101 protein-coding genes and 3 tRNA genes are annotated in these 94778 nt (G+C 28.7%); 28 read left to right on the top strand and 76 right to left on the bottom strand.

What is annotated here, in order from left to right; translation table 11 throughout:
* Both AMN70_RS03095 and AMN70_RS03090 read left to right on the top strand, forming a co-directional pair.
* Positions 1–312, top strand: a 312-nt coding sequence (locus AMN70_RS03095) for a phosphatidylglycerophosphatase A family protein (protein ID WP_143323407.1), incomplete at its 5' end; no start/stop codon positions are given.
* Positions 312–773 (top strand): CinA family protein, encoded by a 462-nt coding sequence (locus AMN70_RS03090; RefSeq protein ID WP_075501678.1) that lies wholly within the window; start codon positions 312–314, stop codon positions 771–773. The genes AMN70_RS03095 and AMN70_RS03090, both read left to right, overlap by 1 nt.
* On the opposite strand, the gene AMN70_RS03085 is transcribed toward AMN70_RS03090, so the two are convergent.
* Genes AMN70_RS03085 through AMN70_RS03050 form a run of 8 tightly spaced genes read right to left on the bottom strand, consistent with a single transcriptional unit; the run spans position 750 to position 7209 of the window.
* Positions 750–1208, bottom strand: a complete 459-nt coding sequence (locus tag AMN70_RS03085) for a type II toxin-antitoxin system RatA family toxin (protein ID WP_075501676.1) — start codon at positions 1206–1208, stop codon at positions 750–752. The two genes, AMN70_RS03090 and AMN70_RS03085, sit on opposite strands and share 24 nt — an antisense overlap.
* Complete coding sequence (gene lipA / locus AMN70_RS03080) at positions 1208–2140, bottom strand: lipoyl synthase (protein WP_075501674.1); 933 nt, start codon at positions 2138–2140, stop codon at positions 1208–1210. The genes AMN70_RS03085 and lipA overlap by 1 nt, the downstream gene beginning before the upstream one ends.
* Positions 2124–2432: an FtsB family cell division protein gene (locus AMN70_RS03075; protein ID WP_075501672.1), complete on the bottom strand. Its 309-nt coding sequence runs from the start codon at positions 2430–2432 to the stop codon at positions 2124–2126. Before AMN70_RS03075 ends, lipA begins: the two co-directional genes overlap by 17 nt.
* A complete protein-coding gene (gene eno / locus AMN70_RS03070) occupies positions 2432–3688 on the bottom strand; it encodes a phosphopyruvate hydratase (protein WP_075501670.1) in 1257 nt (418 codons plus the stop codon). Before eno ends, AMN70_RS03075 begins: the two co-directional genes overlap by 1 nt.
* Positions 3688–4512, bottom strand: a complete 825-nt coding sequence (kdsA, locus tag AMN70_RS03065; protein ID WP_075501667.1) for a 3-deoxy-8-phosphooctulonate synthase — start codon at positions 4510–4512, stop codon at positions 3688–3690. Before kdsA ends, eno begins: the two co-directional genes overlap by 1 nt.
* Positions 4509–6125, bottom strand: a complete 1617-nt coding sequence (locus AMN70_RS03060; protein ID WP_075501665.1) for a CTP synthase — start codon at positions 6123–6125, stop codon at positions 4509–4511. The genes kdsA and AMN70_RS03060 overlap by 4 nt, the downstream gene beginning before the upstream one ends.
* A gap of 44 nt (positions 6126–6169) precedes the next feature.
* Positions 6170–6469 carry a preprotein translocase subunit SecG gene (gene secG / locus AMN70_RS03055; protein ID WP_075501662.1) on the bottom strand — a complete coding sequence of 100 codons (300 nt, stop codon included), beginning with the start codon at positions 6467–6469 and terminating at the stop codon, positions 6170–6172.
* A 5-nt stretch (positions 6470–6474) separates the two neighbouring features.
* The gene (locus AMN70_RS03050; protein WP_075501659.1) at positions 6475–7209 is read right to left on the bottom strand and encodes a triose-phosphate isomerase; all 735 of its coding nucleotides are present in this window, start codon (positions 7207–7209) and stop codon (positions 6475–6477) included.
* A gap of 58 nt (positions 7210–7267) precedes the next feature.
* On the opposite strand from AMN70_RS03050, the gene AMN70_RS03045 reads away from it, so the two are divergent.
* From AMN70_RS03045 to gltX, 7 genes are all read left to right on the top strand, one after another.
* Positions 7268–8686, top strand: a complete 1419-nt coding sequence (locus tag AMN70_RS03045; protein ID WP_075501657.1) for a SurA N-terminal domain-containing protein — start codon at positions 7268–7270, stop codon at positions 8684–8686.
* Positions 8686–10143, top strand: coding sequence for an anthranilate synthase component I (trpE, locus tag AMN70_RS03040; protein ID WP_082255064.1), 1458 nt, complete (start codon positions 8686–8688; stop codon positions 10141–10143). The genes AMN70_RS03045 and trpE overlap by 1 nt, the downstream gene beginning before the upstream one ends.
* On the top strand, positions 10140–10709 hold the full coding sequence (locus AMN70_RS03035) for an anthranilate synthase component II (RefSeq protein ID WP_075501653.1): 570 nt from the start codon (positions 10140–10142) through the stop codon (positions 10707–10709). The genes trpE and AMN70_RS03035 overlap by 4 nt, the downstream gene beginning before the upstream one ends.
* 5 nt (positions 10710–10714) lie before the next feature.
* Positions 10715–11707 carry an anthranilate phosphoribosyltransferase gene (gene trpD, locus AMN70_RS03030; protein WP_075501651.1) on the top strand — a complete coding sequence of 331 codons (993 nt, stop codon included), beginning with the start codon at positions 10715–10717 and terminating at the stop codon, positions 11705–11707.
* Complete coding sequence (locus AMN70_RS03025; protein WP_075501649.1) at positions 11700–12491, top strand: indole-3-glycerol phosphate synthase TrpC; 792 nt, start codon at positions 11700–11702, stop codon at positions 12489–12491. Before trpD ends, AMN70_RS03025 begins: the two co-directional genes overlap by 8 nt.
* Positions 12492–12579: 88 nt before the next feature.
* The gene (lexA, locus tag AMN70_RS03020) at positions 12580–13257 is read left to right on the top strand and encodes a transcriptional repressor LexA (protein WP_075501647.1); all 678 of its coding nucleotides are present in this window, start codon (positions 12580–12582) and stop codon (positions 13255–13257) included.
* 22 nt (positions 13258–13279) lie between these two features.
* The gene (gltX, locus tag AMN70_RS03015; protein WP_075501645.1) at positions 13280–14680 is read left to right on the top strand and encodes a glutamate--tRNA ligase; all 1401 of its coding nucleotides are present in this window, start codon (positions 13280–13282) and stop codon (positions 14678–14680) included.
* On the opposite strand, the gene lpxB is transcribed toward gltX, so the two are convergent.
* The 41 genes from lpxB to AMN70_RS02810 all read right to left on the bottom strand — a co-directional run bounded on the left by lpxB (position 14657) and on the right by AMN70_RS02810 (position 56101).
* Complete coding sequence (lpxB, locus tag AMN70_RS03010) at positions 14657–15793, bottom strand: lipid-A-disaccharide synthase (RefSeq protein WP_075501644.1); 1137 nt, start codon at positions 15791–15793, stop codon at positions 14657–14659. The genes gltX and lpxB overlap by 24 nt on opposite strands.
* Entirely contained in the window at positions 15790–16584 is a 795-nt protein-coding gene (locus tag AMN70_RS03005; RefSeq protein ID WP_075501642.1) for an LpxI family protein, read from the bottom strand. Before AMN70_RS03005 ends, lpxB begins: the two co-directional genes overlap by 4 nt.
* A 1-nt stretch (position 16585) precedes the next feature.
* Positions 16586–17362, bottom strand: coding sequence for an acyl-ACP--UDP-N-acetylglucosamine O-acyltransferase (gene lpxA / locus AMN70_RS03000; protein WP_075501640.1), 777 nt, complete (start codon positions 17360–17362; stop codon positions 16586–16588).
* Entirely contained in the window at positions 17359–18339 is a 981-nt protein-coding gene (gene lpxD / locus AMN70_RS02995) for a UDP-3-O-(3-hydroxymyristoyl)glucosamine N-acyltransferase (protein WP_075501638.1), read from the bottom strand. Before lpxD ends, lpxA begins: the two co-directional genes overlap by 4 nt.
* 48 nt (positions 18340–18387) lie before the next feature.
* Positions 18388–18834 carry a 3-hydroxyacyl-ACP dehydratase FabZ gene (gene fabZ, locus AMN70_RS02990; protein ID WP_082255061.1) on the bottom strand — a complete coding sequence of 149 codons (447 nt, stop codon included), beginning with the start codon at positions 18832–18834 and terminating at the stop codon, positions 18388–18390.
* A 29-nt stretch (positions 18835–18863) separates the two neighbouring features.
* The gene (bamA, locus tag AMN70_RS02985) at positions 18864–21116 is read right to left on the bottom strand and encodes an outer membrane protein assembly factor BamA (protein WP_075501634.1); all 2253 of its coding nucleotides are present in this window, start codon (positions 21114–21116) and stop codon (positions 18864–18866) included.
* A gap of 7 nt (positions 21117–21123) precedes the next feature.
* Positions 21124–22290 (bottom strand): 1-deoxy-D-xylulose 5-phosphate reductoisomerase, encoded by a 1167-nt coding sequence (locus tag AMN70_RS02980; RefSeq protein WP_075501632.1) that lies wholly within the window; start codon positions 22288–22290, stop codon positions 21124–21126.
* A complete protein-coding gene (locus AMN70_RS02975; protein WP_179850376.1) occupies positions 22290–22799 on the bottom strand; it encodes a phosphatidate cytidylyltransferase in 510 nt (169 codons plus the stop codon). Before AMN70_RS02975 ends, AMN70_RS02980 begins: the two co-directional genes overlap by 1 nt.
* A 140-nt stretch (positions 22800–22939) precedes the next feature.
* Complete coding sequence (uppS, locus tag AMN70_RS02970; protein WP_075501628.1) at positions 22940–23614, bottom strand: polyprenyl diphosphate synthase; 675 nt, start codon at positions 23612–23614, stop codon at positions 22940–22942.
* A complete protein-coding gene (gene frr / locus AMN70_RS02965; protein WP_075501626.1) occupies positions 23611–24162 on the bottom strand; it encodes a ribosome recycling factor in 552 nt (183 codons plus the stop codon). The genes uppS and frr overlap by 4 nt, the downstream gene beginning before the upstream one ends.
* Entirely contained in the window at positions 24163–25014 is an 852-nt protein-coding gene (tsf, locus tag AMN70_RS02960; RefSeq protein ID WP_075501624.1) for a translation elongation factor Ts, read from the bottom strand.
* 2 nt (positions 25015–25016) lie between these two features.
* The gene (gene rpsB / locus AMN70_RS02955) at positions 25017–25826 is read right to left on the bottom strand and encodes a 30S ribosomal protein S2 (protein WP_075501622.1); all 810 of its coding nucleotides are present in this window, start codon (positions 25824–25826) and stop codon (positions 25017–25019) included.
* Positions 25827–25956: 130 nt separating this feature from the next.
* Positions 25957–29376 carry a DNA polymerase III subunit alpha gene (gene dnaE, locus AMN70_RS02950; RefSeq protein WP_075501620.1) on the bottom strand — a complete coding sequence of 1140 codons (3420 nt, stop codon included), beginning with the start codon at positions 29374–29376 and terminating at the stop codon, positions 25957–25959.
* Positions 29369–30046, bottom strand: coding sequence for an ABC transporter ATP-binding protein (locus tag AMN70_RS02945; RefSeq protein WP_075501618.1), 678 nt, complete (start codon positions 30044–30046; stop codon positions 29369–29371). Before AMN70_RS02945 ends, dnaE begins: the two co-directional genes overlap by 8 nt.
* The gene (locus AMN70_RS02940) at positions 30039–31268 is read right to left on the bottom strand and encodes an FtsX-like permease family protein (protein WP_075501616.1); all 1230 of its coding nucleotides are present in this window, start codon (positions 31266–31268) and stop codon (positions 30039–30041) included. Before AMN70_RS02940 ends, AMN70_RS02945 begins: the two co-directional genes overlap by 8 nt.
* A complete protein-coding gene (gene proS / locus AMN70_RS02935; protein ID WP_075501614.1) occupies positions 31265–32599 on the bottom strand; it encodes a proline--tRNA ligase in 1335 nt (444 codons plus the stop codon). Before proS ends, AMN70_RS02940 begins: the two co-directional genes overlap by 4 nt.
* A gap of 1 nt (position 32600) precedes the next feature.
* The gene (locus AMN70_RS02930) at positions 32601–32846 is read right to left on the bottom strand and encodes a DUF1467 family protein (RefSeq protein ID WP_075501612.1); all 246 of its coding nucleotides are present in this window, start codon (positions 32844–32846) and stop codon (positions 32601–32603) included.
* On the bottom strand, positions 32846–34504 hold the full coding sequence (locus AMN70_RS02925) for a ribonuclease J (protein WP_075501610.1): 1659 nt from the start codon (positions 34502–34504) through the stop codon (positions 32846–32848). The genes AMN70_RS02930 and AMN70_RS02925 overlap by 1 nt, the downstream gene beginning before the upstream one ends.
* A gap of 1 nt (position 34505) precedes the next feature.
* Positions 34506–35252, bottom strand: coding sequence for a type III pantothenate kinase (locus AMN70_RS02920; RefSeq protein ID WP_075501608.1), 747 nt, complete (start codon positions 35250–35252; stop codon positions 34506–34508).
* Positions 35252–35788: a biotin--[acetyl-CoA-carboxylase] ligase gene (locus AMN70_RS02915; RefSeq protein ID WP_075501606.1), complete on the bottom strand. Its 537-nt coding sequence runs from the start codon at positions 35786–35788 to the stop codon at positions 35252–35254. The genes AMN70_RS02920 and AMN70_RS02915 overlap by 1 nt, the downstream gene beginning before the upstream one ends.
* Complete coding sequence (gene nuoN, locus AMN70_RS02910; RefSeq protein ID WP_075501605.1) at positions 35788–37206, bottom strand: NADH-quinone oxidoreductase subunit NuoN; 1419 nt, start codon at positions 37204–37206, stop codon at positions 35788–35790. Before nuoN ends, AMN70_RS02915 begins: the two co-directional genes overlap by 1 nt.
* 1 nt (position 37207) lies before the next feature.
* Positions 37208–38689, bottom strand: a complete 1482-nt coding sequence (locus tag AMN70_RS02905) for an NADH-quinone oxidoreductase subunit M (RefSeq protein WP_075501603.1) — start codon at positions 38687–38689, stop codon at positions 37208–37210.
* Positions 38689–40599 (bottom strand): NADH-quinone oxidoreductase subunit L, encoded by a 1911-nt coding sequence (gene nuoL, locus AMN70_RS02900; RefSeq protein ID WP_075501601.1) that lies wholly within the window; start codon positions 40597–40599, stop codon positions 38689–38691. Before nuoL ends, AMN70_RS02905 begins: the two co-directional genes overlap by 1 nt.
* Positions 40600–40601: 2 nt before the next feature.
* Positions 40602–40913 carry an NADH-quinone oxidoreductase subunit NuoK gene (gene nuoK, locus AMN70_RS02895; RefSeq protein ID WP_075501599.1) on the bottom strand — a complete coding sequence of 104 codons (312 nt, stop codon included), beginning with the start codon at positions 40911–40913 and terminating at the stop codon, positions 40602–40604.
* Positions 40906–41535 carry an NADH-quinone oxidoreductase subunit J gene (locus AMN70_RS02890; RefSeq protein ID WP_075501596.1) on the bottom strand — a complete coding sequence of 210 codons (630 nt, stop codon included), beginning with the start codon at positions 41533–41535 and terminating at the stop codon, positions 40906–40908. Before AMN70_RS02890 ends, nuoK begins: the two co-directional genes overlap by 8 nt.
* A 5-nt stretch (positions 41536–41540) precedes the next feature.
* Positions 41541–42026, bottom strand: a complete 486-nt coding sequence (gene nuoI, locus AMN70_RS02885; RefSeq protein ID WP_075501594.1) for an NADH-quinone oxidoreductase subunit NuoI — start codon at positions 42024–42026, stop codon at positions 41541–41543.
* On the bottom strand, positions 42027–43025 hold the full coding sequence (gene nuoH, locus AMN70_RS02880; RefSeq protein ID WP_075501592.1) for an NADH-quinone oxidoreductase subunit NuoH: 999 nt from the start codon (positions 43023–43025) through the stop codon (positions 42027–42029).
* 1 nt (position 43026) lies between these two features.
* Positions 43027–45060, bottom strand: coding sequence for an NADH-quinone oxidoreductase subunit NuoG (gene nuoG, locus AMN70_RS02875; protein WP_075501688.1), 2034 nt, complete (start codon positions 45058–45060; stop codon positions 43027–43029).
* The gene (gene nuoF / locus AMN70_RS02870; protein ID WP_075501589.1) at positions 45053–46381 is read right to left on the bottom strand and encodes an NADH-quinone oxidoreductase subunit NuoF; all 1329 of its coding nucleotides are present in this window, start codon (positions 46379–46381) and stop codon (positions 45053–45055) included. Before nuoF ends, nuoG begins: the two co-directional genes overlap by 8 nt.
* Positions 46374–46982 carry an NADH-quinone oxidoreductase subunit NuoE gene (gene nuoE / locus AMN70_RS02865; protein WP_075501586.1) on the bottom strand — a complete coding sequence of 203 codons (609 nt, stop codon included), beginning with the start codon at positions 46980–46982 and terminating at the stop codon, positions 46374–46376. Before nuoE ends, nuoF begins: the two co-directional genes overlap by 8 nt.
* Complete coding sequence (locus AMN70_RS02860; RefSeq protein ID WP_075501584.1) at positions 46979–48154, bottom strand: NADH-quinone oxidoreductase subunit D; 1176 nt, start codon at positions 48152–48154, stop codon at positions 46979–46981. Before AMN70_RS02860 ends, nuoE begins: the two co-directional genes overlap by 4 nt.
* The gene (locus tag AMN70_RS02855) at positions 48138–48743 is read right to left on the bottom strand and encodes an NADH-quinone oxidoreductase subunit C (RefSeq protein WP_075501582.1); all 606 of its coding nucleotides are present in this window, start codon (positions 48741–48743) and stop codon (positions 48138–48140) included. Before AMN70_RS02855 ends, AMN70_RS02860 begins: the two co-directional genes overlap by 17 nt.
* A gap of 2 nt (positions 48744–48745) precedes the next feature.
* Positions 48746–49261, bottom strand: a complete 516-nt coding sequence (locus AMN70_RS02850) for a NuoB/complex I 20 kDa subunit family protein (RefSeq protein ID WP_075501580.1) — start codon at positions 49259–49261, stop codon at positions 48746–48748.
* Positions 49262–49271: 10 nt separating this feature from the next.
* On the bottom strand, positions 49272–49640 hold the full coding sequence (locus AMN70_RS02845; protein WP_075501577.1) for an NADH-quinone oxidoreductase subunit A: 369 nt from the start codon (positions 49638–49640) through the stop codon (positions 49272–49274).
* Positions 49641–49764: 124 nt separating this feature from the next.
* A tRNA-Asp gene (locus AMN70_RS02840) sits at positions 49765–49841 on the bottom strand.
* Between the two features lie 16 nt (positions 49842–49857).
* Positions 49858–49933: transfer RNA gene (locus AMN70_RS02835), tRNA-Val, on the bottom strand.
* A gap of 211 nt (positions 49934–50144) precedes the next feature.
* Positions 50145–52523 carry an endopeptidase La gene (lon, locus tag AMN70_RS02830; RefSeq protein WP_075501575.1) on the bottom strand — a complete coding sequence of 793 codons (2379 nt, stop codon included), beginning with the start codon at positions 52521–52523 and terminating at the stop codon, positions 50145–50147.
* Positions 52524–52583: 60 nt separating this feature from the next.
* On the bottom strand, positions 52584–53855 hold the full coding sequence (gene clpX, locus AMN70_RS02825) for an ATP-dependent Clp protease ATP-binding subunit ClpX (protein WP_075501573.1): 1272 nt from the start codon (positions 53853–53855) through the stop codon (positions 52584–52586).
* Between the two features lie 90 nt (positions 53856–53945).
* Positions 53946–54554: an ATP-dependent Clp endopeptidase proteolytic subunit ClpP gene (gene clpP, locus AMN70_RS02820; protein WP_075501571.1), complete on the bottom strand. Its 609-nt coding sequence runs from the start codon at positions 54552–54554 to the stop codon at positions 53946–53948.
* A 34-nt stretch (positions 54555–54588) separates the two neighbouring features.
* A complete protein-coding gene (tig, locus tag AMN70_RS02815) occupies positions 54589–56004 on the bottom strand; it encodes a trigger factor (RefSeq protein ID WP_075501569.1) in 1416 nt (471 codons plus the stop codon).
* Between the two features lie 12 nt (positions 56005–56016).
* Positions 56017–56101, bottom strand: a tRNA-Leu gene (locus AMN70_RS02810).
* A gap of 88 nt (positions 56102–56189) precedes the next feature.
* On the opposite strand from AMN70_RS02810, the gene AMN70_RS02805 reads away from it, so the two are divergent.
* Genes AMN70_RS02805 through AMN70_RS02800 form a run of 3 tightly spaced genes read left to right on the top strand, consistent with a single transcriptional unit; the run spans position 56190 to position 57016 of the window.
* Positions 56190–56441, top strand: a complete 252-nt coding sequence (locus AMN70_RS02805) for a DUF1289 domain-containing protein (RefSeq protein WP_075501567.1) — start codon at positions 56190–56192, stop codon at positions 56439–56441.
* On the top strand, positions 56434–56607 hold the full coding sequence (locus AMN70_RS05665; RefSeq protein WP_179850375.1) for a hypothetical protein: 174 nt from the start codon (positions 56434–56436) through the stop codon (positions 56605–56607). Before AMN70_RS02805 ends, AMN70_RS05665 begins: the two co-directional genes overlap by 8 nt.
* On the top strand, positions 56594–57016 hold the full coding sequence (locus AMN70_RS02800) for a hypothetical protein (RefSeq protein ID WP_179850374.1): 423 nt from the start codon (positions 56594–56596) through the stop codon (positions 57014–57016). The genes AMN70_RS05665 and AMN70_RS02800 overlap by 14 nt, the downstream gene beginning before the upstream one ends.
* Before the next feature lie 128 nt (positions 57017–57144).
* Here AMN70_RS02800 and AMN70_RS02795 read toward each other — a convergent pair whose 3' ends face one another.
* A complete protein-coding gene (locus tag AMN70_RS02795) occupies positions 57145–57699 on the bottom strand; it encodes a histidine phosphatase family protein (RefSeq protein WP_075501565.1) in 555 nt (184 codons plus the stop codon).
* 2 nt (positions 57700–57701) lie between these two features.
* On the opposite strand from AMN70_RS02795, the gene AMN70_RS02790 reads away from it, so the two are divergent.
* Positions 57702–58382, top strand: a complete 681-nt coding sequence (locus AMN70_RS02790) for a uracil-DNA glycosylase (protein ID WP_075501564.1) — start codon at positions 57702–57704, stop codon at positions 58380–58382.
* Here the strand turns inward: AMN70_RS02790 and AMN70_RS02785 are convergent.
* On the bottom strand, positions 58372–58794 hold the full coding sequence (locus AMN70_RS02785) for a YbgC/FadM family acyl-CoA thioesterase (protein ID WP_075501562.1): 423 nt from the start codon (positions 58792–58794) through the stop codon (positions 58372–58374). The two genes, AMN70_RS02790 and AMN70_RS02785, sit on opposite strands and share 11 nt — an antisense overlap.
* A 57-nt stretch (positions 58795–58851) precedes the next feature.
* Here AMN70_RS02785 and AMN70_RS05660 point away from each other — a divergent pair, with 57 nt between their 5' ends.
* Entirely contained in the window at positions 58852–58992 is a 141-nt protein-coding gene (locus AMN70_RS05660; protein ID WP_179850373.1) for a hypothetical protein, read from the top strand.
* Here the strand turns inward: AMN70_RS05660 and AMN70_RS02780 are convergent, their stop codons facing one another.
* The 6 genes from AMN70_RS02780 to AMN70_RS02755 all read right to left on the bottom strand — a co-directional run bounded on the left by AMN70_RS02780 (position 58993) and on the right by AMN70_RS02755 (position 65214).
* The gene (locus AMN70_RS02780; RefSeq protein ID WP_102133138.1) at positions 58993–59643 is read right to left on the bottom strand and encodes a DUF3047 domain-containing protein; all 651 of its coding nucleotides are present in this window, start codon (positions 59641–59643) and stop codon (positions 58993–58995) included.
* Positions 59644–59863: 220 nt separating this feature from the next.
* Entirely contained in the window at positions 59864–60616 is a 753-nt protein-coding gene (locus AMN70_RS02775) for an SDR family NAD(P)-dependent oxidoreductase (RefSeq protein ID WP_075501560.1), read from the bottom strand.
* A gap of 4 nt (positions 60617–60620) precedes the next feature.
* The gene (locus tag AMN70_RS02770; protein WP_075501559.1) at positions 60621–62078 is read right to left on the bottom strand and encodes a cytosine permease; all 1458 of its coding nucleotides are present in this window, start codon (positions 62076–62078) and stop codon (positions 60621–60623) included.
* A 25-nt stretch (positions 62079–62103) separates the two neighbouring features.
* Positions 62104–63438 (bottom strand): TRAP transporter large permease, encoded by a 1335-nt coding sequence (locus AMN70_RS02765; RefSeq protein ID WP_082255060.1) that lies wholly within the window; start codon positions 63436–63438, stop codon positions 62104–62106.
* Entirely contained in the window at positions 63435–64049 is a 615-nt protein-coding gene (locus AMN70_RS02760) for a TRAP transporter small permease subunit (protein ID WP_075501557.1), read from the bottom strand. The genes AMN70_RS02765 and AMN70_RS02760 overlap by 4 nt, the downstream gene beginning before the upstream one ends.
* A 70-nt stretch (positions 64050–64119) precedes the next feature.
* On the bottom strand, positions 64120–65214 hold the full coding sequence (locus tag AMN70_RS02755; protein WP_075501555.1) for a TRAP transporter substrate-binding protein: 1095 nt from the start codon (positions 65212–65214) through the stop codon (positions 64120–64122).
* A 130-nt stretch (positions 65215–65344) separates the two neighbouring features.
* Here AMN70_RS02755 and AMN70_RS02750 point away from each other — a divergent pair, with 130 nt between their 5' ends.
* The 5 genes from AMN70_RS02750 to AMN70_RS02730 are packed head-to-tail and all read left to right on the top strand — an operon-like array spanning position 65345 to position 69873.
* Entirely contained in the window at positions 65345–66940 is a 1596-nt protein-coding gene (locus AMN70_RS02750) for a GMC family oxidoreductase (RefSeq protein WP_075501552.1), read from the top strand.
* The gene (locus AMN70_RS02745; RefSeq protein ID WP_075501549.1) at positions 66940–67539 is read left to right on the top strand and encodes a TerC family protein; all 600 of its coding nucleotides are present in this window, start codon (positions 66940–66942) and stop codon (positions 67537–67539) included. The genes AMN70_RS02750 and AMN70_RS02745 overlap by 1 nt, the downstream gene beginning before the upstream one ends.
* Complete coding sequence (locus AMN70_RS02740; protein ID WP_075501547.1) at positions 67539–68306, top strand: SDR family NAD(P)-dependent oxidoreductase; 768 nt, start codon at positions 67539–67541, stop codon at positions 68304–68306. Before AMN70_RS02745 ends, AMN70_RS02740 begins: the two co-directional genes overlap by 1 nt.
* Positions 68291–69094, top strand: a complete 804-nt coding sequence (locus tag AMN70_RS02735; protein WP_075501545.1) for a M23 family metallopeptidase — start codon at positions 68291–68293, stop codon at positions 69092–69094. The genes AMN70_RS02740 and AMN70_RS02735 overlap by 16 nt, the downstream gene beginning before the upstream one ends.
* Before the next feature lie 5 nt (positions 69095–69099).
* Positions 69100–69873, top strand: a complete 774-nt coding sequence (locus AMN70_RS02730) for a fumarylacetoacetate hydrolase (protein ID WP_075501543.1) — start codon at positions 69100–69102, stop codon at positions 69871–69873.
* A gap of 150 nt (positions 69874–70023) precedes the next feature.
* Here AMN70_RS02730 and AMN70_RS02725 read toward each other — a convergent pair whose 3' ends face one another.
* Positions 70024–71328: an NAD(P)/FAD-dependent oxidoreductase gene (locus AMN70_RS02725; protein ID WP_075501541.1), complete on the bottom strand. Its 1305-nt coding sequence runs from the start codon at positions 71326–71328 to the stop codon at positions 70024–70026.
* 39 nt (positions 71329–71367) lie between these two features.
* Complete coding sequence (gene xsc / locus AMN70_RS02720; protein WP_075501539.1) at positions 71368–73152, bottom strand: sulfoacetaldehyde acetyltransferase; 1785 nt, start codon at positions 73150–73152, stop codon at positions 71368–71370.
* Positions 73153–73268: 116 nt separating this feature from the next.
* Here xsc and AMN70_RS02715 point away from each other — a divergent pair, with 116 nt between their 5' ends.
* From AMN70_RS02715 to AMN70_RS02705, 3 genes are read left to right on the top strand one after another with little or no spacing between them, the layout of a single operon-like run.
* Entirely contained in the window at positions 73269–73553 is a 285-nt protein-coding gene (locus AMN70_RS02715; RefSeq protein ID WP_075501537.1) for a UxaA family hydrolase, read from the top strand.
* Positions 73554–73557: 4 nt separating this feature from the next.
* Positions 73558–74724: a UxaA family hydrolase gene (locus AMN70_RS02710; RefSeq protein ID WP_075501535.1), complete on the top strand. Its 1167-nt coding sequence runs from the start codon at positions 73558–73560 to the stop codon at positions 74722–74724.
* A 14-nt stretch (positions 74725–74738) separates the two neighbouring features.
* Entirely contained in the window at positions 74739–75806 is a 1068-nt protein-coding gene (locus AMN70_RS02705) for a YeiH family protein (RefSeq protein ID WP_075501533.1), read from the top strand.
* Here AMN70_RS02705 and AMN70_RS02700 read toward each other — a convergent pair.
* The 11 genes from AMN70_RS02700 to AMN70_RS02650 all read right to left on the bottom strand — a co-directional run bounded on the left by AMN70_RS02700 (position 75799) and on the right by AMN70_RS02650 (position 85986).
* Positions 75799–76884: a sulfite exporter TauE/SafE family protein gene (locus AMN70_RS02700; protein WP_075501531.1), complete on the bottom strand. Its 1086-nt coding sequence runs from the start codon at positions 76882–76884 to the stop codon at positions 75799–75801. The genes AMN70_RS02705 and AMN70_RS02700 overlap by 8 nt on opposite strands.
* A gap of 231 nt (positions 76885–77115) precedes the next feature.
* Positions 77116–77466, bottom strand: a complete 351-nt coding sequence (locus AMN70_RS02695; protein ID WP_075501529.1) for a hypothetical protein — start codon at positions 77464–77466, stop codon at positions 77116–77118.
* Positions 77467–77488: 22 nt separating this feature from the next.
* Positions 77489–79348, bottom strand: a complete 1860-nt coding sequence (gene aprA, locus AMN70_RS02690; RefSeq protein ID WP_075501526.1) for an adenylyl-sulfate reductase subunit alpha — start codon at positions 79346–79348, stop codon at positions 77489–77491.
* Positions 79348–79818 carry an adenylyl-sulfate reductase subunit beta gene (gene aprB / locus AMN70_RS02685; protein ID WP_075501524.1) on the bottom strand — a complete coding sequence of 157 codons (471 nt, stop codon included), beginning with the start codon at positions 79816–79818 and terminating at the stop codon, positions 79348–79350. The genes aprA and aprB overlap by 1 nt, the downstream gene beginning before the upstream one ends.
* Positions 79819–79850: 32 nt before the next feature.
* Positions 79851–80645: an adenylyl-sulfate reductase gene (locus AMN70_RS02680; protein ID WP_075501680.1), complete on the bottom strand. Its 795-nt coding sequence runs from the start codon at positions 80643–80645 to the stop codon at positions 79851–79853.
* Positions 80646–80744: 99 nt separating this feature from the next.
* Entirely contained in the window at positions 80745–81143 is a 399-nt protein-coding gene (locus tag AMN70_RS02675) for an HIT family protein (RefSeq protein WP_075501522.1), read from the bottom strand.
* Positions 81144–81147: 4 nt separating this feature from the next.
* Positions 81148–81921, bottom strand: a complete 774-nt coding sequence (locus AMN70_RS02670) for an aminotransferase class IV (protein ID WP_075501520.1) — start codon at positions 81919–81921, stop codon at positions 81148–81150.
* On the bottom strand, positions 81884–82441 hold the full coding sequence (locus AMN70_RS02665) for an aminodeoxychorismate/anthranilate synthase component II (protein ID WP_075501517.1): 558 nt from the start codon (positions 82439–82441) through the stop codon (positions 81884–81886). Before AMN70_RS02665 ends, AMN70_RS02670 begins: the two co-directional genes overlap by 38 nt.
* Positions 82438–83592 (bottom strand): chorismate-binding protein, encoded by a 1155-nt coding sequence (locus AMN70_RS02660; RefSeq protein ID WP_075501514.1) that lies wholly within the window; start codon positions 83590–83592, stop codon positions 82438–82440. Before AMN70_RS02660 ends, AMN70_RS02665 begins: the two co-directional genes overlap by 4 nt.
* 1 nt (position 83593) lies before the next feature.
* Positions 83594–84814 (bottom strand): MFS transporter, encoded by a 1221-nt coding sequence (locus tag AMN70_RS02655; protein WP_075501512.1) that lies wholly within the window; start codon positions 84812–84814, stop codon positions 83594–83596.
* Positions 84811–85986 (bottom strand): trans-sulfuration enzyme family protein, encoded by a 1176-nt coding sequence (locus AMN70_RS02650; protein WP_075501509.1) that lies wholly within the window; start codon positions 85984–85986, stop codon positions 84811–84813. Before AMN70_RS02650 ends, AMN70_RS02655 begins: the two co-directional genes overlap by 4 nt.
* Positions 85987–86149: 163 nt before the next feature.
* On the opposite strand from AMN70_RS02650, the gene AMN70_RS02645 reads away from it, so the two are divergent.
* Positions 86150–86860: a hypothetical protein gene (locus tag AMN70_RS02645; RefSeq protein WP_075501506.1), complete on the top strand. Its 711-nt coding sequence runs from the start codon at positions 86150–86152 to the stop codon at positions 86858–86860.
* Here the strand turns inward: AMN70_RS02645 and mnmA are convergent.
* Positions 86857–87975, bottom strand: coding sequence for a tRNA 2-thiouridine(34) synthase MnmA (gene mnmA / locus AMN70_RS02640; RefSeq protein WP_075501503.1), 1119 nt, complete (start codon positions 87973–87975; stop codon positions 86857–86859). The genes AMN70_RS02645 and mnmA overlap by 4 nt on opposite strands.
* A 40-nt stretch (positions 87976–88015) precedes the next feature.
* Between mnmA and AMN70_RS02635 the strand changes: the two genes are divergently transcribed.
* The 3 genes from AMN70_RS02635 to AMN70_RS05655 are packed head-to-tail and all read left to right on the top strand — an operon-like array spanning position 88016 to position 89089.
* Positions 88016–88192 carry a DUF3553 domain-containing protein gene (locus tag AMN70_RS02635; RefSeq protein ID WP_075501501.1) on the top strand — a complete coding sequence of 59 codons (177 nt, stop codon included), beginning with the start codon at positions 88016–88018 and terminating at the stop codon, positions 88190–88192.
* Entirely contained in the window at positions 88179–88952 is a 774-nt protein-coding gene (locus AMN70_RS02630; RefSeq protein WP_075501499.1) for a 3'(2'),5'-bisphosphate nucleotidase CysQ family protein, read from the top strand. Before AMN70_RS02635 ends, AMN70_RS02630 begins: the two co-directional genes overlap by 14 nt.
* Entirely contained in the window at positions 88952–89089 is a 138-nt protein-coding gene (locus AMN70_RS05655) for a hypothetical protein (RefSeq protein ID WP_179850372.1), read from the top strand. Before AMN70_RS02630 ends, AMN70_RS05655 begins: the two co-directional genes overlap by 1 nt.
* On the opposite strand, the gene AMN70_RS02625 is transcribed toward AMN70_RS05655, so the two are convergent.
* Positions 89081–89644, bottom strand: a complete 564-nt coding sequence (locus AMN70_RS02625; RefSeq protein ID WP_075501497.1) for a regulatory protein RecX — start codon at positions 89642–89644, stop codon at positions 89081–89083. The genes AMN70_RS05655 and AMN70_RS02625 overlap by 9 nt on opposite strands.
* Before the next feature lie 28 nt (positions 89645–89672).
* Between AMN70_RS02625 and AMN70_RS02620 the strand changes: the two genes are divergently transcribed.
* Positions 89673–90146: an ABA4-like family protein gene (locus AMN70_RS02620; protein ID WP_075501495.1), complete on the top strand. Its 474-nt coding sequence runs from the start codon at positions 89673–89675 to the stop codon at positions 90144–90146.
* A 13-nt stretch (positions 90147–90159) separates the two neighbouring features.
* Entirely contained in the window at positions 90160–91125 is a 966-nt protein-coding gene (locus AMN70_RS02615; RefSeq protein WP_075501493.1) for a glycosyltransferase group 2, read from the top strand.
* Between the two features lie 120 nt (positions 91126–91245).
* On the opposite strand, the gene AMN70_RS02610 is transcribed toward AMN70_RS02615, so the two are convergent.
* The 4 genes from AMN70_RS02610 to AMN70_RS02595 form a co-directional block, all read right to left on the bottom strand.
* The gene (locus tag AMN70_RS02610) at positions 91246–92547 is read right to left on the bottom strand and encodes an ammonium transporter family protein (protein ID WP_075501491.1); all 1302 of its coding nucleotides are present in this window, start codon (positions 92545–92547) and stop codon (positions 91246–91248) included.
* Between the two features lie 142 nt (positions 92548–92689).
* Positions 92690–92965 (bottom strand): HU family DNA-binding protein, encoded by a 276-nt coding sequence (locus AMN70_RS02605; protein ID WP_075501489.1) that lies wholly within the window; start codon positions 92963–92965, stop codon positions 92690–92692.
* A gap of 153 nt (positions 92966–93118) precedes the next feature.
* Entirely contained in the window at positions 93119–94231 is a 1113-nt protein-coding gene (gene rseP / locus AMN70_RS02600) for an RIP metalloprotease RseP (RefSeq protein ID WP_075501485.1), read from the bottom strand.
* Between the two features lie 41 nt (positions 94232–94272).
* A partial coding sequence (locus tag AMN70_RS02595; RefSeq protein WP_075501484.1) for an SOS response-associated peptidase occupies positions 94273–94778 on the bottom strand: 506 nt, incomplete at its 5' end.

The raw sequence follows: 94778 nt of genomic DNA, 5'->3' as shown, positions 1-94778 counted from the left end.
ACTCATATCAAAGATAGCGAAAACAAAGACCCGAAAGAAGTAATTATAGACGAATTTATTGGTCAATCTATTCCAATTTATCTTTATGAAATTTCACATGGAACAGATAAGTCAGCTGATGAAGCTATAATCTTTTATTGTATTTGCTTTATATTATTTAGATTTTTTGACATAGTAAAACCATTTCCAGTAAATTATTTTGATAAAAATTTTAAAAATAGTTTTGGAGTAATTATGGATGATGTTTGTGCTGGTTTCTATGTTGTTTTATCCTTAATTTGTTTTATGGTTTTAAGTAGTTATTTTATCTAATGAAATCTTTAATAAAACTATTAACTAAAAAAAAACTTAAAATTTCATTTGTAGAATCTTGCACAGGAGGCTTGTTAGCTAGCACTATTACTTCAATTAGTGGAGCATCAAAAGTATTTAATTTAGGTCTTGTCACCTACTCTAACCAAGCAAAAATTAAAATTTTAAAAGTAAATAAAAATATCATTAAGAAATATGGTGCTGTAAGTCATGAATGCTGTTCGGCAATGGTTGAAAATTTAACTAGAATATCTAAAGCTAATATCAATGTTTCAATAACTGGTATTGCAGGCCCTAAAGGTGGCACTAAACAAAAACCTGTAGGTTTAGTTTATATTGGGGTTAAAAAAGGTAACAAAATACTTATTAATAGGTGTTTATTTAAAAGTAAAAAAAGATCATCTATACAAAAAGCTACTGTTAAAAAAGCTTTAGATTTAGTTCTTAGAGTCGCCAAATAACTCTTCAGCTCTTTTCTGAAAAGCATCAGCAATTTTTTCTAAGCCAAATTGAAAAGAGACTACCATTAAGGAATTTAAAAATTTATTCTTTATTTCAAAATCAATATCAAAAATAACCTCTGTAATTCCATTTTTTTTGTCTGAAAATGTCCAATTATTTGAAAGATGATTTAAAGGCCCATCTATATTTTTAACAAATATTGAGTCTTCCTTTTTATGAAAGACCACATCACTTTTATAAGTATCTTTAAAAGGTCCTTTTCCAATTGTTAAGTCTGCTATTATTTTTGTTAAATCACCTTCATCTTTATTTTCATATACTTTTGCATCAAAACAAAATGGAACAAATTCAGGATATTTTTCAATATCTAAAACTAAACTAATTAAATCTTTTTTTTTACATTCAATTAATCGCTTAACTGAAGCCTTTGGCATTAATGATTTTTTATTCTACTTTGTTGAAGTTTAGCAAAATCTTCATCTGCGTGATAAGAAGATCTTGTCAATGGTGTTGATGAAACCAACAAGAAACCTTTAGCTTTAGCTATATCTCCTAATTCTTTAAATTCATTTGGTGTATAATATCTATCTAAAGGAAAATGTTTTACAGAAGGTTGTAGATATTGTCCTATCGTCAAAAAATCTACATCAGCAGATTTTAAGTCATCCATTACTTGTAAAATTTCATCTCTAGTTTCACCCAAACCAACCATTATTCCTGATTTAGTAAAAACTTTTTTATTCATTTTTTTTGCATTTTTTAAAAGTTCGAGAGAAGCAAAATATCTAGATCCGGGCCTTACTTTTAAATAAAGACTAGGTACAGTTTCAATGTTATGATTAAAAACATCAGGATTAGCATCTAATACTTTTTTATAAGCATCCCCTTTCCTTAAAAAATCAGGTGTTAAAACTTCTATAGTTGTATTAGGGTTAGTTTTTCTAGTTTGATTTATTACATTATAAAAATGATTTGAGCCCCCATCATCCAAATCATCTCTATCTACTGAAGTGATTACAACATGTTTTAATTCTAGTTTTTTAACGGCTTGAGAAATCTTAATTGGCTCAAGCTCATCTAATTTTCCTGGTTTGCCAGTTTTAACATCACAAAAAGCACATGCTCTTGTACATGTGTCTCCCATTATCATAAATGTTGCGTGTCTTTTACTCCAACATTCAGTTATATTTGGACAATTTGCTTCCTGGCATACTGTTACAAGATTATTCTTATTAACAATTGTTTTTGTTAAAAAAAATTCTTTACTATTGCTAAGTTTAGATCTGATCCAATCAGGTTTTTTTTTAATTGGATTAACTGGATTTTTTACTTTTTCTGGATGTCGAGGTTTAATTTCCTGTGTCATTATTTTTAATTATATAAATTGTTTCATTTTTTTTTCCAAATAAAAATCTTTCTCTAATCAAAATTTCTATATAATCAAGATCAAGATTGTCACTTAGTAAAGAATTTTTAAAATCTAATTCTTCAATATTTTTGGTCAATTTTATCTCTTTAATTTCTAAATTTTTAAGGATTTCTTTTTTTTCATAGTATGAGATCAAACCTCTCTCCCCTGACATTAAATTAAAGAAAAAATACAATATTAAGAAAGTTGAAATCAATAAAAGGTAATTTTTTCTTAAATTTTTGAGCATTAACGAATCTTATTCATTCTAGCTTTTTTTCCAAGATGTTCTTCAATACGTAAAAGTTGATTATATTTTGCTACCCGTTCAGATCTTGCTAAAGAACCTGTTTTAATTTGATTGGAATTAGTTCCAACTGCTAAATCTGCAATAAAAGTATCCTCGCTATCCCCAGATCTATGTGAAATTATGGTTTTAAAACCTATTTTTTGGGCAAAATTAATGACATCTAATGTTTCTGAAACTGTTCCAATTTGATTCAATTTAATCAAAATCGCATTTGAAGAAATGTTTAAAAAACCTTTTTTCAATCTTTCTAAATTGGTGACGTACAGATCGTCTCCAACAATTTGAATTTTATTATTTGATCTCATAAGTTTGTTCCAAGCTATCCAATCATTTTCTGCAAAGGGATCTTCTATTGATTTAATCTTATATTTATTAACCATTTGTTTGTATTCAAAAATTGATTTATCTACTGAAATATATTTTTTTGAATGAATTGAATACTTATTTTTTTTAAATAACTCGTTGGCTGCAACATCTAAACAAATTGAAACGTCTTTTCCATTTACCAAGCTGGATTTTCTAATTGCGGTAACAATTAAATCTAATGCTTGACTATTACTGTTTATCATTGGTGCAAAACCTCCTTCATCACCTACCGAAGTTGAAAGACCTTTGCTTTTTATCAATTTATTTAAATTTTTAATAACTACAAAACATATTCTCATTGCCTCAGAAAAACTTTTTGCTTTATCTGGTCTGATCATAAATTCTTGAATTCTTAATCCATTATTTGCGTGAGCACCTCCATTAATTATATTCATTAAAGGATAAGGTAATTGAAAATTCTTTTTTATTAAAAAATTTTTATATAAAGGTATTTTTTTTAATTTAGCAGATAACTTTTTTACTGCCATTGAAACAGCTAAGATTGCATTTGCTCCTATTTTTGTTTTTTGTCTTGTGCCATCTAAGTTAATCATAATAGCATCAATTCTTTCTTGATCGTGAATATTTAATCCTTTTAATTTTTTTGAAATTTTATCATTAATCACATTAACAGCACCTAACACACTTTTACCTAAATACTTTTTATTTTTTTTGTCTCTTTTTTCAAAAGCTTCGTAGGTTCCAGTAGATGCACCCGAAGGACAAATAGCTGATGCACTAAATTTTGATGAAAAAACTTCTGCTTCAACAGTAGGATTTCCTCTACTGTCATAAATTTGACGAGCTTTGACTTTTTTAATTTTGCTCACTAATTTTTTATTAAATTATCTATATCGTTAAGTTGTTTTAATAAATTCTCTAATTTATTCAGTGGAACCATATTAGGACCATCTGATGGCGCATTATCAGGATCTTGATGAGTTTCTATAAAAACTCCTGCAACACCAACAGCAACTGCAGCTCGAGCTAAGTACTCGACAAATTCTCTTTGTCCACCTGATGACTCACCTTGACCTCCTGGTTGTTGAACTGAATGTGTTGCATCAAATATTACTGGATAACCGTTCTTTGCCATAATAGGTATAGATCTCATATCTGAAACTAAAGTATTATATCCAAAACTAGCTCCTCTCTCTGTTACTAAAATATTATTGTTACCAGAATCTGAAATTTTTTTAGTTACGTTTACCATGTCCCAAGGAGCTAAAAATTGACCCTTTTTAACATTTATAATTTTATTTGTTTTAGCAGCAGCAATTAAAAGATCTGTTTGTCTGCACAAAAAAGCAGGTATTTGTAATATATCAACGTGACTAGAAACTATAGAACATTGGTCAGCGTTATGAATATCTGTCAAAATTGGTACATTTAACTCTTTTTTTATTTTATCGAAAACTGGTAAAGAAGCTTCTAAACCTGCGCCCCTTTCTCCTTTTAAACTTGTTCGATTAGCTTTATCGAATGAAGTTTTATATATAAATCCAAGACCAAATTTTTGTGTGATTTCTTGTATTTTACCAGCCATATCCATTGCATGCTGCTCAGTTTCAAGTTGACAAGGGCCGGCAATAATACAAATTTTATTATTATTTGAAATTTCTATTTTTCCACAATTTACTATTTTATTTGTCATTTATGATTTTTTGCAGCTTTGATAAAAGATGAGAATAATGGATGTGGCGCTAAAGGTCTAGATTTAAATTCTGGATGAAATTGAACTCCAATAAACCAAGGGTGATTTCTTAGTTCAATTATCTCTGGTAAATTCTTGTCTGGAGACATTCCTGAAAATATCAATCCTTTTCTTTCAAACTCATTTTTAAGATTATTATTAACTTCATATCTATGTCTATGCCTTTCATTAATAGAGCTTGATTTATAAATTTTTTTTATGGCAGAATTATTTCTTAATCTAGCCTCATATAAGCCTAATCTCATTGTTCCTCCTAATTTCTTGTCAGTTCCTTTAATAATTTTTCCATTTTTATTCCATTCATCAATTAATCCTATAACTGGAAAACAATTTTTATCTAATTCGCTTGAGCCTGCTTTTTTTATTTTTAGTTCATTTCTTGCAAACTCAATAGTTGCCATTTGCATCCCAAAACAAATACCTAGAAATGGTATTTTGTTCTCTCTAGCAAATTTAATTGCATAAATTTTACCCTCTGTTCCTCTTTTTCCAAATCCTCCAGGTATCAATAAACCGGAAATATTCTTAAGTTTATCTTTAATTTGATTTGTTTTTAATTTATCTGACTCTATTCTTATTAAATTAACTTTGACTTTATTAGCAATACCTCCGTGAATCAAAGCTTCATCTAAAGATTTATAAGCATCTTTTAAATTTACATATTTACCAATTATCGCAATATCAATTGATTTTTTTGTATTTAAAGTAATATTAGTAATTTTCTTCCATGGGGTTAAATCAGGTTTTTTTCTTGATTTTATTTTGAAATATTTAAGAACTTGCTTATCAAGTTTTTGGTTATAAAAACTAATAGGTGCTTCATAAATCGTTCTTACATCAACTGTTTCGATTACATTGTCTATTGGAACATTACAAAATAAAGATATCTTTTTTTTTTGATCTAAAGGTATCGACTGCTGAGATCTACATATAATTATATCTGGTTGAATACCAATACTTCTTAATTCTTTAACTGAATGTTGTGTAGGTTTCGTTTTAATTTCATCCGAAGATTTTAAAAAAGGAACAAACGTTAAATGAATAAATAATGTTTTTGACTTACCTTGTTCATTTGCAAATTGTCTAATAGCTTCAACAAAAGGTAAACTTTCTATGTCACCAACTGTACCTCCAATCTCACATATTACAAAATCTTCATTAGTAATGTCTTTTTTAATAAACTCTTTAATTCGATCAGTTATATGAGGAATTACTTGTACAGTTTTTCCAAGATATCCCCCTTGTCTTTCTTTTTTAATTACATCACTATATATACGACCAGTTGTAATATTGTCAGATTTTTTTGAAGATATATTTGTAAATCTTTCATAGTGACCGAGGTCTAAATCTGTTTCGGCACCATCGTCAGTCACAAAAACTTCTCCATGTTGAAATGGACTCATTGTTCCAGGATCAACATTAAGATAAGGATCCATTTTCCTTATTCTAACTTTATAGCCTTGAGATTTTAATAAATATGCTAATGAAGCAGATGATAAACCTTTACCTAATGATGAAACCACGCCGCCCGTGACAAATATGTATCGCGCCATGGAAGTATCTTATAGCGAATAAAAAAAGAAATGGAAAGTATTAATTAATCATTTTCTGGAATTGATGGGGTATCTTCGGTTTTTTCTTCCACAGCGTCTAAAACTGAACTTGTTGGTGTAAGTTCACCTCTGGATACAATCGTTAAAGCAAGACTACAAATAATAAATAACGTTGCTATAATTGCTGTAGTTTTGGTCATTAAATTTCCAGCTGTTTTAGAAAACATCAAATTTTCCTGAGAAACTCCAATGCCAAGAGCTCCACCCTCTGATTTTTGCATTAAAACTAGTAAAACAAGAATAATTGCAAATACGATGTTTAATACTAATAAAATATTCTCCATGCGAATTAATTATATGTTTTTTTTATTATATCAATGAAATTTTTAGAAACTTGAGATGCACCACCAATTAAAAAACCATCTACATTATTGATCTTTTTCAAATTTTTTATACTTTTTGAATTAACAGATCCCCCGTATAAAACTTTAACTCCTCTAACTTTATTTTTTATATATTTGATTATTTCGAATAATTCATACTCTCTTGGAATCATGCCACTTCCAATAGACCAAACGGGTTCATAAGCAATTATTATATTTTTCTTATTTCTAATTTTTTTTAAACCTTTGCTTATTTGACTAAATAAAACTCTTTTTGTTATTTTTTTCTTCTTTTGCTTTAAAGTTTCACCAATACAAAAAATTACTTTTAATCCTGATTTAATTGAACTTTGAATTTTTGAATTAATCAATTTATCGCTTTCACCTAATTGTCTATTTTCAGAATGACCTAAGATTACATATTTAGCGCCTACATCCTTTAACATTTTAGAATTTATATAACCTGTGTTTGCTCCAAAATTTTGACTCTCATGACAATTTTGACCACCTATATCAATTGATGTTGCTTGAAGTTTTTTGGATAGTGGAAATAACAAAGATGCAGGTGGACAATAAACCAGTTTGAATTTATTTTTTTTGTTTTTTTTAGTGAAAGAAATAACCTTATTTATAGAATTTAATGTTTTTAAATTCCCGAACATTTTCCAATTAGCGATAAAATACATATATTTATTTGTCATTATAAGAATTTTAATCTATAGATTTGAATTTACAGATCAATACATAAATAAAGCTTAAATGAGTATCGGAAAATATCTAAATAAAAATAAAATTGGCGCTCTTATATTAATAATAGTAATTATCATTGCCTTTGGTTTTGGAGGATTTGGTGGTGGATTCTTATCAAACAATCAAAACAATATAGCAAAAATAAATAAAACAAATGTAACTACCAAGGATCTTATAAATTATATTAATGGAAGTGGTATAAGCCAAAAGGCAATTCAAGAAAATCTAGATGATAATATAATTGAGGAACTATTATCAAGTTTGGTTTCAACAACATTATTAAATTTAGAAATAAAAGATTTTGGTATCCAATTTTCAGAAAATTCTTTATCTCAAAAAATTAAACTTAATAAGAATTTTATTAATGAAAATGGTATATTTCAAAGAATTAAATACGAAAAATTTTTATTAGAAAATAATATTTCAGCTCCCTTTTTTGAAAAAAGATTAAAAGATAGAGAGCTGCAAAAAAAGTTATTTGATTATATTGGTGCCGGAACAGTATCTCCAAAATTTTTAGTCACCAAACTTTTTAAAAATGAAAATAGAAAATTGGAGATAAATTTTATTGACTTAGAGACTTTTTATAAAAATGATAATAAAATTAATGATAAAGATCTTTTACAATTCATTGATGAAAACCAAGAAATATTAATGATTGAATACATAAATTTTAGATATTCAAAAATCAATCCTTTGAGCCTAATAGGCATTAATGAATTTAATCAAGAGTTTTTTGATAAAATAGATGAAATCGAAAATGACATATTAAATGGCATTGATTTTGATTCAATAATTTCAAAATTTGATTTAAAGATTAAAGCGATTGATAATTATAGTCATTCTGGAGAAGATAATTCAATTGAAAATAAAGTTTACAAAAAAAGAAATACAAAGACTGATATTTTTGAAAGTGGCGAAAATTTCATTATATACAATATAGAAGATATTCAAAATAAAAAACCTGATATCAAAAATTTACAGACAAAAAATGAGATTTTAAAACTTGTTAATCAAAAAAACAAATTTGATTACAATAGAAAATTACTCGAAAAAATTAGAAATGAAAAATTCACTGAAAAAGATTTTTTAGAATTAGGAAAAAATAAAATACAATCTTTAATTTTAAATTCAGTCAAAGATAATAAAAAATTTGAAATAAATTCAGTTCAAATGCTTTATTCGCTTCCGATTAATACATTAACACTTATCAATGATGAGCAGGATAAAATTTATTTGGCACAAGTTAAAAGTTATAAAGATATTGAATTAGATAAAAATAATGACAATTATAAATCGTTCATCAATAAAGAAAATACTAGAATAAAAAACAGTATTTTAAAATCATATGATTTATTTCTAAATTTAAAATATAATGTTAATATTAATCAAGTTGCAATAAATAACGTTAAAAATCTTTTTCAATGATAATTAATCGAAGCTTCAAAGATTTTAAGTTTCGACATAGAAGCAAAAAAAATCAAATTATATATACATCAAAAAAAGTACAAAATGATGAAGAGGTATTAAATTTAATTGATACTTTTTTAGAGGAAAAAAATAGTTTTATATTTGAATCTGTTGAAAAAGGTAAAATTAAAGGTAGGTATACAATATTTGGAAAAAATCCTGATAAAATCTGGGAATTTAATAACAATAATTCTTATCTAATTGAGAATGATAAAAAAATAATACTTAAAGAAAAACCTGAAAAATTAATAGAAAAAATTATTGAAGATTTTAAATTTAGAACTCCTAAAAATCTACCAAATATATGTTCTCTTATATCCGGTTATTTTTCTTACGACTCTATAAGATATATTGAAAAAATACCTAACAGTTGCAAGAATGATCTGAATTTACCAGATGTGAGACTTTTACGTCCAAGATCACTCATTATTCATGATAATCTAAAAAAAGAAATTTTTTATATAATCAACATTTTCAAAGACGAAAAAATAAAAAACTACCAAATAAAGTATGATCAAATTAAATCTGATCTTTTTAAATTATTAATACAATCCTCAATCAAAATTTTTAAAAAAGGTTCTAAAGATAAATTAAAAAATTTTAAAATTAGATCAAACACACCTAAAAAGCGATTTTTGACAATGGTAAAAAAAGCAAAAGAATACATTAAATTAGGTGATATTTTTCAAGTTGTTTTAAGTCAAAGATTTGAGACAAAATTGACAAAAAAACCTTTGGAAATTTACAAAAAACTTAGAGTTACAAATCCCTCCCCATTCATGTTTTTTTTTAATTTTAAAGATTTTCAAATAATAGGTGCTAGTCCTGAAATATTAGTAAGATTAAGAAATAATCAGATCACTGTAAGACCCATAGCTGGAACTAGACCTCGTGGTAAAACATTAAGCGAAGACCGTTTTTATGAAAAGGATCTTCTAAAAGACAAAAAAGAACTTTCTGAACATTTAATGCTATTGGATCTTGGTAGAAATGATGCTGGTAAAGTATCTAAAATTGATACAGTGAAAGTAACTGAAAGCTTTCTAATTGAGCGATACTCACATGTTATGCATATAGTTTCTAATGTGGTTGGCGTATATAATAAAAAATTTTCAAAATTTAAGTCTTTATTAGCTGGTTTTCCTGCTGGCACAGTTTCTGGTGCCCCTAAAATTAGAGCTATGGAAATCATTGATGAACTAGAAAAAACTAAAAGAAAAGTTTATGCAGGTGGTATAGGATATTTTTCTGCAAATGGTGAATTTGATACTTGTATAGCTTTAAGAACAGCTATTGTAAGAAAAAATAAATTTTATGTTCAAGCGGGTGCTGGAATTGTTGCTGATAGCAAACCTTTGAATGAATATAAAGAGACAGTTAACAAAGCCAAAGCTTTAATTAGTGCATTAAAATGAAAAAAATAATTTTAATTGATAATTATGATAGTTTTACATTTAATCTCTATCATTATTTATCTTCATTAAAAGTAGAGGTTGATGTGATTAGAAATGATCGAATTACCGCCAATGAAATTTTAAAAAAAAGATATCATAAAATTGTAATTTCACCTGGTCCAGGTAATCCAAATCAATCAGGTAATTGTCTTAAAATTGTAAAATCTTTATACAAAAAAATACCAATTCTTGGTGTTTGTTTAGGTCATCAAATTATAGGCCAAGTATTTGGTTCGAAAATTATTCAAGCTAGAAAGTTAATGCATGGAAAAACTAGCGAAATATTTTCCAAAAAAATAGGTGTTTTAAAAAATCTTCCAAAAATATTTGAGGCTACTAGATATCACAGTTTAATCATTGATAAAAAATCACTATCCAAAGATCTTGAAATTACTGCTGAAACTAAAGATGGGTTAATAATGGGCGTAAGACACAAAAAATACGATGTTCATGGAGTGCAATTTCACCCTGAAAGTATTAAAACTAAGATAGGTATTAAAATTTTAAAAAACTTTATTAGAAGTTAAGATTAATGAAAAAATTCATAGAAAAAATTAAAAATAAAGAAAATTTATCTTTTGAAGAAAGTAAAGCAGCTTTTGAATTATTAATGGAGGGAAAAGCTGAAGACCAAGAAATATTTGACTTTTTGATGTTATTATCAGCTAAGGGTGAAGCTTCAGATGAAATAGCTGGTGGGGTTTTTGTGCTGAGAAATAAATCCAAAAGAGTAAATGTAGAAGATTGTGTTGATACATGTGGTACTGGAGGAGATGGTATGAATACACTTAATATATCTACAGCATCTGCGTTATTACTTGCAAGTATGAATGTTAAAGTAGCTAAACATGGTAATAAAGCAGTTTCATCTAAATGTGGATCTGGTGATGTATTAGAGGCTTTAAATATCAAAATTAATCTAGAACCAAATGATATAGAAACTCAAATTAATAAGAATAATTTTGGTTTTATGTTTGCACCTAATTATCATAGTGCCATGAGGTTTGTTGGCCCAACTAGAAAAAAAATTGGAAAAAGAACAATATTTAATATGATCGGACCATTAAGCAGCCCTGCTTTAGTAAAAAGACAGGTAGTTGGTGTCTTTGATAAAAAACTTTTAAAAATATTTGCAAATGCTTTAAATAATTTAGATATTAAATTTGCATGGATAGTTAATAGTGAAGATGGTTTAGATGAGATTTCTCCTTATGCTAAAACAAATGTAATTCAGTTAAAAGATAATAAGATTTCTGAAATTATTATTGACCCTAAAGAATTAGATATTCGAGCAGATAAATTTGATAATCTTGTTGGTGATGATGCAAAATTTAACGCAAACAAAATGATTAACATATTTAAAGGTGAAGATAATGATTTTTCCAAAGCTGTTTGTTTGAATGCTGCTGCAGGTTTAATTGTAAACGAAACTCATATAAAATTTTCTGATGCATACAATAATGCAAGAGAACACATTTTATCAAAAAAAGTTATTAAACAATTAGAAAAAATTCAAAATGGCTAAGAATGTTCTTGAAAAAATAATTCATAAGAAAAATGAAAAAATATTAAATTTAAAAAAAACTATTTCACTCGAATCATTAGATAAATTAATTAGTACAAATAAAACATTTATAAATTTTAAAGAAAAAATTGAAAATAATATAAAAGAAAATAAAATTTCAATTATTGCAGAAATTAAAAAAGCAAGTCCTTCAGCAGGTGTAATTATTAAAGATTATGACCCTGTTAAAATAGCTAATATATATAATTCTAATAAAGCTACTTGTTTATCAGTTTTGACTGAGGAAGATTTTTTTTTAGGAAATCTGATACATATTAGCAAGATTAAACAAAAAGTTAATTTACCAATCTTATGTAAAGACTTTTTTGTAGATAAATTTCAAGTACCTTTAGCAAAAAGTTACGGAGCTGATGCAATATTAATTATATTAGCCGGAGTTAATGATAAACTTGCTGATGATTTGTATAACGAAGCACTTAACTTAAACATGTCTGTAATTGTTGAGGTTCATACTGTTGAAGAAGCAAAGAGTGCCTTAAGATTTAAAGACGCGTTAATTGGTATCAATAATAGAAATTTAAAAACTTTAAAAACTGACATAAATACAACTTACGATATTCATGATGTTTTAATTGATCACAAAGGTCCATTAATTTCAGAGAGTGGAATTAAAACAAAAGATGAACTATTGGAACTCTCAAACAAAACATCTATTAAAACTTTTTTAATTGGTGAATCACTTTTGAAGGATCTAGATAATAATTCTATTTTTTCAGTTCTTTAGTCGAATAATCCCCTATTTTATTAGCTTTTTTACTATTGTGAATTGTAAAGAACTTTTGTAGAACAGATTTTGTACGATATTTGTTCTTATGCTAACAAAAAAACAAAAAAACCTACTTTTATTTATCAACAAGAAGTTGAGAAGCTCCGGCGTATCTCCCTCTTATGAAGAAATGAAACAATCATTAAACTTAAAATCAAAATCAGGAATACACAGACTAATTAGTGCATTAGAGGAAAGAGGATTTATTAAAAGACTTGCTCATAAAGCAAGAGCATTAGAGGTAATTAAATTACCAGAAACAGCTTCAGCTAATGATATTTACAACAGTTTTTCACCTAGCGTTATTAAAGGTGGTTTAGATGATGATAAGCCTATGTCTGATGATGTAGAAGTGCCAGTTTTAGGAAAAATAGCTGCTGGAACTCCAGTTGAAGCAATTCAAAATGAGGTATCTAGAATTCCTTTACCAAGTAATTTAGAAAAAAATGGTGATTACTTTGGTCTTAAAGTTCAAGGAGACTCAATGATTGAAGCTGGAATAAATGAGGGTGATACTGTAATTATTAAAAGAACTGATACAGCTGATAATGGAAAAATAGTTGTTGCTTTAATTGATGAGCATGAGGCGATGCTAAAAAGAATTAGAAGAAAAGGTAAGGTAGTTGCACTTGAGAGTGCGAATAAAAACTATGAGACTAAAATTTTTGGCCCTGATCGAGTTAAAGTACAGGGCGTATTAGTATCTTTATATAGAAACTTCTAGTAAAATAGTCTAAACATTTTCAATGAAAAAAGTGGCAACAAGATTTGCTCCATCTCCCACTGGTCCTTTACATATCGGTGGTGTGAGAACAGCTCTGTTTAATTGGTTATATTCAAAAAACAAAAAGGGTGATTTTTATCTAAGAGTTGAAGATACTGATAAAGAAAGATCAAAGGAGGAATATAAAAATCAAATAGTAAAATCTCTTAAATGGATCGGTATTAATTATGATGGAGAAGAATATATACAGTCCAAAAAAGTTGAAGATCATATTAAAGTTGCAAATGAATTACTTAAAAATGGGTTTGCATATAAATGTTATTGTTCGAGTGAAGAAATAGAAGAACAAAAAAAAAGAGCAAGACAAAAAAAAATTCCTTATATCTATGATAGAAAATGGAGAAATAAGAAAGAAGCTGATGCTCCAAAAGATATTAAACCAGTTATCAGATTTAAAAGTAAAATAGACGGAACATCTATACTAAAAGATTTAGTTCAAGGTGATGTTGAAATAGATAATAATACTATTGAAGATTTTATTATTTTAAGAAATGATGGTACACCAACATATAACTTATCTGCATCTGTAGATGATCATCAAATGAATATGACACACATTATTAGAGGTGATGATCATAAGATTAATACTTTCAAACAAATACAAATTTATCAGGCAATGAAATGGGAACTTCCCTCATTTGCGCATATACCTTTGATACACACAATTGAGGGAAAAAAATTATCAAAGAGAGACAAAGCTTCAACCTTAGATGATTACTCAAAAATTGGTATTTTGCCAGATGCTCTAAGAAATTATCTTCTTAGATTAGGTTGGTCTTATAAAGATAAAGAAATATTCACTTTAGATGAAAGTATTAAACATTTTAATCTTGAGGGGATTGGTAAATCTCCGTCAAAGCTAGACATGAGTAGAATTTTATCAATGAATGAGCACTATATTAAAAATATTGATGAGAGTGATTTATTTAACCAACTAACCGATTACAGCAAATTATATAAAAGTGAAATTAAGTCAGATAAAAAAGATAAGATTAAGAACTCTCTAACTTTCCTAAAAAATAAAGCTAAAACCCTAGAAGATATATTTAATAATGGGCAATATATTTTGTTAGATGAGGTTAATTTTAATCAAGATGATATTAAGTTAATTGATGATAAGGCCAAAAAAGTCATTTCTGATTTCAATACTCAATTTAATAGCGTTGATAAATTAAGCAAAGAAACATTAGAGCCAATAATAAACGAATTGATTAAATCAAACGATACTAATTTTAGAGGAGTTGGCCAGCCTTTAAGAATAGCTTTAACAGGTTCTAAATTTGGACCTGGAATATATGATATAATCATTTCTCTTGGAAAAGAAGAAGTAACAAAAAGATTAACTAATAAGAAACTTGGTTAATACTGATGAAGCTTCATCAGAAGATAAGGTTTTTGACCTGATTTTAGTTAAAGTTTCTTCACAATCATGAATTTGCTTTTTCATTAATTCTGGATTTTTTAAAAAATAAACAACAGAATTGTAAATCTCTTTAGCATTACACTCTTTTTGTATTAATTCAGGAATTATTTCTTTGTTATTAATTATATTAATTATGTTAGCAAACTTTATTTTTACCAACATTTTAACAATTAAAAAATTTAAAAAATTCATTTTATAGATGATTATGGAAGGAACTTTTGCATTACAGATTTCAAGAGAAACTGTGCCAGATTTTGAAACTGCAAAAATAGATTTATTTAGTATTTGTTTTTTTATATTTTCGTCAGAAATAACTTCAACATTATTTAGATTAACATTATTGATTTTTTCATTAATCAAATTTTTATTCTCATCGGTTGCATGAAATACAAAAGTAAAATTATCAAATTTTCTATTCATCATGTTTATAAAATTAATTAAAATAGGTAAAAGTAAATTTACTTCAGATGATCTACTACCGGAGAAAAGAGAAATGATCTTTTTGTCATTTGATATGATGTTAGAAAGATCTATTTTATCTTTTGATTCTTGTTCTAATAATGGATGACCCACAAAAGTATTTGGAATATTCTCTTTATCAAAATATTTTTTTTCAAAATCAAATAACAATAGAATATGATCTAAAAACTTTTTAAACTTTTTAACCCTCCCCTCTCTCCAAACCCATACTTGTGGAGCAACATAATGTATTGTTTTAATTTTAGGATTAATACTTTTTACTTTTTCAGCAACTCTTAAAGTAAAATCTGGACTATCAACACTAAATAAAATGTCAGGATTAAATTCAATTATTTTTTTAACAGTTTCGTTAATTTTGTTTCTGATTTTGAATAAATTTAAGATGACACTAGTAAAACCAATATAAGTTATTTCTTTAAGATCATATATTGATCTCACTCCAATTGAGTTCAAATGAGAACCTCCAACACTAAGATACTCTATATCAGAATGATTTTGTTTAAGTTTAGCGATTACAGTAGATGCTAATTTATCACCCGAAGGTTCGCCAGTTAAAACAAAAATCTTTTTCATTTTACTGAGATAAACATCCTATTCTTATTAACAAATTTAATACATTTGCTTTTATCTAAAAAAACATGCTGTTTGTTTTTTACTACGATGCCTTTTAGTCCAGTTACTTTACATTGTTTAAAAGTATTTAATCCAATAGTAGGTAAATCAACTCTTAGATCTTGTTTCTTTTTTGGTAACTTAACTAAAACTCCATGATTTCTAAATTTTTTGCTTCTGCTTTTTTCAAGCATTTTTTTAGTTCCACCTTTTCCTTCTATAGAAACTACCTTATTATTTCTAACTACAACTCCTTGGCTAAAATTATATTCTCTTAAATTATTTAAAATTTTAATTGCTTTTTTAATATCTAATTGGTCTTGTTTGTTTGGTTTAAATTTTGAATAATTGCCTTTTTTTAATGAAAGTTCAGGATTAAATTTAAGTGAACTTTCAGTTTTGATCTTGTTTTGGGCCAATATTTTAATGATTTCTTTAAGTATAGCCGCATCTCCAAGTTTAGATGCTTTGATAATTCTTGGAATATAATAAATGCCTTTTAAATCTAATCTTAATTTAGAAAAATCTGGTTTGTTCACTTTTCCAGCAAATAAAACTTTTTTACAGCTATTTTCCTTAAGAATTTTAATGATTTTACCAAATTGGCCTATGGAAACTGAATAAGATTTTCTATTCTTTTTAAATTTCTTTGATTTTGACAAATCAATTATCAAATATTTTATTTTTCTTTTTTTGACAGTATTAAGAATTTCCTTCGGAAAATCAGTATCACCAAAAATTAATCCAATCATCTTACGAAAATGGTGTGCAAATAGACCTTTTTTTATCTTTTGTTATAAAATCAATTACATTTTTAACTAATGGGTTTTCTTGAAAAGAACCATTTAATTTACTTATATTTTCATTGATATTTTTTGTAGCAAATATCTCCTTATAAGCCTCACTTAAGCCTAAAATGTCTTTATTTTCAAACTTAGCTCTTCTTAATCCAATTAAGTTTAATCCTTGTAATGAGTTTCTATTTCCCGTTGATAATCCATAAGGAATTACGTCGTGTAGAACACCTGTCATTCCACCAATCATAGCCATCTTACCAATTCTTGTGAATTGTTGGACTGCCGAATTACCTCCTATAACAACATTGTCTTCAATAATTGCATGTCCTCCCAATGGAACGTTATTTGCAATTATTACATTGTTTCCAACCTGACAATCATGAGCGATATGAGATGAAATCATAAATAAACAATTATTTCCAATAACTGTTTTACCGCCGCCGCCAACTGTACCTGGATTTATAGTTACATATTCTCTGATTTTGTTATTATCTCCAATAATCAAATTTGTAGGCTCTCCATTATATTTAAGGTCTTGAGGATCGTTTATTGATACAAAAGGATAAATTTTATTTCCTTTACCAATTTTAACATTTCCTGAAATATTTACATGAGATTGAATAATTGTATTCTCCCCAATCTCAACGTTAGGGCCTATTACACAATAAGGTCCTACTTGAACATTTTTATGTAATTTTGCTTTTGAATCTATAATTGCAGTTTTATCTATCATTTATTATCTTTTAAAAATTGCCTTAAATCTTTTGAAGGATATCCCATAACTTTACTATTGTCTGGAATGTCTTTAATTACTCCACTGCCACCACCAATTTGAACATTATTTCCGATCTTAAGATGTCCTGAAATACCGGCTTGTCCGCCAATCATTACATTATTGCCTAAAGTAGAACTTCCTGCAAAACCAACTTGTCCTGCAATTATACAATTATCTCCAATTTTATTATTATGAGCAATATGGATTTGATTGTCTAAAAAAGTATTTTTTCCTATAATAGTATTAGACATTGAACCTCTATCAATAGTTGCTCCACATCCAATTTCTGAATTTTCACCAATAAGTACTATGCCGATATGCGGGTATCTTAGGTTCTTTTGTTTATTGGGAAAAAAACCAAAACCTTTTTTTCCAATAATACAGCCATCAAGTATTGCTACATTATTCTCTATAATTGTATTTCTAATTATTACATTTGATCCAATTGAACAATCAGATCCTATATTAACATTTTTTTCTATAATTGTATTGTGGCCGATTGAACAATTTTTTCCAATCTTGACATTTTCTCCAACTAAAACGTTGTGACCATATTTAATCTTATTATCAAAATTTAATTCTTCAATTTTTTTAACAGAATTATCAAAATCATCATTGACAGAATCTGGATAAATCTTGGATGTAATTTGAGAAATTATTAATAAAACATTTTCAACACATATTGGTTTGCATTCCTTTGGTAAATAATGTTCTAAATTTTTAAGAGTTATACAATACGATGCTTTTGTTTTGGATGCTTGTAAGTGATATTTTTTTGAATGAAAAAAAGTTAAATGTTCTTTATCTGCTGTTTGAAGGTCTTTTATATCGTGAACTAAATCATCACCAAAATTCTCTATATTATTTAATTTAAGGTCTTTTAAAAGATTATCTAAATTAAATGGACCATAATTTTTAAAAAAAGGATGTTTCACAATTTGTTAATATCAAAATTTTTAAATATTGATTATCAACAAATGTTTCTAATTATTTTTATCTACGATTGTGGCTGACCATTGAGCATCTGCCATACGTTTACCCTCAACAAATGCTTCTCCTTTATATTTCCATACTCTTCCATGGGATCTAACAGCTTCAATTTTTAACTCAAGGACACAATTTGGTATTACTGGATTTCTAAATCTAGCCTTTTCAACACTCATTAAAAAAACTAATTTGTTTTCATATTCTTTTTTATCGATACCGTGTGCAGTCAATGCGGCTGCAGCTTGACCAAAAGCTTCAACAATTAACACTCCTGGCATCACTGGATTATCTGGAAAATGTCCATTTACATAAAAAGAGTCTTTTTTTACAAACATTACTGCAGTAGCAGATTTAAGTTTAACGATGTCTTTTAACTCATCAATTAACAACATTGGTTCTCGATGAGGTAGTAATTCTATAATATCTTTTTTTACTAATTTCATTAGTCTAATCTTCTTAAATAAACATTTTACTAAAAAGTTGTTCCCAAATTAAATCTAAAACTTTCAGTTTTATCTGTACTCTTTTTTGTAATTGGTTGACTCAATGAAAAACTTAATGGACCTACAGGTGTTAACCAATTCATTCCTATGCCTGTAGAGGTTCTAATTGAATTTGAGTCATCTATAGTACTATCATAATCAACACCCCAAACATTTGCTGCATCCATAAACAATGAAAAATCTACTGTTTCTACTGTAGATAAAACCCAAGGTAAATTGGTTGATAAATTAAGTGAAGAAATATAATTACCACCAATATAATCATCGTTATCAACAGGTCCAATTTTTCCTCTTTCAAATCCTCTCAATCGGTTATAAGGGACATTACCTCTTTTAGATATTCTTACATCTTCATTGCTATCAAGAGAATTAATTGATTTTAAGTATACACTTGCTTTACCAACCATATCAGAAGATTTAGAAAGCTTTTTAAATTGAGTAAAAACAAAAGTATTACTTATTTCTTTAGAGTCAGATACTAAAGGTAACTCTTGTAAAAATCTTGTTTGATTTCCTGAAGATGGTTTATATTTTGAATTTCTTAAATCATAATTTAATCCATAATCAAAATATATATCTGCGTAATTCCCCTCTTGTTTTTTAAGAGATTTTGAGGCACTTGAATTTGTCTCTAAATCCTCGAGAGATGTTTCAATTGAAGGGCTGAAAAAAAAATTTTCATATTGTTCATATTCTGTACCAACAGCAAATCCTATTTCAGAAACTTTATAACCAAAATCATTCAGATTATCTGTTGATGTAGATTTCAAACTAGTGAATAAAGTATTATCTGTATAAGCAAAATTTGGTTTAGAATAGACAAATTGACCCTTAATAGTTGATTCCGAAATTTCTAAATTTGTATTTAGGTTTATTCCTTTACCCAAAAAATTTTTTTCCATAATTCCACCGCCTATAGTAGATCCACTAGTACCCACACCAGCTGCTAAACTCACTTCACCTGTTGGTTGTTCTTCAACCGTTATATCGATTTCTTTAAGACTTTCGTTTGAACCATCTCTAATTTTTCCTTTAACAAATTTGAAAATATTCAAAGATCTTATGTTATCTAAAGATTTATTATATAATATCTTATTTAGTGGATCACCTTCATCAACTATTAATCTGTTCCTAATTACTTCCTCTATAGTTGTATAATTTCCTAAAATATTAATTTTTTCTACGTAGTGATTTGTTGAGTCCGAAACATTAAATACAAAGTTAATTTTATTACTTTCCACTATTTCTTCATCTACTTTCGCATCTATAAAATCATATAATCGTGATGAAGCAATTTTTTCAATATCAAGTAATATCTTATTAAAATCATCGATTGAATATTTTTCACCTTTAAGTTTAGTGAAGTAATTTTCAATGTTTTCAAAATCATCGATATTATAATTTTTTGGTAAATTTAATCTTAAATCATTAAAATAATAAAAATCACCTGCATTTATGTTATAAGTTAGATTAAAATTACCAGTAGTAGTAAGTTCAGCAAATGAACTTAAAACTTCTACGTTATAATAACCAAGATTTTTATAATAATTCTCAATTAATCTTTTGTCTAAATTAATTCGAGATTGATCTAAATAAACATTTGTTGAAATAAATTTCCAAAATTTATGCTCTTCGGAAGCGACTATTTCTAAAAGTTTTTTATCTTTAATTTTTTTATCTCCTATGAATAAAATATCTTTAATCTTCGCTCTTGGACCTTGGTCTATATTTAATATTACTCTCACAGAATTTAAATCATTATCTTTGCTAATCGATGGAGAAACTTTTACAAAATAATATCCAGTAGATTTTAAAATATTTTGAATTAAAGTTATATCGTTTTGTAACGAAGACTCCGTAAATGATTTTCTATTTCTAAGAGATATTTTTTCTAATAAAACTTCTTTTACTGATTCTCTTTTTATGCCTTCAATTTGGATATCTTCAATAATTGGATTCTCAACCAAATTAATTGTAAGAATATTATTTGTTAAACTTATTGAAATATCCTTAAAAAATTCTGAGTTATAAAGTTGTTTTGTTAATTCGTTTAATTTTTTATCATCATAATCAGTTACTTTATTTATATTACCAATTACTTTGATTGTTTCTTCAGTTATTCTTTTATTGCCATTAATTTTGATATCTTTGATAATTTCAGAATAAGATGAGCTTACTAAAAAAATATTTACAATAAAAATCCTTAATAAAAACTTAATCATGATAGCTCTATATACCTGAATTACTTAATTTTTCATAAACATAATTTTTAGTTTTATAAATATCATTAACATTTTTTGGTATTTTTCTCTTAAATTTATGAAAAATTTTATTATGAGAATAATAATTTATTAAATTTACAAGTTTTTTATAATTAATCTTTTTTTTTAAATAAACAGATACAAAAAAATCATTAATGGAAATTAGAACTGTTTCAAATAATGTATCATTTTTTGGAAGAATATTTAGTATCCTTACAAGAGGAAACTTTTTATAATCGACATTTCTAAAATCAAGTTTATTCAAAATTTTAAAATCTATTTCTTTAGTTTTTAATTCTTTATTATCATTATGATAAATTGAATTATGGACTGGAATTTTCATATTTGGCTCATGTAGTAAAATTTTTGTTATTCCATTATTAAATTTTACTAATGCATGAATATAGGATTTCGGGTGTATTAAAATTTTTATTTTTTTATATGAAAGATTAAATATTTTCTTTGCCTCAATTACCTCAAAAAGCTTATTCATCATGGTTGATGAATCAATTGATATTTTTTTTCCCATTTTCCAATTAGGATGATTTAGAGCTTCATGAATTTTCACTTTATTTAATTTTGCTTGAGAATAATTTAAGAAAGGACCACCTGATGCTGTTATATAAATTTTATCTACATCATAAATATTTTTTTTTCCAATAATAGAAAATATAGAAAAGTGTTCTGAGTCTATTGGAAAAAAATTAGTTTTATGTTTTTTTAATTCTTTAAAAATTAAATTCCAACCACAAATTAAGGACTCTTTATTAATGATTGCAATATTTTGACTATATCTAATTAATTCTAGTGAAGGTTTTAATCCGTCTAATCCAACAGTAGAAATCATTGAATAAAAAATTTCTTTTTTTTTGAATAATTTTTTGATTATTGAAAAAGAGTTATGAAATGAAATGTTGCTACTACTATATTTTTTTTTAGCTTTCAGGTAACTATCATAATCATTAATAACAACATCTTTAACTTTAAACATTTTTGCTTGCAAATATACTTTTTTAAAATTTTTATTTGTTGATAACATTTTTATTGAAAAATTTTTTTTATCTTTTTTTATTAAATTAATTGTAGTTGTTCCAATAGAGCCAGTAGAACCTAAAATTACTATTTTTTTTTTCATTAGTAAAATAATTTTACGATTATAAATGATACAGGAAAAGCAAAAATCATTCCGTCTATTCTATCTAATACCCCTCCGTGCCCTGGGATTATTTTTCCTGTATCTTTAATTTTTGATAATCTTTTAAAATATGAAACAAAAATATCACCAATCTGGCTCGCTGAAGAAATTATTAGAACTATAAAAAAAACATTTAAATCAAAAATTGCTGAGGTGTTTTCTTTTAAAAGATATAAATATTTAAAAAAAAAACTCGTAAAGATAATTGAAACTATATACCCACCTATCATTCCTGAATAAGTTTTGTTTGGACTAATCTTTGTTAATTTTGGACCTTTAAATAATTTTCCAAAAATATAACCGCCAATATCCGTAGATATGCATATCAATAGAACAGTTAAAAACTGAATATAATCTCCGACCATTTCATATCTAATAAAGTAGGCGCAATAGAAGGAGAAAAAAATAAAAATAACACCTAATAAATAATAATTCTTTTTTTTACTCATCAAGTGCCATTCATAAATAGATATTAAAAAACAAATTAAGATAAAGAAATCAAAAAAAAATGAACCTTTAATTATAAAAAAAAGGCTAATAGGTATTAATAAAATTGAACTCAATATTCTTTTTTGAAGTTCTTTAACCATTATATTCTTCCATAATTTCTTTTTGTATTCTTAAATTTTTTTATAATTTTATTATAATCTTTTTCAGTAAAATCTGGCCACAGTTTCTTTTCAAAGAAAATTTCAGAATAAGCAAGTTGCCACAATAAAAAATTACTTAATCTTTTAGTATTTCCAGTTCTTATCAATAAATCTGGATCCGGTATATTTGTAGTTTGTAAATATTTTTCGATATTTTTTTCATTTATAGTTTTTCTATTCTTCTTAAGTTCTTTAAATGCATTTAATAATTCAAATTTAGAACCATAATTTAATGCTAGATTTATTTGTAATTTTTTATTTTTTACAGTTTTTTTTTCAGATGCATTTAATAGATTATTCAAATTTTTTGAGAAATTTTTAACTCCAATAATTTTAAGTTTAATTTTCTTCTTATTAAGATCATCTATTCTACTCTTAAGAAAATTTTCCAGTAAATTAAAAAGAAAATTGACTTCTTTTTTTGGCCTTTTCCAATTTTCTGTAGAAAAAGCATAAAGTGTTAAAAATTTAATTTTATTTTTAATTGTTTCTTTTATTACTTTTTCAACTGTATTTAATCCAGCTTTGTGACCTGCATTTCTAGAATTTTTATTTTTTAAACCCCATCTTCCATTACCATCCATGATAATGGCTACATGATTTAATGGGTTCATATCGTCATTATTTCTTTTTCTTTTGAAGTAACTTTTTCATCTACAGTAGAAATATGTTTGTCAGTGATATTTTGTACATTTTTCTCAAAAGATTTTTCCTCATCTTCTCCAATTGATTTTGATTTTAATAATTTCTTCAATTCTTCATTGGCTTCTCTTCTTATATTTCTTATTGAAACTTTACATTTTTCACCCATTGACTTAATCATCTTTTTTAACTCTGTTCTTCTCTCCTCATTTAGTTCGGGTATTGGAAGTCTAATCAATTGACCATCTATTTGAGGATTTAAACCTAATTCGGATTTTTTTATTGCAGAGTCGACCAAAGCTACATTATTTTGATCCCATATTTGAATATTTATCATTCTTGGTTCTGGTGTAGTTATGCTTCCAACTTGATTAATTGGCATTTGTTGACCATATACCTCTACCTTAATTAAATCTAGCATTGCTGCATTTGCTCTGCCAGTTCTTAAAGATGAAAGTTCCTTTGTAAAAACCTCAATAGTTTTATCCATTTTAAGGCTATAAGATTTATCATTAAACATTTATTCACCTATTTTAATTCTAACAAATTCTTTAATCTTTAAATCTGAAACAGAAAGTTCTTTTAAAATATCCTGAACCTTTTTTTTAGGCTCCATAACCCACGCTTGTGTTAATAAAGCATTCTCCTCTTTAAATTTATTCATTTTGCCTAGACTAATTTTTTTAGCTATTTCATCTGGTTTACCTAAATTTTTCAATTCTTCAGTAACTAATTCTTGTTCTTTATCAATTACTGATTGGTCAATCGAATTTTGATCTAAAGCTAAAGGGTTTGATGCTGCTATATGCATTGAAAGTTGTTTTCCAAAATTTTTTACTATCTCAGAATTATCTTTAGTCTCAAGGGATACTGCTACAGCTAATTTTGCAAGATTATCTTTTACTACTGTATGTAAATATTTTGAATTTATTGTTCCTTCATTTGAAATTGTTTTTGCTTTACCGATAGTAATTTTTTCTCCAATCTTTGCTATTAAAGCAACAAGATTGTCATCAACTGTTTGACCATTGGACATTTTCGATTTTTTTAATTCTTCAGAATTAGAATTAACTTTGTTATTTAAATCGCTCAATTCTTTTACAAAATTTATAAAGTCATCATTTTTTGCAACGAAATCTGTCTCACAATTAACTTCAACAAGTGAAATTTTTTTATCATCGCCACTTACAGCAACTACTCCCTCTTTAGCATCTCTTGACATCTTTTTTGAAGCTTTTGAAATTCCTTTAACTCTTAAAATCTCAATTGCTTTATCTAAATCACCCTTAGACTCTTTAATAGCCAAATTACAATCTTTAAATCCTGCCCCTGTTGCTTCTCTTAATTTCTTAACGTTTTTTATATCACTCATTATTAATTTAATTTCTCCTTCTTTTTCTTAGAGAATTTGTTTTTTAACTTTTCTCTATCTAATTCTTCTATAGTTTTTGTGGATTTTTCTTGTTTTTTGATATCTGGTTTTTTTTCATCTTTTGGTGCAGATTTTTTGGCTGAATTAATTGTTTCTTTAATAAGATTACAATAAAGATCAATAGCTCTTCTAGCATCATCATTTCCAGGAATTGGAAAATCAATGCCATCTGGATTTGAATTACTATCTAAAATAGCAATTATTGGTATTCCTAGCTTAACAGATTCTTGTATTGCCAAAGACTCATAATTTGTATCAATTATAAAAACTAAATCTGGAATTTTTTTCATTTCAGCTATTCCACCGAGAGATCTTTGCAATTTATCTTTTTTGACACTCATTTTTAAAAGTTCTTTTTTTGTAAAACCTCTATTTTCGGCTACTAGATCTATTTCAAGTTTTTTAAGTTTCTTTATTGAATTTGATATAGTTCCCCAATTAGTCAACATTCCACCCAACCATCTATAATTTACAAAATATTGGTCAGTTTCTTTTGCTACCTCTGCTATTGCTTCAGATGCTTGTTTTTTAGTAGATACAAAAAGTATTTTTCCATTGTTTGAAATAGTTTCATATACTTTTTCTAGAGCAACTTTTGTTAATTCTAAGGTTTGTGTTAAATCAATTATGTGTATTGAGTCTCTTTTACCAAAAATATATTTTTTCATTTTTGGGTTCCATCTCAAGGTTTTGTGTCCTAGATGAACACCAGCTTCTAATAGTTGTTGAATTGTAACGTTAGGTATTTTCATATTCATTCCCGGTTAAGCCACCATAGTAATTTCCATTTAAGGACCGGAGGTATAAAACCAAATACTATGTGCGTTTTTTGTTAATTTTAGAGGCTATTTACTAATATTTTTAAAATTAAACAAGTGTAAATTACTGAATATTTAAGCTTATTTCCTTCCTTCTTAAAATATTAATTGATTTTCTGTCTATGTTTCTGGTTTTTTTTAACTTAAATTTGTGTGTTTCCTTGTCATTGCATAAATTAATATAAACCACTGTTTTACCCTCATGTTCTATGAAATTCTGTATATCTTTAAGTTGTTTTTTAGATGTAAGATTAAACGTAATTTCCTTTATTGACTTATTATCTAAATCTTTAATAGATGCAATTTTACGAACATTAATTCTTTTCGACTTGTCATCGGTTGAAGAAATTGTTTTATTTAAAGTAAGTATTAATGATGAACCTTCTTTTAATGAGTCTCTGTTCAACTCCAAAACATCAGAAAAAACGAATAATTCAAAAACACTAGTTAAGTCTGTCAATTTTAATACAGCATAAGAATTTCCTTTTGATGTTTTTCGTTCTTGAATCTTTAACAATGTAGCAGCAATATTATTTTCTTTAATTTCATCATCAGAGTAAAATTTTTGATAATCTAAAATTTTAAAATCATTAAAAATGTCTTTAAATTGATTTAAAGGATGATCTGAAATGAAAAATCCAACAGACTCAAATTCTTTTGACAATCTTTCTTCAAAATTCCAATCTTTTATATTTTCAATTAAATTTATTTGAGTATCTTCATTATCATCAAACAAATTTATTTGATTTGCAATTTTGCTGTCAAAATGATTTTTAGATTTTGTAATAATATTTGGTATAGCATTAAATATAGATTGTCTATTTATATTTAAATTATCAAAAGCACCAGCCTTAACTAATCCCTCTAATTGTAATTTGTTTATATCCTTAGGATTAATTCTTTTTATAAAATCATTTATTGATCGAAATTTTCCATTATCCAATCTCTCTTTAACAATATTTGATATTGCTTCTAATCCAACTGCTTTTATTCCTCCTAAAGCATAATAAAATTTATCATCTTCAGTTTTAAAATCTGCATAACATTCGTTTATATCCGGTCTAACTATATCTATATTAAGTCTTTTAAGCTCTTCATAAAACTCACTTAACTTATTTTGATTTGATATATCCATAGTCATTGAAGCTGCAATAAATTCTTTAGGGTAATATGTTTTTAAGTATGCAGTTTGATAAGAAATAATTGCATAAGCTGCGGCATGACTTTTATTAAAACCATATTCAGCAAATGGTTCTATCTTCAAAAATATTCCAGCTGCAACTTCTTTACTAATTCCATTTTTTACTGCACCTTCAATAAAATTTTGTTTTTGTTTCTCTAACTCAGACCTTTTCTTTTTTCCCATTGCTCGTCTTAATAAGTCAGCTTGACCTGCAGTAAAACCAGATAGTTTTTGAGCTATTTGCATAACTTGTTCTTGGTAAATAATTACACCATAGGTTGGTTTGAGAATCTCTTCCAATAATGGATGAAGATAATCAGGAGATTTTCTTCCGTGTTTACAATCATTATATATTGGTATGTTGCTCATTGGTCCAGGTCTATATAATGCAACAAGAGCAATGATATCTTCTATATGATTAGGCTTCATTTGAGTAAGTGCATCTCTCATTCCTGCACTTTCAATTTGAAACAAACCAACTGTTTTGCCTGAAGACATTAAATCAAAAACTTTTGGATCCTCAAAACTTATATTTTCAATGTTAAAGTTTTTATTTTTTTTTCTAATTAATTTTTGTGTGTTATTAATTACTGTTAAAGTTTTTAGGCCTAAAAAATCAAATTTTACCAATCCAGCATTCTCTGCTGAATACATGTCAAATTGTGTTGAAGGTAATAATAAATTTGTCGAAGCATCTTTGTATAATGGAACAACTTCAGTCAATTTTTTATCAGCTATAACTACACCAGCTGCGTGTGTTGCTACATTTCTGTTAAGTCCCTCGAGTTTTAGTGAGAGATCTGTAAGTTTTTTGACTCTTGGATCCTCATTAATCAATTTTTGTAATCTTGGTTCACTTGAAATGCATTGTATCAAATTTTGTGGTCTAGAGGGATCGAAAGGTATCATTTTTGAAATATTATCAACAAAACCATAAGGCAGACCTAATACTCTTCCAACATCTCTTATCACCATTCTGGCCTTTAATTTTCCAAATGTAATTATATGAGCTACACTATCTTTATATTTTTGAGTTAGGTATTCAAAAACTAAATCTCTTTTTTCCTCACAAAAATCAATATCAAAATCTGGCATTGAAATTCGATCTGGGTTTAAAAATCTCTCAAAAATTAAATTATACTTTATGGGATCAACATCTGTGATTGATAAACACCAAGCAACAAGAGAACCGGCTCCCGATCCCCTACCTGGTCCTACTGGAATATCATTTTTTTTTGCCCATTTAATATAATCTGAGACAATTAAGAAATAACTTGAATAATCCATTTTTATAATAATATCTAATTCATGATCTAATCGATCTTTATAAATCAAAAACTTTTCATTGTTTTCTATTTCTTTAGGTTTTTGTTTAAAGAATTTAATAAATTTTTCTTTCAAACCATTTAAAGAATCTTTTATGATAATGTCATTAGCATTCCCATCCTGAGAAGTGCTTATGTTTGGTAAAATTGGTTTTGAAAAAAGTGGTCTAAAATTACATCTAAAAGGAAAATTATAATTATTTTCAAGGGCTTCTGGTATATCAGCAAATAACGTTGACATTTCTTCATCATTTTTAAGATAATGTTCTGAACTGTATCTAATTCTATTTTTCTCATTAATATATGTTTTGTTGCCAATACAAATAAGTGCATCATGTGCTTCGTGCATTTCTTTTGATAAATAAAACACTTCATTCGTGGCAATTATTGGTATTTTAAGACTATTAGATTTTTCGAGATTAAATTTTTCAAATTCAAACTCATTATGATCATTATGTCTTTGAATTTCTATATAAAACCTATCATTAAATATATCTCTTAGATTTTTATAAAGATTTGTTAATTCTAGAAATTTACCTTTCTCAAATAATTTACCAAATAAACCAAATACTGTACCTGTGAAAATTGCAATACCAGAATTATCTAGTTCAAGTAAATCATTTAAATCTAAATTAGGTTCAGATATTTTTTTATTTTCTAAATATGACTTAGATGATAGTTCTATAATTTTTCTATAACCATCAATATCAAGTGCAAACAAAGGTAATAAACCTGTAGTTTCATTAAATGTAAAATTAATTTGTGTTCCAATTATTGGTTGTGTCCCTACTTTTGATAATTTTTCAGAAAACTCGATTGCTCCACATAAGTTTGAGGTATCAGACAAACCAATTGATTTAATTCTAAATTCTTTAGCTTTGTCTGTTAAGTCTTCGATTTTAATTGCACCTTCACAAATTGAATACTGGGTGTGAATTTTAAGATGATTAAATTTTTTATAATCAGACTCAGACATTAGTAGATTTTACATTACCATCTACCATTTCCAATAAACAATCAGACTTATTTGCAAAAAATCTATTATGAGTTGCAAATATAATCAATCTTTTTGGATTTACTTGTGTTTTTAACAAAGAAAAAATTTCTTCTGAAGTTTTTTTGTCCAAACTACCAGTTGGTTCATCAGCAAGGATGATTTTTGGTTCATTAATCAAAGCTCTTGCAATAGCTACTCTTTGTTTTTCTCCTCCTGATAGTTCAGATGGATAATGATGAAGTCTACTACTAAGACCGACTTTTTTTAAAATAATTTGAGATTTGTTTTTTGCATCACTTTTAATATTACCTGCAGCTAAACTTGAAAGATATACATTTTCTAAAGCGGTAAAGTCATTTAATAAATTATCTTGTTGATAGATAATACCGATATTATTTGCTCTAAATAAATCATTTTCTTTATTTAAACTGAAATCAACTTGTTTACCATTGTATCTAATTAAACCTTTTGATGGTCTATCAATTAAAGAAATAAGATTTAGTAATGTCGATTTTCCAGATCCTGATGGACCCATTAAGGAATAAACTTTGCCCAACTTAAATTTAAAGTTAATTTTTTTTAATACTTTTATATTTCTTTTTCCAGTAAATGATTTAGTTAAGTTATTTAATTCTATATAATTATTCATATTTTAATGATTTAACCGGATCTAGTTTTGCAGCTTTGATGGCTGGGAAAATTGAAACCATAATAGTTATAATAATTGAACAAACTGAAATTAAAAATATTGAGCCTATATTTATTTCTGATGGCATTGTGCTTAAAAAATAAATTTCTTCTGGAAATAAACTTATATCAAAAATTGAACTAATGAATTCTCTTATATTTTCAACGTAAACCGAAAATAATACCCCAAGCAAAATACCAAATAATGTAGCTGATGTTCCAATAATTATTCCAATCAAAAAAAATATCTTAATAATTGAATCGTTTAATACTCCAATAGATTTTAAAATAGCTATATCTCTAGTCTTATTTTTTACTAAAATTGTAAGGCCTGAAATTATATTGAAAGCTGCTACAATTATAATTAAAGATAATATAATAAACATAACATTTCTCTCGACTTTTAATGCCGTAAATAATGATTTATTCATATCTGCCCACGTATAAACTAAGTCATTTGGAAAAATATTTTGAACTATTTTTTTTTGATTTTCAATTTGTTGAGGTTGCTTAAGATAAATTTCTAAATTACGTTCATCTTTAGATAAATTAGAAAATTCTTCAAGTGTGTTTAAATTGATAAAAACAATATTGTTATCAAAATCTGCTAATCCACTATCAAATATAGATGAAACTATAAAAGTTTTTTGTTTAGGTAAATTTCCAATAAGTGTTTCAATGCCAGATGAAGACATAATTGTAATATTGTCTCCTATATCTAGATCAAGAGTAAAACTTAACTCTTTTCCTATAGAGACAAAATTTTTTTCTAATCTTTTGTTTTGATCAGCAAAATTTTTATTGTTCATCAACTCAAGTTTTGAAAAATCACTTTCAAGATAACCGCGCAAAAGTATACCTTTTGAACTTTGCTCTCTTAAAATTATAGCCTCGCTTGAATTACTCATTATCAAATTATTTGAAATGAGCTTTAAATTAGTATTATTTATGTTCTTAACATTTATAGGCTCATAAGGTTTTATTGTTATGTGAGAATTAAACCCAACAATTTTGTTTATCAATTCAGTCCTAAAACCATTCATTACAGACATTACAATTATTAAGACTGCTACCCCTAAACTAATTCCAATAAATGAAAAAATGGAAATTACATTCAAAAAACCATCTTTTTTTCTGGCTTTTAAAAATCTAAATGTAATTTCTTTTTCTAAAGTAGAAATCAAATTGAATTTTTTTGTTGGTTTATAATTTCTATAATTTTACTTAATGGTAAATTTTGAGTTTCTCCACCAATTTCCTTGAATTCTAATAAATCACCGTCACTTTTTTTCCCTATTATTATTTGATACGGAGCCCCAATTAAATTCATCTTTTTTATTTTAGATGAGAAATTTTCATCTGTATCATCAATTATTGCATCAATATTATTTTTGCATAATTCATTGTTAATATTATTCGCTTTATCTAAAGCCGAAGAATCATTTTTATTTATCATAGGTATTACAGCAATATCATAAGGAGCAACAGACAATGGCCATTTCATGATTTCTTTTTTGTCATCATATTTGGCCTCAATTATAGCCCCTACAAGCCTTGATACACCAATTCCATAGGAGCCCATTTTAACAAAATCTTTTTTTCCTCCTGGTAAGTCAACAGATGCTCCCATTGGTTTTGAATACTTGTCACCAAAATAGAATATATGTCCAACTTCGATACCTTTTGTTATCAATTGATTTTCTTTAGAAACAACTTTTTCAAATTCATCTTTATTAAACTTTTCATCTGTTACTGCATAGAACTGCTCATATTTTTTTCTCATACTTTCTAATGAAGCTTTTTCTAGTTTAGTATCATCACTATCGAGATCAAATATTCTTTTGTCAGTGAAAATTTTACTTTCTCCTGTATCAGCAAGAATGATAAATTCATGAGATAAATTTCCACCGATAGGTCCAGTATCAGCAGCCATGGGTATTGCTGTCAATGATAATTTTTTAAATGTTTTTAGATATGAAAGAAAAAATTTATTATAGGAATAAAAAGCTTCTTCATCAGATACATCAAATGAATAAGCATCTTTCATATAAAATTCTCTACCACGCATAATTCCAAATCTAGGCCTAATTTCATCTCTGAACTTCCATTGTATATGATATAAAAGTTGTGGAAGTGATTTATAAGATTTTATTGAAGATCTAAAAATTTCAGTAACTTGTTCCTCATTAGTTGGTCCATACAACATTTCTCTATTTTGACGGTCGGTTATTCTAAGCATCTCTTCACCATAGTCCTCATAACGACCACTTTCTTTCCAAATTTCACTGGATTGAATTGTTGGCATTAATATTTCTTGAGCTCCAATTTTGTTTTGCTCTTGTCTAACAATGTCCTCTATTTTTTTCATTACCTTAAAACCTAAAGGCAACCATGAATAAATTCCAGCAGACGCCTGCTTAATCATGCCTACTCTCAACATTAATTGATGAGATTTAATTTTCGCTTCTGAAGGATTGTTTTTTAATATTGGTATAAATGAATCTGATAATAGCATCTTAATTGATCATATTTCTTAAATTTAAATATTCAAATTTAATTAATAGATAAATTATAATAAAAATGACAGTAGTAATTCCAGTGCAATATAAGAATTTTTTCAACATTTTTGGATTTTCAGGTGATCCTGGATCTTCCCCGTCAATTTTTACAGTCTTTCTTCGATTTACATCAATAGGTAAAATAGCAAAGAAAACTACCCACCATATAATTATAAAGATAATAGCTAAACCTGTTGTGCTCATTAAATTCTTACTAAATTTATATTGGTAAATGGTTTTTTTCCTGTTCTTTCTTTAGAAAATTTTCTACAAGCAATTTTTAATGCATCAATAAGATTATGTTCTTGTTGTTTGCTTCCAATTTTAAAAGTTCTAGAAGTTTTTTCTATTTCTTCCTCTAATCCATAAACAAAATCATCTCGATCATCTACAGGTAAACCACGAAATGAAAGTATGGGGTTATTATGTATATTTCCTTTTGGTGTAATCATTATTGTTACTTCAAGATATCCATTGGCACTTAAATTTTTTCTATCTTTTATTGATTGTGAATCTGGATCTACACTTACATTGCCATCTAAATAAAGTCTGCCACTTGGAGCCTTGTCAAATACTTCAGGTTTTTCACCCGGATACAACTTGACAATATCACCATTTTCCACTTGAACTGGATATGGTACTTGCATTTCTTTTGCAAAATTAATGTGTTCTATCATGTGTCTATGTTCACCATGCACAGGTATTACACACCTAGGTTTTACCCATTGATACATTTCTTTAAGATCTTCTCTATTTGGATGACCAGAAACATGAACAAATTCAGTTTCTTCAGATATTACTTCTATTCCACCCTTAACAAGTTGATTATGAAGTTTATAAAGTTTTTTTTCATTACCAGGTATAATTTTTGAAGAAAAAATTACAGCATCACCTTTTTCAATAAAAACATCTGGATGAACATAGCTAGAAATTCTCATCATTGCACCCATAGGTTCTCCTTGGCTCCCAGTACATAAGTATACAATTTTTTCTCTTGAGAAATTTTTAGCTTCTCTTGGATCAATTGGTTCAATTGTATTTTCTAAATATCCACATTGACGTGCAGCCTTATAAATACGATGCATTGATCTTCCAACTAATGAGATTTGTCTTCCTGTTTGTTCTGCGCAATAAAAAGCTGTCTCCATTCTGGCTACATTTGAAGCAAAGGACGTAATTATAATTCTTTTTTTTAATCGAGACATAATATTCAACATATTTTTTCTTACATCTAATTCTGAACCTGATTTACCAGCGCTAAAAACATTTGTTGAGTCACAAATCATTGCTAGCACACCTTCTTCTCCAATTTCCTTTAATCTTTTATCGTTTATATTGTCTCCAATTAAAGGATTTGGATCTACCTTCCAATCTCCAGTATGCAAAATAACTCCTGCAGGAGTTTTTATTCTAAGTCCATTTGGTTCTAATATAGAATGCGTTAAGGTAATATATTCAATTTCAAAAGGATTCAAAATAACCTTTCCATTTAACTCAACTATATGTAAATGATTGGTTATATCGATTTGTTTTTCTTTAAATTTTTCTCTGATTAATACGGCTGTGAAAGGAGTTGCAAAAATTTTACACTGCAATTTTGGCCATAAATGAGCAATTGCCCCAATATGATCTTCGTGAGCATGTGTTAAAATTATTCCTAATAAATTATCTTTTCTTTCAACTATAAAACCTGGATCTGGATAAATTAAATCAACACCTGGAATAGTATCATCTGCAAATGTTACTCCTATGTCGACCATAATCCATTTATGATCACCAGGTTGTCCATGACCGAACAAATTCATGTTCATACCTATTTCTCCTGATCCGCCTAAGGGACAAAATAAAAGTTCATCTTTCATATTATTTAATTAATTTTGAAATTTTCATTAAACCTTTAATTGTAATATCTTGGTTATGATTTGCTTTTGTTTTAATTGAGTTTTTAAATAAATTTGAAAATCCGCCAGTAATAATTACTTTAAAAGATTTTCCAGTCTCTTTCTTAATTAAATTAATAATATTGTCAATTAAACCTGCATAACCCCAAAAAAAACCTGATCTGACGGCTGAGATTGTATTGTTGCCAATCACTTTATTAATCTTCTTTAAATCTATTTTTGGAATCAAAGTTGCTTTATCAGACAAGGTATTAAGAGACAATCTCACACCCGGAGCAATAATTCCTCCATAATAAGTATTTTTAACTAGCACATCAAAAGTTGTTGCTGTTCCAAAATCTAAAATTATAAAATTATTTTTTTTATTCATTAAACTTATAGCATTAGTAATTCTATCAGAGCCTACCTGTTTATAATTTACTTTAATTTTTATAAGAGATTTTAAGTTTAATTTTTTAACCTCAAAGCAATTTAATTTAACTTTTTTCGATAAAAATTTTTTAATTATGTCAAATGTTTTGGGTACAACACTGCAAAATAATATTTTTTCAATTTTATTAAATTGAATTTTATTTTTTTTAAATAAACTATTTAACTGCTTGTTGTTTAATGATTTTGATAAAAATGTAATCTTTTTTAAAATTTTATTGTTTTTAGAAACAATACATAGTTTTGTTTCGGTATTACCAATATCGCCTAGAATATACATTATCTAATGTTATACAGTTTGGATAAATTTTTTTCAAAAAGTTGTTTTAGTTTATTTTCTACACTTAATTTACTAATACTTTTTTTACTTACCTCTTGCAAGTTTGTAGCAGGATAATTCCTTATTATTGGATTTTTTTTAATATTTATACCTATACCAGTAATTAAAAATTTTTTATTTCTTACAAATATAACTTCTTGTAAAATCCCACTAATTTTTTTTTTATCGATTAGTAAGTCATTTGGTTTTTTAAATAAAATTTTTTTACTTGTAAATGAAGAGAGTAACTTTTTAACTAAGAGACAATTAATTTTTGTTATAGCGCTAATAGATAGATTCACTTCATTTAATTGATTAAAAAAAGAGATAAATAAGTTTCCTTTTGATGATATCCATTTTCTTCCATACTGTCCTCTACCATTTACTTGTGTTTCAGCAACAACCATTCCTAAATTATAATTAGTTTCTTTAATAATTCTTATTGCAGTATTATTTGTGCTTTTAACTTTTTTAAATTTAAATTTTTTAAATTTCATTAAATAATATTAATTCTTGAAACAACTTCTATTAACTGACTTGGGAATATGAAGTATAAAAGAATTAATATCGTTGAAACTGTAAGTGAAAGTTTTAACCATAGGCTATGGTCTGTATCGTATTTGTCTTTTTCTTTGTCAAAATACATAATTTTTATAATTCTTAGATAATAAAAAGCTGCCACTACGGTTGATAATAAACCTACTATAGCTAAAAAATACATTGATTGTTCTAATACGGCTTTAAAAATATAAAATTTTGCAAAAAATCCAGCTAGAGGAGGTATACCTGCTAAAGAAAATAGTATTAACAATAAACTTAAAGATAATAATGGATGATTTTTCGATAGCCCTGAAAGATCATCAATATCCTCGTAATATTGATCTTTTCTTCTTAACATTAATAGACAAGAAAAAAGAGCTAAGTTCATAACAACATAAATAGAAATATAAATTATTGAGCTTTGAATTCCATCATTTGATGCTGTTGCTAAACCAGCCAATGTATAACCAACGTGTCCAATAGAACTGTAAGCAATTAGTCTTTTAATATTAGTTTGCCCTATAGCAGCAACTGCTCCAAAAACCATAGAAGCTATAGATAAGAAAACTATTATCATTTGCCATTGATCAATTAAATTTAAAAAGGGAACATATAAAAATCTAATAAATACAGTCAAAGCAGCTATCTTTGGTAATATTGTAAAAAATAAAGTTACAGTTGTTGGAGATCCTTCATAAACATCGGGCGCCCACATATGAAATGGGACTGCAGAAATTTTGAATGCTAAACCAACCAAGATGAATACAATTCCAAATGTTAAAAAATACTCCTCAGAATTTAGTTGATTTGATATTATATCAAAATTGGTTGAACCTGAAAAACCATAAACTAAAGAACATCCGTATAATAACAGTCCAGATGATAATGCACTTAAAACAAAATATTTCAAACCAGCTTCTGATGATTTTAATTGATCCCTGTTATATGTCGCTAAAACGTAAAGAGCTAATGATTGTAATTCTAAGCCCATATAAAAAACAATTAAATCATTTGAGCTAATCATTACCATCATACCAAGAATAGAGCTCAAAATAAGTATTGGGTATTCTATATTATATATTTTAAATGTTTTTAAATAAGTTGATGAAATCACTAAAACTAAAAAACCTCCAATTAAAGTTATAATTTTCATTAGCGAGGACATACTGTCAATCACAACACTTTCATTAAACAAAGTTTCTCGAGTTACAGAGAAAGTTTCATTTATTGTTATTATTGTTGTAATTAAAATAGCAAACAAAGATAAATTAAAAGTAATTTTAGAACTGTTATTTTTAAACACACCCAAAATAAGTAGAAACATAATTGATAGAGAAATAAAAATTTCAGGCAATATTAAATTTAAATTTTCCATATTATTTACTAGCCATATTTGTGTTATGCATATTAATTAGATCGGTAACAGAAACTTCAATAGTGTTTATTAATGGATCGGGATAAAAACCAAAAAATAAGATTGGTACAGCCAAACAAGATAAAATAAAATATTCAGATCTATTTAAATCTAACATTTTTTTAAGATCTTCATTAATTAATTTTCCAAATACTACTCTTTTATATAGCCACAACATGTATGCAGCTCCCAAAATCACTCCAATACTTGCTATAACAGCTACTAAAAAATTATCTTTGAAAGCTCCCATTAATATTAAAAACTCACCAATAAAACCACTGGTTCCAGGTAAACCAAGGGATGCTAAAGCAAATAACATGAACAATATTGAATATTTTGGAATTACAGAAACCAGTCCACCATACGTACTTATTAATCTAGAATGCATTCTGTCATAAACTACACCAACAGTTAAAAATAATGCTGCAGAAACTAATCCGTGGCTTATCATTTGAATTATACTTCCTTCAATTCCTTGTTGCTGCAAAGTGAATATACCTAAAGTTACAAAGCCCATATGCGCAACTGATGAATAAGCAATTAACTTTTTCATATCTTCCTGCATTAAAGCTATAAGTGAAGTAAATATTATTGCTATAACACTCAAGGTGTAAATTAATGGTGTAAATACTTCAGACGCGATTGGAAAAAGACCTAAAGAAAATCTTATAAAACCATATCCAGCCATCTTTAACAATATGGCAGCTAACAAAACAGATCCAGCTGTAGGAGCCTCAACGTGCGCATCGGGTAACCATGTATGAACTGGCCACATAGGTGTTTTAACAGCAAATGAACTAAAAAATGCTAACCACAATAGATTTTGATATTTTACATCAATACCAATTTCATATAGTTGAACCACGTCAGTTGTTCCTGTAATCCAATAAATTGAAATTATTGCAACTAACATCAAAACAGATCCTAACAGTGTGTATAAAAAGAATTTGAATGCTGAATAAACTCTTCTTGCACCTCCCCAAATACCAATAATTAAAAACATTGGGATTAATCCAGCTTCAAAAAATAAATAAAATACTAATAAGTCAAGTGCACAGAAAACACCAATCATGAAACTTTCCATGATTAGAATTGCAATTAAAAAATCTCTTAATCTATTTTTAACAGAATTATTTACAGATATAATGCAAAGTGGTGTTATAAATGTAGTTAATATAATAAATAAAATTGAAATACCATCTACTCCAACTTTATAATTAATTAATCCTTCAATCCATATTCTTTCTTCTATAAATTGGAAACTAGATGTAGATTGGTCAAAAGAAATCCACAAGTAAATTGAAATTAAAAAATTAACAACTGTCGTAAATAAAGCTACATATTTCGCAGTTAAGTTATTTCCTTCTTTATTTTTGGTAAAAAATAAAAATAAAGCACCAATTGTTGGTAACAATATTAATGATGAAAGAATAGGAAAATTCATTATTTAATTATTAAAAAAGTTAGTAATGCCGAAAAACCTAACAACATTACAAATGCATATTGATAGATAAAACCACTTTGAAATTTAGTTGCTTTAATTGAACATTTTTTTATGAAAGAAGAAATTCCATCAGGACCAAAACCATCGATTATGGTTCCATCACAAAATTTCCATAAAAATAGACCTAGATTTTTTGAGGTTCTAATAAACAACACATCGTACAACTCATCAAAATACCATTTGTTGACTAAAAAATTATACAAAGGTTTATTCGTTGAAACTATTGAATGAGGTAACTCTTTGTTTTTTACAAATAAGTAATAAGCAATTGGAATAGATAACAAAACTAAACAAGGTGTTAAAAGTAAAAACCATAAAGGTGGATGTTCAGTACTTAAAGGCTCTAAAAACTTGATAGACTCCGCCCAGAATAAATTCTCACCATGACCAATAAAAAGTCCTTTAAATAAAAAACCAGCAAAAACTGCTCCTATTGATAGAATAAATAAAGGAACAAGCATTACTAAAGGAGATTCGTGTGTTTCCTCTATCTTAATCTCTTTATTATTATATTCTCCATGGAAAGTTTTAAATATCAATCTCCATGAATAAATAGACGTTAAAAAAGCTGTAACTATTCCAATCCCAGCTGCATAGTATCCAGTAGTATTACCCCGTAAATAAGCAAATTCAATAATTGCGTCTTTAGAATAAAATCCCGATAAAAATGGGAAACCTGTTAAAGCAAGTGTTCCAATTATCATTAAAGTATAGGTATATGGTAACTTTTTCCATACACCTCCCATGTTATTTATATTTTGCTCATCTTTAAATGCGTGGATTACTGAACCAGATCCTAAAAATAATAAAGCTTTGAAAAATGCGTGAGTAAATAAGTGAAACATAGCAACATTATATGCACCTACTCCAGCTGCAAAAAACATATAACCAAGTTGACTACATGTAGAGTAAGCAATAATCTTTTTTATATCTGTTTGAACTAAGGCTACTGTTGCTGCAAAGAATGCAGTAGTCATTCCAACGATTGTTATAAAATTTAGTATTAATGGAGAATATTCGTAAATTGGAGAACATCTTACAACTAAGAAAACACCAGCTGTTACCATCGTTGCTGCATGAATTAGTGCAGAAACTGGTGTTGGACCTTCCATAGCATCAGGCAACCATGTATGAAGTAATATCTGTGCGGATTTACCCATTGCTCCAATAAATAAAAGCAAACATACTAAATCTATCGCTTTAACTTCAAAACCTAAAAAGGATAAATTTTTATCTACAACTGTTGGAATTTGTTGGAATACTTCTGAATAATTAACAGTTCCAAATAAATAAAATATTAAGAAAATTCCTAAAGCAAAACCAAAATCACCTACTCTATTTACAACAAATGCTTTTATTGCTGCAGCATTTGCGCTCTCCTTTTTAAACCAAAAACCAATTAAGAAGTAGGAACACAAGCCAACACCTTCCCATCCAAAAAATAGTTGAATAAAATTATCTGAAGTTACCAGCATTAACATTGCAAATGTAAACAATGATAAATAAGCCATAAATCTTGGCTTATGTGGATCATGAGACATATAACCAATTGAATAGATGTGAACTAAAGCAGATACAGAAGTTACTACTACTAACATCACAGCTGATAATGGATCAATTAACATTGACCAATTTACTTCAAGTGATCCAGAGTTAATCCATGTGGCTATAATAATATTTTCTTCGTACTGATTTACAATTACTTGATAAAGAACATAAATTGATAGAAGTGCAGAAATTGAAACGAGTGCACTTGTTATTATTTCAGAGTTTCTATCACCTATATATCTCCCAAAAAATCCAGAGATGATTGAAGCAATAAGTGGTAAAAATATAATTGATAGTTCCATGATCATCCTTTCAACTTATCAATTTCTTCTACTCGTATTGTTCCAGAGTTTCTGAAATAAACTACTATTATTGCTAAACCTATTGCTGCCTCTGCAGCTGCAACAGTAAGAATGAATAAAGTAAAAACTTGTCCTGCCAAATCACCTAAATAAATCGAAAAAGCTACTAAATTAATATTCACTGCAAGTAATATCAGTTCAATACTCATTAATATGACGATGATGTTTTTTCGATTTAGAAAAATACCAATTACTCCAATTGAGAATATCACTGCGCCTAAAGTTAAATAATGTCCTAAACCTATCTCAGTCATCTATTTTAACCCCCTTATTACTTTGAACTTCTAATACCTCAACACCTTCACTTCTTTCTCTAGAAATTTGTTTGATATAACTTTGTTTTTTAACGCCAGATCTTTGTCTAAATGTTAAAACAATAGCACCTATCATAGCTACTAATAGGATCATTCCACTTATTTGAAACACATGAATATAATCAGTGTATAAAACCTGTCCTAATGAATGAGTGTTACTAATGTTTGATTGGGCAATTGAATTATTAATATCAAAAATTTCTGGTTTATATTTCCAACCTCCAATTACAATTATAATTTCTAAGAATATAAGAGTGGTGATGATTAATCCTATAGGAATATGTTTAGAGCTTTGTTCACCAGAAAACCATTGGTTTTTTTGTTGGGCTACGTTTAACATCATAACAACAAATAAGAATAAAACTGCTACAGCTCCAACATAAACAATTAGCATTATCATTCCCAAAAATTCTGCACCAATCATTATAAATAAACATGAAATGCTTATAAAATCTAAAATTAAAAAAAAAACTGAGTGTACGGTATTTTTGGAAGCAGTAACCATTATTGCTGAAATAATTGCTATGGTAGAAAAAATATAAAAGAAAATTGCGTGAGCCATTTTTGCTATCTATAAGGATTATCAGATTTTATATTAGCAGCTAATATATTCTCCCAACGATCTCCATTATCTAATAATTTTTCCTTGGTGTAATACAGTTCTTCTCTTGTTTCAGTAGAAAATTCAAAATTTGGTCCTTGCACAATTGCATCTACTGGACATGATTCTTCACATAAACCACAATAAATACATTTCATCATATCAATATCATATCTTGTAGTTTTTCTACTACCATCCTCTCGCTCTGATGATTCAATCGTTATAGCTTGTGCTGGACAAACAGCTTCGCACAACTTACAAGCAATACATCTCTCTTCTCCGTTTGGATAACGACGTAAAGCGTGCTCTCCTCTAAATCTTGGACTTATTTTACCTTTTTCAAAAGGGTAATTTATAGTTTTTTTTGATTTAAATAATTCTTTAATAGCAATAACTAAACCTCCTAAAAAATCAGTCATAAAAACGGTTTTTAAAAATCTTGAAAATTTCATTTAAGTTACTGGTAAAAGATTAAAATAAAATAAATAGCTTGCTGTTAAAATTACCCATATTAATGAAAAAGGTAAAAATATTTTCCATCCCAGTCTCATTAATTGATCGTATCTATATCTCGGAACAATTGCTTTTACTAGAGCAAATAAAATAAATAATAAAATTATCTTAAAAATTAACCAGACAGCACCAGGCAGTAAATTAAATGGATACAAATCTATTGGAGATAACCAACCACCTAAAAACAAAATAGATCCAAGTGCGCACATTAATAGTATATTTGCATATTCTCCCAACCAAAACATTGCATACATCATTCCTGAATATTCAGTTTGGTATCCGGCAACTAACTCAGCTTCGGCCTCTGGTAAATCGAAAGGTGGTCTATTAGTTTCTGCTAAAGCTGAAATAAAATAAATTATAAACATTGGGAATAAAGGTATTATAAACCACATATTCTGTTGTGCTAAAACTATGTCATTTAAATTTAATGATCCAACACACAAAAGCACATTTATGATAATTATTCCTATAGATACTTCGTAAGATACCATTTGTGCTGCTGATCTAATTGACCCTAAAAAAGGATATTTAGAATTTGAAGCCCATCCTCCCATAATAATGCCATACACTCCTAATGATGAAACCGCAAATATATATAGAATTCCCACATTAATATCTGCAAGAACTTGGGTTTCACTAAAAGGAATAACTGCCCATGCAATTAAGGCCAAAGTCATTGTTACTATTGGTGCTAAAATAAAAATAATTTTATTTGAACTAGCGGGAATAATTATTTCTTTAAAAATATATTTAAGAGCATCAGCTAAAGACTGGAGTAGACCGAAAGGACCTACAACATTTGGTCCACGTCTTTTTTGAACAAAAGCCCAAACTCTTCTGTCTAACCATACAATCATTGCAACAGAAACAAGTACTGGTACAAGTAAAAATAAGATCTTATAGACCTCTTGAAAAATTATGGCAAAGTAATCCATTTTATCCGTAAGTGCCTGTTCTTTTGACGCCTATTTTTGAATTATGACAATCAAGCATAGTTTTAGATGCTCGAGCTATTACGTTGGAAAAATAATAACTTTTGTAATCCACCAAAAGTTTTTCATTTTTAAAACTGTTATTTATTTCTATATTTGATTTTTGAAGATTTTTATTTTCTCTTTTTAAATTAATAAAGTTAAACATACTGCTTTCTAATTCATCTTTATCATTAAATAGTTTTCTATTATTCATAAATTCGGCAAGTTCATTAATAATTTGCCAGTCTTCTTTAGCTTCACCGGGAGGATAAGACGCTTTGTAAGATTTTTGTAATTTACCCTCCAGATTTGTAAAATATCCATTTTGTTCTGTATAAGCCGAACTCGGTAAAATTATATCTGCAATTTCAGCACCTTTATCTCCATGACTACCTTGGTAAATTATAAATTCATCTTTTTTTGAAAATTTTAAATCATCTTGACCTAAAAGATAAATAATTTCATATTTATGATTATTTAATCCATCAAACATATTTTCATTATGATTGATAATATTTAAATCTAAACTACCTACAGTAGCAGCATCGGAAGTTAATTTATTTAAAGAATTCCATTCGCTTGAAATTTTATTATTTTTTTTCAAATAATTTTTGATTAAATCAAATATATATTTTGCTGACTCTATTTTAAAAAAAGACTCTCCTAAAATAATTAAGGGTTTTTTTGTGCTTATAATTTTTTTAGATAAATCATTTCGACCTTGAAAAATATCAACAATAGTTTTTGTTTGTCCATCTAGTTTTTCATATGAATATGTTAAATCTCCCACATCATTTAAAGAAATTATTTTTGTATTGTTATTTAAAAAAGATTTTCTTATCCTAGCGTTTAAAATTGTAGCTTCAAATCTTGGATTAGCACCTATTAAGAAAATCAAACCGGCATCTTCAATACCTTTGATTGATGAATTAAATATATAATTTTCTCTTTCCGAATTATCTACATAGTAATTTGATGATCTGCTTTCATAGTTGCTTGAGTCTAAAGTACGATCAAAAAATTCTTTGAAAATATAACTCGACTCCATATTACTTAAATCTCCAACAAATCCAGCAATTTTATCTTTTGATGTATTTTCGATTTTTGATTTTATTATCTTAAAAACTTCTTCCCAACTAGCTTTTTCAAATTTGCCATTATATTTAATAAATGGAGTATCTAATCTTTGATTTAAGAGACCATCGCAAGCATATCTTGTTTTGTCAGATATCCATTCCTCATTTATATCTTCATTAATTATTGGTAGTACTCTTTTTACTTCCCAGTCATAAGTGTCAACTCTAATATTTGAGCCAACTGCATCCATTACATCAATCGACTCTGTTTTTTTTAATTCCCATGGTCGAGCTTCAAAAACATATGGTTTTGATGTGAGAGCTCCAACAGGGCATAAATCTATGACATTACCAGACAGTTCAGATTGTATTGATTTTTCAAGATAAGTTGTTATTTGCATGTCTTCACCTCTACCTATAGCTCCTAATTCTGGTACTCCAGCTATTTCAGTTGCAAATCTTATACATCTCGTGCAATGAATGCATCTTGTCATCTGAGTTCTAATAAGGGGTCCCATATTTTTATCTGGAACTGCTCTTTTATTTTCTTTGAATCTTGATTTATCAATCCCGTAAAACATTGACTGATCTTGGAGATCACATTCTCCTCCTTGATCGCAAACAGGACAGTCTAAGGGATGATTAGCTAACAAAAATTCCATTACTCCTTTTCTAGATTTTTCAATTTTTGGGGTATTGGTTTTTATGACCATACCGTCTGCGGCAGGCATTGCACATGACGCTATTGGTTTTGGGGATTTTTCCATTTCAACTAAGCACATTCTACAATTACCCGCTATCGATAATTTTTCGTGGTAACAAAATCTTGGAATTTCCACTCCAGCTTTTTCACAAGCTTGAAGAACAGTCAGCCCCTCTTCTATTTCTACATCAATATCATTTACTTTTAATTTAAGCATTTTTATCCAATAAGTGTTGATCAACTAGGTAAGGAATATTTTTATTATCTTTAACAATTGGATCAAATTTATTTCTTTTTTTAATTTCATCTTTAAAATGTCTTAATAATCCTTGAACTGGCCATGAAGAGCCTTCTCCAAATGCACAGATTGTATGTCCCTCTATTTGTTTTGTTACATCCATTAACATATCAACCTCATCCCTTGACGCCTCCCCTTTTGCCATTCTTTCTAACATTCTCCACATCCAGCCCGAGCCTTCTCTACAAGGAGTACATTGTCCACAGCTTTCATGTTTATAAAATCTGGCAATTCTTGCCATACACTTAATAATATCTTGATCTTTGTTAATAACAACTATCCCTGCTGTTCCTAAACCACTTTTTTCAGTCATCAATGAATCAAAATCCATTGTAATCGTATCACATGTCTTCTTGGGCAATAAAGGCATTGAAGATCCACCCGGAATTACAGCTTGCAAGTTATCCCACCCACCGATAACACCTCCTGCATGAGTCTCTATTAAATCTTTTAAAGGGACTCCCATTTCTTCCTCTACATTACATGGATTATTTACATTTCCTGAAATACAAAAAATTTTAGTTCCCGTATTTTTTGGTTTTCCCAACTTGGAAAACCATTCACCACCTCTTCTTAATATTGTTGGAACAACTGCAATTGTTTCAACATTATTAATAATTGTAGGACATCCATACAATCCTATTAAAGCTGGAAAAGGAGGCTTGAGTCTTGGTTGTCCTTTTTTGCCTTCAAGACTTTCAAGCAAAGCTGTTTCTTCACCACAAATATATGCACCAGCACCATAATGTATATAAATATCAAAGTCCCAACCTGTGCCTGACGCATTTTCACCTATGACTTTGTTTTCATAAGCTTCATCAATCGCTTTTTGAAGTTTCTGACCTTCATTATAGTATTCACCTCTAATATAAATATAACAGGTATGTACATTGACTGCATATGAGGCAAGTAAACATCCTTCTATTAATTTATGAGGTTCAAATCTTAAAATATCTCTATCTTTGCAAGTACCAGGTTCTGACTCATCTGCATTTATGACTAAATAATGTGGTCTTGAACCAACTTCTTTAGGTGCAAATGACCATTTCAATCCCGTTGGAAATCCAGCTCCTCCTCTTCCTCTTAACTCTGAAAGTTTTATTTCATTAATTATCCAATCTTTTCCTTTTTCACAAATCTCTTTAGTATTGGACCAATCACCTCTTTTTCTAGCAGACTCAAAATCTGAACCTAAATCATTATACAAATTTCTAAATATTCTATCTTTATCGTTAAGCATTTTTTATATCCAAAAGAGTCTTTCTATTATTTTCAGGTTCTGAGTTTAATCTACCTCTGTAAGAGCCTGGCTCTGGTTTTTTTCCAGAAATAATTTGGTCTAATATTTTTAAAGTTTTTTCTTTATCTAAGTCCTCATAATAATCATCATTAATCTGCATCATTGGTGCATTAATACAAGCTCCTAAACATTCCACTTCCATCCAAGAACAATTTTTTTCTTTAACAAATTCATTTTCATTTTCAGAAATTTTTTCCTTACACGCCTCAACAAGTTTATAAGCTCCTCTGATCATGCATGGTGTTGTAGTGCAAACTTGAATAAAATTTTTTCCAACTGGAGTTAAATTATACATAGTATAAAAAGTTGCTACTTCATAAACTTTGACATAAGGCATTTCTAAAAGTTTACCAATATACTTCATAGCTGATAATGGTATCCAATTATCATTTTGTTTTTGTGCTAAGTATAGTAAAGACATAACAGCGCTTTGTTTTTTTCCTTCAGGATATTTTTTGATAATTTTATTTACCTCATTCAAATTTTCTTCTGTAAATTCAAAATTATCAGGTTGTTCTTTTGAAATTTTTCTTAATGTCATCTGTCAACTTCTCCAAAAACTATATCTAAAGAACCCAACACAGCAGGAACATCTGCCAGCATATGTCCCTTGATTAAATAATCCATTGATTGCAAATGTGAAAAACCTGGGGCTCTTATTTTGCATTTATAAGGTTTGCTAGTTCCATCAGAAATCAAATATACACCAAACTCTCCCTTTGGAGCCTCTACAGCAGTATAAATTTCATCGTTCGGAACTCTATAACCTTCAGTAAACAATTTAAAATGATGAATTAATGCTTCCATCGATTGTTTTAATTCTTTTTTAGGGGGAGGACTAATTTTTCCATCTTGAGATTTGATCGCTCCTTTTTCCATTCTTGATAAACATTGTTTAATTATTGAGATGCTCTCTTTCATTTCTTCTATTCTACATAAATAACGATCGTAACAATCTCCATTTTTACCTACTGGGATTTTAAACTCTAATTTATCATAACAATCATATGGTTGCGATTTTCTTAGATCCCATGGAATACCTGAGCCTCTAATCATTACGCCTGTAAAAGAATAATCTAAGGCATCTTCTTTAGTTACAATACCAATATCAACATTTCTTTGTTTAAAAATTCTGTTATCTGTTAATAAATTCTCTAAATCATTAATGATTATTGGAAAAGATTCACAAAATTTACCAATATCCTCTTCTAGCCCTGCTGGTAAATCTTGGTGAACTCCACCCGCTCTGAAATAATTAGCATGTAATCTTGACCCTGAGGCTCGCTCATAAAATGTCATTAATGTCTCTCTTTCCTCAAACCCCCACAAAGAAGGTGTAAGTGCTCCAACATCAAGTGCTTGTGTTGTAACATTTAAAATATGACTCAATATTCTTCCTATTTCACAAAATATCACCCGTATATATTGAGCTCGTATTGGTACATCTATTTCTAAAATTTTCTCAATTGCCAATGCAAAAGCGTGTTCCTGATTCATTGGGGCTACATAATCTAACCTGTCAAAGTAAGGTACAGCTTGCATATAGGTTTTATTTTCTATTAATTTTTCAGTTCCGCGATGTAGTAAACCAATATGTGGATCAGCTTTTTCAACTACTTCTCCATCTAATTCTAGTATTAATCTCAGAACACCATGAGCTGCAGGATGTTGAGGACCGAAATTTAAATTTAAATTCTTAATTTTTTTTTTCATTTTTATCTTTTAGTTCTTTAATATATTTAGTTCCTTCCCATGGACTCTCATAATCAAAATTTCTATAATTTTGCTCTAATTTGACTGCTTCATTGACTACTTTCTTTTCATCTTCGCTATATCTAACTTCGGTGTGTCCAGTTAAAGGAAAATCTTTTCTTAAAGGATGGCCTTCAAAACCATAATCTGTCAAAATTCTTCTCAAGTCTGGATGATTTTTAAAATTTATACCATACATATCAAAAACTTCTCTTTCCATCCAATTTGCGGAAGGAAAAATCGATGTTAATGAGTTAATAACCTCGTTTTCATTTACGCTATAACTTACTATAATTCTTTGATTAAATTCATGACTTAATAACAAATAAACTAATTTAAATCTTTGACTTAATTCTGGATAATCAACAGCTGTAATATCAATTAATTGTCTAAATTTTGTGTCCCTATTTGTTTTTAAAAAAAGAATTACATCTAATAAATCTTCTTTATCAATTTCAATATAAACCTGATCGTGTTTTATTTCTGAATTATTTATTTTTGTCGTAAGTTCAGAATTAATCTTTTTTTCTAATTCATTTAAAGTATTCATAATTATCTGTTTAAAGAACCCTTGTTTCTTATCTTTTTTTGCAATTGTAGAATCCCATACAATAAAGCCTCAGCCGAAGGTGGACAGCCTGGGACATATACATCTACAGGAACTATTCGATCACAACCCCTGACAACAGAATAAGAATAGTGATAATATCCACCGCCATTTGCACAACTTCCCATTGATATTACATATCTTGGCTCAGGCATTTGATCATAAACTTTTCTTAAGGCTGGTGCCATTTTATTTGTTAAAGTACCAGCTACAATCATAACATCTGATTGTCTAGGGGAACCTCGAGGTGCAGCTCCAAATCTTTCTAGATCATACCTTGGCATCGCTGTCTGCATCATTTCTACAGCACAGCACGCTAAACCAAAAGTCATCCAGTGAAGAGATCCAGATCTTGACCAATTAATCAAGTTATCTAGTGAGGTTGTTATAAAACCATTTTTACCAAAATCTTCAGCTAGTTTTTTAAATTCGTCAGGAATTTTTTCTAATTTGTTATTCATAAAATTTATTTTATTCCCAGTCTAAAGCACCTTTTTTCCACTCATAAATAAATCCAACAGTAAGTATGAATAAAAAGATCATCATTGATGTAAAACCAAGTAAACCAATATTTCCTAAAGAAATAGCCCAAGGAAAAAGGAAAGCTATTTCTAAATCGAAAATTATAAAAAGAATTGCGACCAAATAAAATCTAACATCAAATTCCATTCTAGAGTCTTGAAATGGTTCAAATCCACATTCGTAAGCAGATAATTTCTCTGGATCTGGATTTTTTGGAGAAAGAATAAAATTTACTACTATAAATGCTCCACTTAATCCCAAAGCAACCACTAAAAAAAGTATAATTGGCAAATATTCTATTAAAAATTCTGGTAACATGCTGAGATATATATCATTTTTTATTGACTGATGAAGTGTAGTTAGGTCACATTATTGAAAATATACACTACTATTGAGAACGATTATCAACGTTAAATGTATTTATTTCCTAAAATCTAATAAGTGGCGGGAGTGAAGGGACTCGAACCCTCGACCTATCGCGTGACAGGCGATCGCTCTAACCAACTGAGCTACACCCCCACTTAAAAAATCATTTTGGTGGGCAGTAAAGGACTCGAACCTTTGACCCCCTCGGTGTAAACGAGATGCTCTACCAACTGAGCTAACCGCCCTTAACCAAAACAGTGATTTATATCTTTTAGTATGTTAAGGTCAAGATTTATTACTCGAGATAATATGCAGAAAATATTTAAAAACCACCTCTCCAATTATTTTTGGAGTTAAAATTGTCTTCCTCTTGTTTAGAAGTTGGTCTAAATAAATAATAAATTAAAAATATTAAGCCTAAAAATATGAATAAAAATTCCATGATTAAATAAATTTTTATTGGATACTTGCTTGAGATTTATCGTCTTTTTTACTTAAATCTACTTCAACCCATTCTGTTCTTTTTAATTCTTTGGTTAAAGCGATTTTTAAAACTTGATCAGCATATTCAACAGGAGTAATTTTTAGCTCATCGATTATCTTTTTTGGCATATCAACTAAATCTTTTTCATTTTCTTTTGGAATTATAGCTTCTTTAATTCCAGCTCGATGTGCTGCCAATAATTTTTCTTTCAAACCTCCAATTGGTAAGACTTGACCAGTAATAGTAACTTCGCCTGTCATAGCAATATCTTTTCTAACAGGTATATTTGTTAAAGAAGATACAATTGAAGTCACCATTCCAATTCCTGCAGAAGGTCCATCTTTTGGGGTTGCACCTTCTGGAACATGAATATGAAAATCTTTTTTCTCAAACAATGGCGGAATAATTCCATATTCTAGGCATTTTGATCTTACAAAAGATTTAGCTGCTTTTACAGACTCTTGCATTACATCACCTAACTTACCCGTAATTTGCATTCTACCTTTGCCTGGCATAGTTACAGTTTCAATCTTTAAAATTTCACCACCATATTCTGTCCATGCAAGTCCTGTAACTATTCCAACTTTATTATCAGTCTCAAGTTCTCCAAATTTATGCTTTGCTACACCCAAAAAGTCATTAAGATTTTCTTTAGTTATTTTGACTTCTTTTTGCTCACCTGAGACAACTTTTTTGACAACTTTTCTTGCTAGTTTAGAAATTTCTCTTTCTAAGTTTCTTACTCCAGACTCTTTGGTGTAATTTCTAATAACTTGTTGAATAATATCTGTATCAAGTTTCATCTCATTTTCTTTAACACCGTTATCTTTGATTTGTTTAGGTAATAAAAATTTATTTGCTATATTTATTTTTTCATCTTCAGTATAACCAGCTAATCTAATTACTTCCATTCTATCTAATAAAGGAGGAAGAATATTTAGTGTGTTAGCTGTTGTTACAAACATTACATCTGATAAATCATAATCAACTTCTAAATAATGATCATTAAATGAAGTATTTTGTTCTGGATCCAAAGCTTCCAAAAGAGCAGAAGAAGGGTCGCCACGATAATCATTTCCAATTTTATCTATTTCGTCTAACAAGACTAATGGATTCTTAGTTCCAGCTTTTTTCATCATTTGAATAATTTTTCCAGGCAATGAACCAATATAAGTTCTTCTATGTCCACGTATTTCTGCTTCATCTCTCATACCGCCAACAGACATTCTTACAAACTCTCTATTTGTTGCTTTAGCAATAGATTTTCCTAATGAAGTTTTTCCTACTCCTGGTGGACCAACCAAACAAAGAATTGGGCCTTTAATTTTATCCATTCTTTTTTGCACAGCAAGGAATTCAATAATTCTCTCTTTAACTTTCTCAAGTCCAAAATGATCTTTATCCAAAACATCTAATGCTTTACCTAAATCAATTGCAACCTCACTTTTTTTATGCCACGGTAAATCTATCATCCAATCAAGATAATTTCTTACGACAGTTGCTTCTGCAGACATAGGGCTCATATTTTTTAATTTTTTTAATTCTTGAAGACATTTTTTTTCTACCTCTTTAGGCATTTTTGCTTTCAAAATTGATTTATTTAAACTTGTGTTCTCATCTTTTCCATCCTCAATTTCACCCAATTCTTTTTGAATAGCTTTTAATTGCTCATTTAAATAGTATTCTCTTTGAGTTTTTTCCATCTGTGTCTTAACTCTACCTCTAATTCTTTTTTCAACTCCAATAATGCTAGTTTCATTTTCCATAATCTTAATAATAGCATTCAATCTTTTTTTAACGTCGATTGTCTCAAATATTTGCTGTTTTTCAGATATTGTTGCAGTTATATGAGATGCAATATTGTCAGCAATTTGTGACGGTTCTTTTAATTGTTTTATTGAATTAATAGTTTCATTAGAAATTTTTTTGTTAATCGAAGTTAGTTTTTCAAGTCTTCTAATTGCTGTAGCTGCAAGAGGATAAAGGTCTTCATCTTTATCTACACTGTCATTATATGGTGTATAATCACATATGATAAATTTCTCATTATCTTTAAAATCTAAAATTTTTACTCTCTTAATACCTTCAACTAAAACTTTAACTGTTCCATCAGGTAATTTTAATAATTGTAAAATACTTCCTTCACAACCATACATAAAAACGTCTGTTTTTTTAGGATCATCAATTTCAGAATTTTTTTGAGTAACAAGAATTATTTTTTTATCCTTTTTCATCACTTCATTTAGTGCTGAAATAGATTTGTCTCTACCAACAAATAAAGGTATTACCATGCTCGGGAATACCACTATATCTCTTAAAGGTAGAAGCGGTAATGTAATTTTGACATCCATAGATTGAATATGGATATTATATTAAATATTGCAATAGCTTTTTATAAGTTATTAAGGATATTAAGCCGCTGATGTTTTGTTATTTTTTGATTTTCCTTCATTATTTTTAGAATGAACTAAAATTGGTTGAGATTGACCTTTTACCGCTGAAGCGTCAACTATAACCTCCTCAATATTATCTTGACTAGGTAAGTCGTACATTGTTTTAAGTAAAATGTTCTCCAAAATTGATCTAAGACCTCTGGCTCCAGTTTTTTTACTAATGGCCTTTTGGGCTATTTCTTTTAGAGCATTATCTTTAAAAGTTAATTTAGCTCCATCTAATTTAAATAGTTCTTGGTATTGTTTGGTTAAAGAATTTTTTGGTTCTTGTAAAATTTTAATTAATGATTTTTCGTCTAAATCTTCTAAAGTTGCTATCATCGGCAATCTTCCTATAAATTCTGGTATCAAACCATATTTGAGTAAATCTTCTGGTTCTAAATTTTTCATCCACTCACCTGTTTTTTTATCTTGAGTATTTTTAACGTCTGCACCAAAACCAATTGATGTGCCTTTATCTCTTTGTGATATTATTTTATCTAATCCTGCAAATGCACCACCACAAATAAATAATATATTTGTTGTATCTACTTGTAAAAATTCTTGTTGTGGGTGTTTTCTACCCCCTTGAGGAGGAACGCTTGCAACAGTACCTTCCATAATTTTTAATAAAGCTTGCTGAACACCTTCACCTGAAACGTCTCTAGTAATTGATGGATTTTCCGACTTTCTGCTAATCTTATCAACTTCATCTATATAAACTATTCCTCTTTGAGCTTTTTCAACATTATAATCTGCAGCTTGAAGTAATTTCAAAATTATATTTTCAACATCTTCTCCAACGTATCCTGCCTCTGTTAAAGTAGTAGCATCAGCCATTGTAAATGGAACATCTAAAATTCTTGCAAGTGTTTGCGCTAATAAGGTTTTTCCACATCCTGTTGGTCCAACTAACAATATATTAGATTTTGCAAGTTCAACATTTTTACTTGTTTTGTTTTCGTAATTTAATCTCTTGTAATGATTATGAACTGCAACTGATAAAACCTTTTTCGCATGTGTTTGGCCAATAACATAATCATCTAAAACGGTACAAATTTCCTTAGGTGAAGGAAGTCCATCTTGATGTTTTACAATGGTATCTTTATTTTCTTCCTTGATAATATCCATACATAATTCAACACATTCATCACAAATGAATACTGTTGGACCAGCAATTAGTTTTCTTACTTCATGTTGGCTTTTTCCACAGAAAGAACAGTACAAAATATTCTTATTATTAGTGTTCATAGTTTTTTTAAACGAATCAGTTTAATTACTTTATTATATGAGACTCCTTGATATCAAGTTTCAAATTTTTAATCTTCAACATGTAGTGTGTTAAGACCTTTTTTCTACTACTTGATCAATTAATCCAAATGATTTGGCAACTTCTGCAGTCATGAAATTATCTCTCTCTAGTGCACTTTTTATTTCATCAACATTCTTGCCTGTATGTTTCGAATATATTTCGTTTAACCTTTTTTTTAATGCTAAAACTTCATTTGCATGAATTTCTATATCGGTTGCTTGGCCTTGAAATCCTGCTGACGGTTGATGAACCATTATTCTAGAATTCGGTAAAGAAAATCTTTTACCTTTAGAACCAGCAGCAAGTAAAAATGATCCCATAGATGCAGCTTGACCGATACAAAGAGTGGAAATTTCAGGTTTTATATATTGCATAGTATCGTAAATGCCTAGGCCCGCTGTTACTAAACCGCCTGGACTATTAATGTATAGATAAATTTCTTTTTTAGGATCTTCAGCCTCTAAAAATAATAACTGAGCCGTTACAAGAGACGCAACATTATCATTTATTTGCCCAGTTAAAAAAATAATTCTCTCTTTTAAAAGCCTAGAATATATATCATATGCTCTTTCACCTTTATTTGATTGCTCAACAACCATTGGTACTAAATTGCTCATGTGTTCTGAAATTTTATTCATAAATTTTGATTCGAATTGTTTATACAACTTCAGATTACTTTTTACTAACTTTTTTTTTTGAGGCTTTAGATTTAAAAGAAGTTTTGTTTGTTTTTTTTACTGTTGGTTTTGATTTGGTAGAGTTTTTTGTTTCCTTTTTAATACTTTGAGTATTAACCTCATTTTGAGACTCCTTTAAAATCTTTTCTGCCTCTACTTTTGAAATTTCTTTCTTATTTGATTTAGCTTTTTCTTTTATCAGATTAATGATCTTTTCTTCATAAACTGTTCCTCTGAGACTAGCAACTGCTGAAGGATTTTTTTGATAAAAATCCATTACCATTTTCTCTTGACCAGGCATCATTCTTAATTGTTTCTGGATTTCAGCCTGAAGTTCCTGCTCTGAAACTTTTATCTTATTTTGTTCTCCAAATTCGTTTAATATTAATCCTGTTTTAATTCTTTTTTTTGCAATTTCCTCAAAATTTTTTCTACTTTCTTTTGCATCTTTCTCAGACATACCTTTAGATAAAATCTTAATCTCTTCCTCAATTAAATTCTCAGGAATATCTTCAATTTTAAATTTTTCTAATTGTTTTAATATTTGATTTTTTGATAATCTATCTAATGAGTTTTTATATTCTTCAGTAATTTGATTAGATATTAATTTTTTTAAATCTTCAAGATTTTTTGCACCAAGATTTTTTGCAAATTCATCATTTATTTTTACATCTTCAGGTTTTTTTATAGAAATTATTTTACATGTAAATTTTGATTTCTTATTAGCTAGTTCTTTTTCTGGAAAATTTTCTGGTAAAACTGCTTCAACAATTTTCGTATCATCTTTCATGACACCAATTAATTGTTTATCAAAACCTTTTAAAAATAAATCTTTTCCCAAAGTAAGCTGAGTGTTTTTACCCTCACTTCCCTTAAAAGGTTTATCATCAACTGTAGCATTGTAATCTAATACAACAAGATCTCCTTCTTCAGCTTTTTTGTCTCGAGGAGCATCTTTAAAATTTGGTTGATTTTTTGCTATTTCTTTTATTCTTTTATCTGTCTCCGAAATATCAATTTTAATTGAGTATTGATCAAATTTAATATCTGAAATTGCTTTTATATCTACTTTTGGTAACTCAGTTACAGATAAAACATACTCTAATTCTTTATCTTCTCCATAAGTTTTTAAATCTAGCTTAGGTTGACCTGCTGGTTTAATTTTTTTTTCCTCTAATGCTTTTGTTGAAGTATCTTTTAAAACTTTGTTGAGAACTTCACTAAACACGGCTTTCCCAAATTGTCTTTTTAAGATCTCTCTAGGAACTTTTCCTGGTCTAAAACCTTTTAAGTTTACTGAGCTTTTAATTTCTTCATATTTTTCATTCATGTAAAAGTCCATTGTTTTCTTATCAATGAAAACTTTTACATCTTTATTCAATCCTTTTTTATTTTCTACGGTAACTTTCATAAATTATTTTTATGGTAGGGCGAAAAGGACTCGAACCTTCACATGTTGCCATATTGGTTCCTAAGACCAACGCGTCTACCAATTCCGCCATCGCCCCACAAATTTAAAGGTTTTATATATTATTGAAACTATTTGTCCAACGACAATTATTGTATAATATATTAATTTTCTTTTATAATATTACTATGATTATTTCACCCTGTATTAGTATTTGTAGGACTGATCCAAGCACAGGTTATTGTTATGGTTGTGGAAGAAGTAATGAGGAAAAAAAAATATGGAAATTAGAAAACACAACTGATGAATGGAAAAAAGAAAATCTTGAAATAATTAAGAAAAGACTTTCTGGATGGCAATTAGAAAGTTTTGAAGAGTCCTATACATATAAAATTGAAAATGGTATTTCTTTATTTAAAAAAGGATTAAAAAATGAGTAAAACTTCAATTGTCATTATAATTTATATTATTGGTCTTATTTTTGGAGCCTTAGTTCTTAAAATTTGGAGTGCAGATACAAGTATTTTAAAAGGTCTTTTAGGTTTAGGTTGGACAGCTTTACTTCTTATTGGAATATTTTTTGCTGAAAAAAATGAAAAAAATTAGACTCTTTATTTTGTTTTTTTTTATAACTATACCCTTTCAAAGTTTGAAATCAGAAATAATCATCATGAGCGCTTGTGATGACAAACAAGATGAATATTTAAAAAATGAATACATTCTTAATCTGACCGAGTTAATTATGACAAGAAATTACGTTTATAAAGAAAAAACATACCAAAAATACAAATTAACAGACTTGAGTGTTAAAAAATCTAATACTTACGTTAGAAACATATACGAAGAAAACGGAAAAATTTTGACACATAAACATGGTTATCCTCAATTTTATACTCAAATTTTATTTGAAAAAGGAAAACAGGAAATTTATATAAAAACTGTTTTAAATAATGAAGAAGGTATTTCAAAAATCTCAACATGTAAAAAAATCCAAAAATTTGAACAAGAAAGTTAATTTTTTTTCTTATTCTTTACAAAATTTCTCTTTTTAATTCCAAATCTATTATTAGTAATATTGCTTCTGTGCTTAGCGAAGGCTTGCTTTTGCGCTTGTTTCATTGCTCTTTTTGAAGACATAATATTCTAATAATCTATTTTTATAGTTCCTAATATATTAAAATTTTTGTCAGAAACAACTATTTCACCTGATGATGGGGCATAGTTTAAAACTTCAAATATTAATACATAATGTGTAACTAAGATTAAATTTTTTTCACTTTTAAATTTTTTAACATAGTCATTTAACATCTTAATTTGCTTGTCTTTATTTTTTACATATTCGAAGCTGAAAAAAGAATTTAAGAAACTATTTGTAGAAAAATTTTTAAAAGCAATTTTTGCTGTTTCTTTACATCTACACCATTCGCTAGACAAAACTTTATCTATGCTAATCTTATTTTTTTTAAAAAACTCACCAATATTTTTTGATTGTTCTCTTCCTTCATTACTTAAATTCCTTTGAGTAGAACAATCGTTTAAATTGAAATTATTAGGATCTCCACTTCCAGGTGCATACGCATGTCTTATAAATATTAATTTCCCCCCCTCCTCTAGTTGACTAAGTAATTTTTTATTTAAATCTGCTTTGATAGGTGTAGTTAAAGATATTAATATTATAAAAAATTTAAAAAATTTCATTTATGGATATTAAATTGAATAATTTAAACAAAACAATAATTAACTGTAAAAAATGTCCAAGACTTGTAAAATTTATCAAAAAAATAAGTACTGAAAAAAGAAAACAAAATATTAATGAAATTTACTGGGGCAAACCTGTTCCGGGATTTGGAAATTTAGAGTCAAAATTAGCTATTATTGGTCTCGCACCTGCCGCTCATGGTGGTACAAGAACCGGAAGAGCTTTTACTGGAGACAAATCAGGAGATTTTTTGTTTAAATGCTTACATGAAGTTGGGATTTCAAATTCTCCAATTTCAAAAAATATAAATGATAATTTAGAATTAAAATCTACTTATATTACTAATATTCTAAAATGTGTACCTCCAGAAGATAAACCACTCAATAATGAAATTTTGAATTGTTCGAGCTTTTTTGATGAAGAAATTTTAAATTTAAAAAAATTGAAAGTAATAGTTACTTTAGGTAAAGTTGCTTTTGATAATTGTACTAAACTATATAAGCAAAAATTTTATATTAAAAAAAAGTTTACTTTTAAGCATGGCAAAACTCAATTACTACCAAATGGTATAATAATATTATCAAGTTATCATCCAAGTCCTAGAAATGTAAATACAAAACTTGTTACAAATAAAATGATGGTAAATTTATTTAAAAAAGCAAAAAAACTTGCTAAGTTTTAATTGTATCACAAAAATAGGGTTCAAATTTTGAATATATTTCATCTGGAATTTTTACCGGCTTACTTTCTTTATTAACAAAAACTAGATGAATTTGAGCTTCAACAATTATATCTTCACCTTTTGTAATTATTTGGTTCATTAAAAAAGAAGTTTTAGTTATTGATTTTACAAAAGATCTTATTTTTAATTCATCCTCTAAATGAGCTGATTTTTTATACTCAATATTACAAGACTTAACAATTATTAAAGAATTGAATTTATCTTGTATCTTTTTGTTACTAAAACCTATCGAAAATAAAGCCTCAGTTCTAGCTCTTTCTAAATATTTTAAATAGTTAGCATAATATACCACCCCGCCTGAATCTGTATCTTCATAGTAAACTTTAATCTTGTGGAAAAAATTTTCATGCATAATAGGATTATATCAAATAATAATTTAATTTATAGATTGTAAGGTATAAAGATTAAAATGAATATTTTTGTAATTTGGTTAGTGTTAGTAATTGCTTGGAACTTTGGTTATCCTAAAGCTAGTCCGCTTGAAGATGTTTTAGTTGCGGTTATTTTAGCTTTATTTAACCTTTTTTTGAAAAAATACTTAAAATTATAATTAATTCTCTGAAAAATATATATTCTGATAATAAGCTATTGTTTTCATTTTAGAATTATCTGTATCTGACATTATAGCTAATCCATCTAGTTCATTTACATCTAGATCATGAAACTTTTTAAAATCCTCTTTTACATTAGCTTTAACAGTAACCCATTCATTAAGATTATAAATAGTAGTTGCTAAAACATTATCTATTGATTTCTTCGTATAAGGGCTAGGTGAATTAAAACCTATTTCGTTGTTGCTTGAAAATACATAATTTATTGCCCTATTTGATAGTGCGGTAGCACCTGTTTTTTTAATAGCAAAGACTCTAGCAGCAAAATCGTGTCCTTTTTTTGTGTTTTCTTTTATACCTGCTAAGTCTTTCTCAATTTTCCACGTAATATTTATAAATGGAGTTTTATTAAGATCAATTTTCAGTTCTTTACCTAAACCTGATGCTGCATTATCAGCCACAGCTTTAATAAAGTTACCATTCTCATTAGTTCCAACAGTATAGATTGTCTTATTATCTGCACCCCTTACTTTTCTAACCTCTAGTTGAGAAAGTTCTGTATCAGTAAAATCGAATACTTTTACCTCGTTAGCATGGATAATAATGCTAGAAAATAGAAGTATAATAAAAGTTTGAATTAATAAATTCATAAAATTTTTTTAAAAAAATTGTTAATACATCATTTTGACAAGATTTAAACATCCTAAAATCAATATTTACGCTTAAATCATAATAAATGAAAACTATTTCAATTTTTATACTGTTGCTTTACTGGTCAATCATGATTTTTGCTCCTGTTATGTCTAAAGACCTCAAAATGAGTAGAGCAAAAATAAACAATATAAAAATTTTAGATCAAAAACCCAGAGGTTAATAAGTCGAACGACCACCACTTATATCAAAAACAGCTGCCGTAGAAAAAGTATTCTCTTCAGATGACAGCCAACAAATTAAAGAGGTGAACTCCTCAACTTCAAGAAATCTTCCTCTTGGCACTTTTGATAACATTCTCTGAACATGTTCTTTGGTCATTTGATCTAAAATTCGCGTTTTGGCTCCTGCAGGAGTAACGGCATTAACAGCTATATTCTTATCTGCTAGCTCTTTACCCAACGATTTAGTTAATCCAATTGCTCCAGCTTTGCCAACACTATAAGCACTTGCGTTAGCATTGCCATCTTTTCCTGCAACAGATGCAACATTAACGATTCTACCATAGTTTTTTTTAATCATATTTGGAACTATTGCTCTACAACAATTAAAAGTGCCCATTAAATTTATATCAACAACTTTTTTCCACATTTCTATATCATATTCCCACAATGTGGCTGTTGGCCCTGTAATTCCCGCATTATTTATAAGAATATCAATATTTGAATTTTTTAAGATTTCATTAACACAATTCTCAACATCTTTATAATTAGACACATCTATTAAGTTAGAGCTTAAATTAGGATTATCTAAATCTTTTAAGGCTTTTTCCATCATTTTAGGATCGATGTCCCAGATAACTACTTTAGCACCGGATTTCAAAAACCTTTTTGCTATATCAAGTCCAAATCCTTGGGCTCCACCAGTAATCACAGCAGTTTTATTATTAAAATCAAAAGTTATTTTTTCCATAAAATTATTTTTTAGCTAAAAGATAATAGACAAATCCTGCAACAAACGCACCTATTATCCAAGAATAAGATTGTAAAAACATCAGATTAGAATTCCAGATAGTAGACGATGAAAAAATAAATCCAATTATAATTGAATATACTCCTTTTAAATGCCAACCTTTAGAAAAATAGAATGAACTTTCATGTGATATTGAGTGAATATCTTTCACATTTATAGTTGAATTATTTATAATATAATAATTAACAATCATAATCCCGGTTATGGGACCAAAAAAAGATCCAAAAGTATCGATGAAAGAAAGAATACCAATTTGACTTAATAAAGTTGGCCAAAAAATTGCAATCAATAATCCAAATAAACCTATAATATAACTGACTGATTTTATACTAAAACTTTTTGGCTTAAAGTTGATTAAAGAATATTGTGATGGAATAAAATTTGCTATTAAATTAGTCGATGCAGAAGCAACAATAATAAAAAATAAAACTGTAATAGTTATTTGTAAATTATTAAATTTGCCAATTATATCTGTTGGATTTGTAAATATTCTTTCAATATCATTAAATTGTTGTTTTAAAAAAACATCAGATCCCGAAACAATAAAAACTGCAAATAAAGAAAACAATAAAAGATTAATTAATAAACTAAAGTTTCCAAATTTTAATTCTTTCTCACTTTTAATATAACGAGAGAAATCTCCAAAACTAATAATAATAATCGAAAAATAAGCGAACATAGTTCCTGCAACAGTAATCATTGGAATGAGATTGCTATAATCTATAAAATTTTTAAAATTCAATAATTCTGTAAAAGCATTAACTGTTAGTTTTACATCTGACAATAAAATAAAAATCAAAAAAAATAACATACCAGAATAAACAAAAATCGCTGAAAAATTTATTATCTTTCTATTATACAACATGCCTTTACTAAAAATATAAATCTGAAATACTAAACATATAAATAATGAAACCCAGTCAATTAAATTTAATCCAAGTAAAAATGTAAGAAAGATATCTTTATCTAGAATAGATTTGTCGTAAGTAAAAAATAATATCCTAATTAAATAACTTATAGCTTTGGACAAAAAATATGTTTGGATACCAAACATAAAAATTCCAACTAGACTTCTTAAAAAACCAAAAAAACTAGCTCCATTATAACCTAAAGACGATCGTAATAATGTTGCGAATGGTAAACCGTATTTTTGTGATGGCATGCCAATTAAATTAGAAAAGAAATAAACTAAAATGGACCCTATAATTGTTCCAAAAAAAACTACAAAAAAACTTAAATCGTAAATTATATATAAAGAAGCAATTAAAGAAAAACCTATTATACTTTGAATGTTTACACCCCAAAAACAAAATAGATCTTTCCAATTCCAATTTTTAGAATTTGGGTTAACAGCAACCAATTCCCAATTTATATTTTTTTGACTGATTTTATTCTGACTCACATTTAAGATATTAAACTAATATTTTTTACTGTCCATATAAGAGCGTTGGAAGCCAAAGAGCAATTTTAGGAAATATAATAATTAAAATCAAACCAATGACTTGTAAGACCATAAATTGCATCATTCCATAGTAAATATCTTTAAGATCCCACTCTGGCACAACGCCTTTTAAGAAATAAGCCGAAAGAGCTACAGGTGGAGAAAGCCAGGCAGTTTGTAAATTGACTGCAACAAGAATTGCAAACCATGTGAGGTTAAAACCTAAAGCCTCAACTAATGGTAAAATTATTGGAACAATAATCATAACGATTGGTACCCATTCCAATGGCCATCCTAATAAAAAAATCATAACCATAATCATTCCAAGTATTAAGTATTTATTCATTTCCAAACCTAATAAGAATTCAGTTAATAAAGTGGGAGTACCTAATCTAGCAAATACAGCTCCAAAAAAATTGGAGGCAGCAACTAAGACCATAATTAAAGCTGTTATTTCTAAAGTTTTAACTAAAGCCTCTTGTAACTTTGAAAGGTTTAACTTTTTATAAGCTAATGAAAGAATCAATGCACCCATAGCACCACAACCTGCAGCTTCTGTTGGTGTGGCAAAACCAAACAAAATACTACCTAACGCTGCAAATACTAAAGCCGCTGGCGGAACTAATCCTAAGAAAAATTCTATCCATACATCTTTCATACTTGCTGCTCTCATATCCTCGGGTATTACTGGTCCTAACTTAGGATTTATCATGCACCTTATTGTAGTATATCCTGCATACAAACTTGCGAGCAGAATTCCTGGAAGAATAGCTGCAGCAAACAAGTCTATTACTGGAATTTCCATTATAGGTCCCATAACAACTAACATGATACTTGGTGGAATTAATATTCCCAAAGTTCCACCAGCTGTGATTGTTCCGGCTGCAAGTCTGACATCATAACCTGATCTATTCATAGATTTAGCTGCCATAATTCCAAGTATTGTAACTGATGCCCCAACTATACCTGTTGCTGCTGCAAATATTACAGAAACAAATAAAACCGCGTAATATAAAGATCCCTTAACTTTCGCCAGCATCATTTGAAAAGCTGAAAAGAGTCTTTCCATAAGTCCAGCTTGTTCCATCATGATTCCCATAAAGACAAAGAGTGGTACGGCTGCGAGAGTTTGTTCCGTCATTACCATAGAAAACTGGAGAGTCATTAAATAGAAAACTAATTTTCCAAAACCTAAATATCCAAAAACAAAACCTAAGAAAATTAAAGTAAATGAAATTGGGAAACCCACAAAAATTGCAAAAAGCATTACTCCCACTAGAATAAATCCCAAAATTGCTGGATCTATAAACTCAGCTATCATTTATTTTCTCCAGGCCATTCACCTTTTTTGGCAGCCCAATAACTTTTTAGTAATTCTGAGATACCTTGAATAAGTAAAAATATTATACCTATTAAAAGACATGTTTTAATTGGCCACATATAAGGCATCCAAGTAGTATCCATGCCTCTTTCTCCTCTTTGAATTGACTCTCCAACAAATCCTATTGTCATATATAAAAAAACTATTAGGCCTGGAAAATAAAATAATAGATACAACCAAAAATCTATTAGACCTTGGTTTTTTGTTTTAAAATTTCTATATAAAAAATCTGCTCTTATATGAACTCCCCTTGAAAGAGCGTACCCTGCTCCCAGCATAAACAAAGCTCCATATAAAAATCGACTTATGTCGTAAGCCCATATAGTAGGTGCTAAAAATAATTTTCTTGCAAGAACTTCGTAGGTCATTGCAAAAATTAATGGCATTAATATCCAGCAAACTATATTGCCAATCCGCTTACTAAATTTATCAATACTTAAAATAGATTTTGCCATCCATAGTGGCATATCATCAGGCATTTTTCCCGAACCACCTCGCCTTTCGGCGATCATTTCATCCGATATATCTAGTTTGCTTGGTTCGTCTACCATAAATTTTTAGTTAAAAAAAATTAGAGCGGACATTAAATTCCGCTCTAATTAAATCAAGATCTATTACTGATTACTTTAATGTTGCTGCGTGAGCCATTCCTAGCTTCGCATTAGACATTTGAGCACCACTCCAGAATGGAACAGCAATATCAGCAAATTCTTTCATCGAATTATAAACCTCGTTAAAGAATTTATTTTCTTTAGCATTCTTATTTAATGAAGCTTTTGCTGCAGCCATATATTCAGTGAAATAATCAGAAGGTGTATCTTCTAAAATTACTCCATGTTTAGTAGTTAGCTCTTGTAAAGCTTTTCCGTTTTCATAAATTCTGTAACTTAAAGATTTAGCTAATGAAGCATTAGCAGCAACTTCAAGAGACTTTTTCTCATGATCACTCATAGCTTTATAAGTTTTTCCAGTAATGTAAAAGTCAGCATTTACTACTACTTGGTGTAAACCTTGTAGATAGTAGTGCTTTAATACTTTTTGAAAACCAAATGTTAAGTCTGGTTTTGGACAGCACCATTCAGCAGCATCGATAGTTCCTGCTTCTAATGCTGGTAGAATATCTCCACCACCCATAGCAACAGATGCTATACCAATGTCTTTATATGTTTGTCCTGGAATTCCTGGAGGAGTTCTGAATTTATATTTTCTAAAATCAGCCATATCTTTAATTGGTTTTGGAAACCATCCCAAAGCCTCTGGTCCAACTGGTTGAATCATAAATCCTTTGATATCTCTACCCATCTCTTTCCACAGTTGATCGTATAATTCTTTACCACCACCATATTGGAACCAAGATAAGAAAGCGATATTATCAATACCTACACCACCACCAGCTACTGGCGAACCAAATAACATAGCCGCAGGGTGATCTCCTGACCAATAGTGAGTCCATGCGAATCCACAATCGATCAAACCTTTGTCAACAGCATCTAAAGTTTCCTTAACACCAACAACAGCTCCAGCTGGTAGAATTTCAAACTTTAGAGATCCACCTGTTAAAGTTGTTACGGTATCAGTGAAGTCTTTTAACATCTTAACTTCATCAGCTTTAGTGTTAAGTACTGTCTGACATTTAAGTGTTTTTGCAGCATTAGCATTAGAAATAAAACCTAATACTAAAAAAGTTGCAAATAACATTGAAATGATTTTTTTCATTATTTTTCCTCTTGTTAGTTAATTATAACGGGAGCATACAATCAGAAAAATAAAGGTGGCACAAGTGACAATTGTGAAAATAGAGTGTAAAGGTTAAAAAAATTAATTAAAAAAAACTATTCAACTATAGATGGAAAACTTTGATTTTATAATTATTGGTGCAGGTTCAGCAGGTTGTGTTCTTGCTAACAGACTTTCAGAAAATCCCAATAATAAAATTTTGTTAATAGAGGCAGGTGGCAAAGATAACAATCCATGGATACACATACCTGTTGGTTATTATAAAACTATGCATAATCCAAAAGTAGACTGGTGCTATACAACAGAGCCAGACGAAACAATGGGGAATAGATCTATACCATATCCCAGAGGTAAGACTTTAGGTGGGAGCTCTTCTATCAACGGTCTTCTTTACATAAGAGGTCAAGAACAAGATTATAATATTTGGAGACAATTAGGTAATAAAGGTTGGGGGTGGAATGACGTTTTACCTTATTTTATAAAATCTGAAAATCAAGAACGAGGTAAAAGTGAATATCATGGTGATAACGGACCTTTGTCAGTTTCAGATACGAGAATTAAATTAGATTTACTTGAAAAATTTATGGATGCAGCAGAGGAAAAAGGAATTCCAAAAGTAGATGATTTTAATAAAGGTGACAATTTTGGATGTGGTTATTTCCAAGTGACTGAAAAAAATGGATTGAGATGTAGTGCTGCTGTTGGATATTTAAATCCAATAAAAAACAGAAAAAATTTAAAAATTGAAATTAATTGTCATGTTCAAAAAATAAACTTTGAAGGTAGTAAAGTATCAAGTGTTTCATTTTGGAAAAATGGACAAACTCATACAATTGGTGCTAATAGAGAAATAATCTTAAGTGCTGGATCTATAGGTTCAACTCAAATTTTGCAAACTTCTGGTTTAGGCAATGGTGAAAAATTAAAAAATTTAGGAATAAATGTAATTAAAGAGCTAAAGGGTGTTGGTCAAAATCTTCAGGATCATTTAATGTTTAGACCTGTTTATAAAATAAGAAATATTAAATCTCTTAATAAGAAAATTAATAGTATTTTTGGGAATTTATTAATTGGTTTAGAATTTATATTTAATAGATCAGGACCTATGACTATGGGTGCAAGTCAACTTTGCTTATTTGCAAAAAGCGATAAATCAAGAGAAACTCCAAATTTACAATTCCATGTTCAACCAATCAGCACAGATAAATTAGGTGGAGCATCACTTCATAATTTTCATGCATTCACTCCCACAGTTGCAAATATAAGACCAACTAGCAGAGGTGAAATAAATATCATTAGTAGTGATAGTCGAGAAAAACCTAAGATAAAAATGAATTATCTATCAACTGAAGATGATAGGAAAGTTGCAGCAGATGGTTTAAGATTAGTAAGAGATATTGTGTTAAAGAGTAAAACTTTTAAAAAATATCAACCAGAGGAATTGAGACCAGGTTTTGAATTTGAGTCTGATGAAGAACTTGTAAAAGAAGGAAGTAAATTTACTCAAACTATTTTTCATCCTGTAGGTACATGTAAAATGGGAAATGATGATTACTCTGTTGTTAATGATAAATTACAAGTTCATGGAATACAAAATTTAAGAATTATAGATGCCTCTATAATGCCTAATATCACTTCTGGAAATACTAATGCTCCAACGATAATGATTGCAGAGAAAGGTGCAGATATGATACTAGGAAAATAATGCCAACAGACTTATTCACATTCACGCCTGAACAGATCACTATCCTAACTCAAATTATTCTAATAGATTTAGTTTTAGCTGGTGACAATGCAATTATTATTGGAATGGTTGCATCAAAATTTCCTTTAGAACAAAGAAAAAAAATTATTTTTTTTGGAATTGGAGGAGCTGTTATTTTAAGAGTGATTTTAACTTTACTAACAGCATACTTATTGCAAATAACTGGGCTTAGACTTTTTGGTGGAATTCTTTTACTTTATATAGTCTATAAACTTTATACTGATGTAATTAGAGGATCTGAACATAATGAGGATATTAAAGTTGATAATTCAAGCTTTCTTAAGGCTATTTGGACAATTTTATTAGCTGATTTTACAATGAGTTTAGATAATGTTCTTGGGGTAGCTGGAGCAGCTGGTGACCACTACGGTCTATTAGTGTTTGGTTTAGTTTTATCAATTGCATTAATGGCATTTGCGGCAACATTAATTTCAAATTGGATAAAAAAATATAAATGGATTGCTTGGGCAGGGTTATTAGCAATATTAATTGTTGCTATTGAATTGATTTACACTGATATTAAAATATTATTTTTATAATGTATTTAAAAAATTATAACCTTAAGAATAAGACAGCTGTGGTTACTGGTGCAGGAAAGGGTCTTGGTAGAGCTTGTGCAATAGCTTTAGCAGAAGCTGGAGCTAATTTAGTTGTAATAAGTCGAACTCAAAGAGATTTAAATGAAGTTTCAAAAAAAATTAAAAAATTTAAATCTAAATGTAAATCTTATGTGTGTGACATTACAAATTATAACGAAATTAAAGAAATTATTAATAAACAATCTAAAATTGATATCTTAATTAACAATGCAGGAAATAATATTCCAGAGCATTTCACGAAAGTAAAAACCAAAAATATGGAATATCTTGTCAAGATAAACACAATAGCTACTTTTAATCTCGCTCAATTATGTGCATTAAAAATGATTAAGTCAAAAAATAGAAAAAAAATTGGAGGAGCTATAGTAAACATGTCCTCGCAGATGGGTCATGTTGGGGGACCTATCAGAAGTGTTTACAATATGAATAAGTGGGGATTAGAAGGTTTAACTAAAGGTATGTCTATAGATTTAGCTAAATATAACATTAGAGTAAATACAATTTGCCCTACATTTGTTGTTACTCCAATGACTAAAAAGTTTTTAAAAAATAAAAAGTTTAAAAGAGAAACACTTAATAATATTCCTCTAGGAAGATTTGCAGAATTATCTGAAATAGCATCCGCTGTAGTTTTTTTAGCCTCTGACGCAGCATCTATGATTACGGGAACCTCATTATTGGTTGATGGTGGATGGACAGCAAAATAATTTCTAGATTATTTTTTTTAGTAATCTTTTTAACTTCTTCCCATTTAAAAGCTATAGAATTTAAGGGAAAATTTCTTCAAGGTCATTACATTATTGGAATAACAAATCCACAAGCTGAAATAATAATTGATAAAAAAAAAGTAAGAGTTTCTAATGATGGTTATTTTGTTTTTGGTATTGATCGAGATAGGAAATTTGACATAACAATTTCAAAAATTTTCGAAGGAAAAAAAGAAAAAATAATCAAGAAGGTTTTAAAAAGGAAATATAATATTCAAAGAATCGATGGACTAGAAGAAAGTAAAGTGACTCCTCCAGAGTCCGTTTATAAAAGAATTAAAGAAGAAAATAATAAGATTGGTGAAGCTAGAGCAATTAATTCTGATTTACCTTTTTTTAAAAATCAATTCATTATGCCTGTTAAAGGAATTATAAGTGGTGTTTATGGAAGTCAAAGAATACTGAATGGAAAACCTAAATGGCCTCATTATGGAATAGATATTGCCGCTAAAAAAGGAACAAAAATCAAGTCATCAGCAACTGGAGTTGTGACAATGGCAGAACCAGATCTATACTATACTGGTGGGACAATTATTATGGATCATGGTCATGGTATTTCTACTATATACTCACACCTGTCTTCTCTTAACGTTGAAGTTGGCGACGAAGTACTACAAGGAGATGTAATAGGTACCGTTGGATCTACCGGTAGATCAACAGGTCCACATTTAGACTTTAGAATTAATTGGTTTCAAACTAGACTTGATCCAATGTCGGTATTAAACTAACAAATATGAAAACATTAATTGATAAAACTTCAGATAAATTAGTAAAAGCATTTTTAACTAATAAGATAATTGCACCTATTCCATCTAAATTCACAAAAAAACTTAAAGAAGCTCAAAAATTAAGAAAAGCATGTGAAAGCAAAATTAAATTACCAATTGTTGGATTTAAGGCAGCGGGAACAGGTATTCCATTAATTAAAAAGTTCAAAGAAAAAGAACCTTTTTACGCTTCAGTTTATAAAAGAAATTTTTTAAAAAATGGTAAAAGTGTAAAAATAAATAAAGCCACTTTAGGTATTGAGCTCGAAGTTTGTTACAAAATTAAGAAATCTTTTTTTTCATTAAAAGGATCAATAACAATGAAAAATATATCAAGATATATTTCTCACATTGCGCCCTGTATTGAGGTAGTTGGTTACAGACAAAGAAAAAAAGGAATTACATCTTTTGGTGATTTATGTAGTGATTTTGGTGCAAATGTAAAGTTTCTGGTGGGAGCGTCAAAAAAATACAAAAGAATGAATGTTAGTAATTTAAAGACTAGTATTTCAAACAAAAAAATAAATCAAACTGTAAATGGTAATACAAACACTGTTTATATTAACCCATTAAATTCACTAAGATTTGTATTGAATAAAGTTAAAAAAGATAAAATTAATTTAAGTAAGGATTTTTGGGTATTTACTGGTTCGTCAGTTGGAGTTGTTCCAATTAAAGGAAAAGGTCTTTATACAGGTAAAATAGATAAATTAGGATCTGTTAAAGCAAGAATAAGATAGAAATGAAAACGATAATACTTTTAACTTTAGTAATTGTTATCGGGTGGGTTCTTTTTCGACCTTTTACTCGAAAAGAAATTGATAGATATAACGACAAAGACTGGCCTGATATGAATTTATAATAGTGCAACTGGCAACAGAGCTCCCAGTTTAAATTTCAGATCTAGCTCTTAATCTTTCATACATAAGTCTAGCTTTTACTCCAAAATCCAAAAAAGGTTGTGGTGGTAACCAAGTTGGCTTGGTTCTTGCCTCAATAGTTTCAATTTCTTTTGTGTTTTCATTGCTAGCCTTTATAGCAATTTGTTCACCAAATAATGTGCCTACTCCAATGCCTGAACCATTATAACAACCTGCAACAAATATATTTTCTTGAATTTTTTCAAAGATTTGAGAACTATTTCTGGTTCTAGAGACAATTCCTGACCAAGTTGATTGGATTATATCATCTGGAAATAGTGGAAATCTTTTTTTAATACCAATCTTTTGCTTTATAGATCTTTTTTCCAAAATAGATTTAGACATCTGGAATGGATTATGAACTTCTGCAGTATTTCTTATTAAAATTCTTCTATCTTTGGTCATTCTAATTGTTGCACCCATTGGTCTAACAGGTAAAACACCCCATTCTTTTGGTTCTCCAATAGATATAAATTCTTTTTCAGTTAAAGGCCTTGTCATACTAGCGGTTAGAGTTATTGGAAAATTATAATTTACTTTAATACCGAGTGATTTAAGAAATCCATTAGTTGCAAAGATTATTCTTTTTGTTTTTATTGAGCCATTTTTGAAATTACAATTTATTAAACCATCAATCTTTTTCCAGTTTAATAGCAATGAATTCTCATAAAGTTTTACATTGTCAGGCAATGTGTCAATCATTGCTCTTACTAATTTACCTGGATGCAATAGGATTCCTCCTTTTGTGTGAAGAGCAATGTTATAGAAGGTAGTACCTAATCTTTTTGTAAGTTCTTTTTGAAATAATAAATTATGCTTAAATCCTAATTTAGACAGAGTGTCTGAAAAATTTTCTAAGATATTTTTATCTTCAGTGTTTGATGATGCAAAATACTTTCCACTTTCGTTCCAATCACAATCAACCTGATACTCTTTAATGAATTTTTTAACTGCATCTATGCCTAATTTATAAATATCAGATTTTTTTTTATAATTTTCTAATTCTTTATTAGAAGTGAAACCATCATTAAGTGTAGTATCAACTAAATAACCTGAATTTCTTGAGCTTGCACCCTCACCTGCTAATTGAGCATCAACTAATAAAATTTTTTGATTAGGATAAAGCTGACCTAATTTTCTTGCAGCAGAAAGTCCTGTATACCCAGCGCCTACTATTAACCACTCGCAACTTAAATCAGAAGAAAGTTTTTGAATATTTGTTCTGGGATTGAGATCGTTTACCCAACTACAACAATTATCATTAACAACTTCCATAAAGAAAGATTACGATAATTGTTTACTATTTTAAAGATCTTAAGAAACTAAAGAAGGTTGCTTTTTCATATCTTCTTTTTTAATACCAGCAACTTTGACTGGTGCCTTCATTGCATCTCTTCTAAAAGGTTCACCAAGTTCTTGGTTCAGAATTACCTCTATAAATGTTGTAATACCTTTTTTTTGATCCTCACAAGATTGCTTAATTGCAGCAGTAGTTTCTTCCATAGTTTTAACAGTAACACCTTTTAAACCACACGCGTCTGCAACTTTAGCATAACTCAAATTTGGATCTAATTCTGTGCCTATAAAATTATTATCGTACCACAAAGTTGTATTTCTTTTTTCTGCACCCCATTGATAATTTCTGAAAATAACCATTGTAATTGAAGGCCATTCTTCGCGAGCACAAGAACTCATTTCGTTCATACTTATTCCAAATGCTCCATCGCCTGCAAAACCAATTACTGGAGTTTCAGGGCAGCCTATTTTTGCTCCTAGTATTGATGGAAAGCCATAACCACAGGGTCCAAATAAACCTGGCGCTAAATATTTTCTAGGCTTTTCAAAAGTTGGATAAGCATTTCCAATAGCGCAATTATTTCCAATATCACTTGAGATAATTACATCCTCTGGCATTCCAGCTTGTATAGCTCTCCAAGCTTGTCTTGGTGACATTCTATCTTTATCTCTCTCTCTTGCCTCTTTATTCCAAACTGTTCCTTTATCATCATCTTCATGATCTAAACTTGATAATTTTTGTAACCAAGCAGATTTTGTTTGATGAATTAAATCTTTTCTTTTTTGTCTGTCAGCATCTCCAGCATTCACAGATAATTTTTCTAAAATTTGCGTAGCAACTAACTTTGCATCCCCACTAATTCCGACTGTTACTTTTTTTGTTAATCCAATTCTATCTGGGTTCATATCTACTTGAATTATACTTGCATTCTTTGGCCAATAATCAATTCCATATCCAGGAAGTGTTGAAAAAGGATTCAGTCTAGTACCTAACGCTAAAACAACATCTGCTTTTGAAATTAATTCCATTGCGGCCTTTGATCCATTATATCCTAATGGTCCAACAGCTAATGGATGGCTTCCTGGAAAACTATCATTATGTTGATAACCAGAACAAACTGGCGAGTCTAACTTTTCAGCAAGTTTTTTTGTTTCTTCAACAGCTCCACCAATCACAACTCCTGCACCTGATAAAATAACTGGGAACTTTGCATTTGATAAAAGTTTTGCTGCTTTATCAATTGCATCTGCACCTCCACCTTGTCTTTCTAATCTTACAATCGGTGGTAATTCAATATCGATAACTTGTGTCCAATAATCTCTTGGAACATTTATTTGTGCTGGTGCTGAACCTCTAATTGCTTTTTCAATAACTCTATTTAAAACTTCAGCCATTCTTGATGGATCTCTTACCTCTTCCTGATAACAGACCATATCCTTAAATAAATTCATTTGTTCAACTTCTTGAAAACCACCTTGACCCATAGTTTTATTAGCAGCTTGAGGTGTTACTAATAATAATGGAGTATGATTCCAATAAGCAGTTTTAATAGGTGTAACTAAACCAGTGATACCAGGTCCGTTTTGTGCAATGACCATAGACATTTTTCCAGTGGCTCTCGTATAACCATCGGCAATTAATCCACCATTAGTTTCATGAGCAACATCCCAAAAAGTAATTCCTGCGTCTGGGAAGATGTCAGATATAGGCATGAACGCTGATCCTATAATACCAAAGGCATGTTCAATACCGCGCATTTGTAAAACTTTTACAAAAGCTTCTTCTGTTGTCATTTTTGTCATTTATAGAACCTTTCTAAATTAATATATGAATAATTTTTTTAAAAACTAATTGTTAATTTTTGCGATTAATATATAAGATTTCACAAAATTCAAATAAACAAATCGACACTATAATAATGGCGACTGACATCATAATCCACGACCAAAAAGATAATGTCGGGGTAGTCGTTATCGAAAAAATAACTCCAAAACAAGACTGTAAATGCTGGATTATGGAAAATGATAGCTCTACAACCATTCAATCAGTAGATGAAATCCCTTTAGGTCACAAAATAGCAATGGCCGATTTAAAAGAGGGAGATACAATTCTAAAATATGGTCATGATATTGGTAAGGTTGTCAAAGCAATTAAAAAAGGTGAGCATGTGCATGTGCACAATGTAAAAACTAAGAAGTGGTAGAAATATGGAAATTCCAAAAAGTTTTTTAGGTTATAAAAGAGAAAATGGAAGAGCTGGAACTAGAAATCATGTAATAATTTTACCTGTAGATGATATTTCAAATGCATGTGCAGAAGCAGTAGCAAATAATATTAAAGGGACAATTGCACTTCCTCATTCATATGGAAGATTACAATTTGGGGCAGATCTAGAATTACATTTTAGAACTATGATAGGAACGGGTAGTAATCCTAATGTAGCCGCTGTTATTGTGATTGGTATTGAGCCTAAGTGGACAAAAAAAATAGTTGATGGAATAGCAAAAACCGGAAAGCCAGTTGAAGGTTTTCACATTGAGCGAACTGGAGATATTGGAACAGTTATGAAAGCTTCAAAGAAAGCACAAGAGTATGTAATGTGGGCTTCAGAAAAACAAAGAGAGGAATGTCCAATAAGTGATCTTTGGATTTCTGTAAAGTGTGGCGAATCTGATACTACATCTGGTCTAGCAGCAAACCCAACAGTTGGAAATTTAATGGATAAACTTGAGCCACTAGGTGTTCATTTATGTTTTGGTGAAACATCAGAATTAACTGGGGCTGAAAAAGTTTGTGCAACAAGAGGCGCAACCAAAGAGGCTTCAGATAAATTTATGAAAACTTGGAGTGCTTATAATGATTTTATCTTAAAAGAAGCAACTGATGATCTTTCAGAGAGCCAACCAACTGCAGGTAACATTGCAGGTGGACTAACTACAATTGAGGAAAAAGCATTTGGTAATTTTCAAAAAATTGGAAATTGTAAATTTGTAGATGTGTTAGAACCAGCAGAGGAACCAAAAAAAGGTAAAGGTTTATATTTTATGGATACTTCTTCAGCAGCAGCCGAGTGTGTAACTTTACAAGCTGCAGCAGGTTTCAATATTCATCTTTTCCCTACAGGTCAAGGAAACATTGTCGGTAACCCAATTGAACCAGTGGTAAAATTAACTGCTAATCCTTTAACTGTAAAAGGCATGGGTGAACACATTGATTGTGATGTTTCTAAAATTCTTTCAAGAGAAATGAATATGTCTCAAGCTGGAGATAAACTTATTGAGACTACTTTAAAAGTTGCTAATGGAAGATTAACTTGTGCTGAAGCTTTAGGTCATAGAGAATTTGTTATGACAAAACTTTACAGAAGCGCTTAATAATCACTTAAAAAATGGTAGTTAAAAAATATTTGGTAATTATACCAGGTATAATTCTTGCATTTGTACTTTATACAATTTCGCAAGGTTTCAACAATATAATTGGTATTGAACTTTTAGGATATACGAAAAGTCCTATTTCTACTGCAATGATTGCAATTTTGTTGGGAATGTTTTTTGGTAATTTTTTTAAAATAAGAGACAGTTTTCAAAAAGGATTAGATTTTACAAGAGAGTACATTTTAAAACTTGGAATAATTTTTCTAGGCATACAGCTTAAACCATTTGAGTTTTTAGACTTTGGTAAAATTGCTTTTCCATTAATCATTATATGCATAATAAGTGTTTTAGTTGTTATTAAACTTTTAATAAAAAAACTCAAAATTCCGACTAGAATGGCTTATTTAATTTCAATAGGAAGCACTGTTTGTGGAACTACAGCGATAATGGCCACTGCACCAGTAATAAAAGCAAATAAAAGTGAAGTATCTTACGCGATAGCAAATATTACTTTTTTTGGAATACTTTCCATGTTGATTTATCCCTATTTTGCTAACATTTATTTTGATGGAGAGTCTCTTTTAATTGGCTTATTTTTAGGAACTTCTATTCATGAAACTTCTCAAGTAGCTGCTGCAGGACTTATATATGAACAGCAATATAACAGTCCTGAAACATTAAATATAGCAACAGTCACAAAACTTATTCGTAATACATTCTTAATCATAATGATTCCCCTTTTTGCATTTCTATATAACAGAGGTCAAACAAAGGAAAAAAATTATTCTATACTTAATATTTTTCCATATTTTGTTTTGGGCTTTGTTGGAATGATCATAATAAGAAATCTTGGAGATGAAATGTTTAACTCAACTTCAAACTGGATAGAGACAATAGAAATTATTAAACAATCATCTAAAATTTTTTTAACCATGGCAATGGCGGCCATAGGTTTGTCTACAAATTTAAAAGATATCAAAAGCATGGGATATAAACCATTTATTGTTGGATTTATCGGAATGCTTACAGTGGGGATAGTTTGTATTGTTACTATTGAAAGTTATTTAAAATTTTTTATTTAGCAGCTTTAATTAAGTATTTTTTTCTTAAATTAGATAAAAATCTTCTTATAAACGCTGCACCAATCCCCAAAATTACAGCAAACATAATAGAAAATAATCCATAGAAGAAAGGCATGTCTTTAGAAAATTCCTCAATAAATTTTGAAAAAAAATTTAAATCCGTGTTAGGGTTTTTTGTAATTTGATTTGAAATTTCATTAGCAAAAAAAGTATCATAAGCAATAGCTATACCAACTACTAATAATAAAATTGCTAATAAAGCTTTTAATCCTGAGCTATCAATTTGTTCTCCAAGTTTTTGTCCAACTTGAACACCTACAATAGAACCAACCACTAGTAATAAAACTAACATTAGATCTATCGAACCGTAATTAATTGAATGTAAAAAAGTAACTATTACACTTACAAAAATAGTAACAAATAAAGATGTACCTGGAACCAATCTTGTTGGCATTTTAATAATATAAATCATTGCAGGCACTAATATAAAAGCTCCACCTATGCCCATTATTGCAGCAATAAATCCAACAAATAAACCAATAATAATTGGTGTAAAAATACTTTCATATAATTTTGATTTTGGAAATCTCATTCTGAAAGGCAGTCCATGTATCCAGTAATGAACATGTAGTTTTTTTCTTTCAACAACGTTTTTTTTTGCCTTATCAATTTCACCAAGACTTTCCACTAACATTAAAGTTCCAATTATTGCGAGGATGTACATATAAGCTAAAGAAATAACTGTATCAATTTTTCCAATACCTTTAAAATAAGTAAAAGTATAAATTCCTAACGAAGTTCCTATTGCTCCACCTATTACAATCATAAAACCCATTTTATAATCTAAAGTATTTTTTAAATAGTGAGTTGTTGATCCTGAGACAGACGTAGCTAAAATGTTATTAGCTTCATTTGCAACTGCATATGCCGGTGGAATTCCCATAAAAATCAAAAATGGTGTCATTAAAAATCCACCACCAACACCAAACAATCCTGATAGAACTCCAACGATGGCACTTAATAAAAGAATTTCTATTGGATTAATGAATACTTGAGCTATGGGTAAAAAAACTTCCATTTAAAATAAAAATTATAAAATATAATTTATTTAAAAGTTAGAAAAGTTCCAACTAAGATAACACCCCAACAAGCAACTATAGCTGAAAAAATTCCTGTTTTAATATAAGTCGTTTTATTATTATTTATTTTTTGGAAAATTTTTATATTTGAAAGATGCATATATATTTCTGAATACACCCAGGGTAAAAATTGTCAAATAATAATTACTTAGAACGGTAATTTTTTTAAATTAATAGATCGTTGCCCCAAAGACCTTAATCTCTCCATCCTCAACTCCTAAAACTAGTCTTCCTAGGAACTCTCCAGGAATTTTCTTGTTTGTTTGCTTGATTAAAACAGTTATGTGTTCACCCCTTCTTAATGTGCCGAAAGGTTCATAAGTTTCATTGAGGTTAGTAATAAGCTCGTTGTTGGCCCACTGTTTACCCAGTTCTACTTCATTAGCTCCAAATAACATTTGTGTTGAAAAATCTCTTGTAAAACCCCCATAATCTTTAAGATTTGAAGATCTTACTAAGTTTTCCCATAAAGGTTTGCCTATAGTAAATATTTCATCATCAGATTTGGATAAAAGATCCATAGCTTTTATTCTTTAATATTGATTAAGAGGCTTTTTTCTTCTCGTTCTCATCAACTATATGATAAACAGGCACTTTTTCCATTGTGAATTTACCTGTTTTAGGGTCTCTTCTTGAAACTGTTAGACAGTGCCAGTTCTCATCATCAAGCTTCATATGGTCACCTCTATAATAATACCCAGGCCAACGTGTTTCTTCTCTAAATAAAGTATGTTCTGTTACACATTGAGAAGTTAAAGTTCTATGTTTTAATTCCCATGCTCTCATTAATTGATGATAATCTTCCGCGCCTACTTTTTCTAAGTCCTCTTGAAGCCATTCAAGAAGCTCTAAAGCTCTTTTTAACATATTTCCGTTAGTCATATAATTAGATGTAATTCCACCAACGTATTCATCCATAATTTTTTGAAGTCTTTGTAAACCTTGAATTGGAGAAATATAACTTGGTGAAACCGTTCCACCTGTGATTTCATTTTGAGCGATAGTATAAGTATCTAGTGGTTTATATACAGCAGTTTTAAAATTCTCACACTGTTTGTCTGATACATTAATTCCTTCAGCTTTTTTATCATCAATATATTTAACAGCTGCTTTTGCAGCTAATCTACCTTCAGTAAACGAACCTGATGAAAATTTGTGAGCACTTCCACCAACAGTATCACCTGCACCAAAAAGACCGTCAATAGTTAACATTCTATTATATCCCCAGAAATATTCTGGTGGTGATAAATCCTCTGGTCCACTTACCCAAGCTCCAGAACATGTTGCATGTGATCCCATAACGTAAGGTTCAGATGTAGTTAGTTCAGGATTTGTATATTTTGGATCAATATTTTGTGATGCCCAAACTACAGCTTGACCAACTGTCATTCCTAAAAAGTTTTCCCATCCAACTGTTTCTAAATGTGGATCTTGAAAAGCTTCTTTAGTAACCATGTGAATTGGTCCTCCACCTGCAGCCACTTCTTGTATAAATGCATGATTTCTTAAACAAGTAGGTGTTGGATGATGATCGATATACTCTCCTACTAACTCTTTAGTTTGGTCATACCATTTTTTCTCATAGTTTTCGCCATTAGCATTTTGTGTGTATGTTTTTAAATGTAAAAAATAAGCACCAACTGGTCCATAACCATCTTTAAATCTACATAATACAATTCTATTTTCCATTTGAGTCATTTTTGCACCTGCTGCAATTGGTAATGCATATGCAGAACCATTGCTCCAAGGAGCATACCAAGTTCTTCCCATACCTTCTCCAACTGCTCTTGGTTTAAATATATGAGATGCTCCTCCAGCAGCAACAATCACAGTTTTAGCTCTAAAGACATGGAAGTCACCAGTTCTCATATTAAAACCAACTGCCCCACCAATTCTATTTTCTTGAGCCTCATCCATAAGCAAATGAGTTATCATTATTCTGTTATAAATTTTATCGGCAGATTTTTTTGCAGCTTCAGCAACTATTGGCTTATAACTCTCACCATGAATCATAATTTGCCACTTACCCTCTCTTAGGTATCTACCAGTTTTTTCGTTTTTCATCATTGGAAGACCCCATTCGTCAAACATGTGAACAGTAGAGTCCACGTGACGAGCCATATCGTATCCTAAATCTTCTCTTACCATTCCCATTAAATCATTTCTTGCATATCTCACATGATCTTCAGGTTGGTTTTCATTCCATTGCATTCCCATATAACAATTAATTGCATACAGACCTTGAGCTACAGCTCCGCTTCTATCTATGTTCGCTTTTTCAACACAAACAATTTTTAAGTCTCTACCCCAGTGCCTTGCCTCGAAAGTAGCACCTGTACCAGCCATACCACCACCAACTACTAGTACATCGCATTCTTCGTAATGAGTTTTATGTTTAGCCATTAATAATAAACCCCTTTTTTAAAAGACTCTTTTGGAACAGATGGCAATTCTTGATTGGTATTCAGTCCCTCTGGTTCAGTGTAAAGTCTTTGAGAATTAATTTCTCCTTGATTAGGCTTATCACCTTCAGCAAGTTTTGGAATAAATTTACCCCATGGTTTTGTTGTAATTGGTGATACGAAATTTTTCTCAGTACCATTTCTGAATTTAATTTTCCAAGAGATAGTTCCTTTTTCTTCCTCTCTTCTAACTCTAACACTATGCCCCATTGGTGCAAAGTCAGCATAACCTCTCACATCAATAGCATGATTTGGACAAGCTTTTACACAAGAGTAGCATTCCCAACAAAAATTGGGTTCTATATTTTTTGCACGTCTAATATTTTCATCTATGTGCATTATATCTGATGGACAAATATCTACACAATGACCACATCCATCACATCTTGTCATGTATACAAAAGTTGACATAATTTTAATTTTCTCCTTTTCCTATTAACATATTAATAATGTTTTGGCTCTTCTCTTTTTATTCCTAGGCCAAATTGCTCAGGTGCATCTGCAGGTGGTGGAAGATTATCTCTCGAACCATCAGCTTCTGCTAAATTTTTTTGTATTGCAGCTCCAGGTTTATAAAACATATGTGCAAATTTAGACCAATAAACTCCACCAAATAAAATTAAATTAGATGCAATAAATAAAGTCAAAAATAAATATGATAAACCAGTTTGGCCACTAAATTGAGTGTATGACCAAGCTAAACCAAAAGTTGAGCATGCCAGTAATGCTAAAACAAATAGATCAGCTTTAATAATTCTATACCATGGATAAGCTTCTGCTGATACATCGACTCTCAAAAAAAACCAAAACCAATAACCTCCTAAACAAGTTAATATTGCTCCTACATGCCAAATGATCGACCAAGTTTGAGAATTTGGTTTATCAGCACCTGTGTAACAAAAAACTAAGATGGCAGAAGAAACCCAAAACAAAATTGTTCCGTACATTCCAAGGACATGTGCGAGCCTTCTTTTACCAAAACCCAATTCAGAAGTTGTGCCAATATCTACTACTGTTGTTTTGGCTATGACAGAAACTTTTTCTCCTACACCTAATTTTTTCGTAGCTGCTAATTTTGCTTTTCTTGCATTGTTAAAAAAATATGTAAGATTTTTATGGTGGATCATCTGAATTATCGTTCCAATAGCTATTAAAAGAATCATAGCAATGATAAAGGATTGCATTGCAAGTGGCGATACTGTTTCAGCTAATAAAGAAAAAGGATTGTTGTTTAACATTTCCGCCATTAGTTAAAATTAGAATTAGTTTTAAGTTTTATATATAGTTGAACTAATAGTTCAACCTCAAACTCAGGTCAATTTGTCTTTAATAATTGGCTATTTCTCTCTTTTATAATGTTGTTTTTTTGGGATCACAGATCTTACTCCTCCCTGGGGATTCTCAACATCACCTTCTCTTCTAGGAATCAAATGAAAGTGACAATGTAAAATAGATTGACCTGAAACTTTTCCAATATTAGTTCCTAAATTAAATCCTTTTACTGATGAGTCTTTATTTGTAATTTCTTTTTTTACAATTTTAATTAATTCATTACACGCAATCAATTCCTCATTAGATAAATCAAAATAATCTTTTATGTGTCTTTTAGGAATAATTAAGCAATGATATTCTGAGACTGGATATGAATCATAACTAGCATATGCCAGATCATTTTCATGTGCACATCCACTTTCCTCACTATTACAAAATAAACAAGGATTGTTTGGATCTTTCATTTGCTTAAAATCTATAAAAATTGCAATTTTTTATGACTAAGTCATATTGTTTTGAGAGAAAATTAAATTTTTTTTGACTTTTTCTTTTCCATTTAATTTCATTTATTGATTTTACTGATGTAACTCCTTTACCTGAACCTAAAAGTAAAATTTCATCGTAATTTTTAATTTCTTTTAATAAAATATCTTTCTTTATTATTTTTTTTATCTTTGATTTAAAAAATTTATAAGTGTTTCCCTGATAATAATCTTTTTTTGGTGTAAAAAATTTTTTATCTTTGACAAATAATAAATTCGAAGTTCCGGTTTCTAAAATCTTTTTATTAGACACAAGCGCAATATCTGATTGAGAATTATCCATTTTAGAAAGATATGATAGTATTTTTTTATATTTTAGGTTTTTAAATTGAGGCTTTTCTCTTTTTATTTTTGCTAACTTTAGATTAAAATTTGATTTTGATTTGACTCTTTTTCTTAAAGAAATTGATATAATTTTCTTATTTACGGCAATTCTAAGTAAATGATTATATTTTTTCTTTTTAGATAAATTTATATTTATTATTTTCAAGATATCTTCTTTTAAAGATTTTTTTTTTATCTGGTATTTTTTTAATGATAAAATTAGATTTCTTAAATGGTTATTAAAGAACAATATTTTTGCTGGTTTTCCAAAAATCCACATAGTTGTAAAGATTCCATGATCTCCCCATAGGTCATTGAATTCTATCTGTTTTAAGTCTTTAAGTTGATAAGATTTTTTTAATAAGTATTTTGCCATTGATAGTTAAAAAAGACTCCGGGTGAAATTGAAATCCATAAATTTTATCTTTATTATTTTCAAAAGCCATTGCAACTTTTGAAGTTAAGCATCTCATAGTTATCTCAAAATTATCAGATTTGAAAGGTTCTTTTAATTTTAATGAATGATACCTGCCTACTTTAAATAGTTTCCCTTTTTGAAATAAAGATTTGTTATTAATTACTTTAATATTTGATTGATATCCATGATATATCTTTTTTTGTTCAATAATTTTTGCACCTTCGCAATGTAAAATTTGTTGAAACCCCAGACAGATTCCTATCATCTTTTTTTTTCCTTTTAATTTTCTATAAATTTTTGAAGTAGTTGGATAATTCTTTGGATTACCAGGGCCCGGTGAAAAAACTACTGTTGATGCATGTTTAATCTTATTTTCATTAATCTTATTAAAATTATCACACTCAACTTTATCGAATAATGAAAGTTGATGTACCACATTATGAGTAAATGAGTCGTTATGATCTATGACATAAATCATTTAAATAAATCAATTAATGCTTTTGCTTTTATATAATTTTCATTAAATTCATGTTTTGCATTACTATCTACTACCACACCTGATGCAACAGATATTTCAGAAATATTATTAAAATTTAAAATTGATCTAATAATAATATTAAATCTCATATCTCCATTAAATTTGATATATCCAAAACTTCCAGTGTAAATATTTCTGTTTTCTCTCTCTTGATTGTTTAAAAGATTTAGTGTGTTTATCTTTGGACAACCGATGACTGACCCGCCTGGCATCATGGCCTTAATAATGTCAATGTTATTAATATTTTTTTTCAATTTACCTTTTATAAGACTGACATAATGAAAAAGATCTTTATATTCCTCAACAATCTTTTGTTTAGAAAGTTTAACAGATCCTACTTTACAAATTTTAGATAAATCATTTCTTTCCATGTCAACAATCATATTATGTTCTTTGGTTTCTTTAAGATTTTTTTTGAAATAATTTAAAGCTTTGAACTTATTTAAAGTTTTTGTTTTTTTAACTGTTCCAGCAATAGGCTTTGTAGATATATCAGAACCTTTCTTAGTTATAAGATTTTCTGGTGAACAACTGATTATTGAATAGTTTTTATCTCTTATCATAAAAGCTTCTGGAGCTAAATTTGTTTGTGATAACCTTGAAAAAAAATCAAGAGGATCAATTTTTGATTTTGTTTTATATTTAGTACAAATTTTAATTTGATAAGTTTCACCACTTTTTATCTTTTTTTTAAATTTATCGAAAATTTTTACATAAGATTTTTTGTTTATATTGATCTTAAATTTATTAGCCTTAAAATTTCTTTCACTTTTGTACTTAAGTTTATTAGTTATCTTTATCTTTTTTTCTGGCTTGTAGAAAATTCCTTTTGGAAAATTTGTGTTTTTTTGTTTAGGTATTTTAACATTAATCAAATTATTTAATAATTCATAGCCAAAAAAACCAATAAATAAGTCTGTATTTTTTTGTTTGTTCTTATATTTTTTGTTTAAAAAACTATTAACGTTTTTATTATTAAGAATAATCTTCTCGGAAAAGTTTGTATATAAGTCAAAACCTTTTTTAGATTTATAAATAACATAGGATTTTCCTGAATGGTGAATCTCTGCTAATTGTTTTTGTGTATTCAATTTATTCTGTTTTTAATCTCAAAACTGGTTCTTCTCTAATTGGTAGATGTATTATTGCTGCGAAAACAGATAAAGCAATTGCTAAATACCACGCATAATCATATGAACCATAAAGATCATGAAATAAGCCACCTAAATATGCACCAAAAAAAGATCCAATTTGGTGACTTAAAAATACAATTCCATATAACATGCCCAAATATTTTGTACCAAATATATGTGCCACAATACCACTTGTAGCTGGAACTGTTGAAAGCCATAAAAAACCAAAACTTGCTCCAAATAAAAAAGCACTAATGTTAGTTGCAGGTGTAAATATAAAAAGAATAATAGAGATGCCTCTTAAAAAATAAATAGCACTGAGAATAATCTTTTTACTCATTTTTGCTGAAAGATATCCACTTAATAATGACCCAAAAATATTAAACAGCCCAATTAATGATAAAATAGCGGCTGCAGTCCAATCTTCTAAGCCTCTATCTATAACGTATTTTGGTACATGAGTTCCAACTAAGGTAATATGAAAACCACAAACAAAAAATCCTGATACAAGCAGAATATAACTTTTAGTTTTAAAAGCTTCAATCAAAGCCTCTTTAAAAGATTGGTCTGAAGTTTTTTCTATTCTCTCGGCTTCAGATGGAGATCTTACAAAATAAGCAGCAACTAAGCCCGTTAATAAAAATAAAGTAAATATAAATAAAGTATAATTCCAACCATACTCTTGCAAAGAATAAGTAGTAAAAATTGGTGAAAGAAAATAACCAAAAGACCCTATAGCAGTGACGATACTCATTGCTATTGTTCTTGTTGATAACGGAAAATGTTTACCAACAACTGACATTGGAATACTTATTGCAGTACCGCCAAGGCCAATACCTATCAATAATCCCATATGAATTTGAAAAAAAATACCTGTATTTGGGCCAGTATATAAAAAATATATGCCTAAAGTATAAAATATAAATGCAGATATTATGGCGATGTGACCACCATATCGATCAGCTATTGCTCCAAAAATTGGGCCAGTTAAACCCCACATTAACATTTGTATTCCAATAGCTAATCCAAATGCGGTGTTACTAATATTTAAACTTTCATTGAAATCTATAAAAAATAAACCAAAAACCTGTCTTACTCCTAAAGAAATTAAAACAACAAAACATGCTGCAAATAAAGTTATTATTGCAGTTTTAGATTTAAAAAAATTTTCTATTATCATTTTAAATGTCTTAATGCTTGTTTAATATCTGCAATTAAGTCATTCGGATCTTCAAGACCAATATGGAGTCTAACAAGATGTTCGTCTTTCGCTAGATTCATATATTTTCTATTTCCTGTTTCTCTAAATTCTTGGTGTAAAGCCAAACTTTCAAAACCACCCCAACTATAACCATATCCAAAAAGTTTTAGTGAATTAACAAATTTTCTTACAGAGTTTATATTTTTTGACTTTATCTTTAATCCCATTAAGCCTGAAGCGCCTTTATAATATTTTTTCCACATTCTAAAATTGTGGGAATTTTTCTTATAAGGATAAAGTAATTTTATTTTCTTGTTTCTGGATAAAAAAGCAGCAATTTTTTTTGCATTTTCTCTGTGTCTATCTAATCTTACATCTAAAGTTCTCAAACCTCGAGTTATCAAATATGCATCATCAGGACCCAGTCTTAAACCTGTAATTTTTTCGGCAGCTTTTACTTTTGAAAAAACCTTTTTATTTACCGCTAAACTTCCTCCCATAACATCAGAATGACCAGAATAATATTTTGTTGCTGAAACAATCGACATGTCAAAACCAAGTTTGATAGGTTTTAAATAATATGGAGTACCCCAAGTATTATCCATAGCAGTTAAAATTTTGTGTTTTTTTGCTATTGAAATTATTTTTCCAAGATCTTGAAAATCAAATGTATTACTTCCAGGATTTTCTACAAAAATTAATTTCGTCTTTTTGGTTATATTTTTTTCTAATGTCTCAAGATCACTAGGATTATAAAAAATTGTCTTTATATTGTATTCTTTTAGAAAATCCTGAGTAAGAATTCTTGTGGGACTATAAACTGGATCTGCTGCAATAATTTCATCTCCAGGTCTTACAACACTAAATATGGCTAAGAAGACTGAGCCAAAACCTGTTGGAGTTGTAAATACATGATAACTTTCTTCAAGTTTAGTTAAAATTTTTTGTAAAATGTAAGTTGTTGATGTTCCTTGTCTGCCGTAATCATAATGGCCACCTATTGGATTTTTTATAGCTTTAGCTTGAGTTTTTCTAATATGTTGCATCGATTTAAAAATGATTGTCGATGCTCTTACAACTGGAGGATTTACAGACTGATTATGAAAGTCTTTTGCTGTATGTTTTAGAAAAGTCTTGAAAGATTTAGACATAAAAAATTTGAATACTTCATAGGACAATGCTATATCCCGCTGATAATTTCAATTAAATTATAACTAAAGGAGACTATGGGTTACCCAAAAAAACATAGAGGCCGAAGAAAACAAGGGTCTAAAAAAAGAAGAGCTAAAAGAAAAAACAAAAAAAAATAGTTCTATGGACCAAATCAATAAGGCCAAGTACATCAGTATATGGATTTTTATTGTTCCTTTTATAGCAGTTAATACTTGCTTAATTCTAATAACTCAATTTCATGAATTATTTCCTAATCATGAGGATATAATTCATAATACTATTCCATATTTTGATGGTGGGGCATCTATAAGCAGAACTGCGAGGCCTTATCCATCATGGTTAGTATTCAAACCTGCTATGTTTTTAACATCATTTCTACTTATCAAATATTGGCTGTTCAATAAAAGTATCGTTTCTTTTTTTGATAAAGATCATAAAAATATTAAAAAAATTGTTTATTTTGGAATTGCCTCAGCCATAGCTTTGACTATTCATTCAATTTTTTTAGGCATCAAATTTGATAATGATATTTATAAACTTTTCAGAAGAGTTGTTATGTTAATGTTCATCTCATTTGAAATAGTTGCTCAAGCATATTTAGTGATGACTTTGTATTCCTTTAGGGACAAACTTTTAAAATACATCAATAAAACTTATCTAACTCTTAAAATTTACCTTGTTAGCATCCTGATTATTGTGGCAACTATAAGTATTCCCATTATTAGTTTGCCAGGAGATAATGTAATGGGATTTAATGTAAAATATTTCAAACATGCTTTAGAATGGAATTATTTTATAGGAGTTATAACATTTTATCTTTTAACTTTTTTTATGTGGAAGAAGGTTGATTAATCTATAATCCAACCACCTCCTAAAACTTTATATCCTTGATTATCTAAATCATAAAAAACACAAGCTTGTCCGGGAGAAATTCCGTCCTCAAAATCATCTAAATTAACTTCTGCAGAATTTTCATTTTTAAAATTAACTTTTGCTCTTAATAATTTACCAGTTGATCTAACTTTTGCTAAAATATTTTTAGAAAATTCTTTTTTATCAACTAATAAATTTAAATTATTTATTTGAATATTCTTTTTTCCTAACTTTTCTCTTGGACCAACTATAATTTCATTTTTATCAGAATTAATTTTAATAACATATAATGGTTCTATATCTGAAACTTTAATTCCTTTTCGTTGGCCAATTGTAAAATTAATTATTCCATCATGGACACCAATGACTTTTCCGTCTAAATCTTTTATATTTCCTTTTTTTAAAGAGTCTGGTCTGAATTTTCTTATTACAGAGGCGTAATCACCATTTGGCACAAAACATATATCTTGACTATCTGGTTTATCTGCAACATTCAGATTTAATTTTTTTGCTATTTTTCTTGTTTCATCTTTTAACATTCCACCTAAAGGAAATCTTAAATAATTCAGTTGCTCCCTAGTTGTATTAAACAAAAAATAACTTTGATCTCTATTTTCATCAATTGCTCGATACATATTAGTTTCATTATTAAGAGTTATACTTTTTACATAATGTCCTGTAATTAAAGCATCAGCATTTAGATCTTTTGAAAATTCAAATAAGTCTTTAAATTTGACTGTTTGGTTACATTGAACACAAGGTATAGGTGTCTCGCCTTTTAAATAACTGTTAACAAAATTATCTATAACACCTTGTTTAAATTTATTTTGATAATATAAAATTTTGTGTTCTATATCTAATTTCTGAGCGACTCTTTTTGCATCCATAATATCTTGACCAGAACAACATTGTTTTGAAGATGCAACTTCTTTACTATTATCATAAAGCTTTAAAGTTATACCTAATACCTTGTACCCATCTCTTTTCATCATTCCAGCCACAGTAGATGAGTCGACTCCACCTGACATAGCTACCACAACTGTTGTTTCAGATGGTTTTTTTGAAAGTCCTATAGAGTTTAATTGAGAGTTCATTAATTGGTATTTATACTTATTTCTATTATAAGTTAAATAAATGATATTAGATTTTGAACCAGGTGACAAAGTTTATAATCCCGCAGCCAAAGAATGGGGTATTGGACAAGTTCAATCAATAATTAAAGAAAAAGTTACAGTAAATTTTCAAAATGCTGGAAAAAAAGTAATTAATTCAAATAATATTGAATTGAAAAAGATAAATGAAAGAAATTGATATTAAAAAATTAATTATAAGTTTAATAAGACCTTTTCTTAATGCGGGTGAGATATCTATAAATTTAAGAAAAAATGGTCTTACAAAAAAAATGAAGTCAGATAACACTCCTGTTACTAATGGTGATTTAGAAGTTAATAAAATAGTCAGTGACAAATTAAAGGAATTGACTCCTTTTCTTCCAATAATTTCAGAGGAAACATCTGAAAACAAATCTATTGAAAATCTAAAAGATTTTTGGTTGGTGGATCCAATTGACGGAACCTATGATTATATAAATGATTTAGATGAATTTACTATAAATGCAGGTTTAATAATAAATCGCAAACCAGCTGCAGGAATAATTTACGCTCCAGCAAAAAAAAGAATGTTTTACTCTTTTGGTGAAGGCCATGCATATGAATTAAAAAATAAAAAAGAAATTAAATTAGACGGTTCAAGAAATCATGAAAAAGATAAAATTAAATTTGTATCTTACTCAGATAAAATTAAACCAGAAATTCAAAAAATTTTTGATAAGTTAAATGTTAAAGAATATACTAAAATGAAAAGTTCATTAAAATTTTGTGTTATTGCCAGTGGAGAATATGATGGTTATGTAGCTGAACCAAGAGCTTGTGAATGGGATATTGCTGCTGGTCATGCAATTTTAAAACATTCAGGTGGTTCAGTAACTGATTTTGAAAATAAAGAAATTCTTTATGGAAAGAAAAATTTTGAAAACCCTAGTCTTATTTTAAAAAGTAAAAAATTGATATAATGGATGAACAATTAAGGATAATATTAATTATTATTATTTCAGTATCAATTTTTGGATTAATATTATTTGTATTTGTAAGAAATTATATCAAAAATAAAATTGACAATCTTGTTAAAGAGAAAAAAAAACTAAAGTAAATTTATTATTTTTAAATAATCTTCCTTTTTAATATCCATTACTCTTTTCGACGTTTCAAAATCAAAGCCATTTCTTGCTAATAGTGAAATATCTTTTTTGTAAAATAATGATCTATTCTCCTCAGTTCTAGCAGGTCCTACCCTCTTTTTTTTACAGAGTTTAATTGCAGAAAAAAAGTCTTGATCAGAATTTTCATACTTTATTTTATCAACAGTTTCTTTAATAAATTCGTCGTTGATGCCTTTTCCAATTAAATAATTTCTAATTTTATTAATTGAATTTCCTCTTTGTATCATACTTTTAGCTTTACTTTCTGAGTAAAATTTATCATTAACAAACTTACTTTTTTCTAGATCAGATAAGACAATATCTATTAAATTGTTAATATCTTGTTTTTTAACATTTGATACTGAAATTTTTAAATATTTTTTTAAAAGATAGGTTTTAAGCTGCTGTTTGGATGGAGCATATTTCTCTACATAAGCCAATGCAAAATTACGCATTTCTTCAACAGTTACTTTTAATGATTTTTTTTTGTTTCTTATAGGAATCATAATAAGATCTAATATAATATATTAGATAATGATCGAACAAATTTATAATTATTTTACAGTTGAAATGCTCTACTTTTGGGTAAACATTGGTGTATTGCCATTTTGGTTTTTAATTATATTTTTTCCTCAATCAAATCTTTGTAAATATTTGGCAACTTCTATATTTCCGATCTTATTATTAAGTGGAGCCTATGTATTTGTTTTGTATAAAGCATATTTGAGTTCATTTGATTTTATGGGAAACTTTAGCCTTTACTTGGGTTTAGACTACATTTCAAAACTATTTACAGATGAATTTTATTTATTAATGTTATGGATCCACTTTGTATCAATAAATCTTTTTGTAGGTGGATGGATTTTAAAAGATGCTCAAAAACTTATTATGAATAGATTGCTTTTGACAATACCTTTAATAATTACTTATTTGATAGGACCCATTGGTTTATTTATCTATTGGGTCATCAGAATTTTTTACGCTAAAAAACTTAGTCTCTATGATTGATTAAAGAAATATCATGAAAAAAATATTTATTAAACTTTCTAAATTATTAGGCTATGAACTAATTGATCAAAACGATTTTAAATCGCCAACTTTAAATAAAGAATTAAATGAAAATCTTTCAACATTAAATGAGAAATCAATAATTTTACCCCTCGGGGAGGTAAAAATTTCAAGAAAAGTTAATTCTGTTTTATTAATAGTTAGAATGAATACAGATATTGAAATTTGGGATCAAAATAAAAGAAGATTATTTGAGCAACCAAAAATAGAATACTCTGTTCGATCAATTAAATCACTGATAAATGCAAAAAATTATTGTCAAGCAAAATTACCAAATTTAAAAATTAAGACTATAATTATTGATGATAATTCAAACTCTGAAAATTTAGGTCGTGTGAAAAAATTATTAGACAATGATATTCAGATTATAACTCTAGATCACAAAAAATTTAAACCCAAGATAAAAAATCAAAAATCAAAAGAAACTTTTTCAAATCTAGCAAGTTTGTCACAAAGTTTTGAAATAGGAAAAAATGAAGGAGAAGATTTAATATTTTTTATTGAAGATGATTATCTTCATTTTGACTCAATGTTAGAAGAAATGATTATGTCATATGAAAGAATATCTTCTCAAATTGGTAAGGATATTTTTATGTGCCCCTCTGATTACCCATATTTATATATGGATAATAAAAAAGCTAATATTCTAATAGGGAGCAAAAGACATTGGCGAACAATAGATAAAACACTTTGTACTTTTTTGACTAGCAAATATTTATTGAATAAATACTGGGATAAATTTGAAAAAACATGTCAAGATCGTCATAATCCTTTTGAAAAATATATTAATGAAATTTATTTAGAAGAAATTTGTATCTCTCCAATAAAAAGTTTATCTTTACATTTAACTAATATCAATTCAAGTTATGGTCTTGCACCATTTATAAATTACAAAAAATTTTGGGATGAAAATAAATAAAAAAGCCCTCTAAAATAGAGGGCTTTATTGTTTATATTAACTAGAGGAAGCATTAAGGAACTCTTCGATGAGTAATCGCAATAATACGCAGAGAGCGAAGAGTCCCTTTATTGTTAACAATTAGTCACGTATCGCATAAGCAATTACACCTGTTTCAGTAACATCAGTACCTTTAGTTTCACCTTCTTTACTCAACCTTAGGCCGATAGTTGCTTTAATAACGCTAAAGACAATGTAAGCGACTACAAATACAAATATGTTTACTGATAACACACCAATTAATTGTGAGCTGAAAGCAGCATCTGAGTTTGTTGCTGGAACAATTAGTGTTCCCCAAATACCTGCAAACAAGTGTGCTGGTATTGCACCTACTACATCATCAATCTTTAATGTGAATAATAATTTAGTTCCATAAACTACAATCAGACCACCTACTGCACCAATTAAGATAGCTGCAAAAGGTGATGGAGCTAATGGTTCAGCTGTTACTGCAACTAATCCACCAATACATCCATTTAACATTTGGACAACGTCTGTTTTACCAAAATGTAGTCTTGTGATTATAGCAGCACCAATTACACCACCTGCTCCTGCTAAAAACGTATTCATGAAAATAGTTGAAACAGCAATCGCATCAACAGCAGTTCCCATCGCTAATTGTGAACCACCGTTAAAACCAAACCAACCTAACCATAAAATGAATACACCAATAGTTACTAAAGGAATTGAAGAGGCTGCAAAAGGCTTTAGTGGAGCTGGAGCACCAGACTTTGTAAATCTTCCGAGTCTAGGGCCAATAATCATTGCACCAGCTAAAGCAGCTGCACCACCGGTTGAGTGTACTAGAGTTGATCCAGCAAAATCAGAAAAACCAGCTTCTGCTAACCAGCCTCCACCCCACTGCCAACCCATCACGATTGGATAAATAATTCCTGAAAGAACTGCAGCAAATACGAAAAATGGCCATAATTTAATTCTCTCTGCCATTGTACCAGAAACTATAGAAACTGTGGTTGCACAAAAGACCATTTGAAAATACCAATCTGATCCATCTGAATAACCTGTATCAACAGCACTAGCATCTGACCATGGAATAAATTTACCAATATAACCACCTTCTGGAATACCATAGGCTAAGTTATAACCTACCATCCAGAACATAATTCCTGCAATTGAAAATAATCCTATATTTTTTGCACAGATAACGGATACACTTTTTGATGTAACCATACCTGACTCTAGCATTGCAAATCCAGCCGCCATAAACATAACTAGAAATCCACAAATTAAGAAAAGCAAAGTATTAAATATGAATCCAACTTCAGCAGAAACTGTGGTTTCTGCCATACCTGCACTACTCATGTTTAATAAAAAAATTAAACTAATAAGTGGTGCACTTATTATTTTTATTAATTTAGTCATAAGACCTCCCTGTAAAGGGAGTACTTATATTTTTTAATAATTTAAAAACTAACGCTGATTAGGAAAATTGGCTATGCAATATTTGCATATACAAACAGCCTTAATGCTAATTTTACGAACATTAAGGCTGTTTTAAAAAGAGTTATTTATTGAATACTTCTTTTAAAGCTTTTGCAGGTAAGAATTTTACCTTTTGTGATGCTGCAATTTGAATTTGCTCACCAGTTCTAGGGTTTCTTCCAACTCTAGCTTTTCTTTTAGCCACTTTATAAGTACCAAATCCAGCGATTTTTACAGAATCATCACCTTTTAAAGCATCTAAAATAGTATTGGTAATTGTGTCAAAAGTTCTTTCAGCATCAGCCTTACTTAAATTTAATGCCCCTGAAAGTTTAACAACTAATTGTTTTTTGTTCATTTTAGCTCCGGTTTTAGGTTATTTCTATCTTTCAAAAAAACCCCTAAAAATCAACCTTTTTTTTAGTTACTTAAATGTTTATAAACACAATATGTTGTATAATCTTTAATTAGTGTTGATTTTATTGGTTTTTTTAATTTTTTTTAATCTTAATTATTTAAACAAACCAAGATCCTTTAAATCATTAAATGTTGTAAAAAACATTAAAGATATCAATAAAAACATACCGATTCGAAAAAAACCTTCTTGCGTTTTTTGAGATAGAGGACGACCTAATACTTTCTCAAATGCATAAAACATCAGGTGACCACCATCTAGCATAGGAATGGGAAATAAATTTACTAACCCAAGGCTAATAGAAATATAAGCCATCATACTTATAAATGCTAAAACACCAATATCCGCAACTTGACCTGAAATTTTAGCAATTCTGATTGGTCCACCTAATTGTGAGGTGTCAGCTTTTCCAATAATCATGCCTCCAATATATTTAAGGCTAGAAATACTCACATAATAAACCTCATTTATAGCATGCAAAATTGCTTGTCCTGGACCAAGTTTTACATGGTTAATCTTATTGTTATAAGCCCCAAGTTTTATGCCTACAATTCTTTTATTAACTGAATTACCTAGGTTGTCCTCACTTTTAATCATTATTGGTTTTATTTTTAATAATATTTCGTCATAAGAACGTTTTACTTTAAAATCGATAAATTCATCTGTGGACATTGTAATATATTTTGAAACATCAAGGATGCTTTGAACTTCATTTCCATCAATTTCTAGAATAATGTCATCTTGCTCTAATCCTCCTGACATTGCAGGACTATCTTTTTGAACTTCATTGATAACTGCTGGAGTAAAGTCTTTTCCAATGAAAGTATAAATTGAGAAAAAAATAACTAAAGCTAATAAGAAATTAGCTAAAGGACCACCAAAAACAATCAGTGTTCTTTGATATAATGGTTTTAAAGTAAATAATTTTGCTTGTTCTGTCTCACTGTATTTTTTTAAAATTTCATCATGGTCAGCCTGAGAATATACATTTCTATCACCAAAGAATTTTACATAACCACCTAGAGGTATCCAGCAAATTTTCCATCTTGTGCCTAACTTATCATTCCAACCAATAATTTCTTTTCCAAATCCAATCGAAAAATCTGTAACTCCAACACCATATTTTCTAGCAAAATAATAATGTCCATACTCATGAATAAAAACCACAATTAAAATTAAAATAATAAAGGGTATTATGTATGTTATCATTGTCTTTTATTTTAATTGAATATGATTATATACTCAACTATCTAATTATTAATTTGTTGAATTAATGACGCAGTATTATTAGCCGGTTTGTTAACTTCTTTTGAAACCTCATGAAAAACTAAGTTTGATTTTTCACATTCTTTTAAAAACTTTGAGCCTGATAATTCTAAATTTAAATATCGATTCACATCTTTTTGATTTAATATTACTGGTTGGCGATGATGGATTTCTTTGATACTTTCAGATGCTTCTTCAGTAATTAAACAAAACTGATTGTTTTCAAATATAGCAGCAAAAAAGATTGGTTTTTTATCTTCTCTAAAAAAATAATGAGGTATTTTCTCATTTTCTTTTCTTTTCCACTCATAAAATCCATCGGCGACTGCCACACATCTAAAATCTTTAATTAATTTTTTAAAGGATACTTTTTCATCAATTGTCTCTAATCTTGCGTTAATCAAAGCTTTAAATTCTTTATCTTTTGCCCATTCTGGAATTAGTCCCCATTTTAAATTTTCTAAAGCATTACCGTTCTTATATTTCTTAA

The sequence above is a fragment of the Candidatus Pelagibacter communis genome (assembly GCF_001179925.1).
GTDB lineage: Bacteria > Pseudomonadota > Alphaproteobacteria > Pelagibacterales > Pelagibacteraceae > Pelagibacter > Pelagibacter ubique_E.
Note: the sequence above shows the minus strand (reverse complement) of the source record. Positions and strands in the feature narration are given on the sequence as shown.

Coding starts and splice junctions, on each gene's coding strand:
- AMN70_RS03090 (WP_075501678.1), top strand. CDS start 312: ATGAAATCTTTAATAAAACTATTAACTAAAAAAAAACTTAAAATTTCA.
- AMN70_RS03085 (WP_075501676.1), bottom strand. CDS start 1,208: ATGCCAAAGGCTTCAGTTAAGCGATTAATTGAATGTAAAAAAAAAGAT.
- lipA (WP_075501674.1), bottom strand. CDS start 2,140: ATGACACAGGAAATTAAACCTCGACATCCAGAAAAAGTAAAAAATCCA.
- AMN70_RS03075 (WP_075501672.1), bottom strand. CDS start 2,432: ATGCTCAAAAATTTAAGAAAAAATTACCTTTTATTGATTTCAACTTTC.
- kdsA (WP_075501667.1), bottom strand. CDS start 4,512: ATGACAAATAAAATAGTAAATTGTGGAAAAATAGAAATTTCAAATAAT.
- AMN70_RS03060 (WP_075501665.1), bottom strand. CDS start 6,125: ATGGCGCGATACATATTTGTCACGGGCGGCGTGGTTTCATCATTAGGT.
- secG (WP_075501662.1), bottom strand. CDS start 6,469: ATGGAGAATATTTTATTAGTATTAAACATCGTATTTGCAATTATTCTT.
- AMN70_RS03050 (WP_075501659.1), bottom strand. CDS start 7,209: ATGACAAATAAATATATGTATTTTATCGCTAATTGGAAAATGTTCGGG.
- AMN70_RS03045 (WP_075501657.1), top strand. CDS start 7,268: ATGAGTATCGGAAAATATCTAAATAAAAATAAAATTGGCGCTCTTATA.
- AMN70_RS03035 (WP_075501653.1), top strand. CDS start 10,140: ATGAAAAAAATAATTTTAATTGATAATTATGATAGTTTTACATTTAAT.
- trpD (WP_075501651.1), top strand. CDS start 10,715: ATGAAAAAATTCATAGAAAAAATTAAAAATAAAGAAAATTTATCTTTT.
- AMN70_RS03025 (WP_075501649.1), top strand. CDS start 11,700: ATGGCTAAGAATGTTCTTGAAAAAATAATTCATAAGAAAAATGAAAAA.
- lexA (WP_075501647.1), top strand. CDS start 12,580: ATGCTAACAAAAAAACAAAAAAACCTACTTTTATTTATCAACAAGAAG.
- gltX (WP_075501645.1), top strand. CDS start 13,280: ATGAAAAAAGTGGCAACAAGATTTGCTCCATCTCCCACTGGTCCTTTA.
- lpxB (WP_075501644.1), bottom strand. CDS start 15,793: ATGAAAAAGATTTTTGTTTTAACTGGCGAACCTTCGGGTGATAAATTA.
- AMN70_RS03005 (WP_075501642.1), bottom strand. CDS start 16,584: ATGATTGGATTAATTTTTGGTGATACTGATTTTCCGAAGGAAATTCTT.
- lpxA (WP_075501640.1), bottom strand. CDS start 17,362: ATGATAGATAAAACTGCAATTATAGATTCAAAAGCAAAATTACATAAA.
- fabZ (WP_082255061.1), bottom strand. CDS start 18,834: ATGAAATTAGTAAAAAAAGATATTATAGAATTACTACCTCATCGAGAA.
- bamA (WP_075501634.1), bottom strand. CDS start 21,116: ATGATTAAGTTTTTATTAAGGATTTTTATTGTAAATATTTTTTTAGTA.
- AMN70_RS02980 (WP_075501632.1), bottom strand. CDS start 22,290: ATGAAAAAAAAAATAGTAATTTTAGGTTCTACTGGCTCTATTGGAACA.
- AMN70_RS02975 (WP_179850376.1), bottom strand. CDS start 22,799: ATGAGTAAAAAAAAGAATTATTATTTATTAGGTGTTATTTTTATTTTT.
- uppS (WP_075501628.1), bottom strand. CDS start 23,614: ATGAACCCATTAAATCATGTAGCCATTATCATGGATGGTAATGGAAGA.
- frr (WP_075501626.1), bottom strand. CDS start 24,162: ATGTTTAATGATAAATCTTATAGCCTTAAAATGGATAAAACTATTGAG.
- tsf (WP_075501624.1), bottom strand. CDS start 25,014: ATGAGTGATATAAAAAACGTTAAGAAATTAAGAGAAGCAACAGGGGCA.
- rpsB (WP_075501622.1), bottom strand. CDS start 25,826: ATGAAAATACCTAACGTTACAATTCAACAACTATTAGAAGCTGGTGTT.
- dnaE (WP_075501620.1), bottom strand. CDS start 29,376: ATGTCTGAGTCTGATTATAAAAAATTTAATCATCTTAAAATTCACACC.
- AMN70_RS02945 (WP_075501618.1), bottom strand. CDS start 30,046: ATGAATAATTATATAGAATTAAATAACTTAACTAAATCATTTACTGGA.
- proS (WP_075501614.1), bottom strand. CDS start 32,599: ATGCTATTATCAGATTCATTTATACCAATATTAAAAAACAATCCTTCA.
- AMN70_RS02930 (WP_075501612.1), bottom strand. CDS start 32,846: ATGAGCACAACAGGTTTAGCTATTATCTTTATAATTATATGGTGGGTA.
- AMN70_RS02925 (WP_075501610.1), bottom strand. CDS start 34,504: ATGAAAGATGAACTTTTATTTTGTCCCTTAGGCGGATCAGGAGAAATA.
- AMN70_RS02920 (WP_075501608.1), bottom strand. CDS start 35,252: ATGTATATTCTAGGCGATATTGGTAATACCGAAACAAAACTATGTATT.
- AMN70_RS02915 (WP_075501606.1), bottom strand. CDS start 35,788: ATGAAATTTAAAAAATTTAAATTTAAAAAAGTTAAAAGCACAAATAAT.
- nuoN (WP_075501605.1), bottom strand. CDS start 37,206: ATGGAAAATTTAAATTTAATATTGCCTGAAATTTTTATTTCTCTATCA.
- AMN70_RS02905 (WP_075501603.1), bottom strand. CDS start 38,689: ATGAATTTTCCTATTCTTTCATCATTAATATTGTTACCAACAATTGGT.
- nuoL (WP_075501601.1), bottom strand. CDS start 40,599: ATGGAACTATCAATTATATTTTTACCACTTATTGCTTCAATCATCTCT.
- nuoK (WP_075501599.1), bottom strand. CDS start 40,913: ATGACTGAGATAGGTTTAGGACATTATTTAACTTTAGGCGCAGTGATA.
- AMN70_RS02890 (WP_075501596.1), bottom strand. CDS start 41,535: ATGGCTCACGCAATTTTCTTTTATATTTTTTCTACCATAGCAATTATT.
- nuoI (WP_075501594.1), bottom strand. CDS start 42,026: ATGAAATTTTCAAGATTTTTAAAAACCGTTTTTATGACTGATTTTTTA.
- nuoH (WP_075501592.1), bottom strand. CDS start 43,025: ATGGATTACTTTGCCATAATTTTTCAAGAGGTCTATAAGATCTTATTT.
- nuoG (WP_075501688.1), bottom strand. CDS start 45,060: ATGCTTAAATTAAAAGTAAATGATATTGATGTAGAAATAGAAGAGGGG.
- nuoF (WP_075501589.1), bottom strand. CDS start 46,381: ATGCTTAACGATAAAGATAGAATATTTAGAAATTTGTATAATGATTTA.
- nuoE (WP_075501586.1), bottom strand. CDS start 46,982: ATGACATTAAGAAAAATTTCAAAAGAACAACCTGATAATTTTGAATTT.
- AMN70_RS02860 (WP_075501584.1), bottom strand. CDS start 48,154: ATGAAAAAAAAAATTAAGAATTTAAATTTAAATTTCGGTCCTCAACAT.
- AMN70_RS02855 (WP_075501582.1), bottom strand. CDS start 48,743: ATGAATACTTTAAATGAATTAGAAAAAAAGATTAATTCTGAACTTACG.
- AMN70_RS02850 (WP_075501580.1), bottom strand. CDS start 49,261: ATGAATAACAAATTAGAAAAAATTCCTGACGAATTTAAAAAACTAGCT.
- AMN70_RS02845 (WP_075501577.1), bottom strand. CDS start 49,640: ATGTTACCAGAATTTTTAATAGAATATTTGCCAATTATACTTTTTTTA.
- lon (WP_075501575.1), bottom strand. CDS start 52,523: ATGGATGTCAAAATTACATTACCGCTTCTACCTTTAAGAGATATAGTG.
- clpX (WP_075501573.1), bottom strand. CDS start 53,855: ATGAACACTAATAATAAGAATATTTTGTACTGTTCTTTCTGTGGAAAA.
- clpP (WP_075501571.1), bottom strand. CDS start 54,554: ATGAATAAAATTTCAGAACACATGAGCAATTTAGTACCAATGGTTGTT.
- tig (WP_075501569.1), bottom strand. CDS start 56,004: ATGAAAGTTACCGTAGAAAATAAAAAAGGATTGAATAAAGATGTAAAA.
- AMN70_RS02805 (WP_075501567.1), top strand. CDS start 56,190: ATGATTATTTCACCCTGTATTAGTATTTGTAGGACTGATCCAAGCACA.
- AMN70_RS05665 (WP_179850375.1), top strand. CDS start 56,434: ATGAGTAAAACTTCAATTGTCATTATAATTTATATTATTGGTCTTATT.
- AMN70_RS02800 (WP_179850374.1), top strand. CDS start 56,594: ATGAAAAAAATTAGACTCTTTATTTTGTTTTTTTTTATAACTATACCC.
- AMN70_RS02795 (WP_075501565.1), bottom strand. CDS start 57,699: ATGAAATTTTTTAAATTTTTTATAATATTAATATCTTTAACTACACCT.
- AMN70_RS02790 (WP_075501564.1), top strand. CDS start 57,702: ATGGATATTAAATTGAATAATTTAAACAAAACAATAATTAACTGTAAA.
- AMN70_RS02785 (WP_075501562.1), bottom strand. CDS start 58,794: ATGCATGAAAATTTTTTCCACAAGATTAAAGTTTACTATGAAGATACA.
- AMN70_RS05660 (WP_179850373.1), top strand. CDS start 58,852: ATGAATATTTTTGTAATTTGGTTAGTGTTAGTAATTGCTTGGAACTTT.
- AMN70_RS02780 (WP_102133138.1), bottom strand. CDS start 59,643: ATGAATTTATTAATTCAAACTTTTATTATACTTCTATTTTCTAGCATT.
- AMN70_RS02775 (WP_075501560.1), bottom strand. CDS start 60,616: ATGGAAAAAATAACTTTTGATTTTAATAATAAAACTGCTGTGATTACT.
- AMN70_RS02765 (WP_082255060.1), bottom strand. CDS start 63,438: ATGATAGCTGAGTTTATAGATCCAGCAATTTTGGGATTTATTCTAGTG.
- AMN70_RS02760 (WP_075501557.1), bottom strand. CDS start 64,049: ATGGTAGACGAACCAAGCAAACTAGATATATCGGATGAAATGATCGCC.
- AMN70_RS02755 (WP_075501555.1), bottom strand. CDS start 65,214: ATGAAAAAAATCATTTCAATGTTATTTGCAACTTTTTTAGTATTAGGT.
- AMN70_RS02750 (WP_075501552.1), top strand. CDS start 65,345: ATGGAAAACTTTGATTTTATAATTATTGGTGCAGGTTCAGCAGGTTGT.
- AMN70_RS02745 (WP_075501549.1), top strand. CDS start 66,940: ATGCCAACAGACTTATTCACATTCACGCCTGAACAGATCACTATCCTA.
- AMN70_RS02740 (WP_075501547.1), top strand. CDS start 67,539: ATGTATTTAAAAAATTATAACCTTAAGAATAAGACAGCTGTGGTTACT.
- AMN70_RS02735 (WP_075501545.1), top strand. CDS start 68,291: ATGGACAGCAAAATAATTTCTAGATTATTTTTTTTAGTAATCTTTTTA.
- AMN70_RS02730 (WP_075501543.1), top strand. CDS start 69,100: ATGAAAACATTAATTGATAAAACTTCAGATAAATTAGTAAAAGCATTT.
- AMN70_RS02725 (WP_075501541.1), bottom strand. CDS start 71,328: ATGGAAGTTGTTAATGATAATTGTTGTAGTTGGGTAAACGATCTCAAT.
- xsc (WP_075501539.1), bottom strand. CDS start 73,152: ATGACAAAAATGACAACAGAAGAAGCTTTTGTAAAAGTTTTACAAATG.
- AMN70_RS02715 (WP_075501537.1), top strand. CDS start 73,269: ATGGCGACTGACATCATAATCCACGACCAAAAAGATAATGTCGGGGTA.
- AMN70_RS02710 (WP_075501535.1), top strand. CDS start 73,558: ATGGAAATTCCAAAAAGTTTTTTAGGTTATAAAAGAGAAAATGGAAGA.
- AMN70_RS02705 (WP_075501533.1), top strand. CDS start 74,739: ATGGTAGTTAAAAAATATTTGGTAATTATACCAGGTATAATTCTTGCA.
- AMN70_RS02700 (WP_075501531.1), bottom strand. CDS start 76,884: ATGGAAGTTTTTTTACCCATAGCTCAAGTATTCATTAATCCAATAGAA.
- AMN70_RS02695 (WP_075501529.1), bottom strand. CDS start 77,466: ATGGATCTTTTATCCAAATCTGATGATGAAATATTTACTATAGGCAAA.
- aprA (WP_075501526.1), bottom strand. CDS start 79,348: ATGGCTAAACATAAAACTCATTACGAAGAATGCGATGTACTAGTAGTT.
- aprB (WP_075501524.1), bottom strand. CDS start 79,818: ATGTCAACTTTTGTATACATGACAAGATGTGATGGATGTGGTCATTGT.
- AMN70_RS02680 (WP_075501680.1), bottom strand. CDS start 80,645: ATGTTAAACAACAATCCTTTTTCTTTATTAGCTGAAACAGTATCGCCA.
- AMN70_RS02675 (WP_075501522.1), bottom strand. CDS start 81,143: ATGAAAGATCCAAACAATCCTTGTTTATTTTGTAATAGTGAGGAAAGT.
- AMN70_RS02670 (WP_075501520.1), bottom strand. CDS start 81,921: ATGGCAAAATACTTATTAAAAAAATCTTATCAACTTAAAGACTTAAAA.
- AMN70_RS02665 (WP_075501517.1), bottom strand. CDS start 82,441: ATGATTTATGTCATAGATCATAACGACTCATTTACTCATAATGTGGTA.
- AMN70_RS02655 (WP_075501512.1), bottom strand. CDS start 84,814: ATGATAATAGAAAATTTTTTTAAATCTAAAACTGCAATAATAACTTTA.
- AMN70_RS02650 (WP_075501509.1), bottom strand. CDS start 85,986: ATGTCTAAATCTTTCAAGACTTTTCTAAAACATACAGCAAAAGACTTT.
- AMN70_RS02645 (WP_075501506.1), top strand. CDS start 86,150: ATGGACCAAATCAATAAGGCCAAGTACATCAGTATATGGATTTTTATT.
- mnmA (WP_075501503.1), bottom strand. CDS start 87,975: ATGAACTCTCAATTAAACTCTATAGGACTTTCAAAAAAACCATCTGAA.
- AMN70_RS02635 (WP_075501501.1), top strand. CDS start 88,016: ATGATATTAGATTTTGAACCAGGTGACAAAGTTTATAATCCCGCAGCC.
- AMN70_RS02630 (WP_075501499.1), top strand. CDS start 88,179: ATGAAAGAAATTGATATTAAAAAATTAATTATAAGTTTAATAAGACCT.
- AMN70_RS05655 (WP_179850372.1), top strand. CDS start 88,952: ATGGATGAACAATTAAGGATAATATTAATTATTATTATTTCAGTATCA.
- AMN70_RS02625 (WP_075501497.1), bottom strand. CDS start 89,644: ATGATTCCTATAAGAAACAAAAAAAAATCATTAAAAGTAACTGTTGAA.
- AMN70_RS02620 (WP_075501495.1), top strand. CDS start 89,673: ATGATCGAACAAATTTATAATTATTTTACAGTTGAAATGCTCTACTTT.
- AMN70_RS02615 (WP_075501493.1), top strand. CDS start 90,160: ATGAAAAAAATATTTATTAAACTTTCTAAATTATTAGGCTATGAACTA.
- AMN70_RS02610 (WP_075501491.1), bottom strand. CDS start 92,547: ATGACTAAATTAATAAAAATAATAAGTGCACCACTTATTAGTTTAATT.
- AMN70_RS02605 (WP_075501489.1), bottom strand. CDS start 92,965: ATGAACAAAAAACAATTAGTTGTTAAACTTTCAGGGGCATTAAATTTA.
- rseP (WP_075501485.1), bottom strand. CDS start 94,231: ATGATAACATACATAATACCCTTTATTATTTTAATTTTAATTGTGGTT.